Below are 107157 nucleotides of genomic sequence, written 5' to 3'. Positions count from 1 at the left end.
GGGGAGGGCTCGCACCGCCCTCCCCGCCACAAAACTCGGCAGATTTAAAGTCAGCGGGCCCTGACCGGGGGAACCCGGGCCTGGCCACTACCATTTGCGGCATGTCGGCCCGGGAGATATTCGAACGTGTGCGGGCCGGAGATCTCGATCATGAGACAGCCCTGGACCTGCTGACCGGTGCGCCGGCCGCCGAGACCGACGCGGCGTTGGCCACCGCGCTGGACGGTGAGTTCGACAGGCTGTTCCGCGACGGGTGGCAGCCGGCCGAGTTGCACCGGGTCATCGCACGACGGGGTGACCCGATCCAGGGCCGGGTGGTCGCCGAGGCGGCCGCCGCGTTCCTGGTCGGCAAGGATCCGGTTGACGACGGCTGGCGTGACCAGGTCGTACAGATAAAATCGGCCGAAGGCCGCAAGCCGGATCGGATCGCGGTCCTGGACGCGTCCCTCGGACTGCTGGCCGAGTTGCGGCTTCTGCCCGGCATCGAGATCCTGGTCCCGCCGCCCGGCACCCCCGCGACGGTCGTGCACCAGCACGCCGACCGGCGGCTGCTCGACCGGGTGCGTGCCCTGCTGGCGAAGGCCGAGGCGACCGACTTCCCGGCCGAGGCGGAGGCGTACAGCGCGAAGGCGCAGGAGCTGATCACCCGGTACCGGATCGAGGAGGTCACCGCGCCGGCCGTGGACGTGGTGCCGTTCGCCCGCCGGATCGGGGTGGATCACCCCTACGAGAACGAGAAGGCCGGGCTGCTCGACGCGATCGCCAAGGCCAACGCGTGCCGCACGGTCTGGTCGCCGGAGCTGGGCTTCACCACGATCTTCGGGTTCGACGCCGACATCGACGCGGTCGAGCTGCTCTACACCTCGCTGCTGGTGCAGGCGAACAAGGCGATGACCCGGGACGAGCCGGCCAAGGGCAAGGCCCGGGTGAAGGCGTTCCGCCGGTCGTTCCTGGTCGCCTACGGCGTGCGGATCGGCGAGCGGCTGCGGCAGGCCGCCGAGCGCGAGTTCGAGGGGCACAGCGACCTGCTGCCGGTGCTGCGCAGCCGGGACGTGCAGGTGCGCGCCGCGATGGACCGGGTCTTCCCGACCACGGTCCGGGCCCGGGCCAGCCGGGTGCACAGCCTCGAGGGCTGGGACTCCGGCCGGGCCGCGGCCGACGAGGCCCAACTGCGTTGACCGGTGCGGCAGACTGAGGGCATGCATCCGGTTTGACGCTGACACCTGTATCTCACCCGGGCCTGCGCCGAGGGTGTGCCGCTCTACCCGGTCTACGCGCTGCTGTTCGCCGACGCCGGGCTCACCACCGGCGCGATCTCGTCGCTGTTCGCGATCTGGTCGGTGGTCACGTTCGCGGGCGAGATCCCGGCCGGCGCGCTCGCCGATCGCTGGTCCCGCAAACGCGTCTACGCCCTCGGTGAGCTGGTCACCGCGGCCGGGTTCGGCTGCTGGCTGCTCTGGCCCGGTTATCCCGGCTTCGCGGCGGGTACCTCCTGGTCGGCACGATCAGCATGGCGACGGTCACGGCAGGCGGTCTGCTCGCGCTCCGCCTTCCGGAAGAACCCCTCGGGGGTACGACCTCAGCCGGCACGCCACCCGCCCCGCTGCGTTCCGCGCTGCGCCAGGTGCGGGGCAGCCGGGTGGTGCTGCGGGCGCTGCTGGTGGCCGCCGCGGTGCCGGGCTTCTCGGCGCTCGACGAGTACCTGCCGCTGCTCGCCCGGGAGAAGGGGGCGGGTACTCCGGTCGTACCGTTGCTCTTCGCTCTGACGGCCCTGGCCATGGCCGGCGGCAGTGCGCTGGCCGCCCGCCGTCAGGTCCGCGGTCCGGCCCTTCCGCTGGCCCTGGCGGCCGCGCTGATCGCTCTCGGTGCCCTGGTGCCGCACCTGGCCGGCCTGGTCGCCGTCGCGGCCGCGTTCGGGCTGCTCCAGTACGCGACGGTGCACGCCGGGACCCGCCTGCAGGACACCATCGGATCCGCGGCGCGCACCACCGTCCTGTCGATCAGCGGCTTCGGCGCCGAGCTGTGCGCCCTGGCGCTCTACGCCGGGTTCGCCCTGCCCCTGCCGCTCACCGTGCTGGTCGCCCTGACCGCCGTTCCGCTGCTCCTGGTGAGTCGGTTTTCCGCCTGGTAGCGGCGGGTCTCGCCGCTGGTTGATACGGTCGGCGCCGCACCACCTTCGGTACGCGCGCGAGAGCAGGAGCCGGCATGGGTCTTTGGGACAAACTCAAGGGTGAGCTGGTCGACATCATCGAGTGGCTCGATGACAGCCGGGACACCATCGTCTGGCGGTTCCCGCGGTACCAGAACGAGATCAAGATGGGCGCCAAGCTGATCGTCCGGGAGTCGCAGACCGCGGTCTTCGTGAACGAGGGCACGATCGCCGACGTCTTCCCGCCCGGCACCCACACGCTGACCACGCAGAACCTGCCGATCCTGTCCACCATCAAGGGCTGGAAGTACGGCTTCGACTCGCCGTGGAAGGCCGAGGTGTACTTCGTCAACACCCGGCAGTTCACCGACATGAAGTGGGGCACGCAGAACCCGGTGATCGTCCGGGACGCGGAGTTCGGCGCGGTCCGGCTGCGGGCGTTCGGCAGCTTCGCGATGCGGGTGTCCGACCCGGCCCGGCTGCTGACCGAGCTGGTCGGCACCGACCCGCAGTTCCGCACCGCCGAGGTCCAGGAATACCTGCGCCAGCTGGTCGTCAGCCACCTGGGCAGCGCGCTCGCCACGTCCGGCGTGCCGCTGCTCGACCTGGCCGCCAAACAGCAGAGCATCGGCACCACGCTGTCCGCGGTGCTCACCGACGAGCTCGCGCCGTCCGGCATCGCGATCCCCCGGTTCATCATCGAGAACATCTCGGTGCCGCCGGAGGTGGAGGAGGCGCTGGACAAGCGCACCTCGATGGGCGTGGTCGGCAACCTGGACGCGTATACGAAGTTCCAGACCGCGAACGCGATCGAGGACGCCGCGAAGAACCCGGGCGGCGCCGGCGACGCGTTCGGGATCGGCATCGGGATGGCCGCCGGGCAGCGCGCCACCCAGTCGATGAACACCCCGGCCGCCGCACCGCCGGCCGCCGGGCCGCCGCCGCTGCCGGTCGGCGAGTGGTTCGCCGCGATCGGCGGCCAGCAGCAGGGCCCGTTCGACGTGGCCGCGCTGACCGGGCACGCCTCGTCCGGCGCGCTCACCCGGGAGACCCTGGTCTGGCGCAACGGGCTGGCCGGCTGGACCGCGGCCGGGCAGGTGCCCGAGCTGAGCGCCGTCTTCGCCGCGGTGCCGCCGCCGCTGCCCCCGCAGGGCTGACCGTGTCCCAGCAGACCCAGACGCAATATCCGTGTTCCGGCTGCGGGGCGAGCCTCGAGTTCGCCCCCGGCACGACCGTGCTGAAGTGCCCGTACTGCGGCACCGAGACACCGGTCGCGGCGGCCGACCGGGCGATCCGCGAGCACTCCTGGGCCGCGTTCACCGGCCTGCCGCGCAAGCCGATCGCCACCCTGACGCCGCACGTCTTCACCTGCCGGGGCTGTGGCGCGGTGACACAGAGCGACAAGATCTCCGAGCGGTGCCAGTTCTGCGGTGCGGCGCTGGTCGCCGACGTCACCTCCGGCGAGCAGGTCGTGCCGGAGGCGGTGCTGCCGTTCCTGATCGACCGGCCGGCCCTGCGGGAGGCGCTGCGGGGGTGGGCGTCGTCGCGGTGGTTCGCGCCGAACAGCCTCAAGCGGGTGAGCGAGGCCGAGTCGTCGCACAGCTCGTACCTGCCGCACTGGACGTACGACGCGAACACCGTCTCGGCGTACCGGGGTGAGCGCGGCGACCACTACTGGGAGACCGAGAGCTACACCGAGAACGGCGAGACGAAGACCCGGCAGGTCCAGAAGACCCGCTGGTGGTCGGCGAACGGCGTGGTCTCCCGGACGTTCGACGACGTACTGGTGACCGGCTCCACCCGGGTGATGCCGAAGCACCTGGACGCGCTCGAGCCGTGGCCGCTGCCGGACGCCGAGCCGTACCGGCCGGATTACCTGGCCGGCCACGAGACGCTGCGCTACGACGTCGAGCCGGAGGCCGGGCTGGACACCGCGAAGTCCCGGATGGCCTCGGTGATCGAGGACGACTGCAAGCGCGACATCGGCGGCGACGAGCAGCGGGTGCACTCGGTCGACACGGAATACCACGACCTGACCTTCAAGCTGATGCTGCTACCGGTCTGGATCGCGTGCTACCTGCACGCCGGCCGCACCTTCAACGTCCTGGTCAACGGCCGGACCGCGGAGGTCGCCGGCGAGCGCCCGTACAGCGCCGCGAAGATCACCGCCACGGTGATCGCCGCCCTGCTCCTGATAGCCACGATCGTGGTGGCCATCCAGCTGCACCGCACCGGCCGCATCTGACCCCGGGCCGCTTTTCACAACCCCCTTGGGTACGCGTACGGAGCGCCTGTCCGCAGGCTACGAGCCGAGTCCCGCCCGTGAGGCCGCGCGACCTCCGCGCACCACCGGGCCGCAGCGCGGCTCCGGTCCCGGCTGGCTCTCAGGGGTGCCTCCGCATCGCGGAGGCACCCCTGAGGACCAGCCAGCTTCGTCAGCCGCCGGAGTCTTCCATCTCGGCGCCCTCCGGGACGATGTCGTCGTCGCGGGAGTCGAGCCAGCCGTGCGGGAGGGAGACCTTGCCCGGTGCGTTGATCCGGCCGCGCGGCTGGCCCAGCGACTCGGGCGGGAACGGAATGGCCGGGTCGAGCTTGGCCAGCAGGTCGTCCAGCTCGGTCAGCGAGGAGGTCATCGCCAGGCTGCGGCGCAGGTCACCGCCGACCGGGAAGCCCTTCAGGTACCACGCGACGTGCTTGCGGAAGTCGGCACAGCCGTGCCGCTCGTCCTCCAGCGCCTCGACGAGCAGCTGGGCGTGCCGCGACATGATCTTCGCGACCTCGCCGAGGGTGGGCAGCACCGGCTGGTAGCCGGCGCCCTGGGTGAACGCGGCCTCCAGGTCGGCGAAGAGCCACGGGCGGCCCAGGCAGCCGCGGCCGACGACCACACCGTCGACGCCGGTGTGCGCGACCATCCGCAGCGCGTCCGAACCCTCCCAGATGTCGCCGTTGCCGAGCACTGGCACGTCGAGCGCCTGCTTGAGAGTGGCGATCGCGTCCCAGTCGGCCTCACCGGAGTAGCGCTGCTCGGCGGTGCGCGCGTGCAGCGCCACCGCGGCGACACCGGCGTCCTGCGCGGTGAGGCCGGCTTCGACGTACGTCAGGTGGTCCTCGTCGATGCCCTTGCGCATCTTGATGGTCAGCGGAATGCCGTACGCGGAAGCCGCCTCGACCGCCTGCCGCACGATCCGGCCGAACAGCTTGCGCCGCCAGGGCAGCGCCGAGCCGCCACCGCGGCGGGTCACCTTCGGCACCGGGCAGCCGAAGTTCAGGTCGACGTGATCGGCCAGGTTGTGCTCGCCGACCATCCGGACCGCGGCCGCGGTCACGTCCGGGTCCACACCGTAGAGCTGCAGGCTGCGGAAACCCTCGTCCTCGGCGAACGCGATCATCTTGAGCGTCTTGGGGATCCGCTCCACCAACGCCCGGGTGGTGATCATTTCGCAGACGTAGACACCGCCGCCCTGCTCCCGGCAGAGCCGCCGGAACGCCACATTGGTGATCCCCGCCATCGGGGCGAGCACGACGGGCGGGTTGACGGTGTGGTTGCCGAGCATGAGCGGTGCGGTCACGCGCTCTAGGGTGACACGCCCAGCCCGGCAACCCCGAATCGGCCGGTGGGTCAGCGGTCGGCGCCGCGCTCGATCAGCGTGTCCAGCATCCCGATCATCCGCTGCATCCCGTCCTGCAGGCCACTCATGTCGAGCGAGAGCCGCGCGAGCGCCACCTCATGACTCTTGTGCATTGCGGTGTGCCGGTCGAGGACCGCGGTGTGCTCCTCGAGAACCGCGGTGTGCCGGTCGAGGACCGCGGAGTGCTCCTCGAGAACCGCAGTCTGCTTCTCGAGGATCGTGGTGTGCCTGCTGAGCGTCGCGGTGTGCTCGGACTGAGTCTTCGCGACTGCTTTGAGCAATTTGTCCTGAGCAGCCAGTTTAAGGCCGACATCGGATAGATCCTGGTCTTGGCTGGCGCGGAGCCTCTCCTGCTCGTCCACGCGCTCCTCCAGTCGGGTCACACGCTCTTCCACGGTGGGCATCGGTGCCTCCAGGGGTGAAGGTTAGCCGGGTCGACGGACCGGCGGCGCGTCTTTCACGCTGCGGAGGACTATAGGCGCGGGGCAAGGTGTCGTGCGACCCCTTGACGTGTGCTTTTCCGGCGGACTTCTGGCAGAGTCGGGGGCGTGAGTGATGAGCAGAGTCCGCGCAGGCTGGTGGCCGTCTTCGCGTCACCGGTGGCCGAGATGCTGGCCCGGTTCGGGGCGGAGCTGGGCTACCAGGTCGTCCTGGTCGAGCCGGATCCGGACCGGCTGGGCGGCACCCCCCGGGCACACGGCGACGCCCTCGTCGCCGACCTCGCGGCCGCCGAGCTGACCGAGCACACCGACGTGTTGATCACCGACCATCACCGGCCGGAGATCGGCTCGCTGCTCAAGGAGGCGCTGGAGCGGCCCACCCGCTGGGTCGGCATCCTGGGCAACCCGCGGCACGAGGGCCCCCACCTGGCGGCGCTACGCGAGCTCGGGGTCGCCGAGGATCAGATCGCCCGGGTGCACCGCCCGGTCGGGCTGAACATCGGCAGCCGGACCGGTGCGGAGATCGCCGTGGCGGTGCTGGCCGGCCTGATCGCCGACCGCAACGACCGCCCCGGCGGCTTCGAGTTCTGACCCGAGGCCGCCGGGACGCCACGCGTCAGGGAACGCTGATGTTGAAGGTGATCCGGTTGTCGCCCTCGGTCAGCCCCCACAGTCGCGGTGCCGAGCCGTTGTAGGACGGCTGGTAGGACAGGTTCTCCAACCCGCCGTTGACCTGCGCCTGCTGGTGCGGGGCCGCACCGGGCACGGCCTTGTGGACGCAGGTCCCGCTACCGCCCGCGCAGGTGCCGGAGAGGAACCAGTTCGTGCCGTCGCTCGCCACACCCTGCATGTGCCAGATCGGCGAGACGTACGCCTCGTCGGCGTGCACCTTGACGTCCGCACTGAGCAGCGGCAACGCGGTCGCCGAACTCATCGGCCAGCGGATCGCCCGGCCACCGGCGGCGTCGGTGCCGACGAACTCGGCGGAGACCATCGAGTCCCGGGCACTGCCGCGACGGTCCAGGCTGATCGCGTTCAGGCAGGGACGGTTGCCGGTGATCGACGAGCAGCCGACGTAGCCGCCGGTCGGGGTGTACTCCGGGTAGTACTCGCCGACCTGCGGGAGCACGTACCGGTGCCAGCGGCCGCTCGGCGCCGACGTCCCGTCCGTGCCGAAGCCGACCTCTTCCTGCGACCGGGTCATCGCCCAGAGGTGCTTGAGGCTGAACGCGTGCAGCCGGCCGCCGTCGGCGACCAGGAGCGTGTTGCCGTACCAGACGACGCCGTCGGCGTGGTTCCAGTCGAAGGTCCGGAAGTTGTCCACCCCGCCGGTGGAGTCCGGGACCACCAGCAGCACGTCACGGAACTTCAGCGCCGCGGTGCTGGTGTAGTCGACGAAGGTGAGCCGGGAGAACGTGTTGCTGTCCTGCGGCCCGTGCCAGCTGGCCACCGCGATCTTGCGGTTCTCCCAGACCAGGTTCGGCTGGGCGTCCCACGAGCCGGAGATACCCTGCGGGCGCCAGGTCGAGGCCCAGTCGTCGTCATCGGCGTCCCAGCAGAAGCCGGTCGGGCTCAGCGTCGAGACGATGCCGCTGGTGTGGCACAGGCCCCAGGTCGGCGTGAAGTCCTGCGTACCGTCGATCGCGGCGCCCAGTGACGCGGCCGGGGTGACCTTGCCGCTCGCCTCGATCCGGCTGACGATGTCGCCGTACCGCTGGAAGCTGTCCGACGGGTCCAGCACGAACGACGACGCGTCGATGGCGGCGAAGGCCGCCGCCGCGGACGCCGGGCCGGGGCCGATCGCCACCGCGGTCAGTCCGATCACCATCGACGCCCCGGTGGCCAGCAGGCGTCGCCCCCATGAACTTCTCGACATATTCACACCCTTCACTGTGGACGAAGGGGCCATATTAACGACGCCGGGCAACGCCTCGCGGCACCCGGCGTCGTCACACGTCTCAGCAGCCCGGCAGGCGCTTGATCAGGTAGTCCTCGATCTGGCTGAGCGAGACCCGCTCCTGCTTCATGGTGTCCCGGTCCCGGACGGTCACCGCGTCGTCCTCGAGGGTGTCGAAGTCGACGGTGACGCAGAACGGGGTGCCGATCTCGTCCTGCCGGCGGTACCGGCGGCCGATCGCCTGCGAGTCGTCGAACTCGACGATCCAGCGCTTGCGCAGGTCGGCGGCGAGACCCTTGGCCTTCGGGGACAGGTCGGGGTTGCGCGACAGCGGCAGCACCGCGACCTTGACCGGCGCCAGCCGCGGGTCGAACCGCATGACCGTGCGCTTGTCGACGCCACCCTTGGTGTTCGGGGCCTCGTCCTCGTCGTACGCCTCGAGCAGGAACGCCAGCACCGCGCGGGTCAAGCCGGCGGCCGGCTCGATCACGTACGGCGTCCAGCGCTCGCCCTTCTCCTGGTCGAAGTAGGAGAGGTCGACACCGGAGTGCTTGGAGTGCGTCGCCAGGTCGAAGTCGGTGCGGTTCGCGATGCCCTCGAGCTCGGCGAACTCGGTGCCACCGAACTGGAAGCGGTACTCGATGTCGACGGTCCGCTTCGAGTAGTGCGAGAGCTTCTCCTTGGCGTGCTCGTAGAAGCGCAGGTTGCTCTCGGACAGGCCCAGGTCCCGGTACCAGTTCCAGCGCTGCTGCAGCCAGTACTCGTGCCACTCCTCGTCGCTGCCCGGCGGGACGAAGAACTCCATCTCCATCTGCTCGAACTCACGCGTACGGAAGATGAAGTTGCCCGGAGTGATCTCGTTCCGGAAGCTCTTGCCGACCTGGGCGATACCGAACGGCGGCTTCTTGCGCGCCGCGGTCGCCACGTTCGCGTAGTTGACGAAGATGCCCTGAGCGGTCTCCGGGCGCAGGTAGTGCATGCCCTCGGTGCTCTCGGTCGGCCCGAGGTACGTCTTCATCAGGCCGTTGAACATCTTCGGCTCGGTGAAGGTGCCCTTGTTGCCGCAGTTCGGGCAGTTCAGCTCCTGCAGCGAGGCCGGCGGGTTGCCGTGCTTGGCCTCCCACGCCTCTTCCAGGTGGTCGGCCCGGAAGCGCTTGTGGCAGGACTGGCACTCGGTCAGCGGGTCGACGAACGCGTCGAGGTGACCGGAGGCGGCCCAGACGTCCCGGTTCAGGATCACTGCCGAGTCCAGGCCGACGATGTCGTCGCGCTGCTGGACCATGGTCCGCCACCACTGGCGACGGACGTTCTCCTTCAGTTCGACGCCCAGCGGACCGTAGTCCCAAGCCGAGCGGGTTCCTCCGTAGATCTCACTGGAGGGAAAGACGAAGCCCCGGCGCTTGGCAAGGCTGACAACGGAATCGATACGGTCGGCAGGCATGAGTCTCCTACGCCGGCTGGGTGTCGGCGGGGGTATCGGTATGTGGTTTGGACGATTAGCGAGGTTACTCCCCTAGAGAGCACACCTCGAATGCGCCCGTGCTGGTGTTCTGCCCGAGCTGGGCCTCCACCTGATCGACTTTGCCGCCCGGATAGGTCAGGTCGACCGGGACGTCACCGCTGACCAGATCGACGTCGCCGACGTGGAAACTGTCGAACTTGTCGCGCTGCGACATCTCGTCCCGGAACTCGTCGAGGCTCTGGCGATCCTTGGTCCGCTGGCAGAGCTGGTCGTACGCGCTGTCGTAGTCGGCGTCCTGGACGGCTTCCAGGTAGTCGCTGACCACGGTCTGCGCCTGCTCGTTGACCGCGCCGGTCATCGCGACGCCCAGGCCGATTACGGCGGCCAGCCCGCCGCCGCAGATCAGCACCAGCACGCCTGCACCGATGCCCAGGCCGAACCCGATCCGCCGGCCACGGCCCTCGACCGGCGGCGCCGGGAACGGCGGGTGCACCCCGGGACCGGGCGGCGGAGGGGGCGCGGTCGGCTGCGCGTACTCCGGAGGCTGGTACTGGGGCGGCGTGCTCATCGGTTCAGCCTAATGTTCAGTGCCACGGCTCGGCGGCCCGGTCGCTGGCGGCGACCTCGACCGGCTCCCCCGGGCCGGCACTGGCCAGGGTCTCGAACGCGGACGGCTCGTCGATCGACAGCGCGAGCAGCGGGGTGGCGTGCACCTTGACGTCGAAGTTGCCGAGCGCCCGGCGGTAGGCTCCGACGGATTCCCACTCGGTCACCAGGATCCAGGTCTCGGTGTCCTCCAGCGCCCGGGTGAGACGGCCGGACAGGTAGCCGTGGCACGCGGCGAGGGCGGTGAGCGCGGCATGCGCGCGGTCCAGGAAACCGTCGTGCGTGTCCGGCGGGACCAGGAATCGGTTGAGCACCAGCATGTGACGAAGGGTACGCACGCCGAGGAGGAGCCGCTGTGACGACGTCCGACCATTTTCTGCGCCGGCTGGCCCGGGTGAATCCGACCACCGCGTTCCTCGGGGCACTGGTCCTGCTGCTGGCCGGGTTGTTCCTGCCCGGGGTGGTGGGCGCGCTGCTGCTCGGCGCGCTCGCGGCCGGGCTGGCCGCGCTCACCGTCACCACCTGGCCGGTGCAGACCGCGATCACCCGGCTGGTCCGGGTGGTGCTGCTGACCCTGCTGATCGTGGCCGTGGTCGCGAAGATCCTCTGACCCATGCGCTTTTGACAATCATTGTCATTATCGATCACAGTTGGTGTCATGATGCGCCGCCTGCTGACCTCGCTGCTCGTGCCGGCCGTCCTGGCCGCGCTGGCCGGCTGCGGCGCGCCGGCGAGCGCCGACGGGCGGATCCCGATGGTGGCCGCGTTCTACCCCCTGCAGTTCGTCAGCGAGCGCGTCGGCGGTGACCTGGTCCGGGTCACCAACCTCACCAAACCCGGCGCCGAGCCGCACGACGTGGAGCTGAGCCCGCGCCAGGTGGCCCGGATCTCGGACGCGTCGCTCGCGGTCTACCTGCACGGCTTCCAGCCCGCGGTGGACGACGCGATCAAGCAGAACGCCACCGGCAAGGGGTTCGACGCGGCGGACGCGGTGACGCTGGAACACGCCGAGGAGTCCGACGAGCACGAGCACGGCGCCGACCCGCACGTCTGGCTGGACCCGACCCTGCTGGCCGCGATCAGCGACCGGCTCGCCGCGCGGCTGGCCCAGGTCGACCCGGCGCACGCCGGGGACTACACCGCCCGCGCCGCCACCCTGCACGCCCAGCTGATCGCGCTGGACGGCGAGTTCACGGCCGGGCTGGCCACCTGCGAGCGGCGGGAACTGGTCACCAGCCACACCGCGTTCCACTACCTGGCCGAGCGCTACCACCTGACCCAGATCGGGATCACCGGCGTCGACCCGGAGGCCGAGCCGTCACCGCGCCGCCTCGCCGAGGTCGCCACCGATGCCCGGGCACACGGCACCACGACGATCTTCTTCGAGACGCTGGTCAGCCCGAAGGTCGCCGAGACGATCGCCCGCGAGGTGGGCGCGTCCACGGCGGTGCTCGATCCGCTGGAGGGCCTGACCGACCCGGACGCGGACTACTTCTCGGTGATGCGGGCCAACCTGTCCGCGCTCACCACGGCGTTGGGATGTGAACCATCATGAGCGTTGTCGAGGTGCGTCACCTGGCGGCCGGCTATGACGGCCGGGAGATCCTGCGGGACGTCGATCTGAGCGTCGCCTCCGGCGACGTGGTGGCCGTGCTGGGCGCGAACGGCTCCGGAAAATCCACGCTGATCCGCACGATTCTCGGTCTGGTCCCGGTCCGCCGCGGCGAGATCGACCTTTTCGGTACGGCACAGCGCCGGTTCCGCCAGTGGTCCCGGATCGGGTACGTCCCGCAGCGGATCGGCGCCGGCAGTGGCGTGCCGGCCACGGTCGGCGAGGTGGTGGCGTCCGGGCGGCTGGCCCGGCGCGGCCTGTTCCGCCCGCCGGGCGCCGCCGACCGTGCCGCCGTCCACGAGGCCCTCGCCGCGGTCGGCCTGCTGGACCGGATCGGCGACCCGGTCGGCACCCTCTCCGGTGGCCAGCAGCAGCGCACCCTGATCGCCCGCGCCCTGGCCGGCAAGCCGGACCTGCTGGTGCTGGACGAGCCGACCGCCGGGGTGGACGCGGCCAGCCAGGAGGCGTTCGCCGGCGCGCTGACCGAGTTCGCCGCGAACGGCGGGACGATCATGCTGGTGCTGCACGAGCTCGGCCCGCTGCGGCCGCTGATCGGGCGGGCCGTGGTGGTGCACGACGGCCGGATCGCGCACGAGGGTGTGCCGCCGGAGCCGGCCGGGCACCACGCCGAGCCGGGTCACGACCACGTGCACCCGCACGCCGACGAGGCGAAGGCCGGCATCTGCGAGTGGGCGCCGACCGAGGGGACGAAGGCGTACTGATGGACCTTTTGACTTACCCCTTCATGTTGCGCGCTCTCGCGGGCGCGCTGATCATCGGGCTGGCGGCGCCGGCGCTCGGCATCTACCTGGTCCAGCGGCGGCTCTCGCTGATCGGCGACGGGATCGGGCACGTGGCGCTGACCGGCGTCGGTGTCGGCCTGCTCACCCATCAGTCGCCGGTGCTCACCGCGGTGCTGGTGTCGGTGGCCGGCGCGGTCGCCGTCGAACTGGTCCGCGAGCGCGGGCGCACCTCCGGCGACCTGGCCCTGGCGCTGCTGTTCTACGGCGGCATCGCGGGCGGCGTGGTGCTCGTCGGGCTCTCCGACGACAGCAGCAACGCCAGCCTCATGCAGTACCTCTTCGGCTCGCTGATCACCACGTCGCCGCAGGACATCGCGGTGATCGCCGGACTGGGCGCGGCGGTGCTGATCGCCATGCTGGTGTTCCGCCCGGCCCTGTTCGCGCTCTGCAACGACGAGGAGTACGCGCGGGTCAGCGGCCTGCCGGTGCGTACGCTCAATCTGCTCCTCGCGGTGACGACCGCGGTGACCGTGACGATCGCCATGCGCACCGTCGGTCTGCTCCTGGTCTCCGCCCTGATGGTGGTGCCGGTCGCGGCAGCACAGCAGGTCACCCGCGGGTTCCGCTCGACGATGACGCTGGCCATGCTGATCGGGGTCTGCGCGGCCGGCGCCGGCGTGGTGCTGTCCGGCGAGATCGACACCGCGCCGGGCGCCACCACGGTGCTGATCGCCCTTGCCGCGTTCCTGCTCACCACCGGGATCGGCGCGCTCTGGCACCGGCCGCACCGCAAGGCCGCCCCGCAGGCACAGGCCGAGCCACCGGACGTCGTGATCCATGCCTGAGGCCGGGTGCGCGGTACGGTGGTCGGCACCATGACGGCCACCGGTTACGAAGCGTACGAGGCCGCGGGCGCGCTGCTGCGGGCGTTGTCCGCGCCGATCCGCATCGCCATCGTCGCGGAGCTCGGTTCCGGCGAACGCTGTGTGCACGATCTGGTCTCCCAGCTCGGCGCTCCCCAGCCGTTGGTCTCGCAACACCTTCGGGTGTTGCGCGGGGCCGGCGTGGTGCGAGGTGTGCGGCGTGGCCGGGAGATCGCATACTCCCTGGTGGACGAACACATCGCGCACATCGTCGCCGATGCCGTGAGCCACGCGAGGGAGAACCGCCTGTGAACCCGGAGAACAACGCTCCGCGCAACACCAAGCAGCGCAGCGCGGTGAGTTCCGTGCTCGCCGAGACCGAGGGCTTCCACAGCGCGCAGGACCTGCACGCGATGCTGCGCGACCGGGGCGAGCGGGTCGGTCTGACCACGGTGTACCGGACGTTGCAGGGGCTGGCCGACGCCGGCGAGATCGACGTGATGCGCCCGCCCGGCGGTGAGCACCTCTACCGGCGGTGCAGCCAGGGACACCATCACCACCTGGTGTGCCGGTCCTGCGGGCGGACCGTCGAGGTGCTCGGCCCGGCGGTGGAGTCCTGGGCCGACAAGGTGGCCGGCGAGCACGGCTTCGTGGATGTGGCACACACCTTGGAGATCTTCGGGACGTGCCCGGAGTGCGCCGCGAAGGGCTGAGTGTTTAGCTTCCGCTTGTGAAGCTCTACGCCGACCGCGTGCCCACCGCCGTCCGCCAACTGATCACCGACCTGCTAGTCGTGCTCTGGGTCTATCTGTCGATCCGGGTCGCGCTCTGGATCCACGACGTGGTGCTGAAACTGGCCGTTCCGGGCCAGAAGCTGGAGAGCGCCGGCAGCGGCATCGCCGACAACCTGGCCGAGGCCGGGAGCAAGGTGGGCCGGGTGCCGGTTGTCGGCGACGACCTGACCAAGCCGTTCACCGGCGCCGCGGACGCGGCCCGCTCGCTCGCCGACGCCGGCCACCAGCAGCAGGAGTGGGTCGACCAGCTGGCGCTGATCCTGCCGCTGATGGCCCTCGCGGTGCCGTTGGCGCTGGTGTTCTTCCTCTGGCTGCCGCTGCGGCTGCGCTGGATCCGCCGCGCCTCGGTGGCGCTCGCGGTCCGCGACGAGCCGGCCGGCCGGGACCTGCTGGCACTGCGCGCGCTGGCCTCCCGGCCGCTCAGCGAGCTGGCCAAGCTGGGCCCGGACATCGCGCAGAGCTGGCGGGCCGGCGACGCGGCAGCTGTCGACGCGCTCGCCGAGCTGGAACTCAAGCGTCTCGGTCTGCGCCGCTCGAGGGCGTAACGGACGGCGCGTCGTCCAGCACGAAGCCGTCCTGGTCGTCGTCGTCGCCCCAGTTGCGGTGCACGAACGGCAGGACCACCCAGAAGATCAGGAACCATGCGCCGGTGATCGTGGTGAGCACGATCGCCCAGCGCACGTGCAGCACGTAGTCGGTGATCACCAGGACGCTGCTGACCATCGACACCAGCATGCAGGCCAGCCCGGCGGTGGCCATCCGGTGCGAGTAGCGGACCAGCTCGGGCTTACGGCCCTGCCGGAACAGCGCCCGGTGGAACGCCACCGGCGAGATGATCAGCGCGGTGGCGAACGCCGCGCTGATCAACGCCACCATGTAGACGTCCTTCTGGAACGCGGTGGCGTTCGGGAAACCACTGGAGAACGGCAGGGTCAGCAGGAAGGCGAAGAGGATCTGCACGCCGGTCTGGGTGACCCGCAGCTCCTGCAACAGGTCGGCGAAGTTGCGGTCCCATCGCTGCTTCTCGGTCTCATGAGGGGAACGGGGTTTCTCGGCGGCCATGCCGCGCGAGGTTGCCCACTTCCGCGCATGGTCAAACGCCGATGCGTGCCAGCACGGCGTCGCCCAGTTCCTTCGGCGCCTGCTCGGGCACCCAGTGGCTGACCCCGCGCATCGCCACCAGCTGGTAGTCGGCGGCCACCCAGTCCGCGGTGCGCAGCGCGGCGGTCAGCCCGACCACACCGTCCTGGTCGCTCCACACGTACGTGGTCGGCACGGTGATCTCGCCGAGGTCGGCGACGTCCGCGTTGTCGAACGCGCGGTACCAGTTCAGCGCGGCGGTCATCCGGCCCGGCTCGCGCATCGCCTTGACGTACAGGTCGGCCCGGAACCCGATGTCACCCAGCATCCGGCGCATCACCAGGGCACCACCGCCGAGCAGCAGCTTCTCGGCGATCGCGCTGCGGAAAACCTGGAAATACCAGAACCGGGCCTGCTGCGACGGCCGGACCCGCAGCGCCAGCAGCATCGCCCGTGGGTGCGGCACCGAGATCGCGGTCAGCGTGCGCACCCGCTCCGGGTGCCGGCCGGCCACCAGCCAGGCCACCTGCGCGCCCCAGTCGTGCCCGACCAGGTGCACCGACTCCAGCCCGAGGCTGTCCAGCACCGCGACCACGTCGGCCACCGCCTCGCCGATCCGGTACGACGACACCCCGGACGGCCGCGCGCCGGGCGAGTACCCCCGCTGGTCCAGCGCGTACGTCCGCAGACCGGCCGCGTGCAACCGCGGTGACAGCGGCTCGAACTCCCGGCTGTCCTGCGGGAAACCGTGCAGCAGAAGCACCGGCTGCCCGTCCTCGGGACCACCCTCGGTCACCTCGAACGTCAGCCCCCGGGCCTTGACCTCCATGTGACGCTCCCTCCCCTGTGCTGCACGGACACCAGGTGTTAGCGTCATCGAAGCACATCCAACGAGGATTGTTCGCGTCAGCGGACGAGCTTCGATCCGACAGGGGAGCGCACAGCGCTGAGAGTGCGGCCATGCCGCAGACCCTCGTACCTGATCTGGGTAATGCCAGCGCAGGAAGTTCGGTCTTCTCCAGCCGCGTCATGCCCGGGCACCGCTGCCCGCGCCTGGCGTGCGTCTCCTCCCCGCATCCGCTGGGAGGCAAGCATGACAACGAAATCCACCAATCCGAATAGATGGCGAACGATCGACATCGTGATCGCCTCGGTCATCGCCGTCGCGTTCGGCGTGATCTTCTGGGCCTGGGACGCCGTCTGGGCCGCCACCGAGAACGCGTTCCTGTTCTTCCCGCCCGCGCAGGCCATCCTGTACGGCATGTGGTTCCTGCCCGCCGTGCTCAGCGGGCTGATCATCCGTAAGCCGGGCGCGGCGTTCTTCACCGAGACGGTCGCCGCGATCATCTCGGCGCTGCTCGGCAACAAGTGGGGCGCCACCGTGATCATCCAGGGTGCGGCGCAGGGCCTGGGCGCGGAGCTGGCGTTCGCGCTGTTCCGCTACCGGGTCTTCACGCTGCCGACCGGCCTGCTCGCCGGTTTCCTGGCCGGCCTGGTCGCCGCGGTCTTCGACTGGTACGTCTGGACCTACACCTACGCGCTGTGGAACTACCGGGTCCCGTACGCCCTGTTCACCGTGGTCAGCGCGACCGTGCTGGCCGGCGCCGGCGCGTGGCTGCTGGTCCGGGCCCTGGCGCCGACCGGCGTCCTGGACCGGTTCGAAGCGGGCCGCGAACGGGCATTGATCTAGCTCATGGGTGAGGTTCAGCTCCGGGGGTTCGGGTGGCGGCACGCTGGTCGCCGCGCCTGGGCCGTGCGCGGGCTGGACCTGCAGATCCGGCACGGCGAGCGGGTGCTTCTGCTGGGTCCCTCCGGGGCCGGCAAGAGCACCCTGCTCGCCGCGCTCGCCGGGCTGCTGCCGGAGGACTCCGGCGAGGCCGAGGGCACCATCGAGATCGACGGGCTGGAGCCGCGCAAGGCCCGGGACCGCACCGGCATCCTGTTCCAGGATCCGCAGACCCAGTTGGTGATGGCCCGCTCCGGCGACGACGTGGCGTTCGGCTGCGAGAACCGCGGGGTGCCGGCCGGTGACATCTGGCCGCGGGTCAGTGACGCGCTCGACCGGGTCGGCTTCCCGTACCCGATCAATCGCCCCACCGCCGCGCTCTCCGGCGGCGAAGCGCAGCGCCTGGCCCTGGCCGGGGTGATCGCCCTGCGCCCGGGCCTGCTGCTGCTCGACGAACCGACCGCCAACCTCGACCCGGCCGGCGCCACGCTGATCCGCGAGGCCATCGCCAGGGCGGCCGGACCGGACACCACGCTGATCGTCGTCGAGCACCGGGTCGCCGAGGTGCTGCCCCTGGTGGACCGGGTCGTGGTGATCGAGCCGGGTGGCGGGGTGCGCGCCGACGGCGCGCCCGAACTGGTCTTCGCCGCCTACGGCGACAAGCTCGCCGACGAGGGCGTCTGGGTGCCGGGTTTCCGGGCCACGCCACGCAAGGCGACGGTTGCGGCCACTGCCGATTTGGTACGAACGGAGCAGGCAACCGTCGCGGGTCGCCTGCCGCCCGTGTCCCTGGCGGTCGGCGCCGGTGAGGTGCTCGCCGTGACCGGGCCGAACGGCGCCGGCAAGTCCACCCTCGCGCTGCTGCTCGGCGGCCTGCTCGCGCCGAGCGCCGGCCGGGTCACCGCGTTCGGCGACAAACGGCCCCCGCACAAGTGGCGGGCCGCGACGCTGACCCAGCGGATCGGCTCGGTCTTCCAGAACCCCGAGCACCAGTTCGTCACCGCCCGGGTCGCCGACGAGTTGGCTCTCGGCCCGCGCCGGCTGGGCCGCTCCCCCGGCGAGGTCGGCCGGATCGTGGACGAGCTGCTGCACCGGCTGCGGCTGGACCGGCTGGCGGCGGCGAACCCGTACACGCTCTCCGGCGGGGAGGCTCGGCGGCTCAGCGTGGCGACCGCGCTGGCCACCGCCCCGCGGCTGCTGGTGCTCGACGAACCGACGTTCGGGCAGGACCGCCGGACGTGGCTGGAGCTGGTCGCCCTGCTCGCCGAGCTGCGCGACGAGGGGCACGGGATCGTCGCGGTGACTCACGACGCGGACTTCACCCGTACCCTCGCGGATCGAAACCTCGCCCTCGGCGAAGCCGCACCGGACCCGCTGCCTCGCCGGTTGCGGCCATGAACCTGGTCTTCGAGACGGTGGCGGACGCCAGCGCGCCGCTGGCGCGCCGCAACCCGGTGGCCAAGCTGGGCGCCGCGCTGCTCTTCACGCTGCCGCTGGTCGTGACGCTGGACCCGGTCACCCCGGGGCTGGCCCTGGCGGTGGAGCTGGCCGTGCTGCCGCTCTTCGGGGTACGCCTGCGGGTGCTCGCCCGGCGGGCCTGGCCGCTGCTGGTCGCGGCCGGCGGGGTGCTGCTCAGCATGCTGCTGTTCGCCGCCGACCACAGCGGCGACCTGCTCTTCTCGGTCGGCCCGCTGGACGTCACCACCGGCGTGCTGTCCGCGGCGGCCGGGTTGATCCTGCGCATCTTCGCGGTCGCGCTGCCCGGCATCGTGGTCTTCGCGACCACCGACCCGACCGACCTGGCCGACGCGCTGGTGCAGAACGCCAAGGCGCCGGCCCGGTTCGCGATCGGCGCGCTGGCCGCGTTCCGGCTGCTGCCGCTGCTCGGGCAGGAGTGGCGGATGCTCACCCTGGCCCGGCGCGCCCGCGGCGTGGACGCCGGCTACCACCCGGTCGCCCGGCTGCGGCTGTTCGCCTCGACCGGGTTCGCGCTGCTGGTCGGGGCGCTGCGGCGCGGGGTGCGGCTGGCGGTGGCGATGGACGCGCGCGGGTTCGACGCCGGGACACCGCGGACGTACGCGCGGGTGCAGCACTTCACCCGGGCGGACACCGCGCTGGTGGCCGGCGCGGGCCTGACCTGCGCCACGATCCTGACCGTGACGATCGCCCTGGGCCTGTTCCGGCCGATCATCGGTTGACGCGTGTTCGTCACCCGGCCATCGGATCGACAGTGGACGTTGGCCTGGTGCAGCGAGATTGCACGTCATGGGTCACGGCCACGATCATCATCACGTCACTGACGCAGCCACCGGGACCGACGTCCCCGAGGCTCTCGATCTCAGCATCCCCGACACCGAAATCTCCCCCACGGACAAGTCCCGCCGGAACTTCCTGCGCGGTGCCGGACTGCTCGGCGCGGGTGCGGCGGCCGCGTCGGTCTTCGCCCGGCCCGGTGCCGCGGCGGCTGCCGGTCTTCCGCACACCCACGACCACCCCGGCGGCGGCAACGTCCAGGGCGGGTTCCGCTGGCTCGCCGGGGACCACCACATCCACACCCAGTACAGCTCGGACGCGCAGTACCGGGTGCTGGACCAGGCGAAGCACGGGCGCGCGTACGGGCTGGACTGGCTGGTCATCACCGACCACGGCAGCGCCACGCACGCCAAGATCGGCGTGGACAAGGTCAACCCGGACATCGTCAAGACCCGTTCTGAGCTGCGCGAGCTGCTGACCTTCCAGGGCCTGGAGTGGAACATCCCGGGCGCCGAGCACGCCACGGTCTTCGTGCACCCCGGCAAGAACGAGGTGGACGTCCTCAAGCGGTTCGAGAACGCGTACGACGGCTCGCTGCTGCCGGCCACCAACACCGCCGAGCAGAACGAGGCCCTGGCGATCGAGGGCATCAAGTTCCTCGGCCAGCAGGTCAAGGCCCGCAAGGTGGACGGCGCGCTGTTCCTGGCCAACCACCCGGCCCGGCGCGGCATCGACTCGCCGCACGAGATCCGCAACTGGCGCGACGCCGACCCGACCGTGGCGATCGGCTTCGAGGGCGCGCCCGGCCACCAGGCCTCCGGCATCCCCGCCCCGAACGGCCGCGGCGGCGCCCGTGGCTACTACGACAACAACCCGTCGGCCGCGTCGTACGCCGGCTACCCGCTGGAGAGCTACCGCACCTGGGGCGGCTTCGACTGGATGACGTCGACCGTCGGCGGCCTCTGGGACAGCCTGCTCTCCGAGGGCAAAGCCTGGTGGATCACCGTCAACTCCGACTCGCACGTGGTCTACCAGGACCAGTCCGACCGTGGCCCGAACAGCAACTTCGAGGTCAACGGCCGCTACGAGGACCCGGTCTACACCGGCAAGACCCTCACCACGGCCGGTGACTTCTGGCCGGGCTACTACGGCCGGACCAACGTCGGCTCGGCGTCGTTCTCCTACAAGTCGGTGATGGACGGGCTGCGCGCCGGCCGGGTCTGGGTCGACCACGGCCGCCTGATCAAGGGCCTGGACGCCCGGGTCCGGCAGACCGGCGACCGGCGCTCGCACACCGGCACCCCGCTCGGCGGCGTGCTGCAGGTCAAGCGGGGCACCTCGACCGAGCTGACCCTCGACATCGACCTGCAGGACGTGCCGAACTGGGCGACGTTCATCCCGACGCTGAAGCGGGTCGACGTGATCGTCGGTTCGGTCACCGGCCCGGTCACCGACAAGGACACGTTCGTCGCGCCGGACACCCGGGTGGTCAAGTCGTTCGAGATCACCAAGACCGGCGGGCGGGTGTCGCTCAGCTTCGACCTGGGCCGGTTGGACAAGCCGTTCTACGTCCGGGTGCGGGGCACCGACGGGAACCGGACACAGCCGGGCCTGATGGGGGCGGCGATCGACGCGTACGGTCCCCAGCTGGACGTGATCGGCGACGCCGACCCGTGGAAGGACCTCTGGTTCTACACCAACCCGATCTGGGTCCTCCCCCGGTGACTGCTGTCCTCCGTGCCTCCGACCTTCCGGGTGGCGTCACTGCCGCCGCCCGGATCGTCGGGGTCAGCCTGGGGCATCGCACCCTGGCCGAGGCCGACCACTGGATCCAGGAGCTCGCGCCGGCACCGGTGCTGGCCTGCACGCACCTGGTCCCGGCGCCGTTCCCGCACGTCGCGATCAGTCTGCTCACCCCGGCCACCTTCGACACCGAGCCGGAGCTGCGGGTGGCCGCGGACCTCGCGGCCGCCGGCCCGGCCGGGCGGGCCGTCCGGTTCCCGGGCAGCTCCCGGCTGACCGGCGCGCTCACCGTGAGCGAGATCCTGCAGCGCAGCTCGATCGCCCGGGTCGAGGTGCTCGGCAGCGGCCCGGCCGACCCGGCGACGGTCGTCGAGACCGACGATTTCGTCCGGCCACAGTTCCGCTCCGGCGAGTTGGTCCTGGTCACCACCCCGGCCGCCGGCGGCCGGCTGGTCCCGTTCGAACGCCGCGACCCGACACCCTGCTGCGCGTCCCACTGAGAAGCCGAGTGTGTGACGTTTCGGTGCGCTCCGCGCCGAAACGTCACACACTCGGTCGGGCGGGCCCTATTACCGCCTCAAGGAGATGGCCGGCCGAGGCGACTTCGACCTGCTGCTCGACAAGCGCCATTACCGGCGATGACAACGCGGTACCGGAAGCGCTCACCGATCGGGGCGCACACCGGTCCGCCGGGCCGGTTGATCTGCTGGTCGCCGCCACCGCCGAGGAGCACCGGCTGGCTCTGCTGCACGACGACGCCGACTTCCGGCAGGTGGCCGAGGTGACCGGCCAGGAGGTCCGGTGGGTGGCCGAGGCGGTTTCGGTCAACTGACGGTGGGGGCCGCGCCGGATCTTCTGGTGGATCGGCGCGGCCTGACCACGAATGATCAGTGGCTCAGAGGACGTAGTTGGCGATCATCTGGCTGAGCTGGCGGATGTCGACGTTGCGCTTGAACTCCAAGCGGATCTGGCCCAGGCCGCTGAACCAGAGGTCCAGCTCGGTGTCCCGGTCGAAGCTGCCGGCGGTCTCCACCGAGAACGCCTGGATCTTGTTGTACGGCAGCGTGGTGAAGTCGGTCTTCGAGCCGGTGAGGCCCTGCACGTTGACCGCCATCAGGCGCTTGTTGGTGAAGACCACGAAGTCGCGGACCGAGCGGAACCCGAAGATCACCTGCTCGCCCTGAATGAGGAACGGCGCGACCTGCGGGACCAGCTCGCCCGGGTCGCACGCGGTGAGTTTGAAGACGGAGCCGTTATTAAAATCGATCACAGCGAGTGACCCTACCGGCCGAGCAGCGCCGCGACATCGGCCGCGAGCCTGGTGGTGGCCTCGATCTCGGCCTTGCGGATCGACACGCTCTCGATGTTGAACCCGTACGGGACACCCAGGTGCTCGCAGAAATCCCGCAGGTCACGGGCGATGTCGAGGCAGTGCTTGTACGACTCGTCGAGCGGATCGCCGGCGTGCCGCAGCGAATTCTCCAGCCAGCGCGGCACCTCGACACCGAGCCAGCCCAGGAACTCCAGCGTCTTGAGCGACCCGCACAGCGACAGCGTGAAGATCACTGTCCGAGGTTGCACATCGCGGGCGCGGCACTCGTAGTAGTAGTCGGAGATCAGGTTCTTGGTCTCGTTGACGTGGTAGATCACCTGCGAGACGAAGAAGCTCGCCCCGCGCTCCTGCTTGGCCAGCATCCGCAGGTGCTCGTCACGCCGTTCGCCGATCACCACGGCACCCAGCGGCAGCTCGGGACGGGTCTCGGCGCGCAGCTCCTGGGCACGGCGCAGACCGGTGCGGACCTCCTTGCCACCGGACGACGCGCCGACAAAAACGCCGAGCACCTGCTCGGTATCCGCGTCCCGCATCCAGTCCCGCAGCTCGTCCTCGGCGTATTTGCCGACACAGCGGTAAATGATCACCGGCTGGGTCCAGGAGCTCAGGTGCGTCTCGTAATACCGTGCCGGGTCGAGGGTGGCCAGGAACGGGAACGGCCGGGTGTCCGGGTTCCGATCCGACTCGTCGTCGATGTCGTAGAGGATCAGCCCGTCGAGGTCGAGCCCGTTGAGCCGGTCCAGGGTGACCTCGGCGATCTCCCTGATCCGCTCGTCGGCGGTGCTCCGCTTCGGCGGCGTGACGCTGAACAGCAGCACACCACTGCGCGCTTCGGCCAGCAGGTGCGGCAGTCGGGGACGAGTCATCCCCCTACCCTAGAAATCCCCCACCAGTGACCTGCACAACAGACCCCCATTCCCGCCAGTCGAACACCACCCCCTTTTGGGTACGCGATGAGCCCACCCGAATCCCGTCACGGGATCGAGCCAGGCTCGGCAATCCACCGCGTCGCCTGCCCGGTCACCCGAGCCACCTGCTCGAAGTCCCGGTCGTAGTGCAGGATCGTCATGCCGTGGGCTTCAGCCGTCGCCGCAACCAGCAGATCGACCGGCCCCGCAGAGCGTTGCGCGCCCCGCTCGGTGAGGAGTTCCTGAACCGCTGCGGCGCGGGGGAAAGCAGACTCCGGCACGAGCGCCCAGTGGTATCGCTGCCGGATCGTCGACACGAGTTGTTTCCGATGATCTGCGGATTGCGCGGTGTAGAAAATCTCCAGCTCGGTGAGCTCACAAATGGACAGCCGCCCAGCCCGGACGTAAGCGTCCCAGGCCTCCTGGACCTCGGATTCGCGGGCGAGCCGCAGATAGGCGCTGGTATCAACGAGGAACTGAGCCGTCATCGTCGATAGCTGCGCTTGTCCAGGAAGTCATCGAAGTCACCCCGCGCACCCATCTCGGCGAGGCTCTCCATGGCTTCGACCCTCCGCTGCATGTCGACGACCTCACGCAGAGCGGCAAGAACCGTCTCGGCCGCCGACTTCGTGCCGAGGATCTTCGCGGCCTCGATCAGGGTCTCGTCATTGATGTCGATCCGCACGATCTCGGTCTTCGCTTCCACGGACACCCCCATAAGCCGCACCTCCTTTCAGGATAGGCATCCCACTCGTCCCGAGGTTGCTCTACGACTAGACTAGTCGCATGCATTGATCGACTCAACCCGTCTCAGGCCGGTGATCGGTTGATGTCGGCCAGGTCTGCGGCGGTCAGGTGCAGGGTGGCCGCTGCCACGTTCTGCTCCAGGTGCGCGACGTCGCCGGTGCCCGGGATCGCGAGCACGTGCGGGCCCTGCCGCAGCGTCCACGCCAGCCGCACCTGATGCACCCCCGTACCGTGCCGCGCCGCGACCCTCCGCACCGCCTCGTCCACAGGGCCGCCCGGGCCGCCCGAACCACTCGAACCGCCCGAGCCGCCTGAACCGGACGAGGCCGACGAGGTCGGCGACACATGCGCGCCGGCCTCCCGCGCCGTCCCCGCGATCGCGAAGAACGGCACGAAAGCGATCCCCCGCTCCCCGCACACCCGCAGCAACCCGTCATCACCCCGCATATCGACCGCATACGCGTTCTGCACGCACACCACCGGCGCGATCCGCTCCGCCGCATCCAACTGCTCCACCGTGACGTTGGAGAGCCCCAGATGCCGGATCAGCCCCTTCGCCCGAAGCTCCGCCAGCGCCCCGAAACGCTCCTCGACACTCGCTCCGGAACTCCGGGTGATCCGCAGGTTGACCAGGTCCAACGTCTCCACGCCGAGGCCGCGCAGGTTCTCCTCCACCTGCTGCCGCAGCCGCGCCGCCGAGTCCGCCGAACCCCAGCTCCCGTCCGGCATGCGGCCCGGTCCGACTTTCGTGGCGATGAAAACCCGATCTTCGTACGGCCGGAGCGCCGCCCTGATCAGCTCCGTGGCACACCGCACCGGCCCCGGCTCGCCCTCGAGGATCCCGCCCGGCGAGCGATAGAACGCCGCCGTATCGATGTGGTCGACACCCAGCTCGACGGCTCGGCGCAGCACCCGGATCGCCACCGCGGGGTCGGCGCCGACGGTGAGGCGCATCGACCCGAACCCCATCCGGTTGACCGCCCGGTCCCCGAGTCGCCACGTCCCGGCCGCCGCCGCATCGACAGATCTCACAGTCATCCGGCGACCGTAGGCGAGCCGCGCGCCGGCCGCCCTCGGCCACACGCCCGATACCGATTTGTCCCCGTCACTGCTAGTTTGTAGATCTCCCGGAGTGCGTTCGGGCGCCTGGGAGGATGGCAGCATGCTGGTTGCCTTCTCTGTCACGCCGATCGGGGTCGGGGACTCCGTCGGTGACGCCGTCGCCGAGGCCGTCCGCGTGGTCCGGGCCTCCGGGCTGCCGAACCGCACCGACGCCATGTTCACCACCGTCGAGGGCGAGTGGGACGAGGTGATGGCCGTCGTGAAGCAGGCGATGGACGCCGTCGCCGCGGTCGCGCCCCGGGTCAGCCTGTCGCTGAAGGCCGACGTGCGCCACGGCGTGACCGGCGCGCTGACCGCCAAGGTCGAGCACATCGAGCGGGTGCTGGGCGAATCATGAGGCGCCTGGTGATGTGGGACATCGACTACACCCTGCTGCGCGGCGGCGGGGTCGCGGCCCGGGCCTGGAAGACCGCGTTCACCGAGGTGACCGGGGTGGCCTGGCGGGACGAGCCGATCTTCGGCGGGCGCACCGACCTGGACATCTGCGGTGGCGTCTTCGCCTCGCACGGGGTGACCGACTGCACGCCGGAGCGGTTCTTCGCCCGGTACGTCGAGATCGTCGAGACGGTCCGGCACGAGTTCGCCGAGCAGGGCGCGCTGATGCCCGGCGTCCCGGAGATCCTCAAGCACCTGGGCGACCGCCCGGACGTGGTGCAGACCCTGGTCACCGGCAATGTCCCGCAGGTCGCCGCGGCGAAGGTGGCGGCGTTCGGCCTGTCCGGCGCGTTCGATGCCGAGATCGGCGGGTACGGCACGGACGACAGCGTGCGTGCCACCCTGGTCCGCCGCAGCCTGGAGCGGGCACAGGCGAAGTACGCCGAGCACTTCCTGCCCGTGGTGATCGGCGACACGGTCAACGACGTGACCGCCGCCCTGGCCAACAACGCGGTGGCGATCGCGGTGGCCACCGGCGCCACCCCGGCCGCCGAACTGTCCGCTGCGGGCGCCCACGTCGTCCTCCCCGACCTCAGCAACCTCGAGGCCGCGGTCCGGGCCCTGACCGAGACCTGAGAAGCGCCCGGGACCGGCCGCGATCCAGCGGACCGCGATTTAGAGCCGCGATCCGGCGGACCGCGATTTAGAGCCGCGATCCGGCGGACCGCGGTCTAGAGCCGCAGCTCCGGCGGCGAGCCGGTCCAGCGCAGCTCGGCCGGCAGGTGTGCCAGGTCGTTGAAGACCAGGACCCGGGTCCGGCCGTCCGGGAAGTACCGGATCACGGTCAGCCCGGTGTTGGCCGGGATCAGATCCCGCCACCGCTCCTCCGGCGTCCCGAGCGCGGCCCGGACGAACCAGGCCACCTGGAACGCGTGCGTGACCACCAGCTGGTACGTCTCCTCCGGCGCCGGGCCGGTGTAGCGCGCGAGCATGGCCGCCGAGTTCGCGGCGGTCGGGACCCGGTCGTCCAGCTCGGCGGCGACCCGCACCGGCACACCCGGCAGGTGCCGGGCGGCAAGCTCGGCGGTCCGCACCGCGCGTGGCAGCGGGCTGTGCTCCACCGCCGCGAACGGCACGCCGGCCAGCCGCTCGCCGAGCAGCGCGGCCTGCCGTTCCCCGGCCGCGCTCAGCCCCGACTCGTCCTCGGTGGCCTCGGCGTGCCGGGCGATCCACAGATGCCGGAGGTTCATCAACACCTCGCCTCATCCACCGAGCCGGCCCGGTCCAAGTCGTTCACGAAGTTCCGCAGCAGGTCGTGGACGGCGTACCGGCCGGGGATCCGCTCGCTGAGCAGGTTGGCCCGGATCAGCTCGGCGACGGCGTACCGGGTCTCCCGCCGGGTCTGCCCGTGCAGCCGTTCCATCGCCGCGGCCGACAGGTCCGGTTCCGGGGCCCGGCCGATCAGCCGCAGCAGCCGCTTGGCGGAGTTGCTGAGGGTGACGTAGGAGCGGGACAGCACCGTGCGGACCTGCCCCGGAGCGTCGCCCGCGTCCAGCGCGTCGAGCCGCCCGTCGGCCTGCCGCAGCTCGGCGGCGAGGGTGGCCAGCGGCACGTCCTCCTGCTGGGCCCGGGCGGTGATGATGCTCAGCGCGAGCGGCAGCCCGCCGCAGCGCTCGGCGATCTCCCGTGCCGCGGCTCGTTCGGCACTCACCCGGCGCCGGCCGAGCCGGTGGAGAAGCACCTGCTCGGACTCGTCGGCGGAGAGCAGGCCGAGTTGCAGCGGGTGCGCGCCGTTGAGCGCGACCAGGCTGGTCATCCGGTCCCGGCTGGTCACCAGGACCAGGCTGCCGGCCGCGCCGATCAGCAGCGGCCGGACCTGCTCGGCGTCGCGGGCGTTGTCGAGCAGCACCAGCACCCGCCGGTCGGCCAGCAGGCTGCGGTAGAGCGCGGCGCGCGCCTCCAACCCGGCCGGCATCCGGGCCGGCGGCACCCCGAGCGCGCCGAGAAGGTTCTCCAGCGCCTCGGCCGGCGTCAGCTCCCGGTGCACCGCGTCGAAACCCCGCAGGTCGAGGTAGAGCTGTCCGCCCGGGAACGCGGTCCGCGCGGCGTGCGCCCACCGTACGGCCAGCGCCGTCTTGCCGGCTCCCGCGGTGCCGGAGAGCGCCACCACCACCGCGTCCCCGTCAGCCGGAAGTGCGTCCAGACGGGACAGCTCGTCCCGCCGGCCGACGAAGCAGTGCACGCTGGGTGGCAGTTGCGCCGGCACCGGGTCAGCGACCGGTGTCGCACCCTGGGCCGGTGTCGCACCCTGGGCCGCCCGGGCGAACCGGTCGCGATCCGTTCCGGTCAGCCGGAGCGCGTCCGCGAGGAAACGAACGGTCGCCGCGCGCGGGGCGGAGACCAGGTTGCCTTCCAGCCGGACGATGCTGCGGACATTCACTTCGGCCAGTTCGGCTAATTCTTCTTGCGTTATGCCACGTCTATGTCTATGAGTACGCAAAAGCTCACTGAATGACATCATGCCGTTTACCGCCCCCGTATTGGCAACCGCACTATAGCCATCGGCGCACAGCCACCGGGGGACAGCGGTTCAGAGCCGGCGGCCCACGACCAGCACGTTGCCGGCCGGATCCTGCGGGTCGTCGCCCATCACCGACCAGGCGAGGTGGTCGCCGGCCACGAACGCGTAGCTCAGGCCCTGCGCCTCGCCGAGCCGGAACAGGGCCGGTTCGGCGCCCAGGTCCAGCAGGTACATCCCGCCGTCACCGTTGCCACTGCCGTTGCCCCAGGCCAGCACCCGTCCGGAGGCCGAGATCTCGGTGCTGAGACCACGGTCGGCAAGGTTCACCTGGACGGCGGTGTTCGCGGCGGCGTCCCAGGCGTACATCCGGGCCTGCTCGTCCTCCTCGTCGGCCGACGTGACGATCCAGCTGACCGTCCCGGCGTCGGCGGCGAGCGCGCTCACCTCCTCGCCCTTGCGCAGCCGCCCCGCGGCGGCCACCCGGTCAGCGCCGGTGGCATCGACGAGGCGGATCTCGTAACGATTCTCGGCGAATGCGGGCGCGAACATCGTCGTCCGTACGTAATAGAGGTTCTTGCCGTCGGCGGCGGGCCGACCGGCGTCCCGAACCACGATCCGCATCGGTCCGGTCCCGTCCAGACGGCGACCGGCGATCGCCAGCCCGAACTGGTCCTTCCGCCCGGCCGGCACCGCAGTTGGCCAATAGGCGAATTCATCGCCGAGCACCGGCGCGGCCGAACCGGGCGGTGCCGGAACGTGACCGCCCGGCGCCACCCCGGACGACGTGCCGAGCAGCCGGGTCGTCCCGCCCGTGGCGGCGAACACGCTCCAGTCGCCGCCGTAGAGGTCGGTGCTGGGCGTCTCCAGCCAGGCCACCGCGTCACCGCGGGCGGCCGCGTAGATCGCCTGACGGGGTGCCGCACCGCGGACCGGGGGCAGCGACAGATCACGCCGCCCGCCCGGGCCGAGGAGGCTCACGGTGTTCTGCTTGATCTTCACCTCGCCACCGGTGGTGAGGTCCGGCGGCGCCGTGGCGATCACCGTGTCGCCGGCCGAGGTCAGCGCGAGTTTGCTCACCGGACTCTTGCCGAGCAGGCCCGGCACCCGCGACGTCTCCTGGTACCGCCGGCCCGCTCCGGTGGTGACCGCCTGGGCCACCGACAGCACGGACGTCACCCGGAACGTCGCACCGTCCGGCTGCACGACGAGCGCCGTGGGGGCCGCCGCGCCGGAGCCGGAAGCACCGGGAGCGGGCGCACCCGAGGGTGTGCCCGCCGCGGTGCGATGAGTGCAGCCCGCCATGACGACCACCAGGGTCGCCATGGCCACACGCACAGCACGTTTCATCGATCAGTGGCCGTTTCTTCGCTCAGTAGACGATGCCGTTGCTCTGGAGGAACTTCGACGAGAACGAGTTGGTGGAGTAGCTGAACTTCGCCGAGACGCCCCGCCACACCGTGGTCGAGGGGTCCGCCCAGAACGCGGTCTTGCCGTTGTTGGCGTGCCCGTAACCGACGATCCAGTGGCCGATCGTCTTGTTCCGCGGGTGGTTGTTGTAGTGCGCACCGCCGGAGAACTCCACGGTGTCCCCCGCGATCGGGACATTGTTGCGGATGCTCATGGTGAACGCGCCCCGCGTGGTGGCCGCGGACGGCTTCTTCACCTGGACGTAGAAGGAGTTGCCCCGCCAGCGGTTCAGCCCGGTGGTGAACTTCTTGCTGTCCCAGGCGGTGCCGTGGTTGGCCTCGGTGCTCATGTGCGCGCTGGTCGCCAGTGCCTTCTGGCTCAGCTTCGCGTCGTTGTACTTGCTCTTGCCGGCCTTGAGGAACTTCAGCATCATGAACCCGGAGGCCGGACCGCACCAGTAGCCCTTGGCCTGGCCGTACTGCTTGAGGCTCAGCTTCTTGCCGGTGGCTGCCGCGGCGCTGACCGTGCCGTCGGCCTCCTCGGCGTCGGCCCGCGCAGCGTCCGCCAGCGCGGAGGCGATCTTCTTGAGCCGGAGCGTGGTCTCCGCGGTCGTGCTCGCCGCCTCCGCGACCGACACGTCACCACCACCGGTCACGCCGGCCGTGCTCACCGCCTGGAACGCCGACTCGCCGACGAACCGGATGCCGAGGGCGCTGGCCGAGTAGCCGGCCTCGGCGTCCGCCTCCACCCAGTCCGGGGTGTCCTCCTCGACGACGTCGTCCACCAGCGCGACCGTCTCGTCGACGTCCGGGTCGTCGTCGGCGGCCGCGAAGACCGGACCGGTCAGCCGGGGCGCCGCCGCGGCCGCCTGGCCACCGATACCGGCGGTCAGCGTGACGCACAGCAGGCCACCCATCGCCACGGTCAACGCGCGGCGGAACGAATGATTCACCATCACATGCACACCCATCTCTCAGTGCCTCCCCCGTGCGAGACGGGAATCAGCATGATCAGATGTGGCACGCCGGCCCAGGGCCTTGATCGGACATCCGGCGGACATCGATGGCCGGTGAGACGCAAAACGGCCCGGCAGGTCGCCGGGCCGTGCTCGCGGGACGGCTCAGGTGGGGCTGACCGGGTTCGGCAGGGCGCCGCCGAAGCGGCGGTCACGCTGGGCGTACAGCTCGCAGGCATACCAGAGGTGCCGGCGGTCGAAGTCGGGCCAGAGGGTGTCCAGATAGATCATCTCGGCGTACGCCGACTGCCAGAGCAGGAAATTCGACGTGCGCTGCTCGCCGGACGGGCGCAGGAACAGATCCACCTCGGGGACCTCGGGGTGGTAGAGGTACTTCGCGATGGTCTTCTCGTTGACCTTGTCGGCCTTGAGCTTGCCGGCCGCGACGTCCCGGGCGATCGCCGCGGCGGCGTCGGCGATCTCCGCCTGGCCGCCGTAGTTCACGCAGAACTGCAGGGTGAGCGTCTTGTTGTGCTTGCTCATCTCCTCGGCGGTCTGCAGCTCGGAGATCACGCTCTTCCACAGCCGGCCGGAGCGGCCCGACCAGACCACCCGCACGCCGAGGTCGACGAGCTGGTCGCGGCGGCGGCGGATGACGTCCCGGTTGAAGCCCATCAGGAAGCGCACCTCCTCCGGCGACCGCTTCCAGTTCTCGGTGGAGAACGCGTACGCCGACAGGTAGGGGATGCCCAGCTCGATGGCGCCCTCGATGGCGTCGAAGAGCGAGTGCTCGCCCTGCTCGTGTCCCTTGGTGCGGGACAGCCCGCGGTCCTTGGCCCAGCGGCCGTTGCCGTCCATCACGATCGCCACGTGACGCGGGATCGCGGCGGGCGGCAGCTTGGGGGGCCGGGCACCGGAGATGTGAGGAATGGGCGGACGCGGGCTCAAGGGTTCGACTCCCGTCGATCGACAAGCGGCAGGGAGCGCAGCGAGCGCTCCATGTGCCATTGCAGGTGGGCGGCGACCAGGCCACTGCACTCCCGGCGGACCGGTGGCTCGGCCGCGTCGGCGACCGTCCAGTCGCCGGTGGTCAGCGCGTTCATCAGGCCGAGGGTGGCCGGGCTGGGGTGTGCGGCACCGGGCGGCCGGCAGTCGGGGCAGACCGCGCCACCGGCCGGGACGGCGAACGCCGCGTGCCGGCCGGGCTCGCCGCAGACCGCGCACTCGGTGACCGCCGGCGCCCAGCCGGCGAACGCCATGGCGCGCAACAGATACGCGTCGAGCACCAGGGTGCCGGCGTGCTCCGCGGCGGCGAGCGCCTTGAGCGCGCCCAGGGTGAGCTGGAACAGCCGCAGCGCGGGCTCCCGCTCGACCGGGGTGAGCCGCTCGGCGGTCTCGCAGATCGCGCTGGCCGCGGTGTATCGCGGGTAGTCGGTGAGCAGCGTCTTGCCCAGCAGTGTCAGGGCCTCGACCTGGCTGACCGAGTGCAGCGAGCTGCCCACCCCCTCGGGTGAGCCGGCCAGCTGCAGGTCGATGTGGCCGAACGGCTCCAGGCGGGCGCCGAAGCGCGAGCTGGTGCGGCGCACCCCCCGGGCGACCGCGCGCACCCGGCCGTGCCGGCGGGTCAGCAGGGTGACGATGCGGTCGCTCTCGCCGAGTTTCTGCGCGCGGAGGACCACCGCGTCGTCGCGGTAGAGATGGCGGTGATATCCGGCGGGCACACCGCCATTCTGCCCGGTGCCTACGACAAACCCTGACCCGGATCTCAGGGTCGTCTCCGGGACCAGACCGATGGCGCCCCGGGGACGGCGAAAATAGATTCAGCACATGAGCCGCACAGTTGCCCTCGTCCTCGCCGCCACCACGGTCGCCGCCCTGGCCGGCTGCGACGGCGTGGTCGGCGCCAAGATGACCTTCGACGACATCGAGAAGACGAAGGTCAGCGACATCGTGCTGACCGGCGGCAGCGGCGACGTGACGGTCACCACCGGCACCGTCACCGAGACCCGGATCAAGCGGGTGGTCCGGGGCGGCAACGGCTCCGGGCCGGCCTACCAGCTCTCCGGGACCACCCTGACGCTGCCCACCGACTGCGGCTTCGACTGCAGCATCAGCTACGAGATCCAGGCGCCCGCCGGGGTGAAGGTGCGGGGCGACCAGCGCTCCGGCCGGGTGGACCTGACCGGTGTCGGTGCCGTCGACCTGACCCTGACCTCCGGCGACGTCTCGATCGACGGTGCGTCCGCCCCGGTGAAGATCAAGGCCACCTCGGGCAACGTGAGCGTCATCGGTGCGCCCGGCGTCACCATGGAGGCCACCTCCGGCGACCTCGAGGCCCACGAGATCACCGGCCCGGTCACCGCCAAGGTCACCTCCGGCAACCTCGACCTGGATCTCGCCGCGCCGGCCTCGGTCACCGCGTCGGTGACCAGCGGCGACCTGACGCTGCTGGTGCCGGCCGGGAAGTACCGGATCAACCAGCACACCGCCAGCGGCGACGCGGAGATCGACGGCGTCACCAGCGACCCGGACGCGCCGAACGTGCTCGACCTACGCGCGCGCAGCGGCAACCTGACCGTCAGCGCCCTCTGACTCCAGCCCCGCGGAGGCGCCCTCCCGGGCGGGCAACACGGAGCCGCCTTCCCTGGCGGGCAACACGGAAGCGCCCTCCCGGGCGGGCAACACGGAGGTGCCCGCCCGGGAAGGCAGCGCGGAGGCGGGCCCGGTGGAGACGGGCGCGGGCGACACCGGCACCGGCAGGCGGCGGCCCGGCAGCAGGGCCGGCCGTCGTCCGCCGGCCACGTCCTCCACCCAGCCGAAGAGCGCCAGCGCCACCCCCAGCAGCCCGACCAGCGCGACGAACCGCCAACCCAGCCCGACCGGCCCGGCGATCGGCAGGCCGTGCCGCTCGCCGAACTGGGTGACCCCGACCAGGATCGGGATGTGCCACAGATAGATGCTCAGCGCGCGCGAGTTCAGCACGGTGAGCACCCGGTGGGCCCGGACCATCGGCGAGCAGCTCAACGCGACGAGCACGAACGCCGCGGACCAGAGCGCGTTGCCGATCGGGATGTCGTTCAGGTCGTAACCACGGCCGCTCGGATGGGTGGCGATCCAGGCGAGCCCGGGCAGGGCCAGCGCGGCGGCGATCCCGAACAGCCGCCGGCGCGGGATCCGGGTCAGCCACCCGTCGTGGTGGGCGAAGCCGAGCAGCCACGCGCCGCCGTAGAGGGCCAGGTCGCGGGCGATGGCGGGCAGTTCGGCGCCGGAGAGCTCGAGGGCGACCAGAACGCCGTACGGAATAAGCACCGTGACCAGCGGGAAGCGCCGGAACACCGTGAGCAGCAGCGGCGAGAGCAGGACGAACCAGAGGAAGTCACGCAGGTACCAGGCGTGGCTGAGCCCGGCCATCCACCAGCCGGTCGCCTGCGGATCGACGATCGGGAAGCCCCACAGCAGCAGGTGCACGTCGAACGGGGTGCCGGCGATCAGCATCGCCGGCACCGCGATCAGCAGGGCGAGCACCCAGAGTGAGGGCAGCAACCGGCGCAGGCGTCGCTCGACCGCCCACACTCCGAAACGGTCGAGCGACGCCGCCATCAGCGACCCGGCCAGCGCGAACATCACCGACATCGCCGGGAAGACGAGGGTCAGCGCGGTCCAGCCGGTGAGGTGATAGATCACCACCCGGACGGTGGCGATCGCGCGGAGCAGGTCCAGGTACCGGTTGCGCATGGCCAACCGTGATACCCGCTTTACAGCAAAGAGCGCAAATCTGGGTGAACTATCCCATAATCAAGGAATGTCCATTTATTGAGCTAGAAGCCCAGCTTGCGAAGTTGCTTGGGATCCCGCTGCCACTCCTTGGCCACCCGGACGTGCAGATCCAGATAGACCCTCGTGCCGAGCAGCTTCTCGATCTGCACCCGGGCCTTGGAGCCGACCTCCTTGAGGCGCGCTCCCTGGCTGCCGATCACGATCGACTTCTGGCTGTCCCGCTCCACGTAGATGTCCGCGAAGATCTTGGTCAGCTTGCCCTCGACCTGCATCTCCTCGACGATCACCGCGATCGAGTGGGGCAGTTCCTCGCGCACACCCTCGAGCGCCGCCTCGCGGACCAGCTCGCCGATCAGCACCTGCTCGGGCTCATCGGTGATGATGTCGTCCGGGTAGAGCTGCGGCGACTCCGGCATGTGCCGGACGATCGCGTCGACCAGGTTCTCCACCTGGTGCCCGGAGACCGCGCTGACCGGGATGATCTCCGCGAAGTCGTACAGCTGGGAGACCGTCAGCAGGCGCTGGGCCAGGGTCTGCGGGTTGACCAGGTCGACCTTGGTCACCACCGCGATCACCTTGGCCTTGAGCTCGCCGACCTCGGCCGAGATGAACCGGTCGCCACGCCCGATCGGCTCGTCCGCCGGGAAGCACACCCCGATCACGTCGGTCTCGCTCCAGGTCTCCCGGACCAGGTCGTTCAGCCGCTCGCCGAGCAGCGTCCGGGGCCGGTGCAGGCCCGGCGTGTCGACGAGCACGAGCTGCGCGTCCGGCCGGTGCAGGATGCCCCGGATGATGTGCCGGGTGGTCTGCGGCTTGTTCGAGGTGATCGCGATCTTCTGACCGATGATGGCGTTGGTCAGGGTCGACTTGCCGGCGTTCGGCCGCCCGACGAAACAGGCGAAACCAGCACGATAAACCCCGTCGTCCTTGCGGTCGATGGTCGCCGCCTTGTGGCGCGGTTTTCTTTCGGTACGAACGGCCAGCGCATCGGCGGGCGCTGCCGGAGCTCCGGTGCGCACCTCCGGAGTCGCCGGGGTGGCACTGCGGGGCCGCTCGGCAGACGGCGTGGTGCCGGCACGACGGGCGGGCGGGCTGGTGGGGCGCTCCGCCTTCGTCCCGGTGGGGCCGGCTGCGCGGACACCGCGCGGCCCGGAACCGGTGCCGCCTGCCGGGCCGCCCGGCTTGCGTCCCCGGGGGTCCGTGGTGCCGCCCTGCTTCTCGCGGCGGGCGTCCCGGCGCTCCTGACGCTTCAGTTCATTGCGCTCACCAGCGGTGAGACGGCGCTCGGCGGCGCCGGCGGGCCGTTCCTCGGGCGCGGGACGACGGTCGAACGCCGGGCGGCGCTCCCCCGACGACGACGGACGGCGGGCACCCGGCGACGGGCGGCGCTCCCCGGCCGTGGGGTTCCAGTCGCCGAGCCCGGGACGCCAGTTCCCCGAGGAGGGGCGGCCCCCGGTCGCGGGACGGTTCTCACCGGGCGCGGGACGACGGTCACCCGACGTGGGGCGACGATCTCCGGACGCGGGGCGGCGGTCACCCGACGTGGGGCGACGCTCCCCCGGCGCGGGACGGCGGTCACCGGAGGCGGGACGACGCTCCCCCGAAGCCGGACGGCGGTCACCGGAGGCGGGACGACGCTCCCCCGAAGCCGGACGGCGGTCGCCCGACGTGGGACGGCGCTCCCCCGAAGCCGGACGGCGGTCGCCCGACGTGGGACGGCGCTCCCCCGGCGCGGGACGGCGGTCACCGGACGCGGGACGGCGCTCGCCCGACGTGGGGCGGCGCTCCTCCGGCTGGTCGGCGCTCACGCGGTGACCGTGCCGAGCAGCGAGCCGGACGGGCCGGCGACGTGGATCGGGGCATCGGCGGCCAGGTCACGCACCGCGGCGTGCCCGGCGCCGTCCAGCGCGGTCGCCTCGGTGACCACCGCGGCGGCTTCGATCTTCGTGGCGCCGGAGGCGGCGGCCTGGGCCACCGCCAGCTGCAGCGCGGTGACGGTCAGGCTGGGCAGGCCGACCGAGGCGGACGCGTACGTGCGGCCGTCCTGGTCGCGGACCGCGGCGCCCTCGGCCGCACCCACCCGGGCGCGGGAGCTGCGCGCCAACGTGACGAGCTTGGCGTCCTCGGCGCTCAGCGGGGCACCGTCCGTGCCGGGCACGGCGGTGGCGGCGAACTTCTGGTCAGGCATCAGCGGGAAGTCTTTCCTCGTTCTCGGCTTGCTTGTTCTTCGCAACGTTCTCAACTCTGTCGCCGGCGGGCGACTCCGGTCGCACCCGGTGCACCAGCACCGAGTCGATCCGGTTCCGCCGGCCCGTGGTGCCCTCGGCGATCAGGTGCAGGCCGCCGACGTCGGCCGAGGCGCCCGGGATCGGCACCCGGCCCAGCGTCTGCGCCAGCAGGCCGCCGACCGTCTCCACCTCGTCGGCGGGAAGTTCCACGCCGAACACCTCGCCCAGATCCTCGATCGGCAGGCGCGCGGCGACCCGCACCGCGCCGTCCTCGACGTGCTCGATCGGCGGGCGTTCCACGTCGTACTCGTCGGTGATCTCGCCGACGATCTCCTCGAGGATGTCCTCGATGGTCACCAGGCCGGCCGTTCCGCCGTACTCGTCGACGACGATCACCAGGTGATTGCGGGCCGCCTGCATCTCGGAGAGCAGGTCGTCGACCGGTTTCGACTCCGGTACGAACGTCGCCGGGCGCATCGCGTCGGCCACCGCCTGCGCGGCCGCCGCCGGATCGCCGTTCTGCGTCCGCCGGATCACGTCCTTCAGGTACAGCACGCCGAGCACGTCGTCGACGCTCTCGCCGATCACCGGGATCCGCGAATACCCCGAGCGCAGGAACAGGTACAGCGCCTGCTGCAGGGTTTTCGGCGCCTCGATCCACACCATCTCGGTCCGCGGCACCATCACCTCGCGGGCGATCGTGTCACCCAGCGCGAACACCGAGTGGATCATCTCGCGCTCGCCGTGCTCGACGACGCCCCGCTCCTCGGCCAGGTCGACCAGCTCGCGCAGCTCCACCTGGCTGCCGAACGGACCCTCCTTGAACCCCTTGCCCGGGGTCACCGCGTTGCCGATCAGGATCAGCAGCGAGGCCAGCGGGTTCAGCACCCGGCCCAGCCAGCGCACCAGCGGTGCCGCGGCGCGGCCCACCGCGTACGCGTGCTGCATGCCCAGCGTGCGCGGCGCGACACCGACCACCACGAAGCTGACCAGGGTCATCGCGCCGGCGGTGACCAGCGCGGCCCGCCAGCCCACCCCCCAGCTGTCCACCGCGACCAGCGCCACCAGCGTGGTGGCGGTCAGCTCGCAGAGCAGCCGGAGCAGGAGCAGCAGGTTGACGTAGCGCACCACGTCGGAGGCGACCGCGGTGAGCGCGCCGGCGCCCCGCTTGCCCTCCCGTTCCAGCTCGCTCGCCCGGGCCGCGGAGACCGTGGCCAGCGCGGCGTCGGTCATCGAGGCGAAGCCAGCCAGCAGCACCAGCCCGACCGCGAAGGAGATCAGTTGGAAGTCCGGAAGGCCGGCCGAGGCGGGATCCACGATCAGCCGGCTTTTCGGCCGGCGCGCCAGCTCTGCAGGAGTTTGGCCTGCAGAGCGAACATCTCGCGCTCCTCGTCCGGCTCGGCGTGGTCGTAGCCGAGCAGGTGCAGCGCGCCGTGCACGGTGAGCAGGTGCAGCTCGTCGGCGGGCGCGTGCCCGGCGGCGGCCGCCTGCTTGGCGGCCACCTCCGGTGCCAGCACGATGTCACCCAGCAGGGCCGGCTCACCGGCGCCGGACTCACCCGGGCCGTGGTCGACACTGCCCTCGTCCATCGGGAACGCGAGCACGTCGGTCGGCCCGTCGCTGCCCATCCAGCGGTGGTTCAGCTCGGCCATGTAGTCGATGTCGACCAGCAGGATGGACAGCTCGGCGAGGGGGTTGACCCCCATCTCGTCGAGGGCATGCCGGGCAACCGCGAGGATCGCGTCGGTGTCGACCTCGACTCCCGACTCGTTGGCGATCTCGATGGACATAGTGGTGCGATTACCCCTTGCGAATCAATGCCGTCGCTGCGGGCGGCCGGTCGCGGCCCGCCCGGGCACGGCATGGACGGAATTAGCGGACTGTTGCTCCTGCTCGGCGTCGAACCGCGCGTACGCGTCCACGATCTCCGCGACCAGCTGGTGGCGCACGACGTCGGAGCTGGACAGCTCGGCGAAGTGCACGTCGTCCACGCCGCGCAGGATCTCCCGGACGACCTTGAGCCCGCTGCTCGTGCCACCGGGCAGGTCGACCTGGGTCACGTCACCGGTGACCACGATCTTCGCCCCGAACCCGAGCCGGGTCAGGAACATCTTCATCTGCTCGGGCGTGGTGTTCTGTGCCTCGTCCAGGATGATGAAGGCGTCGTTGAGCGTGCGGCCACGCATGTAGGCCAGCGGGGCCACCTCGATGGTGCCCGCCGCCATCAGCCGCGGGATGGACTCCGGGTCGAGCATGTCGTGCAGGGCGTCGTAGAGCGGCCGCAGGTACGGGTCGATCTTCTCGGTCAGCGTGCCGGGCAGGAAGCCGAGCCGCTCACCGGCCTCGACCGCGGGCCGGGTCAGGATGATCCGGCTCACCTGCTTGGCCTGCAGCGCCTGCACGGCCTTCGCCATCGCCAGGTACGTCTTACCGGTACCGGCCGGGCCGATCCCGAAGACGATGGTGTTCTGGTCGATGGCGTCGACGTAGTGCTTCTGCCCCAGCGTCTTGGGCCGGATGGTCTTGCCCCGCCGGGACAGGATGTTCAACGTGAGCACCTCGGCGGGACGCTCGGAGGTGTTCGCCTCGAGCATCCGCAGGGTACGGCGGACGGCGTCAACGCTGAGCGTCTCGCCCTTCTCGATGAGCTCGACGAGCTCGGAGAAGAGACGCTCGGCGGTGGCGTTCTCCGCCGGCTCGCCGGTGATGGTGATCTCGTTGCCGCGCACGTGCAGGTCACTGCGGAGGGTGCGTTCGAGGAGTCGGAGGATCTCGTCCTTGGCGCCGAGCAGGTTCACCATGATCTTCGGGTCGGACACCGAGATCTTGGTCTGCGCCCGCACCGGGCTGGACGAGCCAGTGCTGGAAGGGTTCGGCGTACCGGTCATAGGGCGGCCCAACGGGCCTACGCCACCTGCTCTCGTACTAGGCGTCGTCCCGGCTTGGGGCGGCGTGCTCAAGGATCGTGCCATCCTATCCGCTCGCCCGCCCCACCGCCGATGCCATTATCGGCGGGCCGTACCGCAGATCACCCCGCAGCGTGTGAAGTTACGGCGCGCTCCGCACCCAAAGTCCCCACACACACCGCGAACCCCCGCAGCGTGTGAAGTTACGGCGCGCTCCGCACCACAACTTCACACGCAGGCCCTGGGCGGTCAGAGGCGGGGACCGGGGCCGTCCGAGGCCGGACCGCCGTCGAAGCCCTCCTGCAGGCGGGTGAACCGGTACGTCGCCCAGTGCATCCGCACCACGGCACCCCGCTCGTCCCGGGTCATCCGGAGCAGCTCGCCGGACTCGCGCCCGGACGCCGTACGCAAGACGTCGGCCTGGTCCGGCAGCGGCCGGAAGATCGCCGGAGGTTTCTCCGCGGACGCCTCGGCGGCCCGGGCCTGCAACTGCCCGTCGTGCCAGGCGAAGACGAACTCGGAGCCCTCGCTCCACCAGCGGCCCAGCATCGACCGGTAGGCCGGCGGCGCCGGTGCGGCCGCCCGCCACGGCCGGATCTCCGCCGGGTCGGCCTCGACCGCGAGCCGCAGCAGCTCGTGCGCCAGATCGATGGTCTGCCCGGCGGTGCCGGAGGAGCCGAGGACGGCGCAGCCCAGCCCGCCCGGGTTGCCCTCACCGCCGCGCCGGCCGTAGACGCCGGCCAGGAAACCGGGCATGGCGCCGTCGTGACCGACGTGCACCACCCGGTTGCCCTCCGGGCAGAGGATGAGGCCGAGACCGAAACCGATCGCCCAAAGCGACTCGTCGGTGGTCGTCGACGGCCAGCGCATCTCGTCGAGGGTGGCCGCGTCGAGGACCCGGTTCACCCCCGGGTCGGCCAGGAAGGCGGCCCACCTGGCCATGTCCGAGGCGGTGCTCCAGAGCTGCGCGGCCGGCCCGACCCCGCCGAGGTCGACCGGCGGTTCCGGCCGGGCCGCGTCGGAGTACGCGTCGACCAGGTAGCCGACCGCCGCCTCGGCGGGCCGGTCGACGGTGGTGTGGCCTAGGCCGAGCGGGGTGAGGATCCGCTCGGTGAGGATCTCCGCCCAGGTGCCGCCGCGGAGCTTCGCGACCAGGTGGCCGAGCACCGCCAGCCCGAGGTTGGAGTAGTGGTAGCGGCGGGCGTTGGGCAGCACCCGCTCGGCCCGGTCCAGCTCGGCGAGCAGGCGGCCGGCGTCCGGGGCGACCAGGGTGTCCCACACGTCGCCGTACGGTTCGCGCTGGTAACCCGCGGTGTGCGAGAGCAGCCGGCGGATCGTGGCGTCGCCGTGCGCGGGCACGTCGAGATAGCGGGAGACCGGCTCGTCGAGGTCGAGCAGCCCGTCGTCGCGGGCCTGCATGACCAGCACCGCGGTGAAGGTCTTGGTGACCGAGCCGATCCGGAACCGGCTGTCCGGCCCGAGCGGGTGGTCCGGGTTGCCGGACTCACCGACCGTGAACGTCCAGGGTTCCCGGTCGGCGCGGTGCAGCGCCACGGTGAGCGCCGGGATGCGCCCGTCGGACTGGGCCCGGCGGACGGCGCGTTCGTAACGGGTCTGTGGCACGGTCACTTGCCGGCCAGCATCGGGCCGAGCGGAGCGCCGCCCACGACGTGCGCGTGCACGTGGAAGACCTCCTGGCCGCCGTGTGCGCCGGTGTTGAAGATGACCCGGAAGCCGTCGCCGGTCAGGCCCTCGGCCTCGGCGACCGCGGCCGCGGTGGCCAGCACGTCGGCGGCGGCGGACGGGTTCGCGGTGGCCAGGGCGACCACGTCGGCGTGGTGCTCGACCGGGATCACCAGGACGTGGGTGGGCGCCTTGGGGTCGATGTCGCGGAACGCCAGGGTGGTCTCGGTGCGGTGCACGACGGTCGCGGGAATCTCGCCGGCGACGATCCGGCAGAACAGGCAGGAGTTATCCACCTGTCGGATCTTATGCGGGCCGGATGTGGGCTTGAATGGTCCCGGACCTACCTCTCTGCCGTTGGGAGCGCTCTCACATGACCGACATCGATCACCTTCTCGACCGGCTGACGCTGGACGAGAAGGTGTCCCTGCTGACCGGACAGGACTTCTGGTCACTCCCCGCGATCCCGCACATCGGACTGCGCTCCCTGGTGATGTCGGACGGCCCGGTCGGCGTCCGGGGCACCGGCTGGGCGCCGGAGGACCCGTCGATCGCCCTGCCCAGCCCGACCGCGCTGGCCGCCTCCTGGGACCCGGAGCTGGCCGCCGAGGCGGGCCGGCTGCTCGGCCAGGAGGCCCGGCGCAAGGGGGTGCACGTGGTGCTCGGCCCGACGGTCAACCTGCACCGCACCCCGCTGAACGGCCGGCACTTCGAGTGCTACTCGGAGGATCCGCTGCTCACCGGCGAGATCGCGGTCGGCTTCGTCCGCGGCGTGCAGGAGCACGGCGTGGGTACCACGGTGAAGCACCTGGTGGGCAACGACTTCGAGACCGACCGGATGACCGTGGACGTGCGGATCCCGGAACGGGCGCTGCGCGAGCTCTACCTGGCGCCGTTCGAGCGGGTGGCCGAGGCCGGCGGGTGGGGCGTGATGAGCGCCTACAACGCGGTCAACGGCGAGTCGATGGCGCAGAACGGCCGGCTGCAGGACGAGATCCTCAAGCGCGAGTGGGGCTTCGACGGGGTGGTGGTCTCCGACTGGCGGGCCGCCCGGGACACGGTCGGCGCCGCGCTCGGCGGCCTGGACATCGCCATGCCGGCGATGGACAACCCCTGGGGCCCGGCACTCGCGGAGGCGGTCCGGTCCGGGCAGGTGCCGGTCGAGGTGATCGATGACAAGGTACGGCGGGTGCTGCGCCTGGCGGCCCGGGTCGGAGCCCTGGACGGCTTCCCCGCGGTGACCCCGCCGGCCGCGGTCGACGGCGCCGCGGTCGCCCACCGGGTGGCCGCCCGGTCGTTCGTGCTGGCCCGCAACGACGGCGTACTGCCGCTCGCCGGGCGGCACCTGCGGGTGGCGGTGATCGGTGCCCTGGCCCAGGACGCCCGGGTGCTCGGCGGCGGCAGCGCCCAGGTGGTCCCGCCGCACGTGATCTCCCCGCTGGACGGGATCCGGGCGGTGTTCGACGAGGTCGGCTACGCGATCGGTGCCGACCCACGGCCGTTCCTGCCGGCGGCACAGGGCCCGGAGTGGTCCGCGTTCCGGATCGACCTCGGCACCTACCGGTTCGAGGTGCCCACCGCGGCGGTGCGCTGGCTCGGCGACCCGCCCGGCGGGCTGGCCGTGCACGACATCACCCAGCTGGAGCTGTCCACCACCTACACGCCGCCGGTCGCCGGCGAGCACGTGTTCGCGATCTCCGGCTTCGGCACGTTCGAGCTGACCGTCGGTGATCAGAAGCTCTACCAGGGTTCGCTGCACCCGCCCGGCACCGGCCGTGCCGACCTGCTGCTGCACCCGCGCGAGCAGCGGTTCACGGTCACCCTGCCGGCCGGCGAGCCGGTCGCGGTGACGCTGCGGCAGAGCTTCGAACCGGGTACGGCGCACTCGGCCGGCACCACGCTCGGCCTGCGCCCACCCGGCCCGGACGCGGACGGCCTGATCGCCGAGGCGGTCGCGCTGGCGGCCCGCTCGGACGTGGCAGTGGTGGTCGTCGGCACCACCGAGCAGGTCGAGTCGGAGGGCTTCGACCGTACGTCGCTGGCGCTGCCCGGCCGGCAGGACGAGCTGGTGGCCCGGGTGGCGGCGGTCAACCCGCGCACGGTCGTGGTGGTCAACGCCGGCTCGCCGGTGCTGCTGCCGTGGGCCGACGAGGTGGCCGCGGTGCTGCTCACCTGGTTCCCCGGGCAGGAGGCCGGCGCGGCGCTGGCCGCCGTACTGCTCGGCGAGGAAGAACCGGGCGGACGGCTGCCGACCACCTGGCCGCGGCGCGAGGCGGACTGCCCGGTGCTGGCGGTCGAGCCTCGGGACGGCTTCCTCGCGTACGAAGAAGGGGTTTTGATCGGTTATCGAGGGTGGAAAGAGCGGCCGCTCTACGCGTTCGGATCCGGTCTCGGCTACACCACCTGGGCCTATGACCACCTCGTCGTGGAGGCGGACGAGGCGGTGGTGACGCTGACCAACGGCGGGGAGCGGGCCGGGCGCGAGGTCGTACAGATCTACCTGGCCCCGCTCCAGGACGGTCCGGTGCCGCGGCCCGAGCGGTGGCTGGCCGGGTTCGCCCCGGTGGAGGCCGGCCCGGGCGAGACGGTCACGGTCCGGATCCGGCTGCCGGAACGGGCCTTCCAGGTGTGGGACGACGGCTGGCGCACCCTGCCCGGCCGGTACGCGGTGACCGCCGCGCACGCCCTGGACGATCCACGGCGGACCATCGAGATCGAGAAGGAGGGGTCAGCCTGACCTCACGGCCGGACGCGCCGGGCTCGTCAACCGTCTAGTTCGGAGCGATCTAGGTTGAGGCGATGACCACGAGTGAGCGCGGACAGGTCTTCGGCGAAGTGGCGGACGACTACCACGAGGTGCGGCCCGGCTATCCGGCGGAACTCGCCCCCGAACTGCTGACACAGGCCGGGGGCGGCCCGGTGCTGGAGGTCGGTGCCGGCACCGGGAAGGCGACCGCCGCGTTCGCCGCCCTCGGCGCCGATCTGACCTGCCTGGAGCCGGACCCGCGGATGGCCGCGGTGCTGCGGCGGACGGTGCCGGGCGTGCCCGTCGTGGAGACCACGTTCGAGGACTGGGCGCCGGACCGCGCCTACCGCCTGCTGATCAGCGCCCAGGCCTGGCACTGGGTGGACGAGGACCGCCGCAGCGAGCTGGCCCACGCGGCGCTCGCCCCGGGCGGGCTCTTCGCACCGTTCTGGAACGTCTTCGTGGTCGTCGACCGGACCCTGCACGCCGCGCTGGCCGAGGTGGACGCCCGGCACGGTCTCACCGAGGAGCACACGCCGCACCGCCTGTTCGCCGGCGACGTGCCCGCCGAGCCTCGCCCGGCCGCCGAGGAGTGGGCGTTCCTGGCCCTCCCGGACGAGCTGTTCACCGAGCCGCGCACGCTGCGGTACCGGTCACGCCGCAGCTACCCGGCCGCGCTCTACCGCCGGCACCTGGAGTCGATCTCGGTGTATCGAGCGCTGCCGGCCGCCGCGGCCGAGGCCGTGCTGGACGACACGGTCGCGGTGCTCGAGGCGCACGGCGGCACGATCGACTTCCACGTCTACACCGACGTCGCCCTGGCCCACCGCCGCTGACCACTCCCCGGCTGGCCCACAGGGGTGTGTCGAGGGCCCCGAGGCACCCCTGAGAGCCAGCCGACGACCCGGCGCCCGACCCGCGACCCGGCTGGGCCGCAGGGGTGTGTCGAAGGGACTGAGACACCCCTGAGAGCCAGCCGACGACCCGGCGCCGGACCCGCTACCAGCGGTGGAGGCGGGTGGAGAGGACGGCCAGGGCGGCTACGCCGGCGGTGGAGGTGCGCAGGACGGCGCTGCCCAGGCGGACCGGGACCGCGCCGGCGTCGCGGAACGTGGCCACCTCGGCGTCGCTGACGCCGCCCTCCGGGCCGACCACCAGCACGATCTCGCCGGCGGTGGGCAGGGCCGCGGTGGTGAGGCGTTCGGTGGCCTCCTCGTGCAGGACGAACGCGGCGGCCGCGGCGGTGAGCCGGGCCGCGACCTGCTTGGTGGAGCAGTCCGGATCGCCGGCGACCAGCGGCAGCCACGAACGGCGGGCTTGTTTGGCGGCCTCGCGGGCGGTCGCGGCCCACTTGTCGCGGGCCTTGAAACCGCGGTCGCCGCGCCACTGCGCGACCGACCGGGACGCGGCCCACGGGACGATCTCGTCGACGCCGGTCTCGGTCATCGCCTGGACGGCCAGCTCTCCCCGGTCACCCTTGGCGATGCCCTGCACCACGACGAGTCTCGGGTCGGTGGCCGGCTCGGCGGCGCGCTGCCGGACCGCCACGTCGATGCTCCCCCGGCCGACCGCGGTGACCTCGGCGGTCGCGGTGCCGCCCCGGCCGTCGGCGAGGATCAGCACCTCACCGACCCGGAGCCGTTGCACGGTGGCGGCGTGATGCCCCTCCGGACCGTCGAGGGTGAACGACGACCCGGCGGGCAGATTCTCGACCAGAAACAGCGGTGCGGACACCCCCGCACGCTACCGCCAGGCCGGAGCGGGCAAGCGTGCGCCCGCAGTGCCCGGCGAGCGTGTGAAGTTGCGGCGCGCAGCGCACCGAAAGTCCCCACGCAAGCACCACACACGGCGAGCGTGTGAAGTTGCGGCGCGCAGCGCACCGAAAGTCCCCACGCAAGCACCATGCACGGCGAGCGTGTGAAGTTGCGGTGCGGTGCGCACCGAAAGTCACCACGCTGGGGTTGGCTCTGACCGGGACCACACGCGGACGTCGCCCCGGAGGGCTTCGCGTTCTGGACGCGCCAGCGGCCAGCGAAGCCCGCAGGGGTCCCGGCGGGAGCGACGATCCGCACCACAGCGGACGCACGACAAAAAGATCTTGAAGTTGATCTTTCTAGTGGCCGTTGAAGGCGTCGCGCATCCGGCTGAAGAAGCCGCCCTGCTTGCTCAGCTCGGCCACGTCCTCGCCGCGGGTCTTGGCGAAGTCGCGGAGCATCCGCTCCTGGTCGGCGGTGAGCTTGGTGGGCGTCTTGACGTCCAGGTGGACGAAGAGGTCACCACGGCCCTGACCGCGCAGGTGCGGCACGCCCTTGCCACGGATCCGCAGCGTGCTGGCCGGTTGCGTGCCCGGTTTGACCTCGATGTTCTCTTCGCCGTCGAGGGTCTTGATGGTCATCCGGGTGCCGAGCGCGGCCGCCGTCATCGGGAGCGTGACGCGGCAGTGCAGGTCGTCGCCCTTGCGGGAGTAGACGTCGTGCGGGCGCTCGTGGATCTCGACGTAGAGGTCACCGGCGGTGCCGCCGCCCGGGCCGACCTCGCCCTGCTGCGCGAGACGGATCCGCATGCCGTCCTCGACGCCCGCCGGGATCTTCACCGTGAGCGAGCGGCGGGTGCGGATGCGGCCGTCGCCGGCGCAGGTCGGGCACGGGGTGGGGATGACCGTGCCGTGACCCTGGCAGTTCTGGCACGGGCGGGACGAGACCACCTGGCCGAGGAACGTGCGCTGCACCGACTGCACCTCGCCACGGCCACCGCAGACCTCGCAGGTGGCCAGGTGGGTGCCGGGCGCGGTGCCGGCGCCGGAGCACTGGGTGCAGAGCACCGCGGTGTCGACGGTGATCGGCGCCTCGACGCCGAACGCGGTCTCCACCAGGTCGAGCTCGAGGCGCAGGATGGCGTCGGCGCCGGGACGGGTCCGCGGGCGCGGGCCACGGCTGCCGCCGCCGGCCGCGGTGCCGAAGAACGCGTCCATGATGTCCTGGAAGCCGACGAACGGGCCGGCGCCGCCGGGGCCGCCACCGGGCGCGCCGCCACCGGGCGCGAGGGGGTCACCGCCCAGGTCGACGATCTGCCGCTTCTGGTCGTCGGAGAGGACCTCGTACGCCGCGTTGATGTCCTTGAACTTCTCGTGCGCCTCCGGATCGGGGTTGACATCCGGGTGGTACTGCCGAGCCAGTTTGCGGTAGGCGCGCTTGATCTCGTCGTCGGTGGCTTCCCGGCTCACGCCGAGAATTCCGTAGTAGTCCTTGGCCACGGGGTTTGGAGTCCTCAATGTCTGCGCGAATCCGTCAATTCTGTGCCAACAGGTCGCCAACGTAGCGTGCGACTGCACGAACCGTGGCGATGGTGCCGGGATAGTCCATCCGGGTCGGCCCCAGCACGCCGAGCCCACCGACGATCGTGGCGCCCGGTCCGTAACCGGTGCTGACCACGGACGCCGACCGGAGATTGTCGATCTCGTTCTCGTCGCCGATCCGGACCCGGGTGGTGCTGGGCTCGAGGTCGCCGATCAGCTTGAGCAGGATGACCTCTTCCTCCAGCGCTTCGAGTACGGGCCGCAGCGTGCCCTGGAAGTCCAGCACACCGCCACGCGTGAGGTTGGCCGTCCCGGCGAGTGCGAGGCGCTCCTCACTCCGCTCGACGAGCGTCTCGAGCAGCACGGTGGCGAGGCAGATCATGCTCCCACGGCGCTCCGGCGCACACTCGTCGACGAGTATCTGCACCAGCGGCGGGGTGTCGGCGAGCTTCTGACCGGCCAGTTTCTCGTTCACCCGGCGGCGCAGCTCCCACACCTCGCCCTCCGGCAACGGGGCCGGCAACTCGACCAGGCGCTGCTCGACCCGGCCGGTGTCGGTGATCATCACGAGCATCAGCCGGGTGGTGGAGATCGGGACGAGCTCCAGATGACGCACGGCGGACTTGGAGAGACTGGGATATTGCACGACCGCGACCTGGCGGGTCAGCTGGGCGAGCAGGCGGACCGTGCGATGCACCACATCGTCGAGGTCGACCACGCCGATCATGAAGCGCTCGATCGCGCGGCGCTCGGCCGGGCTGAGCGGCTTGACCCGGGTGAGCCGGTCGACGAAGAGCCGGTAACCGAGGTCGGTGGGCACCCGGCCGGCACTGGTGTGCGGCTGCCGGATGTAGCCCTCCTCCTCCAGCACCGCCATGTCGTTGCGCACGGTGGCTGAGGAAACGCCCAGCTGATGCCGCTCGACCAGGGCTTTGCTGCCGACCGGCTCGCGGGTTTTCACATAGTCCTCGACGATCGCCCGCAGGACTTCGAGCTTGCGGTCATCCAGACTCATATGACCCCTCCCTCTGGCACTCCCGCGGACAGAGTGCCAGTCTACGTCTCCACTGCCTGCAGCGCGATGATCGAAAGGACCGACCGCCGCGGTTCTTGGTCAGGGACGGAACCGAACAGTACGGTCCGCCGCCACGAGCGGGCTAGAGAGAGCGCCGGGTTGGCATGGTCACGGGAGCACGTCCCGGATCACCGCGTCGGCCAGCAGCCGCCCGCGCAGCGTGAGCACGAGCCGGCCGGCCGAGAACGCCGCCGGGTCGAGCAGGCCGTCGGCGAGCGCCTGAGCGGCGGCCGCGCCCTCCACCCGGTCCAGCGCGATGCCCTCGCGCAGCCGGACCCGCAGCATCACGTCCTCGACGTGCTGGTCCTCGGCGCTGAGCAGCTCCCGCCCGTGCCCCGGTGAGACGCCGTCGGCCAGGCGTTTCGCGTACGCCGACGGGTGCTTCACGTTCCACCAGCGCACCCCGCCGACGTGGCTGTGCGCGCCGGGGCCGAGCCCCCACCAGTCCGCGCCGGTCCAGTAGAGCAGGTTGTGCCGGCACTCCCCGCCCTCGCGCGCCCAGTTGGACACCTCGTACCAGCCGAAACCGGCCGCGGTCAGCGCCTGCTCGGCGGCCAGGTAGCGGTCGGCCGCGACGTCGTCGGACGGGTACGGCAGCTCGCCCCGGCGCATCCGGACCGCCATCCGGGTGCCGTCCTCGACGATCAGGGCGTACGCGCTGACGTGATCCACCCCGGCGTCCACCACGGTCTGCAGCGAGCGCGCGAAGTCGTCGGCGGTCTCCCCCGGCGTTCCGTAGATCAGATCCAGGTTCACGTGCTCGAACCCGGCCTCCCGGGCCTCCAGCGCGGCCTCCGGCGCCCGGCCCGCGGTGTGTTTGCGGTCGAGCACCCGCAGCACGTGCGAGGCCGAGGACTGCATGCCGAGCGAGATCCGGGTGAAGCCGGCTGCTCTCAACTGCTTGAGCGAGGCGAGGTCCACCGACTCGGGGTTCGCCTCGGTGGTCACCTCGGCGTCCGCGGCCAGCCCCCAGGTGCGGTCGATCCCCTCCAGGATCCGGCCCAGGTCGGACGGGCTGAGCAGGGTCGGTGTGCCACCGCCGACGAAGACCGTGTCGACCCGGCGCGGCTGCACCACCTTGGCGGCCAGGTCCAGCTCGCGCAGGACGGTCGCGGCGTACTCGTCCCGGCTCGCGCCGCCGCCCAGCTCACTGGCCGTGTACGTGTTGAAGTCGCAGTACCCGCAGCGGCTGGCGCAGAACGGGACGTGGACGTAGACCGCGAACCCGTTCGCGCCCACGTCACGGGTCGCCTCGTCGGGAAGTGACCCGTCAGCGGGTACGGGTTCACCATCAGGGAGTGCGCCGGCCATCCGCCAAGTGTGCCTGGTGCCGGTTAGGGTCCCGGACATGAGTCTGGTCCTTACCGCCACCGACGCCGGGGTGACCACCCTGACGCTGGACAGCCCGGCGAATCGCAACGCCCTGTCCCGTGCCCTGATCACCGAACTGCTCGCCGCGCTCGGCGCCGCGGCCGCCACCCCGGAGACGCGGGTGGTGGTCCTGTCGCACACCGGCCCGGTCTTCTGCTCCGGCGCCGACCTGAAGGAGACCGCCGCCACCCGGCCCGGCGAGCGGCTGCCGGTCGAGCTGATGGCCGACCTGCTCGCCGCGATCTGGGAGTTCCCCAAGCCGGTGGTGGCCCGGATCGCCGGGCCGGCCCGGGCCGGTGGGCTGGGCCTGATCGGCGCCGCCGACCTGGCGGTCTGCACCCGGGCCGCGACGTTCGCGTTCACCGAGGTGCGGCTCGGCGTGATCCCCGCGGTGATCAGCGCCACCGTGCTGCCCCGGCTGGCGCCCCGGGCCGCGGCCGAGCTCTACCTCACCGGCGACGTCTTCGACGGGGACCGGGCCGCGGCGATCGGGCTGGTCACGGCCGCGGTGCCGGAGGAGGACCTGGACACGGCGGTCGCCGCCTACTGCGCCTCGCTCATTCGCGGCGGTCCGCTCGCGCTGGCCGGGACCAAACAACTTCTCCGGCGTACGAGGTCGGAGTCGATCCGCACCGAACTGGCCGAACTGAGTGACCGTTCAGCCGGATATTTCACCTCGGCGGAGGGCCGGGAGGGAGTTTCCGCACGTCAGGCCAAGCGCGACCCGAATTGGGTGCCATCGCCCTGAACAACACGCTCCGCACAGTCACGGTGATCTTCGTGCGCGCGTTGATTAGTGTTGGCGTCCGGCGGCGAAGGAGGTGTGGTGCGGGTGAAAACGGTCATCGGGGTTTTGGCCTCGCTCGCCCTCATCGCCGTGGTCAGCGTGATCATCGTGCTGCACAAGGTCCCGGGCGCGATCACCCTGCCCCGGATCGGCCCGGAGTGCACGGTGCGCGCCGACGGTGAGGTCACCCTCGACTCGGTGCAGATGGCCAACGCCGCGACCATCGCCGCGGTCGGCATCCGCAAGGAGATGCCCGAGCAGGCGGTGGTGGTCGCGCTCGCCACCGCCTTCCAGGAGTCCAAGCTGGAGAACCTGGACGACGGCGACCGCGACTCGGTCGGCCTCTTCCAGCAGCGCCCCAGCCAGGGCTGGGGCACGTTCGACCAGATCAAGAACCCGAGGTACGCGGCCAGCAAGTTCTACACCGCCCTGAAGAAGGTGAAGGGCTGGGAGGACATGCGGGTCACCGACGCCGCGCAGAAGGTGCAGCGCTCGGCGTACCCGAACGCGTACGAGAAGTGGGCCGACGAGTCCCGGGTCCTGGCCCGCGCGCTGATGGGCCTGGCCACGGGCGCGGTCGAGTGCACCGTCACCGGCGACCCGGTGGTGCGGGGCGCCGCCGCCGCGACCGCCCTGGTGGCCGGGCTCAAACTGGACTGGGGTAAGAAGCTCGACCTGGTCGGCAAGGAAGCGGCCGGCTTGACGGTTTCGGTCAGCAACGCCAGCAGCGGCTGGCGCTATGCCCACTGGCTGGTTTCCCACGCCTCAGGCACCGGCCTCGAACGGGTACGTTTCGGTGACTTGGAGTGGCACGCCGGAGACGGAAAGTGGCAGCAAGTAACCACCGCCGTGGCGGGCGACGACCGGCGCGTCGTCGCCGAAGTCTTCAGTTGACAACACTCTCCGCAACTTTCGGTGACTTTCGGTAATTCACCCTGCTGAGAACGCGAATCGCGCTGCGTATACATCGACATGGACACTGCGCAACCACCCTGGTACTAAGTAGGACGTGTTCTGGGGAGCGCTCGAATGGATCCTGCTCGGGTCAGGCGGCGTCGGCGCGATCATCTACGGTGTGCGGCGCCATCGACCGGCGCGTAAGGCGCCGTGGTGGTTGCTGGCCGCGTCACTGGCTGTCCTCGCCGTGGGCGACGTCTGCTACTCGTACGGCCAGCGGGATCTGGCCGACGCCTTCTACTTGTTCATGTTCGGCCTGGTCGTGGTCTGCCTGATGCAGTTCACCCGGGGTGGCGCGCTGCTCGTCGACCGGGCCCGGCTGATCGACCTGCTGGCCTTCGCCTGCTCGACGCTGCTGATCGTCTGGGTCTTCGTGATCGGCCCGAACGGCCGGCTGGGCGACGTGTCGGCCGCCGACGTGATCGGTGACGTCCTGCTGCTCTGCGTGGCCGGCCGGCTGGTGGCCGGCGACCGGCGCAACGTCGCGGCCTGGCTGCTGCTGACCGGCGCGACCGGGATGCTGGCCGGCGACATCGGCTATCCGCTGGCCGAGGGCCCGCTGACCGAGTCGACGTACGTGCTGCTCTACGTCTGCTGGGGCCTGTCCGCGCTGCACCCGTCGATGATCCGGCTGACCGAACCGGCGCCGTCGCGGCACAGTCCGTGGAAGTTCCGCTGGTCGGTGCTGCTCGCCGCGTCGGCCGGCGGCCCGCCGACGGTGCTGCTGATCGAGGCGCTGCAGGGTCAGGTCGTGGACGGCGTGGTGATCGCCGTCACCGCCGCGGTCACCCTGCTGCTCACCATCACCCGGCTGGCCGACTCGATCCGGCAGCACAGCCAGGCGCTGACCCGGGAGCAGGGCCTGCGTACCGCGACCGCGGCGCTGGTCGCGGCCGCGGACCGGCCCTCCGTCGACGCCGCAGTGCGCGCGGCGGTCAGTCAACTGCTGCCACCGCACGGGGTACGCCGGGTCGCGCTCGCCGACGAACTGTCACCGGCCGACCTGCCACCCGCCTCGGCCGGCCCGGCCGGTCGCAGCTGGTGGTTGCCGGCCACCGAGCCGGACGACCGCACCCTGGTCTGCCCGCTCCGGCTGGAGCCGCTCGACGTGGTCCGGCCCAGCGGCGGCGCGCTGATCATCACCGGTCGCCGGGAGGACCTGATCGTCGGCCACGACGCGCTCGAGGTGCTCGCCGGCCAGGCCGCGCTCGCCCTGGACCGGATCACCCTGGTCGAGGCGGTCGGCCGCCGGGACAGCGACCTCTACCTGCGCGCTGTGATCCGCAACACCGCCGAGATGATGGTGGTGATCGACGTCGACCAGCGGGTGCGGTACTCCAGCCCGGCGCTGCGCGAGCTGATCGGCCAGGACGAACTGCCCCCGCTGATCACCCTCGACGAGCTGGTCCACCCGGACGATCGGCCCATGGTGCGCAACGCGCTGCGCTCGCTCGGCGACGGCACCGTGCACTGCGCCCTGCAACGCGCCGACCTGACCCAGGTGCTCGTCGAGATGACCTACCGCGACCTGCGTGACGACCGCCTGGTCCAGGGGCTGGTGCTGACCCTGCGGGACATCACCCGCAACCACGACCCGGCGGAGCAGCACCCGTACGCGGAACACAGCGGCGAGATGCCGGCCTGGGTCAACCGGCGGTCGGCCCAGCAACGTTTCCGGTTCTGACCCTTCCTTTTTCGGACCCGGCTGCTTTCGGACCGGAGCTGCTTCGGGGCAAAGCGAAAGCGCCGGCCCTCTTTCGAGGTCCGGCGCTTTTCGGCTTTTGGTGTTATCGGGTCAGGCCCCGGCGACCAACAACGCCGACCGTGAGGGCGACACCGATGGCGGCGAGCACGACCTGGAAGAAGAACTCGATCCAGTCGAAGCCGTTGGTGCTGGCGACGCCGAAGGCCCGGGCGAGCACGGTGCCGAGCAGGGCGGCGACCACACCGATGACCATGGTCAGCCAGATCGGGATGTTCTGCTTGCCGGGTACGACCAGGCGGCCCAGGGCGCCAATGATCAGACCGACGACCAGGGCGGTGATGATTCCGGTGACAGTCATTGGGGAGTCCTCTCGGGGGGTGAAGCTCGTTCGTTGCGTCCGTCGAGCAACAGAGTTCCCGGCCCCCCGAGAAATCAAACCGCCCTATTTTTTTGTGGCTTTCGGGTCGGCCGCCTCGGAGGTGGAGAGCGCGGCGATGAAGGCCTCCTGGGGCACCTCCACGCGGCCCACCATCTTCATCCGCTTCTTGCCTTCCTTCTGCTTCTCGAGCAGCTTCCGCTTGCGGCTGATGTCACCGCCGTAGCACTTCGCGAGCACGTCCTTGCGGATCGCACGGATGGTCTCGCGGGCGATGATCCGGGAGCCGATGGCCGCCTGGATGGGCACCTCGAACTGCTGCCGCGGGATGAGTTTCTGCAGCTTGGCGGCGATCGACGTGCCGTACGCGTACGCCTTGTCCTTGTGCACGATGGCGCTGAACGCGTCGACCGGCTCGCCGTGCAGCAGGATGTCCACCTTGACCAGATCGGCGACCTGCTCGCCGGAGGGCTCGTAGTCCAGCGACGCGTAGCCCTTGGTCTTGCTCTTCAACTGGTCGAAGAAGTCGAAGATGATCTCGGCGAGCGGCAGCGTGTAGCGCAACTCCACCCGTTCGGCGGACAGGTACTCCATACCGAGCAGGGCGCCGCGCCGGCTCTGGCACAGCTCCATGACCGCGCCGACGTACTCGTTCGGCACCAGGACGGTGGCGCGCACCACCGGCTCGCGGATCTCAGCGATCTTGCCGGTCGGGAACTCGCTCGGGTTGGTGACCGTCGCCTCGTTCGCGTCCTCGGTGACCACCTGGTAGACCACGTTCGGCGCGGTGGAGATCAGGTCGAGGTTGAACTCGCGCTCCAGCCGCTCGCCGATGATCTCCAGGTGCAGCAGGCCGAGATACCCGACGCGGAAGCCGAAGCCGAGCGCCGCCGAGGTCTCCGGCTCGTAGGTGAGCGCGGCGTCGTTGAGCTTGAGCTTGTCGAGCGCGTCACGCAGCGCCGGGTAGTCCGAGCCGTCGATCGGGTAGAGGCCCGAGTAGACCATCGGCTTCGGGTCCTTGTAACCGCCCAGAGCCTCCTTGGCCGGCCGGTTGTGGCCGGTGATGGTGTCACCCACCCGGGACTGGCGGACGTCCTTCACGCCGGTGATCAGGTAGCCCACCTCGCCGACACCGAGGGCGCCGGCCTTCTCCATCTCCGGCGACACCACCCCGATCTCGAGCAGCTCGTGCACGGCGCCGGTGGACATCATCTTGATCTTGTCGCGGGCGCTGATCCGGCCGTCGATGACCCGGACGTACGTGACGACGCCGCGGTACACGTCGTACACCGAGTCGAAGATCATCGCGCGGGCGGGCGCGTCGGCGTCGCCGACCGGTGCCACCAGCTCCCGGACGATCTCGTCGAGCAGGTGCGACACCCCGATGCCGGTCTTGCCGGAGACCCGGAGGACCTCCGACGGGTCGACGCCGATGAGCTTGGCCAGCTCCTCGGCGTACTTCTCGGGCTGCGCGGCCGGCAGGTCGATCTTGTTGAGCACCGGGATGATGCGCAGGTCGTTCTCCATCGCCAGGTACAGGTTGGCGAGGGTCTGCGCCTCGATGCCCTGCGCGGCGTCGACGAGCAGCACCGCGCCCTCACAGGCGGCGAGGCTGCGGGAGACCTCGTAGGTGAAGTCGACGTGCCCCGGGGTGTCGATCATGTTGAGGACGGCGGTCTCGCCCTGCCGGGCGCCCTCGCGGACGGTCCAGGGCATCCGCACGGCCTGCGACTTGATGGTGATGCCGCGCTCGCGCTCGATGTCCATCCGGTCGAGGTACTGCGCACGCATCTGCCGCGGGTCGACCACGCCGGTGATCTGCAGCATCCGGTCGGCCAGCGTCGACTTCCCGTGGTCGATGTGGGCGATGATGCAGAAGTTGCGGATACGGCTGGGATCGGTCGATCCGATCACGTTCACGCCGGGGTCGAGCGGTCCAGGCACGGTCGTCCGTTCTTCTCGGGATGGTTCTGCGGATGCGGGTGTCGCCGGTCGAACGCCGGCGCCCCCTATCGTCCCACGCCCGCGGGGGCAGGTCCGATCACACCCGTTCCGGCGCCTCCCGCGCAGCCGGGATCCGTCCGGCCGCTCCAGGAAGAGCGCCTCCCGCACAGCCGGGAACAGTCCGGCCGCTCCAGGAACAGCGCCTCCCGCGCGGCCGGATCAGTCCGGCGGCTCCAGGAACAGCGCGGAGAGCCGGGGCAGCCGGCGGCGCATCTCGTCCTCGTTGTCGAAGTCCCACAGGTCGGCCACCTCCGGCCGGTGCCGGGGCCGGTCCTCGGCGGGCAGCGGCGTGCCGGTGGCCTCCTCATAGGCCCGGGCGGCGATGCCGAGCACCTCCTCGGCCTCGAAGACGGCGCCGGTGTCGGCGCCCTCCTTGATCGCCACCACGTTGGCCAGCACGTCGGGTGCCGGGACGGCGGCGGCCACCGCCTTGCGCCCGTGCGCGATCAGCCAGCCCCGGAACGCGTCGAAGCCCGCCTCGTCGGCGCCGCTGTTGATCAGATAGGCCGCGGCCCAGAGGTCCTCGGTGCCGGAGGCCACCATCACCTTGTCCAGGTGGCGGCCCCAGGCGACGATCTCCTCCGGGTCACGGGTGGCCAGGTCGGCGACGGCGCGCTCGGCCACCTCGGCGGGGGACGCCGGCCGGGCGGCGGTGGCGCGGTCGATGACCGCCCAGAAATCGTCGGTTCGCATACGACGATCCTGCCAGTGCGGTACGACAGTCCTTCGCTGACACGGTCGGTGACGGCAAGATGGGCCCATGCGGCCGATCACCCTGCCCGAGATTCCCTACGACGCCACCGCCGTACGCCCGGATTGGCCCGACCTGCCGGAACCCGTGCGCCGGGCGATCACCGCGCGCCTCGGCTCCCCGGTGTCCGCCGCGCGCAGCGCCGGCGGCGGTTTCACCCGGGCCTTCGCCGCCGTGCTCGACACCGAGGCCGGCGCCGGCGTGTTCGTGAAGGCCGCACCGCTGGGCGACCCCACCGCCGAGTGGTACGCCCGGGAAGCCGCCATCACCGCGGCCCTGCCCCCGGAAGTGACCGCCGCCCGTCCGCTCTGGACCATGACCGACGCCGGCTGGTACGTCCTGTGCCTCGAGGCGATCGACGGCCGGATCCCACCGCTCCCCTGGTCCCGCGACGATCTCCAGTCGGCCCTGCGCACCTGGTCGGCGGCGGCCACCGCGCTGGCCCACCCGTCACCGGCGCTGCTCGCCGTCGGCCTGCCCGGGCTGCCGGAGATCGTGCGCGGCGAGATGTCCTGGTGGTCGCTGATCGCCAAGCGCCGCGAGCCGATGCCGGAACCGGCCACCACCACGATCGCGCCGCAGCGGCTCGCCGAGCTGGCCACGCTGGAACGCGCCCTGCCCGACCTGGTCGCCGGCGACGCCCTGATGCACGGCGACCTGCGGCTGGACAACGTGATGATCGACGCCGGCGGCCGGGCCTGGCTCTGCGACTGGACCTGGCCGTGCCTCGGCGCACCCTGGTTCGACACGGTCACGCTGCTGGTCAGCGCGTACGCCAGCGGCCTGGACACCGACGCCGTGCTCCGGGCCTGGGGCGCGCCGGACGAGGGCGTGGACGGCGCTCTGGCGGCCCTCTCCGGCTACTGGCTGGTCCGGGCCGGCGGCGGGCCGAGCAGCGCGTCGCCGCACAGCCGCCAGCACCAGCGGTTCAGCGGCGAGCAGGCCCTCGCCTGGCTCGCCGAACGCCGGGGCTGGGACACCGCCCCGGCCAGGCGCGGCTGGCTCCGCCGCTGACGCCGTTTTGGCGGCTCGGAGGCGTGCTGGTAGTCTGGTCCATCGCGTGTGGTGACACGCTGTGGTCATTCTCTCCGGCCCTGCCGGAGCGGTGTTCAGAGCGCGGCAGCCATTCGTTTAGACCATTTTTCCGAACTAGTCAGGACAAGGCTGTCGCGTGGCGAACATCAAGTCCCAGATCAAGCGCAACCGGCAGAACGAGAAGGCCCGTCTGCGCAACAAGTCGGTCAAGTCTTCGCTGAAGACCGTGATCCGCAAGCTTCACGAGGCGAGCGCGTCCGGTAACAACGAGTCGGCTACCGCTCTGCTGCGTGACGCCTCGCGTCAGCTGGACAAGGCTGTCAGCAAGGGCGTCATTCACAAGAACCAGGCGGCCAACCGTAAGTCGGCTATCGCCAAGAAGATCGCCTCGCTGTCCGCCTGATCCTTTCGGATCACATTCAGCGGCCGCAGCGATGCGGTCACTGGCTCCGCCCGCCGGCGGGCGGGCAGAGCGAAACCGGGCACCGCTGGACTCTCAAGGTCCGCGCGGTGCCCGATTCGTTTTTCCCGCTGTGGTACGGACAAAGCAAAGCCCCGGGCGGGATCCGCTCGGGGCTTGCTTGATCCGTCGTCACTCGTAGCGGCGCACCGCGGACTGCCGGGCCATCTGCTGCCGCACGTCACCGTCGTCGGTCCACGGCCGGCGCACCGGCGCCGTGTTAACCGCCGGACCGGCCGCCCGCTGCTCGGCGCCGGCCGGGTAGCGCCCGTCCCGCACCGGCTCGCCCCCGGAGTAACGGCCGCCCTGGATCGGCCGGCCGGGCCCGTTCTCCGGCGGGAACCAGACCACCCCGGTCGACCGGCCCTGCGCCGGCTCCACCGGCAGCGGCGTCACGACCGGCGCCCGCACCCGCGGCGGCGGCCACTCGGTCGCATGCCCCCCGCCGCGCGGCCGGTACGTGTCCCGCTCGGCCCGCTGCACGGCGACCCGGGCGGCCACCGGCTCGGCGGGCGGCGGCGCCAGCCACCCGGCCATCAGATCGTTGAACTTCACCATCACCGCCACCGCGAACGGCAGCACCAGCACACCCCACCAGTTGACCAGCTCGGCCAGGGCGAGCAGCAGGCCGAGCGCGATCGCGCCCTCCAGGAAGACGAAGCAGAGCAGCCCGCTCGGGCTGAGGTGGCGCAGGCGCAGCATCCGGGCGTACATCGGCTGATGTGCCGCGCCGGCCCGCCGGGAACGCACCGTGCGGGTCATCGGGCACCGCCGGACCGGCGCGCCGCGGCCACCGCGAAGACGGCCTGTTCCAGCGCGTACCCACGGTCCTCGGCGCCGCCCTTGACCGCCGCGTTGCAGACCGCGGCGGCGCGCATCGCGTCGACCAGCCCGTCCGGCGTCCAGCCGCGGCTGCGCTCCTGTGCCTTCTGGATCTTCCAAGCCGGCATGCCGAGCGTGCTGGCCATCTGGTACGGATTGCCCTTGCCGGCCGACGCCACCCGCGCGACCGTCCGCACCCCGTCGGCCAGCGCGTCCGCGATCGGCACCGGGTCGACCCCGACGTGCAGTGCCCAGCGCAGCGCCTCGAGCGCGCCGGGCAGGTCGCCGACCATCGCCGCGTCCGCCACCGTGAAGCCGCTGACCTCGGCCCGGCCCTTGTAATACCGGGCGACCACCGCCTCGGTGACCTTGCCGTCGGTGTCGGCGAGCAGCTGCGAGCAGGCCGCCGCGATCTCCCGCAGGTCGTTGCCGACCGCGGCGAGCAGCGCGGCCGCGGTCGCCTCGTCGCACCGGCCGCCGGCCCGGCGGAACTCGTCCCGGACGAACGCGGTCCGCTCCCGGTCGTTCTTCAGCTTCATCGCGGGCACCACCGTCGCGCCGGCCTTCTGCAGGCCGTCGGCGAACGCCTTGCCCTTGGCGCCACCCGGATGGGTGACGATCAGCGTGACCTCCGGGTCCGGATTCTTCGCGTACGACAGCAGCGCGGCGGCCAGTTCCTTGCGCGCGTCCTGCCCGTTGCGCAGGACCAGCACCCGCCGCCCGCCGAACAGCGACGGGCTGAGCATCTCGGCGACCTCACCCGGACTCAGCTGGCCGGCCTCGTATTCCCGGACGTCCGCGCCCGGGTCGGCGGCTCGAGCCGCTTCCACCGCCGCGGTGACGGCACGGGCGGCGAGCAGTTCCTCATCGCCTTGGACGAGCAGCAACAAGGGTGGTGGCGCGGCGTTCACGCCCGACATCGTCGCACGTCCGGCGGACACTCCGGCGAGGCTCACTCTTTGGCGCAGCTCTATCGATCACGGAACGCGAAACCAGACATATCGGCACGCAAGGATATGTCAGACAATCTGACCTGCGGGATCGTCCGGCGAGGTGGCGGGCCACCGCCGACGGTCCCGGGTCGCACCCGGTGCCGGAAATACCTCCTCGCCCTCCGGCATGTCGTTCTTGCACCGGGCGGCCGGCCCGCGGGCCACCCGCTCTTGGGCCGCCGCCGCTCTTGCGGCCCCTTGAGGCAGCTGCTGCTTCGGGGGCGCCGCTTCGGCCGGCTCACCCCAGGTGTTCAGCCGCTCTCCGCCCCGCGCGTGGTCACGGCCAGGTCGCCGCCGGCCGCGCTGAGCACCGCGAGATCGCCGGAGAGGTCGGTCCGCAGCACCCGCGCGCCGTCGGTGGCCAGGCGGGACATCAGCGCCGGGTTCGGATGCCGGTAGTCGTTGCCCACCCCCACCGAGACCAGCGCCACCGCCGGGTCCACCGCGTCCAGCAGCTCCGGCGACTGCAGCGCGCTGCCGTGGTGCGCCACCTTCAGCACGTCGGCCCGCAGCGCCGCCGGCCCTAGCCGCTCGACCAGGTCGGCCTGCTCCTCGGTCTCCGCGTCACCGAGCAGCAGCACGCTGCGGCCGGCCACCGTGGCCCGCAGCACCAGCGAGTTGTTGTTCGGGTCTGAGTTGGTGCCCCGCAGCGGCTCCAGCGGGCCGAGCGCCTCGAGCCGCAGCCCGTCCCGCTGGTAGGTCCACCCCGGGCCGACCGCCTGCACCGGCGTGCCGGCCCGCTCGGCGGCGGCGGTGACCTGCGCCCGGCCGCCCTCGGGCTCCGGCCAGTCCGGCGCGACCACCGCCGCCACCGCCCGGCCGCGGAACAATCCGTCCACCCCACCCACGTGATCCGCGTGGTAGTGGCTGACCGCGAAGAGCGCCACCTGCCGTACCCCGAGCCGGCGCAGGCACCGGTCCACCGGGTCCGGCTCCGGCCCGGCGTCGACCACCACCGCCCGGCCCCGGCCGGCCGGCAGCACCAGGGCGTCACCCTGCCCCACCGAGCAGGCCACCACCAGCCAGTGCGGCGGGGGCCAGCCGGTGGCGAGCAGTCGTACCGGCAGGGCGCCGAGCACCGCGCAGACCGCCACCACGGCGGACACCTTGCGGACCACCGCCCGGCGGGCCGCGATCAGGAACACCACCGTGAGCCCGCCCAGCAGCAGGGCGCCGGCCGTCCCGTCCGGCCAGGGCAGCGCGCCGGCCGGTACCCGCGCCCCGGTCCGCGCGACGAGCACCAGCCAGGCGGCCGGCCAGTGCGCGAGCCAGCCGGCGAACTCGGCGCCGGCCGGCCACACCGGGGAGAGCAGCGCGGCGGCCACCCCGAGCAGGGTGGCCGGGGCGATCGCCGGGACGACGACCAGGTTGGCCGGCACCGCGACCAGGCTCACCGTGCCGGACAGCCCGGCGATCACCGGCCCGCAGGCCACCTGGGCGGCGGCCGGCACGGCCAGCGCCTCGGCCGCGCCGGGTGGCCAGCCCCGGGCCCGCAGCGCGTCCCGCCAGACCGGGGCGAGCAGCAGCAGACCGCCGGTGGCCAGCACGGAGAGCGTGAACCCGGCGTCCGCCGCCAGCTCCGGGTCGGCGAACAGCAGCACCGCGGCGGCCGCGGCCAGCGCCGGCACCGCCGCCCGGGGGCGCCCGGAGGCCAGCCCGAGCAGGCCGATCGCCCCCATCGCGGCGGCACGGACCACGCTCGGCGACGGCCGGGCCAGGATCACGAAGCCGGCCAGCGCCACCGCGCACACCGCCGCGCAGAGCGCCGGCCCGGCCCCGGTCCGGCGCACCACGAAGAGGACCACCCCCAGGATGATCGCCACGTTCGAGCCGCTGACCGCGTTCAGATGGGTCATCCCGGTGGTCTGGAAGTCGGCCTCCAGGGCCGGGTCGAGCCGGCTGGTGTCCCCGACGACCAAGCCGGGGAGCAGGCCGCCGGAGTCGTCCGGCAGCGGCGCGCAGGCCCGTTGCAGCCCGGCCCGGAGCCGGCCGGCGGCCCGCTGGGCCCAGGACGGCTCGCCGATCAGGTGGGGCGGCTTGCGGACCGAGACGACGGCCGCCCGCAGGTCGCCGGGCCGGGGCGGCATCAGCTTCCCGGTGGCGGTCAGGTGCTGGCCGGGCAGCAGGCCGCGCCAGCCCGGGTCGCTGCCGAGCACCAGGGCCCGCGCGGACAGCCGGATCGGTTCGCCGCCGTCCGTGCGGCGGACCCGTTCCAGCTCGACCGCGACCAGGTAGGTGGGCGGCCCGGCGGTCCCGCGCAGCGCCCGCGGATCGTCCCGGACCACCGCGCGCACCTCCACCGGGTCACCGGCCTCGATCAGCGCCACCAGCGCACCGGCCTCCCGCACGCTGACCCGGGCGGCGGTGGCCACCGCCCCGCACCCGGCGCCGAGCGCCAGCGCCACCCCGATCCACCGCAGCGCCCCGGGAAAGGCAGCCGCCCGGGAAGAGACCGCTGCCCGGGAAGAGACCACCGCCCGGGAAGAGGCGGCGGCCCCGAAGAAGGCCGCCGTCCCGGAAGAGGCCGCCGTCCCGGAGAGGACCGCTGCCCCGGAAGGCCCGTGCCCGGGGGCAGCACGCCGGCGGGGAGACGCGCGCCGCAGGCCGATCAGTGCGCCCACCCCCGCGACGATCAGCGCGGTCGCCCCGGTGAGCAGCCCGCTGCGCGCCGCCTGGTGCAGCGCGCCCAGCGCGGCCAGCCAGACGCCCACCGTGAACCCGGCCAGCCGCAGATCCGGCGCCGCCCGCGGCTCCCGGCCGCTCACACCGTCACCAGGTCCTTGAGCTGCTCGAACCGCGCGTCCCCGATCCCGTCCACCTTGCGCAGGTCGGTGACCGCCCGGAACCCGCCCTGCGCCGTCCGGGCGTCCAGGATCCGCTGGGCCAGCACCGGACCGACCCCGGGCAGCCCGTCCAGGTCCGCCAGGGTCGCGGTGTTCAGGTTGACCAGCCCACCCGCCAGCCCACCCGCCGGACCGGCACCGCCCGACGGGACCGGGCCGGCCGTGGGCACGGCGCCCGGCGGCAGGCTCGCACCCACCATGATCAGCTCACCGTCGGTGACCTTGCGGGCCAGGTTCAGCCCGGCAACGTCCACCCCGGGGTCGGCGCCGCCGGCCGCGGTCAGCGCGTCGGCCACCCGGGCGCCGGGCGCGAGCCGGACCAGGCCGGGCTTGCGCACCTTGCCGCCGACCGCGACCACCACCTCGGCCGAGGCACTGGCTACGCCGGCCGAGCCCGCACCCACCGGGCCCGCACCGGCCGGCGCCGCACCGACCGTGCCGACCGGGCCGGCCGCCGGGGTCACACCGGGGCCCGGCGCGACCGGCTCCACCCGGGGCCGCGACTGCCAGGCCAGGAACGCCGCGACCAGCACCACCACCACGGCGACCACGGCCAGCGCCCGCACACCGGGCCGCCCCGGGTCGAAGGCGTGCAGCCACTTCCGAGGTCCACCCGGGTCATCACCGAACGCGCCGGCGCCGGGAAGCGCCGGCCCGGGCTCATCGCGGAACGCACCGGCACCGGGAAGCGGCGGGCCCGGGTCACCGCCGAACCCTCCGGCACCGGGAAGCGGCTCTGGTGCCCCCGCCATCTCCCAGGCATAACCCTCCACCCCGGCAGGCAGCGGAACCGCGCCGGCCGCACCAGGTCCGTCAGGCAGACCATGCTCATCACCCCCGGAACGCCCGGAGCCGGGCGCCTCGTCGGAACGGCCGTCGACCTCGGCCCAGGCCGGCACGATGTCCGACCACCGCAGTGGCCCGGCCGGTCCGCCCGGGGCCACCGGCCCGGCCGCGTCTGCGTCGTGCAGCGCCCGCATCCGGGTCGCCACGACGTCGTCGGTATCCTTCGCGTCTCGCACGGGTCGGATTCTGTGAAAACGGCCCGCTCGGGACCGGCCCGGCTGTGGACGTTCCGGCACTGTGGACGTCCACCACGATCTTTCCCGCTCTGCTAAGGACCACTTTCGTGACCAGAGAAGAGGCGATCCTCCGGCTCCGCGCGGCCGGCTGTGTCTTCGCCGAGGACGAGGCCGCGGTGCTCGTCGAGGCGGCCGCGGACGACACCTCCCTCGACGCCATGGTCGAGCGCCGGTGCGCCGGCGAGCCGCTGGAGCAGGTGGTCGGTTACGCGGACTTCTGCGGCGTCCGGGTCCGCCTGCGCCCCGGCGTCTTCGTCCCCCGCGTCCGCAGCGAACTCCTGGTCCGCACGGCCGTGGCGGAACTGACGAGCCAGACCACGGATCCCCTGGTCGTGGACCTGTGCTGCGGTTCCGGCGCGCTCGGCCTCGCGGTCCGCCACCGCCTCCCCGGGATCACCCTGCACGCCGCCGACCTCGACCCGGCCGCGGTCGCGGCGGCCCGCGACAACCTGGGCGCCAACGTCCACCAGGGCGACCTGTTCGCCGCCCTGCCGCCCGAGCTGCGCGGCCGGATCACCGTCCTGCTGGCCAACGTCCCGTACGTGGCGACCCGCCACCTGCCCTTCCTGCCCGCCGAGGCCCGCGACCACGAGCCCCGGACCGCCCTGGACGGCGGCGACGACGGCCTGACCGTCTTCCGGGCCGTGCTCGCCCAGGCCGGTGACTGGCTCGCGCCGGGCGGGCTCCTGCTCTCCGAGATCACCGAGGCGCAGACCGGCCCGGCGATCACCGCCGTCGATGGCTATGGATTGACGCCGGCCGTGACCACCGACGATGATCTCGACGCCCGTGTGATCACCGCGAGACGATAGGCAGCGTTGTGGGGCTGTTTCGCAGGGTTGCCCGTGCCCGGCTGGCCGGCCGGGTGGTGCGGAGGCTGCGCCATTCCGGCATTCCGGGCGCCCGCTACCACTCGGCTGCTTTCGAGGTCCGGTTCACCCGGCCCGGCGACGAGCAGTCGACGATTCTGCCGCTCACCCCGCTGCTCGGGCGCAGCCGTCGTCAGCTGGGCGCGTATCTGGCCGGCATCGTCCGTACCGGAAATCTTCCGGAGGATTGGGCGAGCGCCGCGCCGAGGTTGCGGCCGGTGCTGCGCGGCAGCGCCGCGGGCTCACCGCTGTGCCGCCCGGTGTTGCCGTTCCTGTCCGAGTTCGTGGTGGTCGATCATCCCGACACCATCACGTACGTCACGCCGGACCAGCTGGCGGCCTGGGAGGCGACCGAGGACCAGGTGTTCGACGCCGCCCGGGCGAACCTCTCCGGCGCGGTGCTGCACGGCGCGCCGACGACCAAGCCGGTGGTGGTCCGGTTCGTCGACGACGGGAACGCCTACTGGACCTCGCACCTGCTGCTGCCGGGCTGGCTGGACCGGCTCGCCGAGCAGGTCGGCGGCCCGCCGGTGGCGTTCGCCCCGGAACGCGGCACCCTGCTGGTCGCCGCCGACGACCACGACCTGCTCCGGGCGCTGTTCGCCCAGGTGGAGGAGATCTACGCGCGCTCGTCGCGGTCGTTGACCCCGATGGCGTACGTCAGCGGCCCGGACGGCTGCCCGGTGCCGTACCCCGCCCCGCCCGGCCACCCGCTGCACCCGGCGGTGTCCCGGGCCGAGCGGATCCTGGCCGTCGAGGAGTACAACCGGCAGGCCGCCGAGCTGCTGGACGCCGCGGAACTACGGCTGACCGGCTCGGACACGGACGGCTGGCGTACCCGCGCCCTGTGGGAGCGGGACGCGCCGATCCTGTTGCCGGCCGCCGACGAGGTGCAGGCCGGCGACCGGGTGCTGCCCTGGACCGGCCTGGAGCTGACCCCGGCGGAGGACCTGACCCCGGCCCGCTGGCGCGCCCGGAAGTGGCCCGACCCCGGCACCTAGTCGCGGCGGTGCACGATCACCCCGGCCAGGCCGGGTCCGGTGTGCGCGGCCACCACCGCGCCCACCTCGGTGAGGTAGCAGTCCCGGAGCCGGTCGCCGAGCCGCATGGTGACCGCGTCGACGAGCGCGCTCGCGCGTTCCGGGGTGCCCAGATGGTGCACGGCGATGTCGGCCTCACCGGGCCCGGCCGCCTCGACCGCGAGATCGACCAGCCGGCTCAGCGCCCGCCCGGCGGTACGCACCTTGTCCCGCACCACCACCGCGCCGTCCGCCACGTGCAGGATCGGCTTGACCGAGAGGGCGGTGCCGAGCAGCGCCGAGGCCGCCCCGATCCGGCCACCGCGGCGCAGGAACTCCAGCGTGTCGACGTAGAAGAACGTGCTGACCCGGGCGGCGTGCTCGACCGCGGTCCGGTAGACCGCCGCCAGGTCCTGCCCCTGCCTGGCCGCGGCGGCGGCGGCCAGCGCCGGGAAGCCCAGCCCCATCGCCGCGGTGCCGCTGTCCACCACCCGCACCTGCGGGCCGACCTCGGCGGCGGCCAGCTGGGCCGCCTCGAACGTGCCGGAGAGCTTGGCGGACAGGTGCACGGAGACGACGCCGTCCGCGCCGGCGTCCAGGAGCCGGCGGTACTGGTCGACGAACTGGGACGGTGCGGGCCGGGACGTGCTCACCGAGGTGCGGCGAGCACCGAGCGCCCTGGCGACCTCGGCCGGGAAGATCTCCAGGCCCTCGAGCCCGTCCCAGCCGTTGATCACGACGGTGAGCGGCACGATGGTGAGGTCGTACCGCCCGTTCAGCTCAGCGGGAAGATATGCCGTGGAGTCGGTGACGACCGCGATGGTCATGCACGAACTGTACTGATCCCCGCCCGGTCCGGGATCAGCCAGGCGTGACCGAGGACACCAGGAACGGCTCACCCTGCTGGCAGGTCGTCATGGTGCCGGGCTGCGGCGTGCCGGTCACCCGCACCTTGCTGCCCACCACGGCCGACGCGCGCAGCGCCTCGTCGTCGAAGACCAGCAGGTGGAGGGCCTTGCCGGCCTGCAGGATCAGGCAGTTCGGCTCGACCCCGGCAGTGACCGTGCCGGTGACCGTGGTGGTGCCGGCGGCGGGCTTACCGGACTTGGTCACCGAGGGCTCCGGCTGGGCGGAGGTGGACTCCGGGAGGACCGAGACCGAGGGAGCGGCGCCGGGTTCGACCGACCCGGTGTCGCTCTGCGAACGTGCGCAGCCGGCGATCACCAGCGTGAGCAGGACGGCGGGGACGACAGTTCGACGGATCATGGCAGTTGGACGCTCCGGAAGGATGATCGGTTCCGTCGGACCGACGAAGAAGAGACAGTCCGACGGAGAAGAGGCAGTCCGACCAGGAGAGGCAGGCCGACGAGGAAGAGTCAGACCGCCGGGGGAACCGGCCGGTCGGCGAAGACTCCCACGTTGTACGCCCCCAGCTGCCAGTCCCGGTCCTCGTCGTAGGTCAGCTCGGCCCAGTGACAGTTCTGCAGCGCGCGCAGCGTGCGGTTCTGCTCCCGGGACCAGCCGAGCAGGTGGGCGAGACCCTGGCGGGCCGCGGCGCCGTGGGTGGCGACCACCACCGTGCCACCGGCCGGGACCAGCGCGGCCGCGTCCTGCAGCGCGTCGCTGACCCGTTTGCCCATGACGTCGAGATCCTCCACGTCACCGCCGACGTCCTTGCCCGCCTTCCAGCGCGCGAACTCCAGCGGCCGCTGCGAGGCCACCTCGGTCATGGTCAGGCCCTGCCAGGAGCCGAAGAACCGCTCCCGGAGCCGCTCGTCGTGGCTCACCGTGAGCCCGGTGCGAGTGGCCAGCGCAGCCGCCGTGTCGGCGGCCCGCTGCAGGTCACTGGCGACGATCGCATCCGGCCGCATCGTCAGCAGCAGCTCCGCGGCCTCCGCTGCCTGCCGGCGGCCGAGGTCGTTGAGCGGCACGTCGGTCTGCCCCTGGACGCGGTGTCCCGCGTTCCAGTCGGTGTTGCCGTGCCGCCAGACGATGAGGCGGGTGGTCACGACGCTTCGGAGCCGGCCGCGCCCGCGTCGACCATGTCCCGGTCGGCGAACGGGATGGTCGGGCAGTCCTTCCACAGCTTGTCCAGGGCGTAGAACTCGCGCTCCTCGGAATGCTGCACGTGGACCACGATGTCGACGTAGTCGAGCAGCACCCAGCGGCCCTGCCGCTCGCCCTCGCGGCGCACCGGCTTCGCCTTCTCCGGCAGATTGACCAGGGCTTCCTCGATGGCATCGACGATCGCGACGACCTGACGCTCATTCGACGCCGACGCGATGACGAACGCGTCGGTGATGTAGAGCTGCTCGGCGACGTCGATGAGGGTGATGTCCTGCGCCTTCTTGTCGGCGGCGGCCTGTGCGGCCGTCAACGCCAGTTCAACAGCGCGTTCAGTGGCGGGCAAAAGAGTCCCCTCGGTCGGGTGTCAGAGGCCCCAAGTGTCTCACGCGCGTCCGACAATCCCCGAGTCCCGATACAGCCCCCGCTTGTTGATGTACTGCACGACACCATCCGGGACCAGGTACCACACCGGAAGACCGGCTCCGACCCGCTGGCGGCAGTCGCTGGACGAGATGGCCATGGCCGGCACCTCGACCAGGGTGACGCTCTCGGCGGGCAGGTTCGCCGCGGAGAGTTCGAAGCCGGGACGGGTCACGCCGATGAAGTGCGCGAGACCCAGCATGGTCATCGCGTCCTTCCACGACATGATCCGGCCGAGGGCGTCGGCGCCGGTGATGAAGTACAGCTCCGCCGACTGGCCGTAGACCGCGCGCATGTCGCGCAGCGTGTCGACCGTGTAGGTAGGCCCGTCCCGGTCCAGGTCGGCCCGGCTCACGTGGAAGCGCGGGTTGGAGGCGGTGGCGATCACCGTCATCAGGTACCGGTCCTCGGCGGGCGAGACCTTGCCCTTCTCGTACGGCTGCCCGGTCGGGACGAACATCACCTCGTCCAGCGCGAAGCGGGCCTGCACCTCGCTCGCCGCGACCAGGTGGCCGTGATGGATGGGATCGAACGTCCCACCCATGATTCCGATCCGCCTGCCTGACATCGCAGCAGAATAGCGGTGCGGCCGACCCCTGTTCAGCCGTCTAGGCGTTTCCGGACGGCGGTGAGCAGGTCGTCCGCCGTGAACGGCTTCTCCAGCAGCACGACACCCGGGTCAAGGTTCCCCTGGGAGGCCAGGATCGGCTGGGCATAACCAGACATGTAGAGCACCCGAGTGGACGGCCGTACGTCCACCAGCCGCTCGGCGAGCTCCTTGCCCAGCATCCCGGGCATCACCACGTCACTGACCAGCAGATCGATCTCCCCGGCGTGCCGGGCGGCCAGCTCCAGCGCCTGCGAGCCACCGTCCGCGGAGATCACCTCGTAGCCGGCACCGCTGAGGATCCGGCCGGCCACGTCGCGCAGCCCGGCCTCGTCGTCCACCACCAGCAGCGTCTCGCCGTTGCCGCCGGTGGCGGCCGGCGCCTCGTCGCGCTTCTCCGGCACCGCCTCCTCGCCGGCCGGCAGCAGCACGGTGACCGTGGTGCCCAGGCCCGGCTCGCTGGCCAGGCTCACCTCGCCGCCGGCCTGGGTGACGATCCCGTACACGGTGGCCAGGCCGAGACCGGTGGCCTCGCCCTTGGGCTTGGTGGTGAAGAACGGGTCGAAGGCGCGTTCCCGCACGTCGGCCGGCATGCCCTCGCCGGAGTCGCAGACCCGCAGCCGGACCTGGTCGCCGAGACGCCAGGTGTCGATCACCAGGTTGCCGCCCTCGGGCATCGCGTCCCGGGCGTTGGTGGTCAGGCTGGTCAGCATCTGCTCGGCGCGACCCGGGTCCCAGTTCACCGGCGGCAGGTCCGTCCCGGGCCGGACGATCAGCGTGATCCTCTCGCCGAGCGTCTCGCGCAGGGTCTCGCACAGCCCGTCGATCACCTGGTTCAGGTCGAGCGGCGCCGGGCGGACCACGTCGCGCCGGGCGAAGGCGAGCAACTGGTGGGTGAGGTCGGTGCCGCGGGTGCCGGCCCGGACCACCTGGCTCGCGTCGGCGGCGATCGCCTTCAGGTCCGGCGTCGGGCTCTCCGCCTCCTCGATCACGAAGCTGGCGTAGTTGAGGATCACCCCGAGCATGTTGTTGAAGTCGTGGGCGATCCCGCCGGCCAGCTGGCCCAGGCTCTCCAGCCGCTCGGCGCGGTGCCGGTGCGCCTCGGCGCGCAGCCGATCGTGCTCCAGCGCGGCCTGGTCCCGGTCGCTGACGTCCCGGATCACCGCGACCGCGAACCGGCCCTGCGGGGTCTCGACGATCGTGGTGGACGACTCGACCGGGAACTCGGTGCCGTCGCGCCGGCGGGCGGTGGTCACGATGGTGCCGATCGAGCCGGGCCGGGCCGACTCGATCAGGTGCTGCCGTTCCGGTACGAGTGCTTTCGACTCCTCGGTGAGCAGCACGTCGACGGACTGGCCGACCAGTTCCGTGCCGGGCCACCCGTACATCTGCCCGGCACGGTCGTTGGCCAGCACGATCCGTGAGTCGTCGAGGACCAGGATCGCGTCCGGCGCGGCCTGCAACAGGCCGGAGGACAGTTCAGCGGACCATTCCACGCATTCACCCCCGTAGCATCAGGCTACGGGGTGCAAGCACATAAAGCCGGAATTTCGGTCACCTGCCGGTCACTCGCGGGTCAGCAGCGCCCGCCGCATGTCGTCGTCGCTGTCCTGCACCACCCGGTTCAGGATCGGATTCAGGTCCGGCGCGGCCAGCAGACCGGCCGCCAGCTCCCGGGTCCGGGCCGAGACCATCACAGCGGGGTACGCCGCGAGCGTCGTCTTCTCCGCGCTCATCCCGGAGCGCAGCCGCATCATCTCCGGCATCTCGGTGAAGTACCGCTCCACGTACGGCTGCAGCAGCTCGCGCTGCTCGGGGTGCCAGAAGCCGAGCGCGGTGAGCTCGATCAGCCGGTTGGAGAGGGTGGCGTCGCCGACGATCGCCGCCCACGCCGCCTGTTTGGCCGCCGGCTCGGGCCGCGCCGCGTGGCAGCGGGCCGCCCACTGCTCGCCGGTGGCGCTGCGGTCGGCGGCCAGCTCGGCCTCGATCGTGTCCGGACCGGCCGCACCCAGCACCACCAGCCGGTACAGCACCAGCCAGCGCAGGTCGGCGTCGACGGCCAGCCCGGCCGGGACACCGTCGCCGGCCAGCCAGGCGCGCAGCCGGGCGGTGTCGGTGGTCGCGCCGACCAGCCCGCGGACCGCGGCCAGCTGCCGGGAACTGCCGGCCGGTGACGCGGCCAGCAGCCGGTCGGCGGCCTGGGCGACCAGCTCCAGGGCGGCCGGGCGGGTCTCGGCGGTGGCGTACCGGTCGACCAGGCCCCGGGTGGCGCGCAGCACGTCCTCGATGATCACCGTCTCGGTCTCCACCGGCAGCGCGGCCAGGACCAGCGTGACCAGCTCGGCCACCGGGCGCTCGCCGTCCACCACGGCGTCCAGGGTCGAGGCCCAGAGCAGGGCGCGGGCCAGCGAGTCGCCGAGCAGCGGCAGCAGCAGCGGGACGGCGGCCGCCGAGGCGGCGTCGAGCCGGACCTTCGCGTAGGCCAGGTCACCGTCGTTGAGCAGCAGCAGGTCGGCCGCGCGCACCCCGGCCAGGGCCGGCAGCACGGTCCGGCCGGTCGCCTCGACGTCCACCTCGAGCAGCTCGCGGCGCACCACGGCGCCGTCCGTGTGGTCGTAGAGGCCGATGCCGATCCGGTGCGGGCGCAGCGTCGCGAACCCGTCCGGCGCGGTCTGCACCACCGCGACCTCGCGGTACACGTCCCCGTCGCGCTGCACCTCGAGCCGCAGCGTGTTCACCTGGGCCCGGCGCAGCCACACCTCGGCCCAGCCGGAGAGGTCCCGCCCGCTCGCCTTGGAGAGCGCGCCGAGCAGGTCGGCGAGGGTGGCGTTGCCGTACGCGTGCGCCTCGAAGTGCGCGTTCAGCCCGGCCAGGAACGCCTCGTCACCGAGCCAGGCGATCAGCTGCTTGAGCACCGCGGCGCCCTTGGCGTACGAGATCCCGTCGAAGTTCAGCAGCGCCTGATCGGTGTCGGACACCTCGGCCGGCGCCACCGGGTGGGTGGACGGCCGCTGGTCGGCACGCAGCCCCCAGCCCTTGCGGTGCAGCGCGAACGTGGTCCAGGTGCCGGTGAACCGGGTCGCGTCCGCGGTCACCCGGGCACCCAGGTACTCGGCGAACGACTCGTTCAGCCAGAGGTCGTCCCACCAGGCCATGGTGACCAGGTCGCCGAACCACTGGTGTGCCATCTCGTGCGCGATCACGCTGGCCCGGTGCTCACGCTCGGTCTCGGTCATCGCCGAACGGGGCACGAACTCGTCGCGGAACACCACGAGGCCCGGGTACTCCATCGCGCCGAAGTTGAACTCCGGGGCGAACGCCTGCTGGTAGTGCCCGAACGGGAAGCGGATCTCGAACATCTGGTGGAACCGGTCCAGGCACTGCTTGGTGATCTCGAAGATCTCGGCGGCCTGCGCGTCCAGCGGCTCGGCGAGCGCGGCCCGGGCGTACAGCGCCAGCGGGATGCCGTCGTGCTCGTCGGTGCGCACGTGCCAGGGTCCGGCGATCAGCGAGGCCAGGTACGTGGAGATCCGCTCGGTCGGCGCGAACTCCCAGCGGCCGCCGTCCCGGCTGACCAGCCGGCCGTTGGTGGCCACCGTCCACTCCGCCGGCGCGGTCACACTGACCCGGAACGACGCCTTCAGGTCGGGCTGGTCGAAGCTGGGCAGCACCCGCCCGGCGTTGTTGATGAACAGGTGCTGGTAGAGGTAGACCGAGCCGTCCGCGGGGTCGGTGTACCGGTGCAGGCCCTCGCCGTTGTTCGAGTACCGCATCGTCGCGTCGACGACCAGCTCGTTCTCCTCGGCCAGCCCGCTGAGCGCGAGCCGCTGCCCGTCCGCCGCCGGGTGCGGCACCGGCTGCCCGTTCAGGGTGATCGAGGCGACCGTGACCGGCTCGAACTCGAGGAACGTGGCCGCGCCGGACCGGGCCCGGAAACGGACCACGGTGCGGGACTGGAAGGTGTCGCCGGTACCGGTCAGGTCCAGGTCGACGTGGTAGCTCTCGACGTCGACGAGGGAAGCCCGGTCAGCGGCCTCGGCGCGGGTCAGGGTCGGCATGACGACAATCATGCCGGTAGCCGCGCGGCCGCCGGGAAGGGCACGTCGATGATCACTTGCCCGGGTGCCGCCGGCGCGCTAATTTCGGGGCATGCGCGTGTTCCGGACCAACTGGTGGCTGCCCTGACCGGGCGGCCTCTTCCCACGCGCGATTGATTTCCGCGGCTGCCCCGTTCCAGGCAGCCGTGCTGTGTCTCACGGGCAGGTCTGCCGGGCGGGCGGTCATCCGTACCCCGTGATCGGAGACATCTCATGACGACCACCGTGACCACCGCGCCCGCCCGGACCCGCCGCCTCAGCGGTTTCCAGCCGACCGGCCACCTGCACCTGGGCAACCTCCTGGGCGCGCTGCGCCCGCTGATCGCGGCGCAGGGCGCCGCCGAGTCGATCGCGCTGATCGCGGACCTGCACGCGATGACCGTCGAGCACGAGCCGGCGAAGGTCCGGGCGTTCGCGCTGGAGCAGGCGACGATCATGCTGGCCGCCGGGGTCGACCCGGAACGCACCCCGATCGTGCTGCAGTCCCAGGTCCGCGAGCACACCGAGCTGCACTACCTGCTGGAGTGCGTGGCCGCCTACGGCGAGGCGGCCCGGATGATCCAGTTCAAGGAGAAGTCGGCGGCCGGCGGCCCGGTCCGGCTGAGCCTGCTCACCTATCCGGTGCTGATGGCCGCGGACATCCTGCTCTACGACGTCACCCAGGTGCCGGTCGGCGAGGACCAGAGTCAGCACCTGGAGCTGGCCCGCACCCTGGCCGTCCGGTTCAACACCCGCTACGGCGAGACGTTCGTGGTGCCCGAGGGGGTCCGCCCGGACTCCGCCGCCCGGATCATGGACCTGGCCGATCCGCTCACCAAGATGGGCAAGAGCGGTGGCGCCGGACGGCTCGCCCTGCTGGACCCGCCGGAGGTGCTCCGCCGGACCGTCGCGCGGGCCGCCACCGACACCGTCGGGCAGGTCCGCCGGGACCGGGAGCGCCAGCCCGGCATCACCAACCTGATCGACATCCTGACCGAGTGCACCGGTCGCCCGCCGGCCGACCCGACCTCCTACGCGGCGCTGAAACGGGAGGTCACCGACGCGGTGGAGGCGCTGCTCGCGCCGATCCGCGCGCGGCACGCCGAGCTTTCGGCAAACCCCGATTTTGTACGCGGGGTGCTCGCCGCGGGCGCCGACCGGGTCCGACCGGTCGCCGCCGCGACGGTGTCCCGGGCCCGCGAGGCGATCGGCCTGCTGGACTGAGCCTTCACACCAGCGCGGGCAGCAACTTCTCGAAGCACACGCTGCTCGGGTTGCCGGCGTAGCCGCCGAAGGCGGGGATCTGCCGGTAACCCGAGGACTGGTACAGCGCGATCGCGGCGGGCAGCGACACCCGGGTCTCCAGCCGGATCACCGACCGGCCCACCGCGAGGGCCTCCTCCTCGACCGCCACGATCAGCTCGCGGGCGAGGCCGCGGCCGCGGAACGCCGGGCGGACGTACATCCGCAGCAGCTCCGCGACCCCGTCCTCGAGGTCCCGCCAGGCGGCACAGGCGACCGCCCGGCTGTTCACCACACCGATCAGATACGCCACGTCATCGTGCGGTTCGAATATCTTTCCCGCCCGGGCCTCCGACTCGGCCAGTTCGCGCTGCTGAGCAGTCACGAGAGCGGCGAGTTCGGGGTCCAGGGCGGGACGCGATTCGATCTGCACCCGGGTGACTCTAGGTGACGACCGTTTCCGGAGGGTTGCGGCGATCTGGCCGATCGACTATTGGTCGGTGTCGTCCTCGTCGGTCGTAGCGGCCTCGGCCTCGGTGATCTCGGCGGCCTCGTCCTCGTCGTCGTCCATGACCAGAACCGGGGACTTCGAGCCGGACACGCTGGTGACCGTGCCGTCCGACGCCATGTGCAGCATCTCGTCCTCGCCACGGACCCGGCGGGCCTTACGCGCGGCGAGCCGCTGCGCGGCGGAGGGCCGGACGTCCAGCTCCTCCAGGCGGGCGTCGGTGCCACGCGGGCCGGAGACGAACTCACCGGCGTTGGGGTGCCAGTCGAACACCCGGTCGCCGATCCGCACCGGGTCGCCGCCCTTGGCGCCCAGCTTGCCGAGCTTGTCCTCGACGCCGACCCGCTCCAGCCGGTCGCCGAGATAGCCGACCGCCTCGTCGTTGTCGAAGTTGGTCTGCTTGATCCAGCGCTCGACCTGGGTGCCGCGGATCACGAACACGCCTTCTTCGTCCTGCTGGATCGTGAAGCCGGTGTCGTCCACGGCGCGCGGGCGCAGCACGATCCGGGTCGCCTCGACCACCGGGCGCGCGGCCCGGGTGTCGGCGACCAGCTTGGCCAGCGCGAAGTTGAACTCCTTGAGACCCTCCCGGGTCACCGCGCTCACCTCGAACACCTGGTAGCCGCGGGCCTCCAGGTCGGGCCGGACCATCTCGGCCAGGTCCCGGCCGTCCGGGATGTCGATCTTGTTGAGCACCACGATCCGGGGCCGGTCCTCCAGCCCGCCGTACGCGCTCAGCTCGGCCTCGATCGCGTCCAGGTCGGCCAGCGGGTCCCGCTCGATCTCCGGGGTCGCCGCGTCCAGCACGTGCACCAGCACCGAGGTGCGCTCGATGTGCCGGAGGAACTGCATGCCGAGGCCCTTGCCGGTGGCCGCACCCGGGATCAGCCCGGGCACGTCGGCGATGGTGAACGTGGCGTCGCCGGCCTGCACCACACCCAGGTTCGGCACCAGGGTGGTGAACGGGTAGTCGGCGATCTTCGGCTTGGCCGCGGAGAGCACCGCGATCAGCGAGGACTTGCCGGCCGATGGGAAGCCGACCAGACCGACCTCGGCGACGCTCTTCAGCTCGAGCACCACATCGATCTGGTCGCCCGGCTCGCCCAGCTCGGCGAAGCCCGGCACCTTGCGGCGGGCGTTCGCCAGCGACCGGTTGCCCCGGCCACCGCGGCCACCTCGGGCCACCTCGAACTCGGTGCCGGCGCCGACCAGGTCGGCCAGCACCTCACCCTCGGCGGTGTGCACGACGGTGCCGTCCGGCACCCTCAGGATCAGGCCCTTGCCGCTCGCGCCGTCCCGGTTGGCACCGGCGCCACCGGCGCCGTTGCTCGCCTTGACGTGCGGGTGGAAGTGGAAGTCCAGCAGGGTGTGCAGCTGCGGGTCGACGACCAGCGTGATGCTGCCACCGTGCCCGCCGTCGCCACCGTCGGGTCCACCCAGCGGCTTGAACTTCTCCCGGTGCACGGAGGAACAGCCGTGCCCGCCGTCACCCGCCTGCAGGTGCAGTACGACCCGGTCGACGAACGTGGTCACTTCAGCACTCCTCTAACCGCGAAAACCTCGAGAAAAACCACAGCGGGCCGCGGACCCGAGGGTCCACGGCCCGCTGAAGAGAAAAACTACCCCGCGACCGGCGTGATGCTGACGGTCTTGCGGCCACGCTTGGTGCCGAACAGCACATTGCCCGCGGAAAGCGCGAACAGCGTGTCGTCGGAGCCCCGGCCGACCAGGTCGCCCGGGTGGAACTTCGTGCCACGCTGGCGGATCAGGATCTCGCCGGCGTTGACCAGCTGGCCACCGAACCGCTTGACACCGAGCCGCTGGGCGGCGGAGTCGCGGCCGTTACGCGAGCTTGATGCACCCTTTTTATGAGCCATCTCGGCGCCTACTTCCCGCTCTTGATGCCGGTCACCTTGACGCGGGTCAGCGGCTGGCGGTGCCCCTGGCGCTTGTGGTAGCCGGTCTTGTTCTTGAACTTGTGGATCCGGATCTTCGGACCCTTGGTGTGCTCGGCGATCTCGCCGGACACCGTAACGTTGGCAAGCTTGGCCGCGTCGGTCACCAGGTTGTCACCGTCGACGAGGAGGATCGCGGCGAGCTTGAGGGCGTCGCCGGGCGCACCCGCGAGCTTCTCGACCTCGATCACGTCGCCCTCGGCAACCTTGTACTGCTTGCCGCCGGTCTTGACGATCGCGTACATCGACGCGGACTCCCTGAGACTTGCGCAGCCGAAACTGAAGCTGCTTGGCGGATGTTGCTGAAGGCCCGGCGGCGCTGAATCCAAGCCGCACGCACGGAACTGGCGCCGAAAAAGCGCCGTCGGCAAGCCTACTTCATCGGCGTGCCCACAACCAAAACGGGGTTAACTCTTCCCGCAGGCCTTGTCCAGCTTAGCGTGCAGTTCGGAAAGCTTCTCATCGTCGATCTTCCCAAGATCACTCTTGAGCGCGGTGACCTGAGCTCCCATCGCCGCCAGAGCCTTCTTCACGGTCGGGTCCGCGGCCAGCTTGGACATGTCCAGCAGCGCGAACGCGTAGCCGTCGACGGTCCGGTCGACCTTCTCAGCCGCCCGGCTCTTGGCCTCGGCGCCCTGCTTCCCGGCGGCGCGGAGCACCTGGTAGTCGGCGGCGAAGTTGGTGCCGAAGCTGGTGCTGGTCCGGGCCGCCTGCGCGCAGATCGCATCGGTGTCCTTGGACAGCGCGGCGTCACCGGCGGCGCCTGCGGCCGCCGTGGGCGCGCTCACCGCGGGAGCGGCGGACCCGTCCGCGGAACCGGCCGCCGGAGCGCTGGTGACCGGCGTGGGGGCCGCCGTGGTGGATTCCTGGGCGTCCCCGGAGCAACCGGCGGCGAGCAGGGCGAAAGAGAGTGCGGCCGCGGCCGCGAGGTGGCGTCGCATGGGGATCTCCTCGGGGGACGGAAATCGATCCCGCCGAGGGTAACGGAAAACCCGGCCCGGCAGTTAACTTTCCTTACAGCTAACTGCGGGCCGGGTTCTCACAGGTCAGGGACGGGTACGCCGGCGCGTCCCACCTCGACGGGACCGGCGGCGGCCGGTACCGGCGCTCACCGACTCGTCGTCGTCCTCTTCCTCGTCGTCCTCAGCCGCGTCCGGGTCGTCAGCACCCGTCAACTGCAGCGGCTCCGGCTCCGGCGCGGCGGGGTACTCCGCGCCGTTGGTCTCCGGGGCCTCGTAGCGGGACAGGTCGTACCCGCTGATGTCGTACTCGTCGTCACCGGCCGTGCTGGTCGGCGCGGGCTTGCCCGGCCGGACGATCCCGGACCCGGCGATCGGCGCCGCCGGCACCCCGGCCACCTCGGCGGCCGGACCGGTCCGCTCCGGCTCGACCGTGACCGGCGGGGTCACCACCGGCGGAGTCACCACCGGCACGGTCACCACCGGCGTGACCACCACCGGCTCGACGACCACCGGCTCGACGATGACCTCGGTCACCACGGCCTCGACCGGCTGCGCCACGGGCTGCTCGAACGGCAGCTCGGCCGGCGCCTCGCCACCACCACGCCGCCGCCGCGACCGGCCACTGGTGGCCGGCTGCTGCTGCTGGTGATGCTGTTGCTGGTGATGCTGCTGCTGCACCGGCGCCTCGGTACGCACGGCTGCCGCCACCGCCTTGACCTGGGTGACCGCACCCCCGCCACCGTTGCCGCCGCCGCCGCTGGACCGCTTCTCCGGCACCGGTTCGGTGTGGATGATCACGCCGCGGCCCTTGCAGTGGTCACAGTTCTCGCTGAACGCCTCGAGCAGTCCGGCGCCGATCCGCTTCCGGGTCATCTGCACCAGGCCGAGCGACGTGATCTCGGTTACCTGGTGCTTGGTCCGGTCCCGGCCCAGGCACTCGGTCAGCCGCCGCAGCACCAGCTCGCGGTTGCTCTCCAGCACCATGTCGATGAAGTCGATCACCACGATGCCACCGAGGTCGCGCAGCCGCAGCTGACGCACGATCTCCTCGGCCGCCTCCAGGTTGTTCCGGGTGACGGTCTCCTCGAGGTTGCCGCCCGCACCGGTGTACTTACCGGTGTTGACGTCGACCACGGTCATCGCCTCGGTCCGGTCGATCACCAGGTGACCACCGGACGGGAGGAAGACCTTGCGGTCCAGGCCCTTGAGGATCTGCTCGTCGATCCGGTGCTCGGCGAAGACGTCACCGGCACCGACGTGCCGGTGCAGCCGCTCGACCAGGTCCGGCGACACCGAGTGGAGGTAGTCCTCCACCTCGAGGTACGCCTGCTCGCCCTGCACGATCAGCTCGCGGAAGTCCTCGTTGAAGAGGTCCCGGACCACCCGGATGACCAGGTCGGGCTCCTCGGAGAGCGCCCGCGGGGCGTTGCCCTCGGCCGCCCGCGCCTGGATGTCCTCCCACTGCGCCTGCAGCCGCTTGACGTCCCGGGCCAACTCGTCCTCGGTGGCGCCCTCGGCCGCGGTGCGCACGATCACACCCGCGCCGTCCGGCACCAGCTTCTTCAGGATGTCCCGGAGCCGCTTGCGCTCGTTGTCCGGCAGCTTGCGGCTGATCCCGGACGCGTTGCCGTTCGGCACATAGACCAGGTGCCGGCCGGAGAGCGCGATATGGCTGGACAGCCGCGCGCCCTTGTGACCGATCGGGTCCTTGGTGACCTGCACCAGCACCGAGTCACCGGAGCGCAGCGCCTGCTCGATCGAGCGGGCCCGGCCCTCCAGGCCGGTGGCGTCCCAGTTCACCTCGCCGGCGTAGAGCACCGCGTTGCGGCCCCGGCCGACGTCGACGAACGCCGCTTCCATGCTCGGCAGCACGTTCTGGACCTTGCCCAGGTACACGTTGCCGACCATGGTGCCGGAGGTGGCCCGGGCGACGTAGTGCTCGACCAGGACACCGTCCTCGAGCACGGCGATCTGCAGCCGGTCGGTCTTCTGCCGCACCACCATGACCCGGTCCACCGCTTCACGGCGGGCCAGGAACTCCGACTCGCTCAGGATCGGCGGACGGGTCCGGCGCTGCTCGCGGCCGTCCCGGCGGCGCTGACGCTTGGCCTCCAGCCGGGTCGAGCCGGAGACGCCCTGCACCTCGTCGGTGGTACGACGGGGCTCACGCACCCGGACCACGGTGTGCACACCGTCTTCGATGCCACCGGTCTCGGCGTCCCCGCCGGCGCCCTTGCGGCGACGACGGCGGCGACGGCGCGTGACGCCACCCTCGCCCTCCTCGGACTCCTCGTCCTCGGCGTCGTCCTCGCTGACCGCTTCGGCGTCGCCCTCGGGCTCGTCGGCGTCACCCTCGACGTCGTCGGCCTCGTCGGACGGGCCCTTGCCGCGGCCACGGCCACGGCGGCCACGGCGGCGACGCCGGCGGCTGCCGTTCTCGTCATCGTCCTCGGAGTCGTCGTCGACGCCGTCCTCGACGTCGTCGGCGCCCTCGTCGACCTCGTCCAGCACCGGCGACTCGGCCACCACGGCGACCGGCTCGGCGGCCGGCTGCTCGTCGGCGGCGCCCCGGCGACGGCGGCGGCTACGACGGGGGCCCTCGGCGGGCTCGTCGGCAGCTGCCTCGTCGGTGACCTCGGCCACCGGGGCCGGGGTCTCGACCGGCTCGGCCACCGCGACCGGGACCGGCGCGAGCGGGTCGGCGATCGGGCGGCGACGCCGGCTCACCGGCGCGGGCTCGTTCTCGGTCGCCTCGGGCGGCATGAAGAGCACCGCCGGGGGCAGCGCGGCGCGACGGCCCCGGGCCGGCGCGGCCGGCTTCTCCTCGACGAAGTCGTCGTCCAGCGCGAGGATCCCGACCACCGGAACCTCGGCGGTCTCCTCGACCGCCTCGTCCTCCAGCGGCTCGGGCTCCACCGGCGCGGGCACCTCGACGAGCGCCGGCTGGGCCGGCTCCGGCTCGACGGCGGCGACCTTGCGGCGGGTACGGGTGGCCCGCTTCACCGGCGCGGCCTTGACCGGCGCGACGGCCTCCTCGGCGACCGGCGCCTCGGCGACCGGTTCCGGGGTGACCTCGGCGGGAGCTTCCGCAGTGGTCTCCGCGACGGCCGGAGTCTCCGGCGCGGCGACCTTACGGCGGCTCCGAGTGGCCTTTTTCACCGGCGCGGCCTTCACCGGCGCCTCGGACGGATCCGAGGCGGCCGGGTCGGCGGTAGCCGGCTCAGCGGCGACCGGCTCGGTATCAGCCGGTGCGGACGTGGCCGGATCGGCCTCGGCCACGGGCGCTGCCACCTTGCGGCGCGGTGCCCTCGTCCGGCGTGCGGGCGTGGTAGCGGTGGCGGCATCGGCGGGCGGCGTGACTGCACCGTCCCGTTCACCGCCCTGTTCTCCCAGGTGGACTGGGGGCTCGTTATCGAGCATGGGCGCTCTCCAGTTCTGGCGTCCCCGGGCGCGGGTAAGCGCTGCCACGCAGGGTCGCTGCAAGTGTTTCGGGCCCGTCCGAGACGGACGGGCTGCCGAAGTCTGCCAAGTGAACGCCGACCGGATGCCGGTCAGTGTCCGCCGATGCCGACGCCCTCGCGATCCGCCTCCAACGGATCGACGATCTCCCCCTGCTCGGTGAGTGTGCCCTGGGCCAGCCGGGTCACCCTTGGGGGTACCGGCGGCTCCAGGCCAGCCACGACGCGCAGACCGGATAGGACGTCATCGGGCCGCACGGAAGGTATTACCTGCCGTACGACAAGGTCGATTATCGCACACGGTACTCCACCGGCCCCGGAAGGTAGGTCCGGCTCTGCTTCCACCATGCATCCGACCACGGCCGCGCGCGCGTCGAACGAGCGGAGGCCCTGCTTGGTCATGCGTTCGACGAGCACTTCGGGGGCTTCCAGGAACGCGGCAACCGCAGCTCGGGCGGCCTCCGGCTCGATCTGGAACAGCTCAAGACGCCACCGGGACGCGTCGATCCGCTCGGCGAGGCTGCCCTCGCCGGCCACCACCGCCTCCAGCACGTCCAGGCCCGGTGACAGCGCGGCGTCCAGGGCGACCCGCAACTGCTCCGGGTCGACAACGGCGTTCAGGCCGATCTCGAGGTACTCCGCCTCGCTGCCGACCCCGGTGGGCGCGGCGCTGGCGTACGAAATCTTGGGGTGGGGGGTGAAACCCTGAGAGAAAGCGATCGGGACGGCGGCGCGGCGCAGTGCGCGCTCGAATGCCCGCGCGAAGTCCCGGTGCGAGGTGAATCGCAGCGGTCCGCGCTTCGCGTAACGAAGGCGGATCCGCTGCACGACCGGGGCCTGACCGCCCACGGGCTGGTTCTTCGGAGGAATCGTCCTACTCCTAAGCGGGGACCCGCAGTCCGTTCACCGGGGTCAGGGGGAGAAGCTTCTTACCGGTCGGGCCGATCTGGATCTCGGTGTCCATCGACGGGCACACGCCGCAGTCGAAGCACGGGGTCCAGCGGCAGTCGTCCTGCTCGAACTCGGTCGTCGAGTCCTGCCAGTCCTGCCAGAGCCAGTCCTTGTCGAGCCCGGAGTCCAGGTGGTCCCACGGCAGGACCTCGGCCTCCTCGCGCTCGCGGGTGGTGTACCAGTCCAGGTCGACGCCGAAGCCGGGAAGCACCTCGGTGGCGGCCTCGACCCAGCGGGCGTAGTTGAAGTGCTCGGACCAGCCGTCGAAGCGGCCGCCCTTCTCCCAGACCCGGAGGAGGACCTGGCCGACCCGGCGGTCGCCGCGGGACAGCAGTCCCTCGATCAGCGACGGCTCGCCGTCGTGGTAGCGGAAACCGATGGCCCGGCCCAGCGAACGGTCACTGTTGATCGCCTGCTTGAGCAGCTTGAGGCGGCCGTCGATGACCTCCGGGGTGTCCATCTTGGCCCACTGGAACGGGGTGTGCGCCTTCGGCACGAACGCGCCGATCGACACCGTGCAGCGGATGTCCTTGGTGCCGGCGGCCTCACGACCGGCCCGGATCACCTCGTGCGCCATGTCGGCGATCTCCAGGACGTCCTCGTCGGTCTCGGTGGGCAGGCCGCACATGAAGTACAGCTTCACCTGCCGCCAGCCGTTCGAGTACGCCGTGACGACCGTCCGGATCAGGTCCTCCTTGGTCACCATCTTGTTGATGACCTTGCGGATCCGCTCCGAGCCGCCCTCCGGCGCGAAGGTGAGCCCGGTGCGCCGGCCGTTGCGGGACAGCTCCTTGGCCAGGTCGATGTTGAACGCGTCGACCCGGGTGGACGGCAGCGACAGCGACACGTTGCTGTCCGCGTACTGCTGGGCCAGGCCCGAGCACATGTCGCCGATCTCCGAGTGGTCCGCGCTGGAGAGCGAGAGCAGGCCGACCTCGCTGTAGCCGGAGAACTCCAGCCCCTCCTTGACCATCTGGCCGACCGTGGTGATCGACCGTTCCCGCACCGGGCGGGTGATCATGCCGGCCTGGCAGAACCGGCAACCCCGGGTGCAGCCGCGGAAGATCTCCACGGCGTACCGCTCGTGGACCGTCTCGGCGAGCGGGACCAGCGGCTTCTTCGGGTACGGCCAGGCGTCCAGGTCCATCGTCGTGCGCTTGGACACCCGGAACGGCACGTCCGGCCGGTTCGGCACGACGCGCTGGATCCGGCCGTCCGGCAGGTAGTCGACGTCGTAGAAGCGCGGCACGTAGATGCTCTCGGTGCGCGCCAGGCGCAGCAGCAGCTCGTCCCGGCCACCCGGGCGGCCCTCGGCCTTCCAGTCCCGGATGATCCCGGTGATCTCCAGGACGGCTTCCTCGCCGTCACCGAGCACCGCGGCGTCGATGAAGTCGGCGATCGGCTCCGGGTTGAAGCTGGCGTGGCCGCCGGCCAGCACGATCGGGTCGTCGATCGTGCGCTCCCGGCTCTCCAGCGGGATCCCGGCCAGGTCGAGCGCGCTGAACATGTTGGTGTAGCCCAGCTCGGTGGCGAACGAGATCCCGAGGACGTCGAACGCCTTCACCGGGCGGTGCGCGTCGACGGTGAACTGCGGGACGCCGGCCGCCTTCATCAGCGCCTCGAGGTCGGGCCAGACCGAGTAGGTGCGCTCGGCCAGCACGTCGGGCTGCTCGTTGAGCACCTCGTACAGGATCTGCACGCCCTGGTTGGGCAGACCGACCTCGTAGGCGTCCGGGTACATCAACGCCCATCGGACGGTGGTGGCGTCCCAGTCCTTGACGACGGCGCCGAGCTCGCCGCCCACGTACTGGATCGGTTTGCTGACCAACGGCAGCAACTGCTCGAGCTGCGGGAAGACGGAACTCACGCTCATGGGTGTCCAGGGTACGCGAGAGGCTAAGGACCCAGCTCCTCAGCCGCGTGGTCCAGATCTATCGCGAACAGGTCGTTGCGGAACGCGCAGAGCTGCAGCGTCATCCGGGCCGCGCCGCGCTCGCCGACCACCAGCCGGATCGGCTTCCCGCGCTCGTCCAGCTCACCGACGATCAGGTCGAGCAGCCGCACCCCCGCGCTGTCCAGGAACGAGACCGCGGTCAGATCGATGAGCACCGCGTCGGCCAGGGTGGTCCGGGCGACGATCGCCCGGCCGATGTCGTTCGCGTTGGCCAGGTCGATCTCACCCTTCAGGTGGACCGTCTCGGCCACCCCGTGCTTCGAGAACGTCACCCACTGGTCGGTCGGGATCCGGTCCGTCGTGCGCCGTTCGGTCATGCGGCATCCCCTCGGTGGCGGCGCATCGTCACCGTGGTCCCCTCGCCGCGGTCGAACAACACCTCGTCCATGCATTCCTCGATCAACGTGAGACCTCGCCCGCGGGACTCCCCCGGGCCGCGCCAGCTGCCCCGGTCGGCCACCCGGATCTCCACCGCGTCACCGGTGAGCGTGGCCGAGACGTCCACCACGCCGAACGGGTCGTTGCGGTAGCCGTGCTCGATGGCGTTCGCCACCGCCTCCGAACAGGCCAGCAGCACCGCGTTCAGGCAGTTCTGGTCGACCTGGTGGCCGAGCAACCAGGCCCGCAGGTCGGAGCGGAGCAGGGTGATCTGCAGCGGGTCGGCGCCCAGCGAGCGCTCCAGCCGCTCCTCGGCACCCAGGGTCAGGCAGAGCAGGCAGACGTCGTCGGCGTGCTCCCGGCCGACCAGGGTGTCGGCCAGCCCGGCGGTGAGGCCCTTCATCGGTGCGCCGCGCAGCCGGCTGAACGTCCGGTTGAGCACCTCGAAGCCCCGGTCGATCGGGCGGTCCCGGCGCTCGATCAGGCCGTCGGTGTAGAGCAGCAGGCGGCTGCCGGGGCCCAGGCTCACCCGGTGCTCGGTGCGGCGCAGGTCGGCGGCGCGCGAGCCGAGCGGGCCGGACCGGGCGTGCATCAGGAACTCGGCGGCGCCGGCCGGCTGGTGCAGCAGCGGCGGCAGGTGGCCGGCGCACGCGTAGACCAGCTCGTTGGCCTCCAGGTCGACCTCGGCGTAGACGACGGTCGCCATCCGGGCCGACTCGACCCGCTGGCAGAACCGGTCCAGGCCCTCGAGCAGCCGGGCCGGGCCGTTCTCCCCGGTCGCCAGCGCCCGGATCGCGCTGCGCAGCTGACCCATCGTGCTGGCCGCCTCGAGACCCCGCCCGACCACGTCGCCGACCACCACGGCCAGCTTGCTCGGGGTGATCAGGAAGGCGTCGAACCAGTCGCCGCCGACCTCCAGGTCCTGCCCGCCGGCCTGGTAGTAGGTCTCCACGGTGAACCGCGGGTCGTTGCCCGGCACGTCCGCGGCGAGCAGGCTGCGCTGCAACGACTGGGCGATGGCGCGTTCCTGCTCGTAGAGCCGGGCGTTCTCGAGCGCCAGCCCGGCCCGATCGGCCAGGTCGACCAGGAACGCCCGCTCCGCGTCGACGCCGCGCCGGTCGGCCGCCATCCGCACCGCCAGGGTGCCGAGCACCCGGCCACGCGCGGTGAGCGGCAGCACGGTGCAACCGAGCGGGTCGCCGTCGGTGGCGAAGACCGGTTTCACCGCGGCCGTGGCCTCGGCGATCCGGTCGGCGAGCAGGTCCGGGTCCGGCGGCGGGCCACCGGCGTCCTCGCGCAGCCCGGCCGAGCCGACGTGCAGCCGCACCCCGGCCCAGTCGGCGATCGACGGTGCCACCCGTTCGACGAGGCGGCGGCTGCGTTGCAGCAGCCGGTGCTCCTCGTCCAGCGCCCGGGTGGTGGCGGCCAGGAACTCGGCCCGCTCCTCGCGGCGGCGCAGGTCGTCATAGAGCCGGGCCCGGTCCAGCGCCTGCCCGGCCTGCTGGCCGAGCAGCCGGATCACCCGCAGCTCGCCGTCGCTGAGCCGGCGCTCCTCGGTGAAGCTGAACGCCAGCACGCCGAGCACCGTCACCCCGGCCTGGTCCTCGGCCGGGCCGGTGGTCAGCGGCAGCAGCACCACGGTCTTGCGGCCGGACCGGGTCATCGTCGCGGCCAGGTCCGGGAAGTGCTCGGCGGCCTCGGCCAGGTTGTGCACCACGTGCAGGTCGCCGCGGCGGGCCACCTCGGCCACCGCGCGCGCCGAGCCGCGCGGCATGTCGTCCCAGTTGCCGGTGGTCGGATCGGTGGACGCCACCGCGACCAGCTCGTCCCGGTCGGCGTCGGTCAGGTAGATGCTGGCACTGGTGGCCTGGAAGGCCGGTTGTGGCGCCCGCACCACGGCCTCGGCCACCTCCGCCTCGGTCGGCGCGGCGGCCAGGTCGGCCACTATCTGCTGCAGCACCTGGACGCGCTTGTCCGAGGCCTCGGCGTTGTTGCGGGCCAGCAGCAGCTCGTTCTCGTAGCTGCGCCGCTCGGTGGCGTTGAAGACCATCGTCCGGATCACCCTCGGCGCCCCGCCGGCGGCCCGCTCGAGCACCGAGTTGACCAGCACGGGCACCCGGGAGCCGTCCGCGCAGACCACGTCGAGGGCGATCTCGTGCACCTCGCTCTGCATGGTGAGCAGCGGCGCGTAGTGGGTCTCGTGGTAGATCTGGCAGCCCGGGGTGAGCAGGTCGCGGAACCGCCGGTGACCGACCAGTTCGGCGCGTTCATAACCGGTCCAGGTCAGGAACGTCTCGTTGACCCGGACGACGGTGCCGTCCGGGAGTGTCGTCAGATAGCCGCAGGGTGCATGTTCGTACAAGTCCTCGGGATCGTCGTCCCAGGGCAGTCGTAACTCCTGTGTCACGTCCGGCCCACCAGATTCGCTCACGCCAATGCTCCGCCGATCATGCCCGCTGTCTACAACCAGGACTTGATCGCGTCAACCGTCTCCTCCGGTGCGCTCAGGTTCGGACAGTGCCCCGTAGCGTTCAGCGCGGCGAACGTGCTCTGCGGGGTGTTCTTGTGGACGTACTCACCGACCACGCTCGGGGCGATCACGTCGTCCGAGCACTGCAGGACCAGCGAGGGCACCCGCATCTTGGGCAGATCGTCCCGGTTGTCGGAGAGGAACGTGACCCGGGCGAACTTCTTGGCGATCTCCGGGTCGGTCCGGCAGAACGAGTTGGTCAGCTCCTCGCCCAGCTCCGGCCGCTCCGGGTTACCCATGATCACCGGCGCCATCACGCTGGACCAGCCCAGGAAGTTGCTGTCCAGCGACACCAGCATCTGGTCGATGTCCTCGCGCCCGAAGCCGCCGACGTAGCCGGCCGCCTCGTCGTTGATGTAGCGCGGGGACGGGCCGATCATCACCACGCCGGCGAACCGCTCCGGCTCGCGGACCGCGGCCAGCAGGCCGATCATCGAGCTCACCGAGTGGCCGACGAAGACCACGTCGTGCAGGTCGTGCTCGTGCACGATCTCCAGGACGTCGGTGGCGTACCCGTCGAGGCTGGCGTACTTCGCGTCGTCGTACGCGGTCAGATCCGACTTGCCGTTACCGACGTGATCGAAGCTCACGATCCGGTGTGTGCCGGCGAACGCCGGGGTAACCAGCCGCCACATGTTCTGGTCACAGCCGTACCCGTGCGCGAAGAGCATCGGCTGGCCGGACTCCCGGCCGGACATCGTGACGGCGTTTCTCTGCGTGGTCCCCATGCGGCGCGCGCCCTCCCCAGAACACGTGACGGGTCCCGCGCGTGAGGAGTGAGAGGTGTCACCCACGGGGCCGGATGTGAAGTCCGGGTAACCATACGACTCCGGAGCGTTTCGCACATCGCCCCCGTTGTCCGCCATTCGTGCAAGCTGGTCGGATTCGCATCTCGTGCCCACCTGGCACACCGTCCCTAACCTGGTTGAAGACGCTCGCTCCCGGCCGGCGGAAGGAGATCGAAAACAATGGCTGACGTTCACTCCGGAGACACCACTCCGGCGGTCGGTCTGACCGACCCGACCCGTGTGCCCGGCTCCTCCGACGAGCCGCCGACCGGCGCGCTGCCGTCGCGGTGGAGCGGCGCCGCCCCGGTGCCGAAGGTCGGGCCGCGCAGGTCGTTCTGGCATCGTGTGGCCGATCGGATCAGCGGGGAACCGCAGCCGGTGGAGGACTACTGGGCCACGGTGCCCGCGGTGGACCCGTGGGCCGGGCAGGACACTCCGGTCTGGACCACCGAGCACCTGACCGCGCCGGCGCCCGCCGACATGCCGCCGACCCGCTGGGACACGCCGCCGGTCGAGCCGATGCCGCCGACCCGGATCGACGCGCCTACTGCCGCTTCCGCGCCGGCCGCCGCTGCTCCGGGCGCTGCCGCTCCGGCCGCCCGGCCCTCCGCCGAGCCGGTGAAGGTGGAGCTGCCCGAGAAGATCCGGGCGCTCGTCGACGCGCTGGCCGCGAAGGCCAAGGCCGGCCAGGTCGCGCCGACCGCCGTACCCCCGAAGTCGCCTGCCGGTCCGGCTCCCGGGAGTCAGCCGCCGCCGGTGAGTGGCAGCGGTCCGGCATCGGCCGTGCGCCGCGGCTGGTTCCGCAAGCCGACGACCGCGCCGGCGCCGAGCCGGGTCCCGGTCCAGCCGCGCCCACCGGTCGCCGCACGCCCGGCGCCGCCGTGGTCACCGCCCCGGCCGCGCCGCAAGCGCCGCCGTCTTCGCCGCTTGCTGCTGGTCGTCGCGGTCCTGGCCGGTCTGTGGTTCGGGGCGCCCCTCGCGTACGACAGATGGCCCACCCTGGCCCAGTTCCCGGCCACCGCCGAGCTGCCGGACCGGATCGGCGACCTGCGGCTCCGGATCGACGACGCCAGTCAGCGCGCGATCGAGCGGCTGGCCGGTCAGCTGGACGCGGCGGACTCGATCGGTGACGCGTTCGCCGGCGTCTACGGCGACGACAGCGGCAAACGGGTCACCGTCTACGGCGTCACCGGCTGGCGTTTCACCCCCGACTCGGACGTGACAAGCCAGCTGGGCCGGATCGCCGGCGACGCGAAGCTGACCGACGTCCAGGACTACCCGATCGACGAGTTCGGCGCGCACGAGAGCTGCGGCACCGGCCGGCTGAACGGGACGTCCACGGTGATCTGCACCTGGGCCGACCACGGCAGCATGGCCACCGTCCTGCTCACCCGGCGATCGGTCGCGGAGAGCGCGAAGCTGGTGGCCAGGTTGCGCGGCGAGATGCTCAGCCCGCAGTTCGGGGCCTGAGCGTCATTCGGGGCGCTTGGGGGCGTAACGCGGGATGTACTCCTGGCCGGTCAGCCGCTGGATCTCGCCCATCACCTGGTCGGTGAGCTCGCGCAGCGAGGTCCGGTCGTCGCCCCGGCCGATCGTCTCGATCGGCTTGCCGAACTTGATCGTCACGGTGCCGCGCATCAGTTTCGGTGCCAGCCGGCCGATCGGCTGCACCACGTCGGTGCCGAGCATGCCGACCGGGATGATCGGGACGCCGGCCGCGACCGCCAGCCGGGCCACGCCGGTGCGGCCGCGGTAGAGCTTGCCGTCCGGTGACCGGGTGCCTTCGGGGTAGACCGCGACGAAGTCGCCGCCCTTGAGCGCCGGGATCGCGGCGTCGAACGCGGTGAGCGCGGCCCGCCCGCCGGCCCGCTCGACCCGGATCGCGCCGAGACCCTCCATCAGTTTGCGCGAGAAGAAACCCTTCACGCCTTTGCCCACGAAGTAGTCGGACTTGGCCCAGAACGCCAGGTGCCTCGGCACCGCGGCGCCGAGGAAGAGCTCGTCGGCGACCGACAGGTGGTTCCCCGCGAAGATCGCCCCGCCGGTCTTCGGCAGGTGTTCAAGACCTTCGATACGCGGCTTCCATCCCACCATCAGCGTCGTGCCGACAGTGAGCTTGCCGATCGTGTAGATCAGCGGCAACTCGTCCTCCGAAAGACCAGTACAACGAAAGATGTGGGGTGAAGAGAGGTTAACGGACGCGAGCCCGCCGTGGACTATTGATCTTGCCGGTCGCCCGGACATTCGCCGCTTCCGACGAACATCCGGGCCAGTCGGTTATGTCACATTGCGAGGACGGACACCGTCACCTGCTCACCGTCGCCGACCTCGCCGGCGAACCCGGTGGTGTCGCCGTAGGTCAGGGACGTGGCCAGGGTCTCACCGGCGACGAACTCGTGGTGCGCCTCGACCGCGTCCCGGACCGCCGGCGACGCCGACAGCACCAGCGCGATCCGGTCCGAGACGTCCAGGTCGGCGTCCCGGCGGGCCTGCTGCACGACCCGGATCACGTCCCGGGCCACGCCCTCGGCGGCCAGTTCCGGGGTGACCGTGGCGTCCAGCACGACCACACCGGCGCCGGCCGGCAGCGGGGCGGAGTTCGCCGCGTCCGAGGCGACCAGCTTCAGCTCGTACTCGCCCTCGGCCAGGGTGATGCCGGCCGCGACCGGCGCGCCGTCGACCAGCTCCCAGTCACCGGACTTGACCGCCTTGATCACCTGCTGGACCTGCTTGCCGACCCGCGGGCCGAGCGCCCGGGGCACCACGGTCAGCACCTGCCGGCAGTACGCGGCCACGTCGTCGGTGAAGACCACGTCCTTGACGTTCACCTCGTCCTTGAGCAGGTCACCGAGATTTTTGAGACTCCCGCTGTCTTTCGAAGCAACGGTCATCGTGGCCAGCGGCAGCCGGACCCGCAGCCCCTTGGCCTTGCGCAGCGACAGCGCCGCCGACGCCACGTCCCGGATCGCGTCCATCGAGGCGACCAGCTCGCGGTCGGCCGGGAACGCGTCCGCGGCCGGCCAGTCGGTCAGGTGCACCGAACGGCCGCCGGTCAGGCCGCGCCAGACCTCTTCCGCGGTCAGTGGCGCGAGCGGCGCCACCACCCGGCAGAGCGTCTCGAGGACGGTGGCCAGGGTGTCGAACGCGTCGGCGTCGCCGGCCCAGAACCGGTCCCGGGAGCGGCGGACGTACCAGTTGGTCAGGGCGTCGAGGTAGCTCCGGACGCTGCCGGCGGCACCGGAGATGTCGTAGCCGTCCAGTTGCTGCTGGGTCTGCTCGATCAGCTCACCGGTCTTGGCGAGGATGTACCGGTCGAGCAGGTGCGGGGAGTCCGTCCGCGTCGTTGCGACGTGGTTCGCCGCGTTGGCGTAGAGGCTGAAGAAGTACCAGACGTTCCAGAGCGGCAGCAGCACCTGCCGGACCGAGTCCCGGATGGCCGTCTCGGTCACCGGCATGTCGCCGCCGCGCAGCACCGGTGAGGACATCAGCATCCAGCGCATCGCGTCGGATCCGTAGGTGTCGAACGCCCGGTGGACGTCCGGGTAGTTGCGCAGCGACTTGGACATCTTGCGCCCGTCCTCGCCGAGCAGGATGCCGTGGCTCAGGCAGTTGCGGAACGCCGGCCGGTCGAACAGTGCGGTGGCCAGCACGTGCATGGTGTAGAACCAGCCGCGGGTCTGCCCGATGTACTCCACGATGAAGTCACCCGGGTAGTGGTGCTCGAACCAGTCCTTGTTCTCGAACGGGTAGTGCACCTGCGCGAACGGCATCGAGCCGGACTCGAACCAGCAGTCCAGCACCTCGGGCACCCGGCGCATGGTGGACTGCCCGGTCGGGTCGTCCGGGTTGGGCCGGGTCAGGTCGTCCACGTACGGCCGGTGCAGGTCGGTGACCGCGACCCCGAAGTCGCGCTCCATCTGTTCGAACGAGCCGTAGACGTCCACCCGCGGGTACGCCGGGTCGTCCGACTTCCACACCGGGATCGGCGAGCCCCAGAACCGGTTGCGGGAGATCGACCAGTCCCGGGCGTTCGACAGCCACTTGCCGAACGAGCCGTCCTTGATGTGCGCCGGCGTCCAGGTGATCTCCTGGTTCAGCTCGACCATCCGGTCCCGGAACTTGGTCACCGCCACGAACCAGGACGACACCGCCTTGTAGACCAGCGGGGTGTCGCAACGCCAGCAGTGCGGGTACGAGTGCGTGTACCCCTCGTGCCGCAGCACCACGCCGCGCGCTTTGAGCGCCGCGGTCACCGGCTTGTTGGCGTCGAAGACCTGCAGCCCCTGGAAGTCCGGCACCAGCGAGGTGAACCGGGTCGCCTCGTCCACGGTGACCACGGTCGGGATCCCGGCCGCGAGGCAGGCGTTCTGGTCGTCCTCACCGAAGGCGGGCGCCATGTGGACGACACCGGTGCCGTCCTCGGTGGTCACGAAGTCCGCGCCGAGCACCTGGAAGGCGTTCTCCCCGGCGGGCTCGAGGAGGAAGTCGAAGAGCGGGGTGTAGCGGCGGCCGACAAGATCGCGCCCTTTCACTACAGCGACCTGCTCGAACCCCTCCAACTCCTTGGCGTAAGCGCCCACTCGCGCCTCGCCCATCAGCAGCTTTTGCCCTGATCCATCGGATAAAACCGCGTAATCGATGTCCGGGCCGACAGCCAGCGCCAAGTTCGACGGCAGCGTCCACGGCGTGGTCGTCCACACCGCGATGTCCTCGCCGGTGTCGAGCCGGAACTTCACCGTCAGCGCGGGATCCGTCCGGTCCCGATAGACGTCGTCCATCCGCGTCTCGGTGTTCGAGAGCGGCGTCTCACACCGGTAGCAGTACGCGAGGACGCGGAACCCCTCGTACACCAGGCCCTTCTCGTGCAGGGTCTTGAACGCCCACATGACCGACTCCATGTAACTGGGGTCGAGGGTCTTGTAGTCGTTCGCGAAGTCCACCCACCGGGCCTGGCGGGTGACGTACCCCTCCCAGTCCTTGGTGTAGGCGAGCACCGAGGTCCGGCAGGCCTCGTTGAACTTGTCGATGCCCAGCTCGACGATCTGCGCCTTGCTCGTCAGGCCGAGCTGCTTCTCGGCCTCGATCTCGGCCGGCATCCCGTGGGTGTCCCAGCCGAACCGGCGCTCCACGTGCTTGCCGCGCATCGTCTGATAGCGCGGCACCAGGTCCTTGACGTACCCGGTGAACAGGTGGCCGTAGTGCGGCAGGCCGTTGGCGAACGGCGGGCCGTCGTAGAAGACGTACTCGTTGGCGCCGTCGTCGCCGGCCGGGCGCTGCTCGACCGAGGCCTCGAAGGTCTTGTCCTGCGCCCAGAACTCCAGGACGGCGCGCTCGACCGCGGGCAGGTCCGGCGACGCCGGCACGCCGGACGCGTCAGTGTGTTGCGGATACATCAGGTGCTCCTCGAACAGTCATCGTGGTGACTGCGAGGACGAGCGCATGGCCCGCGGTACCACCTCGCTTGACTCCCCCGGTGAGGGAAGCCCGCTCATTCGCCGGCTGTCGCGCGTGCCGGTCCGCCCGGTTCTACTGGAGCCGTAGCTCGTTCCTCCGGTGGCTCCCCGGTGATGGCCGGTTCGTCGCCTGCGTCCCGACAACGATACCGGCCACCCCCGGATTCCCTCATCCGCATTCCGGCCACCGGGTCGCCGGCTGGCTCTCAGGGGTGTCTCACGCGACGTGAGACACCCCTGAGGCCCCGCCGGAGCGGTTACGGATGCAGGGTCGTGGACCAGAGGGCGGCGCCGTCGCGGTCACGCAGGTGGACCGTGAGCGCGCCGGACCGCCCGTCGATCTCCACCTCGCCGAAGTGCTGGTAGCCCTGTGCCGGCGAGGTGTTCGCCACCGGCGGGGCGTGCACGTAGACCGCCTCCGGCCCGAACGTCGCGTCCAGCGTGTTCGGCCCGAACGCGCCCGCGTGCGCCGGTCCCGAGACGAACTCCCAGAACGGGGTGAAGTCCTGCACCGCGGCCCGAGCCGGGTCGTAGTGGTGCGCGGCGGTGTAGTGCACGTCCGCGGTCAGGAACACGATCCCGGTCACGCCGTGCCGGTGCGCTGCCCGGAGCACCTCGGCGAACTCGATCTCGCGGCCGGCCGGCGCGCCCGGGTCGCCCTGGCCGACACCCTCCTGCGCGGCCGCACCGTCCGGCACGACCAGGCCGATCGGCAGGTCGTTGGCGATCACCTTCCAGGTGGCCCGGCTGTGCCGCAGCCCGTCGATCAGCCACCGCTGCTGCTGCGCGCCGAGCAGGCCACGGTCCCGGTCGGCGTACGTGTTGCCGTCGTTGACGTCCTTGAACGTCCGCATGTCCAGCACGAACACGTCGAGCAGCGGCCCGTACGCGATCTTCCGGTACACCGGCCCGCTCGCCGACGGGATCGGCGTCCACTCGTGGTACGCCCGGTGCGCCCGCGCCGCCAGCACGTCCACCCGCTTCTCGGTGTACCGCGCGTCGTCCAGGATCTCGCCCGGGTACCAGTTGTTCGTCACCTCGTGGTCGTCCCACTGGTTGATCTGCGGCACCGACGCGACGAACCGCTTGTACGCGTCGTCCAGCAGGTTGTACGCGTACTGCCCGCGGTACTCGTCGAGCGTCTCGGCGACCTTGAGCTTGGCGTCGGTGAGCTGATTGCGCCAGATCCGCCCGTCCGGCAGCGTGACCGTCTCGGCCAGCGGGCCGTCGGCGTACACGGTGTCGCCGCTGTGCAGGAAGAAATCCGGCCGGCGCAACCGGGCCGACTCGAACAGCTTCATCCCGCCGTGGGCCGGGTCGATCCCCCAGCCCTGCCCGGCCACGTCACCGGTCCAGACGAAGCGGATGTCGGCGCGCCGGGTGGGCGCGGTGCGCAGCGTCCCGTCCACCGGCAGCCCGAACAGTCCCGGCCGGTCCAGGCTCTCCACCTTGGCCCGGTAGAAGATCTGCTCGCCGGCGGGCAGGCCGCGCAGCCGCACCTTCCCGGTCAGGCCGGTCTCCGGGGTGACCAGCGGGCCGCGGACCACCCGCGAGCCGCGGAAGTCGGGCCGCCGGCTGGCCTGCACCCAGAGCCGTCCGGGCCGGTCCGCCCGCGCCCAGATCACCGCCGAGTCCGCGGTGGCGTCACCGCTCTGCACCCCGTGGGTGAGCACCGGCCGGCTACCGGCCGAGGAGAACGCCGGGGCCTCGAGCAGCACCCCGGCCACGCCGCCGGCCATACCGGCACGCAACAGATTCCGTCGTGAGATCGCCGTCATGACTGATGCCTATCGATCCGAAGTGGCCTCGGGATGGCCGTTCCCTAAACTTCACCCGGTGATCCGGATCGAGCTGGACGAGCCGACGCTGTCGCGCACCCGCATCGCGATCAGCCCGCTGGGCGAGCTGGTCTGCGGGCTCTACCTGCTGCGCCGGCACGCCGAGGCGCCGTGGCCGTACACCTCATGGGCGGTCCGGGCCCGAGAGGTCCTCCGGACCGAACCGGCGACCGCGCCCCTCGCGCTCTATTTCCAGCTGCCGCCCAGCTCACCGGACTTCCTGGACCCGGTCCCGGAGACCGCGCTGCCGACGTTCGCCGAGCAGCTGGACCGGCTCCGGGCCACCCCGGCCGAGGTGATCGCCGAGCAGTTCGCCACATACCACCCGGACGGTGACCTGCCGGAGTTCCTGCGCCCGTTCCGGGACGACCGGCAGGCCGCGCTGGACCGGCTGGCCGGCGGGCTCGCCGCCTACTGGGACGCGGCGATCGCGCCGCACTGGCCGGCCATGCGGGCCGCGCTCGACGAGGAGGTCCTGCTGCGGGCCCGGGCGCTGGCCGCCGACGGACCGGACGCGCTGCTGGCCCGGTTGCACGACCGGATCCGCTGGGAGCCGCCGGTGCTCACCCTGGTCAAGCCGCTCGACCAGTCGCACGTGGCGGTGGACAAGCGGCTGCTGCTGGTCCCGCTGATCTTCTCGCGCGGCGCGCTGACCTGCTCCACCGATCATCCGGACGTGGTGATGGTGACCTACCAGTCCCGTGGCTCGGCGCTGCTCGCCGAGACGCCGGCGCCGGTGACCCGGGCGCAGACCGACCGGCTGGCCATCCTGGTCGGCCGGGGCCGGGCTGCGGTGCTGCGCGCCCTGACCACCCCGGCCACCACGTCCGCGCTGGCCACCGTGCTGGGCCTGGCCCCGAGCACGATCTCCGAGCACCTGTCCGCGCTGCTCGCGGCCGGGGTGGTGCACCGGCGGCGGGCCGGGCGCCGGGTCCTCTACGGCCTGGAGCCGGCCGGGACGGCACTGGTCAGCCTGATCGGCGGGGATTCGGGCATCTCTCTCGGCGGGGATTCGGGCATCTCCGAATTCGTTTCCTGATCGGGCTCCGCTTCCTAGGTTCTCCGGCATGGACAGCGAATACGCCATCGAGGCGGAGGGCCTGCGGCGGGTCTACCGGACCCGCACCGGCTGGATCCGCCCCCGGCGGGAGACCGTGGAGGCGGTGCGCGGAGTGGATCTCACGGTCCGCCGCGGCGAGCTCTTCGGCCTGCTCGGCCCGAACGGCGCGGGTAAGACCACCACCATCAAGATGCTCAACACCCTGTTGATCCCGACCGCGGGCACCGCCCGGATCCGCGGATTCGACGTGGTCCGGGAGACCCGCGAGGTGCGGCGCCGGATCGGGTACGTCTTCGGCGGCGACCGCGGCCTCTACGACCGGCTCTCCGCGCTGGACAACCTGCGCTACTTCGCCGAGCTGTACGCCGTGCCGGCCCGCGAGCAGCGGCACCGGATCGCCGAGCTGCTGGAGCTGGTCGGGCTGACCGGCCGGGAACGCGAGCGGGTCGAGGGCTACTCCCGGGGCATGCGGCAGCGCCTGCACATCGCCCGGGGCCTGCTGCACCGGCCGGAGGTGCTGTTCCTCGACGAGCCGTCGATCGGGGTCGACCCGGTGGCCGCCCGGGAACTGCGCCGGACCGTGGCCGACCTGGCCGCGAACGGCACCACCGTGCTGCTGACCACGCACTACATGGCCGAGGCGGACGAGCTCTGCGACCGGATCGCGGTGATCGCCGACGGGCGGATCCAGGCCCTCGGCACCCCGGCACAGCTGCGCCGGCGTGCGGACGGACGGCGGGTGGTGGAGGTCGAGGCGTACGGCGTGCCGGCCACCGCGCTCACCGCCCTGCGCGACCTGCCCGGCGTACGGGAGACCGCGCTCGAGGAGCGGGGCGCGCTGCAGCTGCTGACCGTGCAGTCGGACGCGGGGGTCGACGTGCAGGGTGACGTGCTCCGCGAGCTGGCCGGGGTCCGGCTGGGCCGGGTGAACAGCCGCGAACCGACGCTGGAGGACGCGTACGTGGCGATCGTGAACGCCGCATGAGCGCGGTCCGCACGTTGGGGATCGGCACGCTGATGCACGCCAAGCACCTCAGCCGCTCGTCGTTCGAGATCGCGCTCGCCCTGATCATCCCGCTGGTGCAGGCCACCCTGGCGGTCTACCTGTTCCGGGCCGGCGACGAGCCGCACCGGCTGCTGGAGGCCGCGGTCGGCGCCGGCCTGATGGGGGTCTGGTCGTCGGTGCTCTTCGGCTCCGGCGGCGCCATCCAGAACCAGCGCTGGCAGGGCACCCTGGAAATGATCATGCTGGCGCCCCGGCGCCCGGTGCTGGTGGTCCTGCCGATCACCGCCGCCACCGCGCTCACCGGCACCTACGCGCTGCTCGCCACCCTGCTCTGGGGCCGGCTGATCTACGGCATCCGGCTCGACTTCGCGCACCCGCTCCGGTTCCTCGCCGCGGCGCTCGCCTGCGTGGCCGGGCTCGGCATGTTCGGGCTGCTGCTGGCGTCCACGTTCGTACTGATCCGCAACGCGAACGCGCTGGCCAACCCGCTCGACTACCCGATCTGGCTGCTCTCCGGGATGCTCGTGCCGATCAGCGTGCTGCCGTCCTGGACCGCGCCGATCGCCGCGGTCCTGCCCACCACCTGGGGCGCACGGGCGCTCCGGGAGGCCACCAGCGGCGGCCCGGTCTGGCCCTCGATCGGGATCTGCCTGGCCATCAGCACGGCCTGCCTGATCCTCGGCGCGTTCCTGCTGACCTCGTTCGAACGCCGCGCCCGCGCGGCCGGAACCCTGGCGCTGTCATGACGACTCTGCGACTCATCGGCGTCGGTGGCCTGCTCGCCTACCGAGCCCTGTTCAACTGGACCACGCCCGCCATGTACGTCGGCACGCTGCTCGCCGGCCCCACCTTCCAGCTGCTCTTCTTCGCCTACCTGGGCCGGCAGCTGGGTGTCGCCGACGACGGGTTCTTCATCCTCGGCAACGCGGTGCTCGCCGCGTCCTCGGCCTGCGTCTTCGGCGGCACCATGGCGGTCGCCAACGAACGGCGCTACGGGACGCTCGGGCACGTGCTGCTCTCGCCGCGCAGCCGCACGGTGATCTTCTGGGGGCGGGTGCTGCCGTACGCCGGGAACGGGCTGCTGATCGCCGCGTTCACCCTGCTGATGGGCACCCTGATGCTCGGCCTGCGCATCCCGCCCGCCGCGCTGCCCGGGATCGCGCTCGCCCTGGCGGCCGGCTCGCTCGCCTGCGGGTTCTTCGGGCTCACGCTGGGCGCGCTGGGGCTGCGGTTCCGGGACGTCTGGGTGGTGTCGAACGTCTCAGCGGCGCTGCTGCTCCTGCTCACCGGTGTGAACGTACCCCGGGAGAACCTGCCGCCGTGGATGGCCGACATCGGACAGTTCCTGCCGATCACCCACGCCGCGGAAGCCGCCCGGCTGCTCGCCGCCGGGCACGGCCTCGCGTCAGCCGCGCCCGCGCTGGGCACGGAGCTGCTGGTCGGCGCCGGATACGCCCTGCTCGCCGCGGTGCTGCTGCGGGTCTTCGAGGCGGAGTCGCGGCGCCGAGCCAGTTTGGAGACTAGGTAAACCGGCTGGTCAGAGCGCCGGGAACCAGAGCGCGAGCTCGCGCTTCGCGCTGTCCGGCGAGTCGGACGCGTGCACCAGGTTCTCCCGGTTGGACAGCGAGAGATCACCCCGGATCGTGCCGGCGGCCGCCTTGCGGCCGTCGGTCGCGCCGATCATGGCACGCACGACGTCGATCACCTCGTCGCCGGAGAGCACCACCGCGGCGAGCGGGCCGCTGGTCATGAACTCCTTCAGCGGCGGGTAGAACGCCTTGCCGACGTGCTCGGCGTAGTGCCGGTCGGCCAGTTCGGCATCCATCGTGCGCAACTCCAGCGCCTCGATGACCAGGCCCTTACCCTCGAAACGGGACAGAATCTCGCCGAGCAGGCCGCGGCTGACCGCGTCGGGCTTGATGAGGACGAGCGAACGCTCGGTGGTGCTGGACACGTAGTTCCTCCGTGAAGACGACAGGCCGACACGCCTGAGGTTCAGCCTATCGGTACCACCGAGACGGCGAGCGACGATGCCCGGACTGCCGTACTTTCGCGGAACATCCGGCGGGCCATAACCTGACGGGGAGAAGCGGGAGGTCCACAGTGGCGAACCAGACCGGCAGGCCCATCGCCCCGGCACGCAAGTTGGTGGCGGCGGTGATCGGCACGATAGCGGTCTTTGTGATCGTTTACGGTCTCGGCCTGGCGAGCTGGCCGGTGGCGATCTTCGGCTTGGTGGTGCTGGCGATAGCCATCGCACTCACCATGGTCGGCAACGTGCGCCGGGGCGGCCGCGCCACGGTGGCCGGCAACGCGGAGGTCGTCGACATCAGCGCGCCGCCGATCTCCGGGGCGTACGGCCGTGCCGAGATCCGGGCCATCGTGGTGGCGCCCGGCCTGGGCACCTCCGAGTCGGTGATCAGGGACGGCCGGGTGCCGGTCGCGAAGTGGCCGACGATCGGCTCGACCGTGCCGATCACGGTCGACGTCGACGACACCCGTCGCGTCCGGGTCAACTGGAAGGACGCGCCGGCCCGCGACGAGGGCGCCGACCCGCCACAGCAGGTGCAGCCCGACCTCGGCGAGGACCCGGACGACGCGGACGACGCCGGGCTCAGCGCGGTCGCGCCGGGCCCGTGGGAGGGCCGCGACAACGACTTCGAGACCGAGCCGACCAGCACGCCGGTCGTGGTCCGGGACACCCCGGACGGGCCGATCCTCGAGGGACAGCTGGTCGGGACCGGGGAGCAGGCCACCCCGCTGCCCCGCCGGGCGGCCAACGGGACCCGCTCGGGCTTCGACACGGCAGCCACCGATCCGGTCGGTTTCGACCCTCTCGACCCGGACCCGGCCGACCCCCGCGCCACCTCGCCGGTCTCCCCCGGCGCTCCCGGCTCCCCGGTGTCCCCGGGCGCTCCCGGACCCACCGGTTCACCGGCCGCGGCTTCCGAGCCTGCGCCGGCCACCGCCCAGGTGCGGAACGTCGACGCCGACGCGCCGGTCTCCCCGTCCCGGGGTCATTCCTCCACCGAGTCCGGTGCCGACTCCCGCGACCGGCCGTCCAACGGCACCGCCACCAGCCGTCCCGGCTCCGGCGCGTCGTCACAGGCCTGGCCGTCCGCCAGTTATCCGCCACCGCCCGCCACGGCCGGTCCGGCAGCCGGCGACGACTACCCGCCCCCGCCCGGTCCGTCCGTTCCCACGCTGGGCGACGACTACCCACCACCGCCGGGACCGACCTCGGCCCGCCGCACCACCACCCCGGACGGCTTCGACTTCCCGCCCCCGCCCGGACCCGCGGCACCCACCGCCGCGGTCCCGGACGGCACCGACTACCCACCGCCACCCACCGCCGGGCCCACCCCACCCCGCAGCTCCAGGTCCGCTTCACCCAGCACCCCTTCCGGGTACGAGCAGCCGGCGTCGTCCGGTGCCGCCTCCGGTCCGGTCACGCCGGGACGGCCGTCGACGCGGTCAGAATCGGTCACGTCCACCGACTCGCCCGGCACCGGGTATTCGCCGCCGCCCGGTCCTGAGGCGCCCGGCCACCAGCCCGAGGCGACCGGCCGACAGCCTCAGGCGCCCGGCCACCAGCCCGAGGCCGCCTTCGCCGCCGGTCTGGCCACCGGTGCCGCCGCGAGCCGGATCACCGGCCCCCGCCCGCCCGGCTCACGACCCAGCCCCCGCAAGCGCTCCGGCGCCGCGACAGCAACGGTCGACCCCGAAACCACCACTCCGGCGTACGAGTCCACCCCCACCGGCCGTCCGCCCGCACAGCGCAGCTCAACCGAGTCCAGCCCCGACCCGGACGCCCTGATCGACCTGGCCCTCGACGACCCGTCCGACTCCGCCAGGTCAGGACCGTCCCCGGCAACCCCGTCCGCCTCCGCTCCGTCCACCGGGACCGCCAAAACCTCCGCGCCCACCGTCCCGCACCAGGCGGGCCCCGGCGCCGAGCCCGCAGCCCAGGCGACCCCGAAGCCCGAGCCCGCAGCCCAGGCGAGCCCGAAGCCCGAGCCCGCAGCCCAGGCGAGCCCGTCGGACGCGGATCCGGCGAGCGCCGGCCGCCCGGCACCGAGCCCGACCCGCTCCGGCCGCACCCGCTTCATCACGCAGCCCGGCGAGCCCGACGACAGCCCGCCACCGGCCGCACCCACCACCTCGGCAGCCCGCACCACCCCGCCACCCCCGGCCGAGCCGACACCCCGGACCGAACCGGCACCCGGGACCGAACCGGCACACCAGGCAGAAGCGGCACACCAGGCAGAAGCGGCACCTCAGGCAGAAGCGGCATCTCAGGCCGAGCCGAAGTCCCCGCCGAGCCGGACGTCTCCGTGGGCCCGGCCGGAGAAGCCGGCTCCGGCCTCGTCCACCCCCGTGGCCCAGCCCGACGAGCCGGGCCACGCCGACTACCCGCCGATGGCGTTCCCGGCCAGCGCCTACCCGCCGGCCGCCACCCGCCACGAGCCCACCCCGACCACCCACCGGGCGCAGCCCCGCCCCGAGCCCACCACGCCTCCGGTGTCGGTCACCCCGACCCCCCTCACCGCACCGCCGACCGCGCCCGCCCCGGACCGCCCCTTCCCCACCGCGCCCGAACCGACCGCGTCCCGTTCGTCCGGCCCGGTCTTCCCCGCGGACGACATCGACATCCCGCTGGACCCGAACCCGGAAACACCCCCGGAAGCCACCCCCGCCGCCGCACCCGCCATGGCCGCCGGCATCGTGGCTCCCCCGGCCGACGAGCCCCCGGCCACCGAGACCGAGACGGATCCCGGCCCCGAGCCGGATCCCAGCCCCGAGACGGTGGCGGCCACGGCCGCACCCGAGACGCCGGCGGCACCGGCCGCAACCAAGGCAGAGGCCGGGGCCGAGGCAGAGGCCGACGGCGAAACGGACAAGGGCGAGAGCACCAAGCCCACCGGCAGCCCCTGGGGCGACTTCTCCGGCCGCCGCGAACCCGACGAGCACGCCGGTGATCTGATCACCGCCTACCCCAGCGCCCGCCCCGGCCCGGCCGGCGCGATCCACGGCGTGGGCATCACGATCCTGGTCACCCAGCTGGCCCGCTCGATCGTCTTCTACCGCGACACCCTCGGCTTCTACGAGATCGACACCGGCGAGGGCAGCTCGGTGCTGGCCTCCGGCGACACCCGGGTCGTGCTGCGCACGGTGCCCAACCTCTCCTCGGAGGCCGGCCGCCTGATCTACCTGAACCTCGAGGTGGGCGACATCGAGGCGGTGCACGACGAGCTGAAGGCGAAGGGCGTCAAGTTCGTGCACTCCCCGCGACCGGTCAACCGCGGCGACAAGCTGGAACTCTGGTCCGCCACGTTCCGCGACCCGGACAACCACAACATCGCCATCACCCAGTGGCGCGCCATCCGCCCGGAAGCCTGAAACGCGTAAGGGGAGCCACCGAGTGGCTCCCCTTACTTTCCGCTCACGACCGCGGTCAGCCGAGAATCGACTTCCGTACGTACGTCGCATACGCCCACGCGAGCCCGAAGATCACACCGAGTGCCGCCAGCGACCAGTGCGCGAACCCGCCCGCGAGCAGCACCACCTGCAGTGCCGTCCCCGCGTTCCACGCCCAGCTGCGCCGCATGCTCCCGGCGAGCACCGCCGCCACCACGGCCAGGGAGATCACCAGCCCGATCCCCCAGCCGCTCAGGTGACCGCCCAGGATCTTGATCGGCTGGATGGCCAGCAGGAGCACGATCGCTTCCAGTGCGAGCGTCCCCGAGCCCAGCCCTCGTACCGCTGCTTCGGGGTTGCGAAGCCCGGAACGCCGCACCGCGCCGCCCTCCTCGCCCCCGGCCGGCGTCGCGTTCTCGTCCGGCGCAGCCGGCATCGTGGTGTTCTCCGGCTCGCTCATCGCTTGAGCAGCCTTCGCGCGTCCGCGACGGTCACCACCGAGCCGGTGATCAGCACGCCGACACCGCTCAGCTCACCGGACGAGTCGTCCTCGGCGAGGAAGACGGCCTCCTCGATGGCGTCCGGCATGTTCTCCGCGATCGAGACCCGGTCCTCACCGAACACCTGGATCGCCAGCCCGGCCAGGTCGGCGACCGGCATCGAGCGCGGCGAGCTGTTCTGCGTCACCACGATCCGCGCGGACACCGGCTCGAGCAGGTCGAGCAGGCCGGGCACGTCCTTGTCGCCGAGCACCGCGAGCACCGTGACCATGTGCCGGAAGTTGAACTCGTCCTCCAGCGCGGTCACCGTGGCGGCCATCCCGTGCGGGTTGTGCGCGCCGTCCAGCAGGATCGCCGGCGCGCTGCGCACCCGCTCCAGCCGGCCCGGCGAGTCCACCTGCGCGAAGCCCTCGCGGATCAGGTCGATATCGATCTGCTTGTCCGGCCCGGCGCCGAGGAACGCCTCGACCGCGGCCAGCGCGAGCGCGGCGTTCTGCGCCTGGTGCGCGCCGAACAGCGGCAGGAAGACCTCTTCGTAGACACCGCCGAGCCCCTGCAGGACGAGCACCTGGCCGCCCACCGCCTGGGTCCGCGTCACCACCCCGAACTCGCTGCCCTCCCGGGCCAGGGTGGCGTCCATCTCGGCGCAGCGTTCCATGATCGGCCGGAGGGCGTCCTCCTCCTGGAGCGCCGTGATCACGGTGGCGCCCTTGTGGATGATCCCGGCCTTGGCCCAGGCGATGTCCTCGATGGTGTCGCCGAGCCACTCGGTGTGGTCGAGACCGATCGGGGTCAGCACGCAGATGCCCGCGTCGATGACGTTCGTGGCGTCCTCCTCGCCACCCAGGCCCACCTCGACCACCGCGACGTCGACCGGCGCGTCCGAGAACGTCGCGTAGGCCAGCGCCGTGGTCATGTCGAAGTAGGTGAGCGGCTCGGTGTTGCGCGCGTCGATCAGGTCGGCCAGCGGCGCGACCTCCTGGTACGTCGCGACGAACCGCTCCTCGGAGACCGGGTCACCGTCCAGGCTGATCCGCTCCCGGACGGTCTCCAGGTGCGGGCTGGTGTATCGCCCGGTGTGCAGGCCACAGGCCCGCAGCAGCGCGTCGATCATGCGCGCCGTGCTGGTCTTGCCGTTGGTGCCGGTCAGGTGGATCGCCGGGTACGCCCGCTGCGGGCTGCCCAGCACGTCCATCAGATCCCGGATCTTCTGCATGTCGAAGACCATGCGGGTGAACCCGCGCTCGTTGAGCGCGGCCTCGACCTCGGTGTACTCGCTCATGCCGCGGGCAGCGCGTCGAGGGCGGCGGCGATCCGGACCAGGTCGGCCTCGGCGATGGCCAGCCGATCCTTGATCTTGGTGACCACCTGCTCCGGCGCCTTGCCGATGAACGCCTCGTTGCCGAGCTTGGCCCGGCACTGCGCGGCCTCCTTCTCGGCGCCCACGCGGTCCTTCACCAGCCGGGCCCGCTCGGCGGCCACGTCGATGGTGCCCCGGGTGTCCAGGTCGACGGTGATCCCACCGGTCACCGCCAGGGTGGCGGTCGCGGTGAAGTCCTCGGCCGGCGTGTTCAGCCGGGCCAGCGAACGGATCAGCGGCTCGTGCGTGTCGATCCCGACGTTGCCCAGGCCGGTCAGCGCGGCGGAGACCCGCTGGCTCGGCTTGAGGCCCTGGTCGGCACGGAACCGGCGCACCTCGGTGACCACCTTCTGCAGCGCGGCCAGCTCCTCCTCGGCGGCGTCGTCGACGAGCGCGTAGTCGACCGACGGCCAGGTCGCGAACGTCAGCGTCTCACCGCCGGTGAACGCGATCCACAGCTCCTCGGTCACGAACGGGATGACCGGGTGCAGCAGGCGCAGCAGCTGGTCCAGCACGTGGCCGAGGACCCGCCGGGTGCGCGCCGCCTCCGGGGTGTCCTCCTGCGCCAGCACCGGCTTGCTGAGCTCGACGTACCAGTCACAGACGTCGTCCCAGGCGAAGTGATAGAGCGTGTCGCAGACCTTGGCGTACTCGTAGCTGTCGAACTGCTCGTTGACCTCGGCCACGACGTGCTGCAGGCGGGACAGGATCCACTTGTCGATCGCGCTGAGCTCGCTCGGCGCGGGCAGGTCGCCCTCCACCGTCGCGCCGTTCATCAGCGCGAACCGGGTGGCGTTCCAGAGCTTGTTGCAGAAGTTGCGGGAGCCCTGGCACCAGTCCTCGCTGATCGGCACGTCGGAGCCGGGGTTGGCGCCGCGGGCCAGCGTGAACCGGGTGGCGTCGGCGCCGTACTTGTCGATCCAGTCCAGCGGGTCGACCACGTTGCCGAACGACTTCGACATCTTCTTGCCGAACTGGTCGCGGACCATGCCGTGCAGGTTGATGACGTTGAAGGGCTGCACGCCGTCCATCGCGTAGAGGCCGAACATCATCATCCGGGCGACCCAGAAGAAGAGGATGTCGTACCCGGTGACCAGCACGCTGGTCGGGTAGAACTTCTCCAGCTCGGCGGTGCGCTCCGGCCAGCCCAGCGTGGAGAACGGCCACAGGCCCGAGGAGAACCAGGTGTCCAGCACGTCCTCGTCCTGGCGCCAGCCCTCGCCGGTCGGCGGCTCCTCGTCGGGTCCGACGCAGATGACCTCGTCGTTCGGCCCGTACCAGACCGGGATGCGGTGACCCCACCAGAGCTGGCGGGAGATGCACCAGTCGTGCATGTTGTCGACCCAGGCGAAATACCGCTTGGAGAGCTCGGCCGGCTCGATCGCGACCCGGCCGTCCCGGACCGCGTCACCGGCCGCCTTGGCTAGCGGGGTGGTGTTGACGAACCACTGCAGCGAGAGCCGCGGCTCGACGGTGGTCTTGCACCGCGAGCAGTGGCCGACCGAGTGCTCGTACGGCCGCTTCTCGGCGACGATCCGGCCCTGCGCACGCAGCGCGGCGACGACCGCCGGACGTGCTTCGTACCGGTCCAGGCCCTGGAACGGGCCGGGGACGGTGATCACCGCGCGCTCGTCCATCACGGTCAGGCTGGGCAGGTCGTGCCGCTGGCCGATCTCGAAGTCGTTCGGGTCGTGCGCCGGGGTCACCTTCACCGCGCCGGTGCCGAACGCCGGGTCGACGTGCTCGTCCGCGACGATCGGGATGCGCCGGCCGGTGAGCGGCAGCTCGACCTCGGTGCCGATCAGGTGCTTGTAGCGCTCGTCCTCGGGGTGCACGGCCACCGCGGTGTCACCGAGCATCGTCTCGGCCCGGGTGGTCGCCACCACGATGGCGTTCTCACCCTCGCCGTACCGGATCGAGACCAGCTCACCCTCATCGTTGGTGTGCTCGACCTCGATGTCACTGAGCGCGGTGAGACAGCGCGGGCACCAGTTGATGATCCGGTTCGCGCGGTAGATCAGGTCGTCGTCGTACAGTCGCTTGAAGATCGTCTGGACGGCGCGGGACAGGCCCTCGTCCATCGTGAAACGCTCCCGCGACCAGTCCACCGAGTCACCGAGCCGGCGCATCTGGCCGAGGATCGCCCCGCCGGACTCCGCCTTCCACTCCCAGACCTTCTCCACGAACTTCGCCCGGCCCAGGTCGTGCCGGGACATCTGGAGATCGGCGAGCTTGCGCTCCACCACGTTCTGGGTGGCGATGCCGGCGTGGTCCATGCCGGGCAGCCAGAGCACCTCGAAACCCTGCATGCGCTTGAGGCGCACCAGGGTGTCCTGAATGGTGTGGTCGAGGGCGTGGCCGACGTGCAGCGAGCCTGTCACGTTCGGCGGCGGGATGACGATGGTGAACGGCGGCTTGTCACTCTTGGGGTCGGCGGTGAAGTAGCCCTCCGATACCCACCGCTCATACCGCCGCTGCTCTACCTCGCCCGGCTGGTACTGAGCGGAGAGTCCACCGGTGGGCCGGCTGTCGGGGGTGCGGGTATCGGATGCATCGGTCACCCCGCAAGTCTACGGATTCCCGGCCCGCACCTGGTATTCGCACTCCCACCTGTGGATGACGGTAGGCTCACCTGATGTCGGACCGCGGCCAGCAGACGCCCCCTCCCGTCGCTCCCGTCCCCGATCTCGCCGGCGCACCCGAGGCTCCCGCAGCCGATGTCGAGCCCGCAGCGGACCCGATCGAGATCCAGGAAACCCCGTTCAGCCTGCTCGACAACCAAGATCAAGATCAGATTCAGGGGTACGACCAGCAGGAAGACGCCGGCCCCACCCCGATGACCAGCGGCCGCCGCCGAACCCGGACCCTCGTCCTGAGTTCCCTGCTGGCCATCGGTGTCGCCGGCATCGCCGCCCTCGGCTGGTTCTACTGGCAGATCAGCTCCGAGTCGGACGCCACTCTGAAGCTCCCGCCCCAGATCGGTGAGCTGACTCTCGACACCAGCCAGAACGCCCAGGACACCGCGGACTATCTGCAGACCGCACTCTCCGCCGAGGTCGACCTGGACGAAACCGTCGGCGCCGTCTATACGGCCGGCGAGAGCAAAAACGTCCTCTTCTTCGGCGGCACCACGCTCTTCTGGAGCCCCGGCAAAGACCTGGACACCTCGTTCAGCCTCATCTCCGACGAGCAGGGCGCGGTCGTCAACCTGCACGAGGTCCCCGCCGGCAAACTGGGCGGCACCATGAAATGCGGCACCACCAAAACCGAATCCGGTGACCTCCCGGTCTGCGGCTGGGCCGACCACGGAAGCCTGGCCCTGGCCATGTTCCCCGACCGCCCCGAATCCGAAGCCGCGACCCTGATGCGCCAAATCCGCGAAGCCACCCAGACCCGCGGCTGATCTGGCTGCTCTCTCTGGCGAGTGGAGCTGGCTTCTCTTCGTGGCTGGCCGGGGTGGTGGCGCGACGGGGGGGGG

The 107157-nt window shown here is 71.6% G+C and carries 101 protein-coding genes, 1 pseudogene and 1 riboswitch; of the genes and pseudogenes, 39 read left to right on the top strand and 63 right to left on the bottom strand.

The genetic code is table 11. From position 1 onward, the window contains the following. Positions 1–101: 101 nt before the first annotated feature. The 5 genes and pseudogenes from Apa02nite_RS03865 (at position 102) to Apa02nite_RS03850 (ending at position 4394) form a co-directional block, all read left to right on the top strand. Entirely contained in the window at positions 102–1178 is a 1077-nt protein-coding gene (locus tag Apa02nite_RS03865) for a DUF2786 domain-containing protein (protein WP_067683915.1), read from the top strand. Positions 1179–1253: 75 nt separating this feature from the next. Further along, a pseudogene (locus tag Apa02nite_RS52295) lies at positions 1254–1421 on the top strand (MFS transporter); the annotation flags it as partial. 89 nt (positions 1422–1510) lie between these two features. After that, on the top strand, positions 1511–2131 hold the full coding sequence (locus tag Apa02nite_RS03860) for a hypothetical protein (RefSeq protein WP_239164100.1): 621 nt from the start codon (positions 1511–1513) through the stop codon (positions 2129–2131). Between the two features lie 74 nt (positions 2132–2205). Further along, positions 2206–3306 (top strand): SPFH domain-containing protein, encoded by a 1101-nt coding sequence (locus Apa02nite_RS03855; RefSeq protein ID WP_067683923.1) that lies wholly within the window; start codon positions 2206–2208, stop codon positions 3304–3306. 2 nt (positions 3307–3308) lie between these two features. Continuing rightward, a complete protein-coding gene (locus Apa02nite_RS03850) occupies positions 3309–4394 on the top strand; it encodes a TFIIB-type zinc ribbon-containing protein (protein ID WP_203823862.1) in 1086 nt (361 codons plus the stop codon). A 190-nt stretch (positions 4395–4584) separates the two neighbouring features. Here the strand turns inward: Apa02nite_RS03850 and dusB are convergent, their stop codons facing one another. Continuing rightward, the gene (dusB, locus tag Apa02nite_RS03845; protein WP_067684207.1) at positions 4585–5703 is read right to left on the bottom strand and encodes a tRNA dihydrouridine synthase DusB; all 1119 of its coding nucleotides are present in this window, start codon (positions 5701–5703) and stop codon (positions 4585–4587) included. Between the two features lie 65 nt (positions 5704–5768). Further along, entirely contained in the window at positions 5769–6182 is a 414-nt protein-coding gene (locus Apa02nite_RS03840; RefSeq protein WP_203823861.1) for a hypothetical protein, read from the bottom strand. 144 nt (positions 6183–6326) lie between these two features. Here Apa02nite_RS03840 and Apa02nite_RS03835 point away from each other — a divergent pair, with 144 nt between their 5' ends. Next, complete coding sequence (locus Apa02nite_RS03835; protein WP_203823860.1) at positions 6327–6809, top strand: XdhC family protein; 483 nt, start codon at positions 6327–6329, stop codon at positions 6807–6809. Between the two features lie 25 nt (positions 6810–6834). Here Apa02nite_RS03835 and Apa02nite_RS03830 read toward each other — a convergent pair whose 3' ends face one another. The 4 genes from Apa02nite_RS03830 to Apa02nite_RS03815 all read right to left on the bottom strand — a co-directional run bounded on the left by Apa02nite_RS03830 (position 6835) and on the right by Apa02nite_RS03815 (position 10503). After that, complete coding sequence (locus Apa02nite_RS03830; protein ID WP_203823859.1) at positions 6835–8094, bottom strand: hypothetical protein; 1260 nt, start codon at positions 8092–8094, stop codon at positions 6835–6837. Positions 8095–8176: 82 nt separating this feature from the next. Then, the gene (locus Apa02nite_RS03825; RefSeq protein WP_203823858.1) at positions 8177–9556 is read right to left on the bottom strand and encodes a glycine--tRNA ligase; all 1380 of its coding nucleotides are present in this window, start codon (positions 9554–9556) and stop codon (positions 8177–8179) included. 64 nt (positions 9557–9620) lie between these two features. Next, the gene (locus tag Apa02nite_RS03820; protein ID WP_203823857.1) at positions 9621–10145 is read right to left on the bottom strand and encodes a hypothetical protein; all 525 of its coding nucleotides are present in this window, start codon (positions 10143–10145) and stop codon (positions 9621–9623) included. A 16-nt stretch (positions 10146–10161) separates the two neighbouring features. Next, positions 10162–10503, bottom strand: coding sequence for an antibiotic biosynthesis monooxygenase family protein (locus Apa02nite_RS03815; protein ID WP_203823856.1), 342 nt, complete (start codon positions 10501–10503; stop codon positions 10162–10164). Between the two features lie 35 nt (positions 10504–10538). Here Apa02nite_RS03815 and Apa02nite_RS03810 point away from each other — a divergent pair, with 35 nt between their 5' ends. The 7 genes from Apa02nite_RS03810 to Apa02nite_RS03780 are packed head-to-tail and all read left to right on the top strand — an operon-like array spanning position 10539 to position 14740. Beyond that, positions 10539–10793 (top strand): DUF6703 family protein, encoded by a 255-nt coding sequence (locus tag Apa02nite_RS03810; protein ID WP_203823855.1) that lies wholly within the window; start codon positions 10539–10541, stop codon positions 10791–10793. Positions 10794–10841: 48 nt separating this feature from the next. After that, the gene (locus Apa02nite_RS03805; RefSeq protein ID WP_203823854.1) at positions 10842–11738 is read left to right on the top strand and encodes a metal ABC transporter substrate-binding protein; all 897 of its coding nucleotides are present in this window, start codon (positions 10842–10844) and stop codon (positions 11736–11738) included. Next, a complete protein-coding gene (locus tag Apa02nite_RS03800; protein WP_203823853.1) occupies positions 11735–12517 on the top strand; it encodes a metal ABC transporter ATP-binding protein in 783 nt (260 codons plus the stop codon). The genes Apa02nite_RS03805 and Apa02nite_RS03800 overlap by 4 nt, the downstream gene beginning before the upstream one ends. Then, positions 12517–13383: a metal ABC transporter permease gene (locus Apa02nite_RS03795; protein ID WP_067683942.1), complete on the top strand. Its 867-nt coding sequence runs from the start codon at positions 12517–12519 to the stop codon at positions 13381–13383. The genes Apa02nite_RS03800 and Apa02nite_RS03795 overlap by 1 nt, the downstream gene beginning before the upstream one ends. A 30-nt stretch (positions 13384–13413) precedes the next feature. Then, positions 13414–13713 (top strand): ArsR/SmtB family transcription factor, encoded by a 300-nt coding sequence (locus Apa02nite_RS03790; protein ID WP_067684212.1) that lies wholly within the window; start codon positions 13414–13416, stop codon positions 13711–13713. Further along, on the top strand, positions 13710–14114 hold the full coding sequence (locus Apa02nite_RS03785; RefSeq protein WP_067683944.1) for a Fur family transcriptional regulator: 405 nt from the start codon (positions 13710–13712) through the stop codon (positions 14112–14114). The genes Apa02nite_RS03790 and Apa02nite_RS03785 overlap by 4 nt, the downstream gene beginning before the upstream one ends. 17 nt (positions 14115–14131) lie before the next feature. Next, entirely contained in the window at positions 14132–14740 is a 609-nt protein-coding gene (locus Apa02nite_RS03780; RefSeq protein WP_203823852.1) for a hypothetical protein, read from the top strand. On the opposite strand, the gene Apa02nite_RS03775 is transcribed toward Apa02nite_RS03780, so the two are convergent. Together Apa02nite_RS03775 and Apa02nite_RS03770 are read right to left on the bottom strand one after the other, a co-directional pair. Next, positions 14706–15257 (bottom strand): DUF6328 family protein, encoded by a 552-nt coding sequence (locus tag Apa02nite_RS03775; protein ID WP_203823851.1) that lies wholly within the window; start codon positions 15255–15257, stop codon positions 14706–14708. The two genes, Apa02nite_RS03780 and Apa02nite_RS03775, sit on opposite strands and share 35 nt — an antisense overlap. A gap of 31 nt (positions 15258–15288) precedes the next feature. Further along, entirely contained in the window at positions 15289–16104 is an 816-nt protein-coding gene (locus tag Apa02nite_RS03770) for an alpha/beta fold hydrolase (protein WP_203823850.1), read from the bottom strand. Positions 16105–16195: 91 nt separating this feature from the next. Further along, a riboswitch (TPP riboswitch) is annotated at positions 16196–16299 on the top strand. A gap of 69 nt (positions 16300–16368) precedes the next feature. Here Apa02nite_RS03770 and Apa02nite_RS03765 point away from each other — a divergent pair. From Apa02nite_RS03765 to Apa02nite_RS03740, 6 genes are all read left to right on the top strand, one after another. Next, positions 16369–16965: an ECF transporter S component gene (locus tag Apa02nite_RS03765; RefSeq protein ID WP_203823849.1), complete on the top strand. Its 597-nt coding sequence runs from the start codon at positions 16369–16371 to the stop codon at positions 16963–16965. A 3-nt stretch (positions 16966–16968) separates the two neighbouring features. After that, the gene (locus Apa02nite_RS03760) at positions 16969–18399 is read left to right on the top strand and encodes an ABC transporter ATP-binding protein (protein ID WP_067683958.1); all 1431 of its coding nucleotides are present in this window, start codon (positions 16969–16971) and stop codon (positions 18397–18399) included. Continuing rightward, entirely contained in the window at positions 18396–19199 is an 804-nt protein-coding gene (locus Apa02nite_RS03755; RefSeq protein WP_203823848.1) for an energy-coupling factor transporter transmembrane component T family protein, read from the top strand. The genes Apa02nite_RS03760 and Apa02nite_RS03755 overlap by 4 nt, the downstream gene beginning before the upstream one ends. Positions 19200–19266: 67 nt before the next feature. After that, complete coding sequence (locus tag Apa02nite_RS03750; protein ID WP_203823847.1) at positions 19267–20979, top strand: CehA/McbA family metallohydrolase domain-containing protein; 1713 nt, start codon at positions 19267–19269, stop codon at positions 20977–20979. Continuing rightward, positions 20976–21497 (top strand): hypothetical protein, encoded by a 522-nt coding sequence (locus tag Apa02nite_RS03745; protein ID WP_203823846.1) that lies wholly within the window; start codon positions 20976–20978, stop codon positions 21495–21497. The genes Apa02nite_RS03750 and Apa02nite_RS03745 overlap by 4 nt, the downstream gene beginning before the upstream one ends. An 8-nt stretch (positions 21498–21505) precedes the next feature. After that, entirely contained in the window at positions 21506–21829 is a 324-nt protein-coding gene (locus Apa02nite_RS03740) for a PIN domain-containing protein (RefSeq protein ID WP_203823845.1), read from the top strand. 63 nt (positions 21830–21892) lie between these two features. On the opposite strand, the gene Apa02nite_RS03735 is transcribed toward Apa02nite_RS03740, so the two are convergent. From Apa02nite_RS03735 to Apa02nite_RS03715, 5 genes are all read right to left on the bottom strand, one after another. After that, a complete protein-coding gene (locus tag Apa02nite_RS03735; RefSeq protein WP_203823844.1) occupies positions 21893–22267 on the bottom strand; it encodes a PH domain-containing protein in 375 nt (124 codons plus the stop codon). A gap of 11 nt (positions 22268–22278) precedes the next feature. After that, entirely contained in the window at positions 22279–23196 is a 918-nt protein-coding gene (locus Apa02nite_RS03730; RefSeq protein ID WP_203823843.1) for a methylenetetrahydrofolate reductase, read from the bottom strand. A gap of 107 nt (positions 23197–23303) precedes the next feature. Next, positions 23304–23726 carry a PIN domain nuclease gene (locus Apa02nite_RS03725; RefSeq protein ID WP_203823842.1) on the bottom strand — a complete coding sequence of 141 codons (423 nt, stop codon included), beginning with the start codon at positions 23724–23726 and terminating at the stop codon, positions 23304–23306. Further along, a complete protein-coding gene (locus tag Apa02nite_RS03720) occupies positions 23723–23956 on the bottom strand; it encodes a DUF2191 domain-containing protein (protein WP_203823841.1) in 234 nt (77 codons plus the stop codon). Before Apa02nite_RS03720 ends, Apa02nite_RS03725 begins: the two co-directional genes overlap by 4 nt. A 92-nt stretch (positions 23957–24048) precedes the next feature. Next, the gene (locus Apa02nite_RS03715) at positions 24049–25023 is read right to left on the bottom strand and encodes an aldo/keto reductase (RefSeq protein WP_239164099.1); all 975 of its coding nucleotides are present in this window, start codon (positions 25021–25023) and stop codon (positions 24049–24051) included. Between the two features lie 124 nt (positions 25024–25147). Here Apa02nite_RS03715 and Apa02nite_RS03710 point away from each other — a divergent pair, with 124 nt between their 5' ends. Together Apa02nite_RS03710 and Apa02nite_RS03705 are read left to right on the top strand one after the other, a co-directional pair. Beyond that, a complete protein-coding gene (locus Apa02nite_RS03710) occupies positions 25148–25444 on the top strand; it encodes an MTH1187 family thiamine-binding protein (protein WP_203823840.1) in 297 nt (98 codons plus the stop codon). Continuing rightward, complete coding sequence (locus tag Apa02nite_RS03705) at positions 25441–26118, top strand: HAD family hydrolase (protein WP_067683988.1); 678 nt, start codon at positions 25441–25443, stop codon at positions 26116–26118. The genes Apa02nite_RS03710 and Apa02nite_RS03705 overlap by 4 nt, the downstream gene beginning before the upstream one ends. Positions 26119–26213: 95 nt before the next feature. Here the strand turns inward: Apa02nite_RS03705 and Apa02nite_RS03700 are convergent, their stop codons facing one another. The 6 genes from Apa02nite_RS03700 to recO all read right to left on the bottom strand — a co-directional run bounded on the left by Apa02nite_RS03700 (position 26214) and on the right by recO (position 32086). Continuing rightward, a complete protein-coding gene (locus Apa02nite_RS03700; RefSeq protein WP_203823839.1) occupies positions 26214–26732 on the bottom strand; it encodes a histidine phosphatase family protein in 519 nt (172 codons plus the stop codon). Further along, on the bottom strand, positions 26732–28000 hold the full coding sequence (locus tag Apa02nite_RS03695) for a helix-turn-helix domain-containing protein (RefSeq protein WP_239164101.1): 1269 nt from the start codon (positions 27998–28000) through the stop codon (positions 26732–26734). Before Apa02nite_RS03695 ends, Apa02nite_RS03700 begins: the two co-directional genes overlap by 1 nt. A 72-nt stretch (positions 28001–28072) precedes the next feature. Beyond that, positions 28073–29326, bottom strand: coding sequence for a hypothetical protein (locus Apa02nite_RS03690; protein WP_203823837.1), 1254 nt, complete (start codon positions 29324–29326; stop codon positions 28073–28075). A 46-nt stretch (positions 29327–29372) separates the two neighbouring features. Beyond that, positions 29373–30380: a C39 family peptidase gene (locus tag Apa02nite_RS03685; protein ID WP_203823836.1), complete on the bottom strand. Its 1008-nt coding sequence runs from the start codon at positions 30378–30380 to the stop codon at positions 29373–29375. Positions 30381–30530: 150 nt separating this feature from the next. Beyond that, entirely contained in the window at positions 30531–31313 is a 783-nt protein-coding gene (locus tag Apa02nite_RS03680; protein WP_067683996.1) for an isoprenyl transferase, read from the bottom strand. Further along, positions 31310–32086 (bottom strand): DNA repair protein RecO, encoded by a 777-nt coding sequence (gene recO / locus Apa02nite_RS03675; RefSeq protein ID WP_203823835.1) that lies wholly within the window; start codon positions 32084–32086, stop codon positions 31310–31312. Before recO ends, Apa02nite_RS03680 begins: the two co-directional genes overlap by 4 nt. Positions 32087–32192: 106 nt before the next feature. On the opposite strand from recO, the gene Apa02nite_RS03670 reads away from it, so the two are divergent. Next, a complete protein-coding gene (locus Apa02nite_RS03670; protein WP_203823834.1) occupies positions 32193–32957 on the top strand; it encodes a DUF4097 family beta strand repeat-containing protein in 765 nt (254 codons plus the stop codon). On the opposite strand, the gene Apa02nite_RS03665 is transcribed toward Apa02nite_RS03670, so the two are convergent. The 8 genes from Apa02nite_RS03665 to Apa02nite_RS03630 all read right to left on the bottom strand — a co-directional run bounded on the left by Apa02nite_RS03665 (position 32916) and on the right by Apa02nite_RS03630 (position 41255). Next, a complete protein-coding gene (locus Apa02nite_RS03665) occupies positions 32916–34100 on the bottom strand; it encodes an acyltransferase family protein (RefSeq protein WP_203823833.1) in 1185 nt (394 codons plus the stop codon). The genes Apa02nite_RS03670 and Apa02nite_RS03665 overlap by 42 nt on opposite strands. A gap of 83 nt (positions 34101–34183) precedes the next feature. Next, the gene (era, locus tag Apa02nite_RS03660; RefSeq protein ID WP_203823867.1) at positions 34184–35080 is read right to left on the bottom strand and encodes a GTPase Era; all 897 of its coding nucleotides are present in this window, start codon (positions 35078–35080) and stop codon (positions 34184–34186) included. 866 nt (positions 35081–35946) lie between these two features. Next, positions 35947–36330, bottom strand: coding sequence for a cytidine deaminase-like protein (locus Apa02nite_RS03655; RefSeq protein ID WP_067684009.1), 384 nt, complete (start codon positions 36328–36330; stop codon positions 35947–35949). After that, positions 36323–37687 (bottom strand): hemolysin family protein, encoded by a 1365-nt coding sequence (locus Apa02nite_RS03650; protein ID WP_067684012.1) that lies wholly within the window; start codon positions 37685–37687, stop codon positions 36323–36325. The genes Apa02nite_RS03655 and Apa02nite_RS03650 overlap by 8 nt, the downstream gene beginning before the upstream one ends. Before the next feature lie 2 nt (positions 37688–37689). Continuing rightward, positions 37690–38160: an rRNA maturation RNase YbeY gene (gene ybeY / locus Apa02nite_RS03645; protein ID WP_067684014.1), complete on the bottom strand. Its 471-nt coding sequence runs from the start codon at positions 38158–38160 to the stop codon at positions 37690–37692. A gap of 24 nt (positions 38161–38184) precedes the next feature. Continuing rightward, positions 38185–39258, bottom strand: coding sequence for a PhoH family protein (locus Apa02nite_RS03640; protein WP_203823832.1), 1074 nt, complete (start codon positions 39256–39258; stop codon positions 38185–38187). Positions 39259–39525: 267 nt separating this feature from the next. Further along, a complete protein-coding gene (locus tag Apa02nite_RS03635; protein ID WP_203823831.1) occupies positions 39526–40905 on the bottom strand; it encodes a serine hydrolase domain-containing protein in 1380 nt (459 codons plus the stop codon). Then, positions 40902–41255 carry an HIT domain-containing protein gene (locus Apa02nite_RS03630; RefSeq protein ID WP_067684022.1) on the bottom strand — a complete coding sequence of 118 codons (354 nt, stop codon included), beginning with the start codon at positions 41253–41255 and terminating at the stop codon, positions 40902–40904. Before Apa02nite_RS03630 ends, Apa02nite_RS03635 begins: the two co-directional genes overlap by 4 nt. A 77-nt stretch (positions 41256–41332) precedes the next feature. On the opposite strand from Apa02nite_RS03630, the gene Apa02nite_RS03625 reads away from it, so the two are divergent. Both Apa02nite_RS03625 and Apa02nite_RS03620 read left to right on the top strand, forming a co-directional pair. Further along, positions 41333–43696, top strand: a complete 2364-nt coding sequence (locus Apa02nite_RS03625) for a beta-glucosidase family protein (RefSeq protein WP_203823830.1) — start codon at positions 41333–41335, stop codon at positions 43694–43696. A 62-nt stretch (positions 43697–43758) separates the two neighbouring features. Next, on the top strand, positions 43759–44541 hold the full coding sequence (locus tag Apa02nite_RS03620; protein ID WP_203823829.1) for a class I SAM-dependent methyltransferase: 783 nt from the start codon (positions 43759–43761) through the stop codon (positions 44539–44541). 163 nt (positions 44542–44704) lie between these two features. Here the strand turns inward: Apa02nite_RS03620 and Apa02nite_RS03615 are convergent, their stop codons facing one another. From Apa02nite_RS03615 to hemW, 4 genes are all read right to left on the bottom strand, one after another. Continuing rightward, positions 44705–45439, bottom strand: coding sequence for a 16S rRNA (uracil(1498)-N(3))-methyltransferase (locus tag Apa02nite_RS03615; RefSeq protein WP_203823828.1), 735 nt, complete (start codon positions 45437–45439; stop codon positions 44705–44707). Between the two features lie 379 nt (positions 45440–45818). Next, positions 45819–46958 (bottom strand): molecular chaperone DnaJ, encoded by a 1140-nt coding sequence (dnaJ, locus tag Apa02nite_RS03610; RefSeq protein ID WP_067684031.1) that lies wholly within the window; start codon positions 46956–46958, stop codon positions 45819–45821. A 34-nt stretch (positions 46959–46992) separates the two neighbouring features. Next, positions 46993–48015: a heat-inducible transcriptional repressor HrcA gene (gene hrcA, locus Apa02nite_RS03605; protein ID WP_203823827.1), complete on the bottom strand. Its 1023-nt coding sequence runs from the start codon at positions 48013–48015 to the stop codon at positions 46993–46995. Between the two features lie 168 nt (positions 48016–48183). Beyond that, a complete protein-coding gene (hemW, locus tag Apa02nite_RS03600; protein ID WP_157441080.1) occupies positions 48184–49386 on the bottom strand; it encodes a radical SAM family heme chaperone HemW in 1203 nt (400 codons plus the stop codon). A gap of 37 nt (positions 49387–49423) precedes the next feature. On the opposite strand from hemW, the gene Apa02nite_RS03595 reads away from it, so the two are divergent. The 3 genes from Apa02nite_RS03595 to Apa02nite_RS03585 all read left to right on the top strand — a co-directional run bounded on the left by Apa02nite_RS03595 (position 49424) and on the right by Apa02nite_RS03585 (position 52874). Continuing rightward, entirely contained in the window at positions 49424–50194 is a 771-nt protein-coding gene (locus tag Apa02nite_RS03595) for an enoyl-CoA hydratase-related protein (RefSeq protein WP_067684043.1), read from the top strand. A gap of 84 nt (positions 50195–50278) precedes the next feature. Further along, positions 50279–51127, top strand: coding sequence for a hypothetical protein (locus tag Apa02nite_RS03590; RefSeq protein ID WP_067684226.1), 849 nt, complete (start codon positions 50279–50281; stop codon positions 51125–51127). Between the two features lie 115 nt (positions 51128–51242). Then, complete coding sequence (locus Apa02nite_RS03585; protein ID WP_203823826.1) at positions 51243–52874, top strand: PAS domain S-box protein; 1632 nt, start codon at positions 51243–51245, stop codon at positions 52872–52874. 103 nt (positions 52875–52977) lie between these two features. Here Apa02nite_RS03585 and Apa02nite_RS03580 read toward each other — a convergent pair whose 3' ends face one another. The 3 genes from Apa02nite_RS03580 to Apa02nite_RS03570 form a co-directional block, all read right to left on the bottom strand. Continuing rightward, positions 52978–53253, bottom strand: coding sequence for a GlsB/YeaQ/YmgE family stress response membrane protein (locus Apa02nite_RS03580; RefSeq protein ID WP_067684049.1), 276 nt, complete (start codon positions 53251–53253; stop codon positions 52978–52980). Positions 53254–53337: 84 nt separating this feature from the next. After that, positions 53338–55215: a translation elongation factor 4 gene (gene lepA, locus Apa02nite_RS03575; RefSeq protein WP_203823825.1), complete on the bottom strand. Its 1878-nt coding sequence runs from the start codon at positions 55213–55215 to the stop codon at positions 53338–53340. A gap of 219 nt (positions 55216–55434) precedes the next feature. Continuing rightward, positions 55435–55968, bottom strand: a complete 534-nt coding sequence (locus tag Apa02nite_RS03570; protein WP_203823824.1) for a DUF4240 domain-containing protein — start codon at positions 55966–55968, stop codon at positions 55435–55437. A gap of 67 nt (positions 55969–56035) precedes the next feature. Between Apa02nite_RS03570 and Apa02nite_RS03565 the strand changes: the two genes are divergently transcribed. Together Apa02nite_RS03565 and rpsT are read left to right on the top strand one after the other, a co-directional pair. Then, the gene (locus Apa02nite_RS03565) at positions 56036–57040 is read left to right on the top strand and encodes a phosphotransferase family protein (protein WP_203823823.1); all 1005 of its coding nucleotides are present in this window, start codon (positions 56036–56038) and stop codon (positions 57038–57040) included. Between the two features lie 157 nt (positions 57041–57197). Beyond that, positions 57198–57464, top strand: a complete 267-nt coding sequence (gene rpsT / locus Apa02nite_RS03560) for a 30S ribosomal protein S20 (RefSeq protein WP_067684061.1) — start codon at positions 57198–57200, stop codon at positions 57462–57464. A gap of 189 nt (positions 57465–57653) precedes the next feature. On the opposite strand, the gene Apa02nite_RS52290 is transcribed toward rpsT, so the two are convergent. The 4 genes from Apa02nite_RS52290 to Apa02nite_RS03540 all read right to left on the bottom strand — a co-directional run bounded on the left by Apa02nite_RS52290 (position 57654) and on the right by Apa02nite_RS03540 (position 62930). Continuing rightward, positions 57654–58283 (bottom strand): hypothetical protein, encoded by a 630-nt coding sequence (locus tag Apa02nite_RS52290; RefSeq protein ID WP_203823822.1) that lies wholly within the window; start codon positions 58281–58283, stop codon positions 57654–57656. After that, on the bottom strand, positions 58280–59263 hold the full coding sequence (holA, locus tag Apa02nite_RS03550; protein WP_067684071.1) for a DNA polymerase III subunit delta: 984 nt from the start codon (positions 59261–59263) through the stop codon (positions 58280–58282). Before holA ends, Apa02nite_RS52290 begins: the two co-directional genes overlap by 4 nt. A 323-nt stretch (positions 59264–59586) precedes the next feature. Continuing rightward, on the bottom strand, positions 59587–62100 hold the full coding sequence (locus Apa02nite_RS03545; protein ID WP_239164098.1) for a ComEC/Rec2 family competence protein: 2514 nt from the start codon (positions 62098–62100) through the stop codon (positions 59587–59589). Further along, positions 62097–62930: a ComEA family DNA-binding protein gene (locus Apa02nite_RS03540; protein WP_203823865.1), complete on the bottom strand. Its 834-nt coding sequence runs from the start codon at positions 62928–62930 to the stop codon at positions 62097–62099. Before Apa02nite_RS03540 ends, Apa02nite_RS03545 begins: the two co-directional genes overlap by 4 nt. Before the next feature lie 377 nt (positions 62931–63307). On the opposite strand from Apa02nite_RS03540, the gene Apa02nite_RS03535 reads away from it, so the two are divergent. After that, entirely contained in the window at positions 63308–64072 is a 765-nt protein-coding gene (locus Apa02nite_RS03535; protein ID WP_203823821.1) for a putative protein N(5)-glutamine methyltransferase, read from the top strand. An 8-nt stretch (positions 64073–64080) separates the two neighbouring features. Continuing rightward, a complete protein-coding gene (locus tag Apa02nite_RS03530) occupies positions 64081–65130 on the top strand; it encodes a hypothetical protein (RefSeq protein WP_203823820.1) in 1050 nt (349 codons plus the stop codon). Here Apa02nite_RS03530 and Apa02nite_RS03525 read toward each other — a convergent pair. The 7 genes from Apa02nite_RS03525 to pepN all read right to left on the bottom strand — a co-directional run bounded on the left by Apa02nite_RS03525 (position 65127) and on the right by pepN (position 72300). After that, positions 65127–65975 carry a DegV family protein gene (locus Apa02nite_RS03525; RefSeq protein ID WP_203823819.1) on the bottom strand — a complete coding sequence of 283 codons (849 nt, stop codon included), beginning with the start codon at positions 65973–65975 and terminating at the stop codon, positions 65127–65129. The genes Apa02nite_RS03530 and Apa02nite_RS03525 overlap by 4 nt on opposite strands. Before the next feature lie 34 nt (positions 65976–66009). Beyond that, on the bottom strand, positions 66010–66414 hold the full coding sequence (locus tag Apa02nite_RS03520) for a hypothetical protein (protein ID WP_203823818.1): 405 nt from the start codon (positions 66412–66414) through the stop codon (positions 66010–66012). Positions 66415–66524: 110 nt separating this feature from the next. Then, complete coding sequence (locus Apa02nite_RS03515) at positions 66525–67157, bottom strand: histidine phosphatase family protein (RefSeq protein ID WP_067684089.1); 633 nt, start codon at positions 67155–67157, stop codon at positions 66525–66527. Continuing rightward, positions 67154–67558, bottom strand: coding sequence for a ribosome silencing factor (gene rsfS / locus Apa02nite_RS03510; RefSeq protein ID WP_203823817.1), 405 nt, complete (start codon positions 67556–67558; stop codon positions 67154–67156). Before rsfS ends, Apa02nite_RS03515 begins: the two co-directional genes overlap by 4 nt. A 39-nt stretch (positions 67559–67597) precedes the next feature. Next, on the bottom strand, positions 67598–68203 hold the full coding sequence (nadD, locus tag Apa02nite_RS03505) for a nicotinate-nucleotide adenylyltransferase (RefSeq protein WP_203823816.1): 606 nt from the start codon (positions 68201–68203) through the stop codon (positions 67598–67600). Between the two features lie 32 nt (positions 68204–68235). Continuing rightward, positions 68236–69738 carry a hybrid sensor histidine kinase/response regulator gene (locus Apa02nite_RS03500; protein WP_203823815.1) on the bottom strand — a complete coding sequence of 501 codons (1503 nt, stop codon included), beginning with the start codon at positions 69736–69738 and terminating at the stop codon, positions 68236–68238. Positions 69739–69807: 69 nt separating this feature from the next. Further along, on the bottom strand, positions 69808–72300 hold the full coding sequence (gene pepN / locus Apa02nite_RS03495; protein WP_203823814.1) for an aminopeptidase N: 2493 nt from the start codon (positions 72298–72300) through the stop codon (positions 69808–69810). 252 nt (positions 72301–72552) lie between these two features. Between pepN and trpS the strand changes: the two genes are divergently transcribed. Further along, entirely contained in the window at positions 72553–73542 is a 990-nt protein-coding gene (gene trpS / locus Apa02nite_RS03490) for a tryptophan--tRNA ligase (protein WP_203823813.1), read from the top strand. A 4-nt stretch (positions 73543–73546) separates the two neighbouring features. On the opposite strand, the gene Apa02nite_RS03485 is transcribed toward trpS, so the two are convergent. The 11 genes from Apa02nite_RS03485 to Apa02nite_RS03435 form a co-directional block, all read right to left on the bottom strand. Beyond that, entirely contained in the window at positions 73547–73993 is a 447-nt protein-coding gene (locus tag Apa02nite_RS03485) for a GNAT family N-acetyltransferase (protein ID WP_067684107.1), read from the bottom strand. A gap of 57 nt (positions 73994–74050) precedes the next feature. Then, the gene (obgE, locus tag Apa02nite_RS03480) at positions 74051–75601 is read right to left on the bottom strand and encodes a GTPase ObgE (protein ID WP_203823812.1); all 1551 of its coding nucleotides are present in this window, start codon (positions 75599–75601) and stop codon (positions 74051–74053) included. Positions 75602–75687: 86 nt separating this feature from the next. Next, positions 75688–75945: a 50S ribosomal protein L27 gene (gene rpmA / locus Apa02nite_RS03475; protein ID WP_067684112.1), complete on the bottom strand. Its 258-nt coding sequence runs from the start codon at positions 75943–75945 to the stop codon at positions 75688–75690. A gap of 8 nt (positions 75946–75953) precedes the next feature. Then, complete coding sequence (gene rplU, locus Apa02nite_RS03470) at positions 75954–76268, bottom strand: 50S ribosomal protein L21 (RefSeq protein WP_067684115.1); 315 nt, start codon at positions 76266–76268, stop codon at positions 75954–75956. Positions 76269–76430: 162 nt separating this feature from the next. Continuing rightward, entirely contained in the window at positions 76431–76964 is a 534-nt protein-coding gene (locus Apa02nite_RS03465) for a hypothetical protein (protein ID WP_203823811.1), read from the bottom strand. 105 nt (positions 76965–77069) lie between these two features. Further along, entirely contained in the window at positions 77070–80405 is a 3336-nt protein-coding gene (locus Apa02nite_RS03460) for an Rne/Rng family ribonuclease (RefSeq protein ID WP_203823810.1), read from the bottom strand. 131 nt (positions 80406–80536) lie between these two features. Further along, a complete protein-coding gene (locus Apa02nite_RS03455; RefSeq protein WP_083970806.1) occupies positions 80537–81271 on the bottom strand; it encodes a TIGR03936 family radical SAM-associated protein in 735 nt (244 codons plus the stop codon). Between the two features lie 52 nt (positions 81272–81323). Next, positions 81324–83267, bottom strand: a complete 1944-nt coding sequence (locus Apa02nite_RS03450; protein ID WP_203823809.1) for a TIGR03960 family B12-binding radical SAM protein — start codon at positions 83265–83267, stop codon at positions 81324–81326. A gap of 23 nt (positions 83268–83290) precedes the next feature. Then, a complete protein-coding gene (locus Apa02nite_RS03445; RefSeq protein ID WP_203823808.1) occupies positions 83291–83665 on the bottom strand; it encodes an STAS domain-containing protein in 375 nt (124 codons plus the stop codon). Continuing rightward, a complete protein-coding gene (locus Apa02nite_RS03440; protein WP_203823807.1) occupies positions 83662–86157 on the bottom strand; it encodes a SpoIIE family protein phosphatase in 2496 nt (831 codons plus the stop codon). Before Apa02nite_RS03440 ends, Apa02nite_RS03445 begins: the two co-directional genes overlap by 4 nt. Positions 86158–86186: 29 nt before the next feature. Then, the gene (locus Apa02nite_RS03435) at positions 86187–86984 is read right to left on the bottom strand and encodes an alpha/beta fold hydrolase (RefSeq protein WP_203823806.1); all 798 of its coding nucleotides are present in this window, start codon (positions 86982–86984) and stop codon (positions 86187–86189) included. Positions 86985–87224: 240 nt separating this feature from the next. Between Apa02nite_RS03435 and Apa02nite_RS03430 the strand changes: the two genes are divergently transcribed. Continuing rightward, complete coding sequence (locus Apa02nite_RS03430; RefSeq protein ID WP_203823805.1) at positions 87225–88514, top strand: hypothetical protein; 1290 nt, start codon at positions 87225–87227, stop codon at positions 88512–88514. Between the two features lie 3 nt (positions 88515–88517). On the opposite strand, the gene Apa02nite_RS03425 is transcribed toward Apa02nite_RS03430, so the two are convergent. The 3 genes from Apa02nite_RS03425 to Apa02nite_RS03415 all read right to left on the bottom strand — a co-directional run bounded on the left by Apa02nite_RS03425 (position 88518) and on the right by Apa02nite_RS03415 (position 94275). After that, a complete protein-coding gene (locus Apa02nite_RS03425) occupies positions 88518–89186 on the bottom strand; it encodes a lysophospholipid acyltransferase family protein (protein WP_203823804.1) in 669 nt (222 codons plus the stop codon). Positions 89187–89326: 140 nt separating this feature from the next. Further along, positions 89327–92440 (bottom strand): isoleucine--tRNA ligase, encoded by a 3114-nt coding sequence (gene ileS / locus Apa02nite_RS03420; RefSeq protein ID WP_373872820.1) that lies wholly within the window; start codon positions 92438–92440, stop codon positions 89327–89329. A gap of 314 nt (positions 92441–92754) precedes the next feature. Continuing rightward, positions 92755–94275 carry an alkaline phosphatase D family protein gene (locus tag Apa02nite_RS03415; RefSeq protein ID WP_203823802.1) on the bottom strand — a complete coding sequence of 507 codons (1521 nt, stop codon included), beginning with the start codon at positions 94273–94275 and terminating at the stop codon, positions 92755–92757. A gap of 58 nt (positions 94276–94333) precedes the next feature. Here Apa02nite_RS03415 and Apa02nite_RS03410 point away from each other — a divergent pair, with 58 nt between their 5' ends. From Apa02nite_RS03410 to Apa02nite_RS03395, 4 genes are read left to right on the top strand one after another with little or no spacing between them, the layout of a single operon-like run. After that, positions 94334–95374 (top strand): ArsR/SmtB family transcription factor, encoded by a 1041-nt coding sequence (locus Apa02nite_RS03410; protein ID WP_203823801.1) that lies wholly within the window; start codon positions 94334–94336, stop codon positions 95372–95374. A gap of 28 nt (positions 95375–95402) precedes the next feature. Continuing rightward, on the top strand, positions 95403–96380 hold the full coding sequence (locus Apa02nite_RS03405) for an ABC transporter ATP-binding protein (protein ID WP_239164096.1): 978 nt from the start codon (positions 95403–95405) through the stop codon (positions 96378–96380). Beyond that, positions 96377–97147 (top strand): ABC transporter permease, encoded by a 771-nt coding sequence (locus Apa02nite_RS03400; RefSeq protein WP_203823800.1) that lies wholly within the window; start codon positions 96377–96379, stop codon positions 97145–97147. Before Apa02nite_RS03405 ends, Apa02nite_RS03400 begins: the two co-directional genes overlap by 4 nt. Next, the gene (locus Apa02nite_RS03395) at positions 97144–97929 is read left to right on the top strand and encodes an ABC transporter permease (RefSeq protein WP_203823799.1); all 786 of its coding nucleotides are present in this window, start codon (positions 97144–97146) and stop codon (positions 97927–97929) included. Before Apa02nite_RS03400 ends, Apa02nite_RS03395 begins: the two co-directional genes overlap by 4 nt. A 9-nt stretch (positions 97930–97938) precedes the next feature. Here Apa02nite_RS03395 and ndk read toward each other — a convergent pair whose 3' ends face one another. After that, positions 97939–98355 carry a nucleoside-diphosphate kinase gene (gene ndk, locus Apa02nite_RS03390; RefSeq protein ID WP_203823798.1) on the bottom strand — a complete coding sequence of 139 codons (417 nt, stop codon included), beginning with the start codon at positions 98353–98355 and terminating at the stop codon, positions 97939–97941. A gap of 203 nt (positions 98356–98558) precedes the next feature. Here ndk and Apa02nite_RS03385 point away from each other — a divergent pair, with 203 nt between their 5' ends. Beyond that, positions 98559–101801: a VOC family protein gene (locus Apa02nite_RS03385; RefSeq protein WP_203823797.1), complete on the top strand. Its 3243-nt coding sequence runs from the start codon at positions 98559–98561 to the stop codon at positions 101799–101801. A 55-nt stretch (positions 101802–101856) separates the two neighbouring features. Here Apa02nite_RS03385 and Apa02nite_RS03380 read toward each other — a convergent pair whose 3' ends face one another. From Apa02nite_RS03380 to Apa02nite_RS03370, 3 genes are read right to left on the bottom strand one after another with little or no spacing between them, the layout of a single operon-like run. Further along, entirely contained in the window at positions 101857–102279 is a 423-nt protein-coding gene (locus Apa02nite_RS03380; RefSeq protein ID WP_373872816.1) for a DUF4233 domain-containing protein, read from the bottom strand. Further along, positions 102276–103601 (bottom strand): bifunctional folylpolyglutamate synthase/dihydrofolate synthase, encoded by a 1326-nt coding sequence (locus Apa02nite_RS03375; RefSeq protein ID WP_203823796.1) that lies wholly within the window; start codon positions 103599–103601, stop codon positions 102276–102278. Before Apa02nite_RS03375 ends, Apa02nite_RS03380 begins: the two co-directional genes overlap by 4 nt. Beyond that, entirely contained in the window at positions 103598–106240 is a 2643-nt protein-coding gene (locus Apa02nite_RS03370; RefSeq protein WP_203823795.1) for a valine--tRNA ligase, read from the bottom strand. The genes Apa02nite_RS03375 and Apa02nite_RS03370 overlap by 4 nt, the downstream gene beginning before the upstream one ends. Positions 106241–106314: 74 nt before the next feature. Here Apa02nite_RS03370 and Apa02nite_RS03365 point away from each other — a divergent pair, with 74 nt between their 5' ends. Continuing rightward, positions 106315–107082: a hypothetical protein gene (locus tag Apa02nite_RS03365; protein WP_203823794.1), complete on the top strand. Its 768-nt coding sequence runs from the start codon at positions 106315–106317 to the stop codon at positions 107080–107082. The last annotated feature ends 75 nt before the right edge of the window (positions 107083–107157 follow it).

This window comes from Actinoplanes palleronii (genome assembly GCF_016862315.1).
GTDB classification, from domain to species: Bacteria; Actinomycetota; Actinomycetes; order Mycobacteriales; family Micromonosporaceae; genus Actinoplanes; species Actinoplanes palleronii.
This window is presented reverse-complemented; position numbering and strand designations above follow the sequence as displayed.

Excerpts from the sequence above, each read along its gene's own strand:
- Apa02nite_RS03865 (WP_067683915.1), top strand. The coding sequence starts at position 102 with ATGTCGGCCCGGGAGATATTCGAACGTGTGCGGGCCGGAGATCTCGAT.
- Apa02nite_RS03860 (WP_239164100.1), top strand. The coding sequence starts at position 1,511 with ATGGCGACGGTCACGGCAGGCGGTCTGCTCGCGCTCCGCCTTCCGGAA.
- Apa02nite_RS03855 (WP_067683923.1), top strand. The coding sequence starts at position 2,206 with ATGGGTCTTTGGGACAAACTCAAGGGTGAGCTGGTCGACATCATCGAG.
- dusB (WP_067684207.1), bottom strand. The coding sequence starts at position 5,703 with ATGCTCGGCAACCACACCGTCAACCCGCCCGTCGTGCTCGCCCCGATG.
- Apa02nite_RS03840 (WP_203823861.1), bottom strand. The coding sequence starts at position 6,182 with ATGCCCACCGTGGAAGAGCGTGTGACCCGACTGGAGGAGCGCGTGGAC.
- Apa02nite_RS03830 (WP_203823859.1), bottom strand. The coding sequence starts at position 8,094 with ATGTCGAGAAGTTCATGGGGGCGACGCCTGCTGGCCACCGGGGCGTCG.
- Apa02nite_RS03825 (WP_203823858.1), bottom strand. The coding sequence starts at position 9,556 with ATGCCTGCCGACCGTATCGATTCCGTTGTCAGCCTTGCCAAGCGCCGG.
- Apa02nite_RS03820 (WP_203823857.1), bottom strand. The coding sequence starts at position 10,145 with ATGAGCACGCCGCCCCAGTACCAGCCTCCGGAGTACGCGCAGCCGACC.
- Apa02nite_RS03815 (WP_203823856.1), bottom strand. The coding sequence starts at position 10,503 with ATGCTGGTGCTCAACCGATTCCTGGTCCCGCCGGACACGCACGACGGT.
- Apa02nite_RS03805 (WP_203823854.1), top strand. The coding sequence starts at position 10,842 with ATGATGCGCCGCCTGCTGACCTCGCTGCTCGTGCCGGCCGTCCTGGCC.
- Apa02nite_RS03800 (WP_203823853.1), top strand. The coding sequence starts at position 11,735 with ATGAGCGTTGTCGAGGTGCGTCACCTGGCGGCCGGCTATGACGGCCGG.
- Apa02nite_RS03795 (WP_067683942.1), top strand. The coding sequence starts at position 12,517 with ATGGACCTTTTGACTTACCCCTTCATGTTGCGCGCTCTCGCGGGCGCG.
- Apa02nite_RS03790 (WP_067684212.1), top strand. The coding sequence starts at position 13,414 with ATGACGGCCACCGGTTACGAAGCGTACGAGGCCGCGGGCGCGCTGCTG.
- Apa02nite_RS03775 (WP_203823851.1), bottom strand. The coding sequence starts at position 15,257 with ATGGCCGCCGAGAAACCCCGTTCCCCTCATGAGACCGAGAAGCAGCGA.
- Apa02nite_RS03770 (WP_203823850.1), bottom strand. The coding sequence starts at position 16,104 with ATGGAGGTCAAGGCCCGGGGGCTGACGTTCGAGGTGACCGAGGGTGGT.
- Apa02nite_RS03765 (WP_203823849.1), top strand. The coding sequence starts at position 16,369 with ATGACAACGAAATCCACCAATCCGAATAGATGGCGAACGATCGACATC.
- Apa02nite_RS03760 (WP_067683958.1), top strand. The coding sequence starts at position 16,969 with ATGGGTGAGGTTCAGCTCCGGGGGTTCGGGTGGCGGCACGCTGGTCGC.
- Apa02nite_RS03755 (WP_203823848.1), top strand. The coding sequence starts at position 18,396 with ATGAACCTGGTCTTCGAGACGGTGGCGGACGCCAGCGCGCCGCTGGCG.
- Apa02nite_RS03750 (WP_203823847.1), top strand. The coding sequence starts at position 19,267 with ATGGGTCACGGCCACGATCATCATCACGTCACTGACGCAGCCACCGGG.
- Apa02nite_RS03730 (WP_203823843.1), bottom strand. The coding sequence starts at position 23,196 with ATGACTCGTCCCCGACTGCCGCACCTGCTGGCCGAAGCGCGCAGTGGT.
- Apa02nite_RS03725 (WP_203823842.1), bottom strand. The coding sequence starts at position 23,726 with ATGACGGCTCAGTTCCTCGTTGATACCAGCGCCTATCTGCGGCTCGCC.
- Apa02nite_RS03720 (WP_203823841.1), bottom strand. The coding sequence starts at position 23,956 with ATGGGGGTGTCCGTGGAAGCGAAGACCGAGATCGTGCGGATCGACATC.
- Apa02nite_RS03715 (WP_239164099.1), bottom strand. The coding sequence starts at position 25,023 with ATGACTGTGAGATCTGTCGATGCGGCGGCGGCCGGGACGTGGCGACTC.
- Apa02nite_RS03710 (WP_203823840.1), top strand. The coding sequence starts at position 25,148 with ATGCTGGTTGCCTTCTCTGTCACGCCGATCGGGGTCGGGGACTCCGTC.
- Apa02nite_RS03705 (WP_067683988.1), top strand. The coding sequence starts at position 25,441 with ATGAGGCGCCTGGTGATGTGGGACATCGACTACACCCTGCTGCGCGGC.
- Apa02nite_RS03700 (WP_203823839.1), bottom strand. The coding sequence starts at position 26,732 with ATGAACCTCCGGCATCTGTGGATCGCCCGGCACGCCGAGGCCACCGAG.
- Apa02nite_RS03695 (WP_239164101.1), bottom strand. The coding sequence starts at position 28,000 with ATGTCATTCAGTGAGCTTTTGCGTACTCATAGACATAGACGTGGCATA.
- Apa02nite_RS03690 (WP_203823837.1), bottom strand. The coding sequence starts at position 29,326 with ATGGCGACCCTGGTGGTCGTCATGGCGGGCTGCACTCATCGCACCGCG.
- Apa02nite_RS03685 (WP_203823836.1), bottom strand. The coding sequence starts at position 30,380 with ATGGGTGTGCATGTGATGGTGAATCATTCGTTCCGCCGCGCGTTGACC.
- Apa02nite_RS03670 (WP_203823834.1), top strand. The coding sequence starts at position 32,193 with ATGAGCCGCACAGTTGCCCTCGTCCTCGCCGCCACCACGGTCGCCGCC.
- Apa02nite_RS03665 (WP_203823833.1), bottom strand. The coding sequence starts at position 34,100 with ATGCGCAACCGGTACCTGGACCTGCTCCGCGCGATCGCCACCGTCCGG.
- Apa02nite_RS03655 (WP_067684009.1), bottom strand. The coding sequence starts at position 36,330 with ATGCCTGACCAGAAGTTCGCCGCCACCGCCGTGCCCGGCACGGACGGT.
- ybeY (WP_067684014.1), bottom strand. The coding sequence starts at position 38,160 with ATGTCCATCGAGATCGCCAACGAGTCGGGAGTCGAGGTCGACACCGAC.
- Apa02nite_RS03640 (WP_203823832.1), bottom strand. The coding sequence starts at position 39,258 with ATGACCGGTACGCCGAACCCTTCCAGCACTGGCTCGTCCAGCCCGGTG.
- Apa02nite_RS03625 (WP_203823830.1), top strand. The coding sequence starts at position 41,333 with ATGACCGACATCGATCACCTTCTCGACCGGCTGACGCTGGACGAGAAG.
- Apa02nite_RS03620 (WP_203823829.1), top strand. The coding sequence starts at position 43,759 with ATGACCACGAGTGAGCGCGGACAGGTCTTCGGCGAAGTGGCGGACGAC.
- hrcA (WP_203823827.1), bottom strand. The coding sequence starts at position 48,015 with ATGAGTCTGGATGACCGCAAGCTCGAAGTCCTGCGGGCGATCGTCGAG.
- hemW (WP_157441080.1), bottom strand. The coding sequence starts at position 49,386 with ATGGCCGGCGCACTCCCTGATGGTGAACCCGTACCCGCTGACGGGTCA.
- Apa02nite_RS03595 (WP_067684043.1), top strand. The coding sequence starts at position 49,424 with ATGAGTCTGGTCCTTACCGCCACCGACGCCGGGGTGACCACCCTGACG.
- Apa02nite_RS03580 (WP_067684049.1), bottom strand. The coding sequence starts at position 53,253 with ATGACTGTCACCGGAATCATCACCGCCCTGGTCGTCGGTCTGATCATT.
- Apa02nite_RS03570 (WP_203823824.1), bottom strand. The coding sequence starts at position 55,968 with ATGCGAACCGACGATTTCTGGGCGGTCATCGACCGCGCCACCGCCGCC.
- Apa02nite_RS03565 (WP_203823823.1), top strand. The coding sequence starts at position 56,036 with ATGCGGCCGATCACCCTGCCCGAGATTCCCTACGACGCCACCGCCGTA.
- Apa02nite_RS52290 (WP_203823822.1), bottom strand. The coding sequence starts at position 58,283 with ATGACCCGCACGGTGCGTTCCCGGCGGGCCGGCGCGGCACATCAGCCG.
- holA (WP_067684071.1), bottom strand. The coding sequence starts at position 59,263 with ATGTCGGGCGTGAACGCCGCGCCACCACCCTTGTTGCTGCTCGTCCAA.
- Apa02nite_RS03540 (WP_203823865.1), bottom strand. The coding sequence starts at position 62,930 with ATGGCGGGGGCACCAGAGCCGCTTCCCGGTGCCGGAGGGTTCGGCGGT.
- Apa02nite_RS03525 (WP_203823819.1), bottom strand. The coding sequence starts at position 65,975 with ATGACCATCGCGGTCGTCACCGACTCCACGGCATATCTTCCCGCTGAG.
- Apa02nite_RS03520 (WP_203823818.1), bottom strand. The coding sequence starts at position 66,414 with ATGATCCGTCGAACTGTCGTCCCCGCCGTCCTGCTCACGCTGGTGATC.
- nadD (WP_203823816.1), bottom strand. The coding sequence starts at position 68,203 with ATGTCAGGCAGGCGGATCGGAATCATGGGTGGGACGTTCGATCCCATC.
- pepN (WP_203823814.1), bottom strand. The coding sequence starts at position 72,300 with ATGCCGACCCTGACCCGCGCCGAGGCCGCTGACCGGGCTTCCCTCGTC.
- trpS (WP_203823813.1), top strand. The coding sequence starts at position 72,553 with ATGACGACCACCGTGACCACCGCGCCCGCCCGGACCCGCCGCCTCAGC.
- rpmA (WP_067684112.1), bottom strand. The coding sequence starts at position 75,945 with ATGGCTCATAAAAAGGGTGCATCAAGCTCGCGTAACGGCCGCGACTCC.
- rplU (WP_067684115.1), bottom strand. The coding sequence starts at position 76,268 with ATGTACGCGATCGTCAAGACCGGCGGCAAGCAGTACAAGGTTGCCGAG.
- Apa02nite_RS03465 (WP_203823811.1), bottom strand. The coding sequence starts at position 76,964 with ATGCGACGCCACCTCGCGGCCGCGGCCGCACTCTCTTTCGCCCTGCTC.
- Apa02nite_RS03460 (WP_203823810.1), bottom strand. The coding sequence starts at position 80,405 with ATGCTCGATAACGAGCCCCCAGTCCACCTGGGAGAACAGGGCGGTGAA.
- Apa02nite_RS03450 (WP_203823809.1), bottom strand. The coding sequence starts at position 83,267 with ATGAGCGTGAGTTCCGTCTTCCCGCAGCTCGAGCAGTTGCTGCCGTTG.
- Apa02nite_RS03445 (WP_203823808.1), bottom strand. The coding sequence starts at position 83,665 with ATGACCGAACGGCGCACGACGGACCGGATCCCGACCGACCAGTGGGTG.
- Apa02nite_RS03435 (WP_203823806.1), bottom strand. The coding sequence starts at position 86,984 with ATGGGGACCACGCAGAGAAACGCCGTCACGATGTCCGGCCGGGAGTCC.
- Apa02nite_RS03430 (WP_203823805.1), top strand. The coding sequence starts at position 87,225 with ATGGCTGACGTTCACTCCGGAGACACCACTCCGGCGGTCGGTCTGACC.
- Apa02nite_RS03415 (WP_203823802.1), bottom strand. The coding sequence starts at position 94,275 with ATGACGGCGATCTCACGACGGAATCTGTTGCGTGCCGGTATGGCCGGC.
- Apa02nite_RS03405 (WP_239164096.1), top strand. The coding sequence starts at position 95,403 with ATGGACAGCGAATACGCCATCGAGGCGGAGGGCCTGCGGCGGGTCTAC.
- Apa02nite_RS03400 (WP_203823800.1), top strand. The coding sequence starts at position 96,377 with ATGAGCGCGGTCCGCACGTTGGGGATCGGCACGCTGATGCACGCCAAG.
- Apa02nite_RS03395 (WP_203823799.1), top strand. The coding sequence starts at position 97,144 with ATGACGACTCTGCGACTCATCGGCGTCGGTGGCCTGCTCGCCTACCGA.
- Apa02nite_RS03380 (WP_373872816.1), bottom strand. The coding sequence starts at position 102,279 with ATGAGCGAGCCGGAGAACACCACGATGCCGGCTGCGCCGGACGAGAAC.
- Apa02nite_RS03375 (WP_203823796.1), bottom strand. The coding sequence starts at position 103,601 with ATGAGCGAGTACACCGAGGTCGAGGCCGCGCTCAACGAGCGCGGGTTC.
- Apa02nite_RS03365 (WP_203823794.1), top strand. The coding sequence starts at position 106,315 with ATGTCGGACCGCGGCCAGCAGACGCCCCCTCCCGTCGCTCCCGTCCCC.